Annotated in this window: 70 protein-coding genes and 2 pseudogenes; 39 read left to right on the top strand and 33 right to left on the bottom strand. The window is 68.0% G+C overall.

The features are described from left to right. Positions 1-134: 134 nt before the first annotated feature. The 3 genes from HR086_RS01605 to HR086_RS01615 all read right to left on the bottom strand — a co-directional run bounded on the left by HR086_RS01605 (position 135) and on the right by HR086_RS01615 (position 2,357). On the bottom strand, positions 135-917 hold the full coding sequence (locus HR086_RS01605; RefSeq protein WP_174464645.1) for a polymer-forming cytoskeletal protein: 783 nt from the start codon (positions 915-917) through the stop codon (positions 135-137). 77 nt (positions 918-994) lie between these two features. Then, positions 995-1,648 (bottom strand): hemolysin III family protein, encoded by a 654-nt coding sequence (locus HR086_RS01610; RefSeq protein WP_174464686.1) that lies wholly within the window; start codon positions 1,646-1,648, stop codon positions 995-997. Between the two features lie 265 nt (positions 1,649-1,913). Further along, positions 1,914-2,357 (bottom strand): DUF4267 domain-containing protein, encoded by a 444-nt coding sequence (locus HR086_RS01615; RefSeq protein ID WP_174464646.1) that lies wholly within the window; start codon positions 2,355-2,357, stop codon positions 1,914-1,916. Positions 2,358-2,501: 144 nt separating this feature from the next. On the opposite strand from HR086_RS01615, the gene HR086_RS01620 reads away from it, so the two are divergent. After that, entirely contained in the window at positions 2,502-3,464 is a 963-nt protein-coding gene (locus tag HR086_RS01620) for an AraC family transcriptional regulator (RefSeq protein WP_174464647.1), read from the top strand. 86 nt (positions 3,465-3,550) lie between these two features. Beyond that, complete coding sequence (locus tag HR086_RS01625) at positions 3,551-3,976, top strand: PaaI family thioesterase (protein WP_141647832.1); 426 nt, start codon at positions 3,551-3,553, stop codon at positions 3,974-3,976. Positions 3,977-4,067: 91 nt separating this feature from the next. Here the strand turns inward: HR086_RS01625 and HR086_RS01630 are convergent, their stop codons facing one another. Continuing rightward, entirely contained in the window at positions 4,068-5,024 is a 957-nt protein-coding gene (locus tag HR086_RS01630) for a GlxA family transcriptional regulator (protein ID WP_174464648.1), read from the bottom strand. Positions 5,025-5,116: 92 nt separating this feature from the next. Here HR086_RS01630 and HR086_RS01635 point away from each other — a divergent pair, with 92 nt between their 5' ends. After that, a complete protein-coding gene (locus HR086_RS01635) occupies positions 5,117-5,959 on the top strand; it encodes a dienelactone hydrolase family protein (protein WP_174464649.1) in 843 nt (280 codons plus the stop codon). 233 nt (positions 5,960-6,192) lie between these two features. Here HR086_RS01635 and HR086_RS01640 read toward each other — a convergent pair whose 3' ends face one another. Beyond that, positions 6,193-7,428 (bottom strand): hypothetical protein, encoded by a 1,236-nt coding sequence (locus tag HR086_RS01640; RefSeq protein ID WP_174464650.1) that lies wholly within the window; start codon positions 7,426-7,428, stop codon positions 6,193-6,195. A gap of 187 nt (positions 7,429-7,615) precedes the next feature. Between HR086_RS01640 and HR086_RS01645 the strand changes: the two genes are divergently transcribed. Continuing rightward, entirely contained in the window at positions 7,616-8,368 is a 753-nt protein-coding gene (locus HR086_RS01645) for a hypothetical protein (protein ID WP_174464651.1), read from the top strand. A gap of 12 nt (positions 8,369-8,380) precedes the next feature. Here the strand turns inward: HR086_RS01645 and HR086_RS01650 are convergent, their stop codons facing one another. Next, a complete protein-coding gene (locus HR086_RS01650; RefSeq protein WP_174464652.1) occupies positions 8,381-9,244 on the bottom strand; it encodes a helix-turn-helix domain-containing protein in 864 nt (287 codons plus the stop codon). Between the two features lie 178 nt (positions 9,245-9,422). Here HR086_RS01650 and HR086_RS01655 point away from each other — a divergent pair, with 178 nt between their 5' ends. The 9 genes from HR086_RS01655 to HR086_RS01695 all read left to right on the top strand — a co-directional run bounded on the left by HR086_RS01655 (position 9,423) and on the right by HR086_RS01695 (position 18,853). Beyond that, positions 9,423-10,433: a zinc-dependent alcohol dehydrogenase family protein gene (locus HR086_RS01655; RefSeq protein ID WP_174464653.1), complete on the top strand. Its 1,011-nt coding sequence runs from the start codon at positions 9,423-9,425 to the stop codon at positions 10,431-10,433. Positions 10,434-10,864: 431 nt separating this feature from the next. Further along, complete coding sequence (locus tag HR086_RS01660; protein WP_217440866.1) at positions 10,865-11,956, top strand: acyl-CoA desaturase; 1,092 nt, start codon at positions 10,865-10,867, stop codon at positions 11,954-11,956. Then, positions 11,953-12,324 carry a hypothetical protein gene (locus HR086_RS01665; protein WP_141647839.1) on the top strand — a complete coding sequence of 124 codons (372 nt, stop codon included), beginning with the start codon at positions 11,953-11,955 and terminating at the stop codon, positions 12,322-12,324. The genes HR086_RS01660 and HR086_RS01665 overlap by 4 nt, the downstream gene beginning before the upstream one ends. A gap of 150 nt (positions 12,325-12,474) precedes the next feature. Beyond that, positions 12,475-13,065: a DKNYY domain-containing protein gene (locus HR086_RS01670; protein WP_174464654.1), complete on the top strand. Its 591-nt coding sequence runs from the start codon at positions 12,475-12,477 to the stop codon at positions 13,063-13,065. Between the two features lie 22 nt (positions 13,066-13,087). Beyond that, positions 13,088-13,468, top strand: coding sequence for a GFA family protein (locus HR086_RS01675; RefSeq protein WP_174464655.1), 381 nt, complete (start codon positions 13,088-13,090; stop codon positions 13,466-13,468). An 8-nt stretch (positions 13,469-13,476) separates the two neighbouring features. Beyond that, positions 13,477-15,618 carry a M28 family peptidase gene (locus HR086_RS01680; protein ID WP_174464656.1) on the top strand — a complete coding sequence of 714 codons (2,142 nt, stop codon included), beginning with the start codon at positions 13,477-13,479 and terminating at the stop codon, positions 15,616-15,618. Between the two features lie 248 nt (positions 15,619-15,866). Continuing rightward, a complete protein-coding gene (locus HR086_RS01685) occupies positions 15,867-17,762 on the top strand; it encodes a bifunctional UDP-sugar hydrolase/5'-nucleotidase (RefSeq protein ID WP_174464657.1) in 1,896 nt (631 codons plus the stop codon). 237 nt (positions 17,763-17,999) lie between these two features. Continuing rightward, positions 18,000-18,203, top strand: coding sequence for a cold-shock protein (locus HR086_RS01690; protein ID WP_141640366.1), 204 nt, complete (start codon positions 18,000-18,002; stop codon positions 18,201-18,203). Between the two features lie 218 nt (positions 18,204-18,421). Then, entirely contained in the window at positions 18,422-18,853 is a 432-nt protein-coding gene (locus HR086_RS01695; RefSeq protein WP_174464658.1) for a DoxX family protein, read from the top strand. 62 nt (positions 18,854-18,915) lie between these two features. Here the strand turns inward: HR086_RS01695 and HR086_RS01700 are convergent, their stop codons facing one another. Together HR086_RS01700 and HR086_RS01705 are read right to left on the bottom strand one after the other, a co-directional pair. Continuing rightward, positions 18,916-20,112 carry an SGNH/GDSL hydrolase family protein gene (locus tag HR086_RS01700; protein WP_254626135.1) on the bottom strand — a complete coding sequence of 399 codons (1,197 nt, stop codon included), beginning with the start codon at positions 20,110-20,112 and terminating at the stop codon, positions 18,916-18,918. 109 nt (positions 20,113-20,221) lie between these two features. Continuing rightward, the gene (locus tag HR086_RS01705; protein WP_217441645.1) at positions 20,222-20,482 is read right to left on the bottom strand and encodes a hypothetical protein; all 261 of its coding nucleotides are present in this window, start codon (positions 20,480-20,482) and stop codon (positions 20,222-20,224) included. 186 nt (positions 20,483-20,668) lie between these two features. On the opposite strand from HR086_RS01705, the gene HR086_RS01710 reads away from it, so the two are divergent. Beyond that, positions 20,669-22,996, top strand: a complete 2,328-nt coding sequence (locus tag HR086_RS01710; protein WP_174464659.1) for an arylsulfatase — start codon at positions 20,669-20,671, stop codon at positions 22,994-22,996. Positions 22,997-23,027: 31 nt separating this feature from the next. On the opposite strand, the pseudogene HR086_RS01715 reads toward HR086_RS01710, so the two are convergent. Both HR086_RS01715 and HR086_RS01720 read right to left on the bottom strand, forming a co-directional pair. After that, a pseudogene (locus tag HR086_RS01715) lies at positions 23,028-23,195 on the bottom strand (deaminase); the annotation flags it as partial. A gap of 130 nt (positions 23,196-23,325) precedes the next feature. Then, a complete protein-coding gene (locus HR086_RS01720) occupies positions 23,326-24,315 on the bottom strand; it encodes an aldo/keto reductase (RefSeq protein WP_174464660.1) in 990 nt (329 codons plus the stop codon). A gap of 489 nt (positions 24,316-24,804) precedes the next feature. Here HR086_RS01720 and HR086_RS01725 point away from each other — a divergent pair, with 489 nt between their 5' ends. Continuing rightward, a complete protein-coding gene (locus HR086_RS01725) occupies positions 24,805-25,281 on the top strand; it encodes a DUF2147 domain-containing protein (RefSeq protein WP_141640361.1) in 477 nt (158 codons plus the stop codon). Positions 25,282-25,359: 78 nt separating this feature from the next. On the opposite strand, the gene HR086_RS01730 is transcribed toward HR086_RS01725, so the two are convergent. Both HR086_RS01730 and HR086_RS01735 read right to left on the bottom strand, forming a co-directional pair. Next, on the bottom strand, positions 25,360-25,845 hold the full coding sequence (locus HR086_RS01730; protein WP_141640360.1) for a (2Fe-2S)-binding protein: 486 nt from the start codon (positions 25,843-25,845) through the stop codon (positions 25,360-25,362). Between the two features lie 2 nt (positions 25,846-25,847). After that, a complete protein-coding gene (locus HR086_RS01735; protein ID WP_174464661.1) occupies positions 25,848-27,998 on the bottom strand; it encodes a molybdopterin cofactor-binding domain-containing protein in 2,151 nt (716 codons plus the stop codon). Positions 27,999-28,371: 373 nt separating this feature from the next. Here HR086_RS01735 and HR086_RS01740 point away from each other — a divergent pair, with 373 nt between their 5' ends. Continuing rightward, complete coding sequence (locus HR086_RS01740) at positions 28,372-28,665, top strand: hypothetical protein (RefSeq protein ID WP_246136911.1); 294 nt, start codon at positions 28,372-28,374, stop codon at positions 28,663-28,665. Between the two features lie 107 nt (positions 28,666-28,772). Here the strand turns inward: HR086_RS01740 and HR086_RS01745 are convergent, their stop codons facing one another. Then, entirely contained in the window at positions 28,773-30,047 is a 1,275-nt protein-coding gene (locus HR086_RS01745) for a hypothetical protein (RefSeq protein ID WP_174464662.1), read from the bottom strand. Positions 30,048-30,605: 558 nt separating this feature from the next. Next, the gene (locus HR086_RS01750) at positions 30,606-31,322 is read right to left on the bottom strand and encodes an SDR family oxidoreductase (protein ID WP_174464663.1); all 717 of its coding nucleotides are present in this window, start codon (positions 31,320-31,322) and stop codon (positions 30,606-30,608) included. A 61-nt stretch (positions 31,323-31,383) separates the two neighbouring features. Between HR086_RS01750 and HR086_RS01755 the strand changes: the two genes are divergently transcribed. Both HR086_RS01755 and HR086_RS01760 read left to right on the top strand, forming a co-directional pair. After that, positions 31,384-32,319 carry a LysR family transcriptional regulator gene (locus HR086_RS01755; protein WP_141640356.1) on the top strand — a complete coding sequence of 312 codons (936 nt, stop codon included), beginning with the start codon at positions 31,384-31,386 and terminating at the stop codon, positions 32,317-32,319. A 246-nt stretch (positions 32,320-32,565) separates the two neighbouring features. Beyond that, positions 32,566-33,393 (top strand): hypothetical protein, encoded by an 828-nt coding sequence (locus HR086_RS01760; protein ID WP_174464664.1) that lies wholly within the window; start codon positions 32,566-32,568, stop codon positions 33,391-33,393. A gap of 32 nt (positions 33,394-33,425) precedes the next feature. Here the strand turns inward: HR086_RS01760 and HR086_RS01765 are convergent, their stop codons facing one another. Both HR086_RS01765 and HR086_RS01770 read right to left on the bottom strand, forming a co-directional pair. Continuing rightward, a complete protein-coding gene (locus HR086_RS01765) occupies positions 33,426-34,259 on the bottom strand; it encodes an NAD(P)H-dependent oxidoreductase (RefSeq protein WP_141640354.1) in 834 nt (277 codons plus the stop codon). Further along, the gene (locus HR086_RS01770; protein ID WP_141640353.1) at positions 34,256-35,281 is read right to left on the bottom strand and encodes an NAD(P)-dependent alcohol dehydrogenase; all 1,026 of its coding nucleotides are present in this window, start codon (positions 35,279-35,281) and stop codon (positions 34,256-34,258) included. The genes HR086_RS01765 and HR086_RS01770 overlap by 4 nt, the downstream gene beginning before the upstream one ends. 74 nt (positions 35,282-35,355) lie before the next feature. Here HR086_RS01770 and HR086_RS01775 point away from each other — a divergent pair, with 74 nt between their 5' ends. Further along, positions 35,356-35,700 carry a helix-turn-helix domain-containing protein gene (locus HR086_RS01775; protein ID WP_141640352.1) on the top strand — a complete coding sequence of 115 codons (345 nt, stop codon included), beginning with the start codon at positions 35,356-35,358 and terminating at the stop codon, positions 35,698-35,700. Between the two features lie 48 nt (positions 35,701-35,748). Here the strand turns inward: HR086_RS01775 and HR086_RS01780 are convergent, their stop codons facing one another. The 4 genes from HR086_RS01780 to HR086_RS01795 form a co-directional block, all read right to left on the bottom strand. After that, positions 35,749-36,096 carry a hypothetical protein gene (locus tag HR086_RS01780; RefSeq protein WP_174464665.1) on the bottom strand — a complete coding sequence of 116 codons (348 nt, stop codon included), beginning with the start codon at positions 36,094-36,096 and terminating at the stop codon, positions 35,749-35,751. Between the two features lie 8 nt (positions 36,097-36,104). Continuing rightward, complete coding sequence (locus HR086_RS01785; protein ID WP_174464666.1) at positions 36,105-38,924, bottom strand: DUF4157 domain-containing protein; 2,820 nt, start codon at positions 38,922-38,924, stop codon at positions 36,105-36,107. Between the two features lie 33 nt (positions 38,925-38,957). After that, a complete protein-coding gene (locus HR086_RS01790; RefSeq protein WP_174456317.1) occupies positions 38,958-40,394 on the bottom strand; it encodes a S28 family serine protease in 1,437 nt (478 codons plus the stop codon). Between the two features lie 152 nt (positions 40,395-40,546). Further along, complete coding sequence (locus tag HR086_RS01795; RefSeq protein WP_306663192.1) at positions 40,547-41,977, bottom strand: NAD(P)/FAD-dependent oxidoreductase; 1,431 nt, start codon at positions 41,975-41,977, stop codon at positions 40,547-40,549. A gap of 218 nt (positions 41,978-42,195) precedes the next feature. Between HR086_RS01795 and HR086_RS01800 the strand changes: the two genes are divergently transcribed. Beyond that, positions 42,196-43,620: a M1 family aminopeptidase gene (locus HR086_RS01800; protein WP_174464668.1), complete on the top strand. Its 1,425-nt coding sequence runs from the start codon at positions 42,196-42,198 to the stop codon at positions 43,618-43,620. A gap of 11 nt (positions 43,621-43,631) precedes the next feature. On the opposite strand, the gene HR086_RS01805 is transcribed toward HR086_RS01800, so the two are convergent. Then, positions 43,632-44,486 carry a nucleotidyltransferase domain-containing protein gene (locus HR086_RS01805; protein ID WP_174464669.1) on the bottom strand — a complete coding sequence of 285 codons (855 nt, stop codon included), beginning with the start codon at positions 44,484-44,486 and terminating at the stop codon, positions 43,632-43,634. Positions 44,487-44,530: 44 nt separating this feature from the next. Then, positions 44,531-45,289 (bottom strand): 2OG-Fe(II) oxygenase, encoded by a 759-nt coding sequence (locus tag HR086_RS01810; RefSeq protein WP_141640345.1) that lies wholly within the window; start codon positions 45,287-45,289, stop codon positions 44,531-44,533. A gap of 170 nt (positions 45,290-45,459) precedes the next feature. Here HR086_RS01810 and HR086_RS49670 point away from each other — a divergent pair, with 170 nt between their 5' ends. The 7 genes from HR086_RS49670 (at position 45,460) to HR086_RS01845 (ending at position 54,819) form a co-directional block, all read left to right on the top strand. After that, a complete protein-coding gene (locus HR086_RS49670; RefSeq protein WP_174464670.1) occupies positions 45,460-46,650 on the top strand; it encodes a histidine kinase in 1,191 nt (396 codons plus the stop codon). Next, positions 46,647-47,453: a LytTR family DNA-binding domain-containing protein gene (locus HR086_RS01820; protein WP_174456312.1), complete on the top strand. Its 807-nt coding sequence runs from the start codon at positions 46,647-46,649 to the stop codon at positions 47,451-47,453. Before HR086_RS49670 ends, HR086_RS01820 begins: the two co-directional genes overlap by 4 nt. Before the next feature lie 369 nt (positions 47,454-47,822). After that, on the top strand, positions 47,823-48,575 hold the full coding sequence (locus HR086_RS01825) for a hypothetical protein (protein WP_174463922.1): 753 nt from the start codon (positions 47,823-47,825) through the stop codon (positions 48,573-48,575). A gap of 92 nt (positions 48,576-48,667) precedes the next feature. Continuing rightward, entirely contained in the window at positions 48,668-50,035 is a 1,368-nt protein-coding gene (locus tag HR086_RS01830; protein ID WP_174464671.1) for a TolC family protein, read from the top strand. Next, positions 50,032-51,180, top strand: a complete 1,149-nt coding sequence (locus tag HR086_RS01835) for an efflux RND transporter periplasmic adaptor subunit (RefSeq protein ID WP_174463962.1) — start codon at positions 50,032-50,034, stop codon at positions 51,178-51,180. Before HR086_RS01830 ends, HR086_RS01835 begins: the two co-directional genes overlap by 4 nt. Positions 51,181-51,202: 22 nt before the next feature. Then, a complete protein-coding gene (locus HR086_RS01840) occupies positions 51,203-54,364 on the top strand; it encodes an efflux RND transporter permease subunit (RefSeq protein ID WP_174464672.1) in 3,162 nt (1,053 codons plus the stop codon). An 80-nt stretch (positions 54,365-54,444) separates the two neighbouring features. Beyond that, a complete protein-coding gene (locus tag HR086_RS01845; protein ID WP_246136909.1) occupies positions 54,445-54,819 on the top strand; it encodes a hypothetical protein in 375 nt (124 codons plus the stop codon). An 18-nt stretch (positions 54,820-54,837) separates the two neighbouring features. On the opposite strand, the gene HR086_RS01850 is transcribed toward HR086_RS01845, so the two are convergent. Both HR086_RS01850 and HR086_RS01855 read right to left on the bottom strand, forming a co-directional pair. After that, positions 54,838-55,866: a peptidylprolyl isomerase gene (locus HR086_RS01850; protein WP_174464673.1), complete on the bottom strand. Its 1,029-nt coding sequence runs from the start codon at positions 55,864-55,866 to the stop codon at positions 54,838-54,840. 181 nt (positions 55,867-56,047) lie between these two features. Further along, a complete protein-coding gene (locus tag HR086_RS01855; protein ID WP_174456309.1) occupies positions 56,048-57,094 on the bottom strand; it encodes a hypothetical protein in 1,047 nt (348 codons plus the stop codon). 229 nt (positions 57,095-57,323) lie between these two features. Between HR086_RS01855 and HR086_RS01860 the strand changes: the two genes are divergently transcribed. The 6 genes from HR086_RS01860 to HR086_RS01885 all read left to right on the top strand — a co-directional run bounded on the left by HR086_RS01860 (position 57,324) and on the right by HR086_RS01885 (position 62,997). Beyond that, the gene (locus HR086_RS01860; RefSeq protein ID WP_174464674.1) at positions 57,324-57,935 is read left to right on the top strand and encodes a TetR/AcrR family transcriptional regulator; all 612 of its coding nucleotides are present in this window, start codon (positions 57,324-57,326) and stop codon (positions 57,933-57,935) included. Beyond that, positions 57,932-59,065 (top strand): FAD-dependent monooxygenase, encoded by a 1,134-nt coding sequence (locus HR086_RS01865; RefSeq protein ID WP_174463918.1) that lies wholly within the window; start codon positions 57,932-57,934, stop codon positions 59,063-59,065. Before HR086_RS01860 ends, HR086_RS01865 begins: the two co-directional genes overlap by 4 nt. A 131-nt stretch (positions 59,066-59,196) precedes the next feature. Next, positions 59,197-59,415 (top strand): helix-turn-helix domain-containing protein, encoded by a 219-nt coding sequence (locus HR086_RS01870; protein ID WP_217440864.1) that lies wholly within the window; start codon positions 59,197-59,199, stop codon positions 59,413-59,415. Between the two features lie 104 nt (positions 59,416-59,519). After that, positions 59,520-59,915 (top strand): hypothetical protein, encoded by a 396-nt coding sequence (locus HR086_RS01875; protein WP_141640335.1) that lies wholly within the window; start codon positions 59,520-59,522, stop codon positions 59,913-59,915. Further along, entirely contained in the window at positions 59,912-61,381 is a 1,470-nt protein-coding gene (locus HR086_RS01880; RefSeq protein ID WP_141640334.1) for an ATPase domain-containing protein, read from the top strand. Before HR086_RS01875 ends, HR086_RS01880 begins: the two co-directional genes overlap by 4 nt. Continuing rightward, entirely contained in the window at positions 61,378-62,997 is a 1,620-nt protein-coding gene (locus HR086_RS01885) for an ATP-binding protein (RefSeq protein ID WP_174464675.1), read from the top strand. The genes HR086_RS01880 and HR086_RS01885 overlap by 4 nt, the downstream gene beginning before the upstream one ends. Before the next feature lie 67 nt (positions 62,998-63,064). Here HR086_RS01885 and HR086_RS01890 read toward each other — a convergent pair whose 3' ends face one another. After that, complete coding sequence (locus HR086_RS01890; protein WP_141640332.1) at positions 63,065-63,475, bottom strand: VOC family protein; 411 nt, start codon at positions 63,473-63,475, stop codon at positions 63,065-63,067. A 243-nt stretch (positions 63,476-63,718) separates the two neighbouring features. On the opposite strand from HR086_RS01890, the gene HR086_RS01895 reads away from it, so the two are divergent. Continuing rightward, the gene (locus HR086_RS01895) at positions 63,719-64,612 is read left to right on the top strand and encodes an SGNH/GDSL hydrolase family protein (protein WP_174464676.1); all 894 of its coding nucleotides are present in this window, start codon (positions 63,719-63,721) and stop codon (positions 64,610-64,612) included. Positions 64,613-64,709: 97 nt separating this feature from the next. Here the strand turns inward: HR086_RS01895 and HR086_RS01900 are convergent, their stop codons facing one another. The 3 genes from HR086_RS01900 to HR086_RS01910 form a co-directional block, all read right to left on the bottom strand. Then, positions 64,710-66,290 (bottom strand): putative metal-binding motif-containing protein, encoded by a 1,581-nt coding sequence (locus tag HR086_RS01900; protein ID WP_174464677.1) that lies wholly within the window; start codon positions 66,288-66,290, stop codon positions 64,710-64,712. Between the two features lie 313 nt (positions 66,291-66,603). Beyond that, positions 66,604-67,896, bottom strand: a complete 1,293-nt coding sequence (locus HR086_RS01905) for a hypothetical protein (protein ID WP_174463914.1) — start codon at positions 67,894-67,896, stop codon at positions 66,604-66,606. Position 67,897: 1 nt separating this feature from the next. Further along, positions 67,898-70,300, bottom strand: a complete 2,403-nt coding sequence (locus HR086_RS01910) for a TonB-dependent receptor (protein ID WP_254626138.1) — start codon at positions 70,298-70,300, stop codon at positions 67,898-67,900. Between the two features lie 145 nt (positions 70,301-70,445). On the opposite strand from HR086_RS01910, the gene HR086_RS01915 reads away from it, so the two are divergent. Genes HR086_RS01915 through HR086_RS01925 form a run of 3 tightly spaced genes read left to right on the top strand, consistent with a single transcriptional unit; the run spans position 70,446 to position 73,176 of the window. After that, entirely contained in the window at positions 70,446-70,925 is a 480-nt protein-coding gene (locus tag HR086_RS01915; RefSeq protein WP_174463912.1) for an RNA polymerase sigma factor, read from the top strand. Beyond that, positions 70,922-71,587, top strand: coding sequence for a hypothetical protein (locus HR086_RS01920; RefSeq protein ID WP_174464679.1), 666 nt, complete (start codon positions 70,922-70,924; stop codon positions 71,585-71,587). Before HR086_RS01915 ends, HR086_RS01920 begins: the two co-directional genes overlap by 4 nt. Next, positions 71,584-73,176, top strand: a complete 1,593-nt coding sequence (locus HR086_RS01925; RefSeq protein ID WP_174464680.1) for a caspase family protein — start codon at positions 71,584-71,586, stop codon at positions 73,174-73,176. The genes HR086_RS01920 and HR086_RS01925 overlap by 4 nt, the downstream gene beginning before the upstream one ends. 30 nt (positions 73,177-73,206) lie before the next feature. Here the strand turns inward: HR086_RS01925 and HR086_RS01930 are convergent, their stop codons facing one another. From HR086_RS01930 to HR086_RS01940, 3 genes are all read right to left on the bottom strand, one after another. Then, a complete protein-coding gene (locus HR086_RS01930) occupies positions 73,207-75,501 on the bottom strand; it encodes a hypothetical protein (protein ID WP_174464681.1) in 2,295 nt (764 codons plus the stop codon). Further along, a complete protein-coding gene (locus HR086_RS01935; protein WP_174464682.1) occupies positions 75,492-75,956 on the bottom strand; it encodes a GNAT family N-acetyltransferase in 465 nt (154 codons plus the stop codon). The genes HR086_RS01930 and HR086_RS01935 overlap by 10 nt, the downstream gene beginning before the upstream one ends. 254 nt (positions 75,957-76,210) lie before the next feature. Further along, positions 76,211-76,702, bottom strand: a complete 492-nt coding sequence (locus HR086_RS01940; RefSeq protein WP_174464683.1) for a DUF1772 domain-containing protein — start codon at positions 76,700-76,702, stop codon at positions 76,211-76,213. Positions 76,703-76,779: 77 nt separating this feature from the next. Here HR086_RS01940 and HR086_RS01945 point away from each other — a divergent pair, with 77 nt between their 5' ends. Further along, a complete protein-coding gene (locus tag HR086_RS01945; RefSeq protein ID WP_174463906.1) occupies positions 76,780-77,568 on the top strand; it encodes an AraC family transcriptional regulator in 789 nt (262 codons plus the stop codon). 42 nt (positions 77,569-77,610) lie between these two features. Beyond that, positions 77,611-78,339, top strand: a complete 729-nt coding sequence (locus HR086_RS01950; RefSeq protein ID WP_174464684.1) for a glutathione S-transferase family protein — start codon at positions 77,611-77,613, stop codon at positions 78,337-78,339. A 247-nt stretch (positions 78,340-78,586) separates the two neighbouring features. Here HR086_RS01950 and cml read toward each other — a convergent pair whose 3' ends face one another. Together cml and HR086_RS01960 are read right to left on the bottom strand one after the other, a co-directional pair. After that, entirely contained in the window at positions 78,587-79,804 is a 1,218-nt protein-coding gene (gene cml, locus HR086_RS01955; RefSeq protein ID WP_256433594.1) for a CmlA/FloR family chloramphenicol efflux MFS transporter, read from the bottom strand. A 1,392-nt stretch (positions 79,805-81,196) separates the two neighbouring features. Next, positions 81,197-81,413 (bottom strand): annotated as a pseudogene (locus HR086_RS01960) (hypothetical protein); the annotation flags it as partial.

The following is an 81,413-nucleotide window of genomic DNA, read 5'->3' on the forward strand; positions in this document are numbered from 1 at the left end:
GGGGGGCATGGATCCGAGGGGGTAACACGTCCGCGAGCCACCGTCGCGCCTGGGGTGACGGTCCTACCGGGCGCTGGCGTCCTGCTCGGAGGCCTTACCCCTCACGTCCCCGTGGAGGGCCCGGCGGCCCACCGTCACTTCTTCCGACGTCTGGGCGCCGCGGGCTGAGCCAGCGCGGGCTGCCCCCGGCGGATGAACGCCGCGAGCTTCTCCGCGTCGATGGCGTCGATCCACGGCGCCTCGGGGTCGGCCTCCTCGCCTTCTTCGTCCTCGAACACCTCGTCGGCGAAGACCTTCAGCAGCTTCGGTGAGAGGACTTCGCGGACGCGCGGGTCGGTCTCCTCGATGAACGCGTGCTTCTGTGCGCTGCGGATGTGCTTCGCGTCCCCGGTGACGAGCCGGGCCTTCACGCCGCCGTGCACCTTCACCGCGTGGTAGTTCGTGTAGACGAAGGGCGCGCTGACGTCGCCGAACACCTCGCAGCAGGCGTCATTGTCGAGGAACAGGATGGACTGGCTGGCGACGAGGTCCCCGTGTACCTCCAGGAACCCCGTGGTGATGACATCCCGGGCCCGCAGCGAGCCGGTGACGATGACGACCGACTCCGGGTCGAGCGAGTCCTCGTAACGCCCCTTCACGGTGAGGTCGCCTTCGACGATGAGGAGGCCGATTCGCGGCCGGCGCCCGGTGACGAGCTCCTCCAGGGTGAGGTTCCCCACGTGGTGGAGGATGTCGCTGTCGGCGCGGTCGCCCCCGGCGCGCTGCTCGATGAAGCGCTTGGCGGAGCGGAGGGTGCTCGACTTCGCGAACTTCCCACGGGCGTGCTTCTTCAGCAGCGCCAGCGCCGACTCCTCCGTGAGGGTCCCCGCGCTGAAGCGCTGTGCCTTCGGGAGCAGATGTTTCTTCGTGCCCATCATGTTCGCCACGATACCGCACGGGGGCCACATCCCGATGTGTTCCCTGTCACGGCGGTTTTGCTTCGACCGCGCGGGGGCTATGCGCCCGCGGCGCGCACGAGCCGCAGCACCACCACGAAGTGGAACAGCGCGCCGACGATGGTCAACGCGTGAAACAGCTCGTGATATCCGAAGACGCCGGGACGGAAGTCAGGGCGTTTCAAGGCGTAGGCGATGGCGCCCGAGGTATAGGCGACGCCCCCCAGGAGGATGAGCGTCAGCTCGACGCCGCCGAGCGCGGCGCGCACCTCGTCGAGGTAGGGCACCAGCGTCCAGCCGACCGCGAGGGCGAGGGCGGCGGTGAGCACCTTGGGAGCATGGGCCCAGAACAGCGACTTCACCACGCCAACGAGGGCGCCGCACCAGATGGCGAGCAGCAGGCTGTCACCCGCGGCTCCGGAGAGTCCAATCAATGCGATGGGCGTGTACGTGCCGGCGATGAGGATGAAGATGGAGGCGTGGTCCATCTTCCGCATCCAGGCCCGGCCGCGCACGGACCAGTCCACCCGGTGGTAGGTTGCGCTGACCGAGAACAGCACGACGAGGCTGATGGCATACAGCGCGGCGGCGGTGGCGGTCCGGAGCGTGGGCGCCATGGAGACCAGCACGCTGCCGGCGCCGAACGCGCCCACGGCGGCGAACTGGTGCAGCACTCCGCGCAGCTTCGGCTTCTCGACAGCCTGGGCGGTCAGGACAGGCCCCCGGCACCCACCAGGATGCGGGCGCCGGAAACGGGTGCGCGCAGGCCTGGCTTCTCTCGCAGCGCGAGGGCACCGCTTCCGTGGCGGGAGGAAGACGCTGCGAAGCCCTTGGCGCGGTGCGTGACGAACATGGGTACATCAGAAGCACAGGTGCCGTGTCAGAAGCGAGTGGCGCACCTCCCCGCACACCTCTGTGAGTCGAATCCGCGTGGGGGAAGGTGAGCCTTCGGACCTGGCCTGGCTCGGGCAGACCCGTTCATCGAACTCCGTTCTCCGGCAGCACGGCTTGCGACGGGTGACGGGGACGCAGCAGCGCGGTGGCCAGGACGACGCCGTAGACCGCGGCGCTTCCATGCACCATGAGTGCGTAGGCGAGTGAGGCCCCGTTCTGCATCACGGTCAGCGCATCCACCGTGGGCATCACGATGGTGGCGAGGACGAAGACGCCCGCGGCCTGCCGTTGCCGGGTCGCCACCAGGGCGAAGATCGCAAGCCCCAGGCCGAGGTCTCGCCCCGCCTTGACGTGCATCCAGGGAATGGCTTCGGAGCCGGTGAGCGGGAGGCCGAAGCCCGTCGCCGCCCCGACGGGGTCCAACACTCCCCCGACGCTGAGGTACAGCATGAAGGCCCCCAGCAGCAGCGTGAACAGCGCGGTGGGAGAGGTGAGCTTCCAGGACAAGTTCGAGGGGTTCGGATTCATGGGGCCTCCAGGGGAGTTCGGTGTCGCTTGTGAAGGGGAATGTGCCGTTCAGGCCCCGGAAGCGCCATTCGCCGATGACTCAGTCTTTTGTCTGAAACGCTCAGTGCGCGAGCGCCATGGACAGTCCGCTGTTAGCCTGGAGGCATGGACCTGACGCATCCTTCCGACCTGCTCGGGCAGATTCTCGAGCGCACCCATCTTCGTGGGCGGATCTACTGCCGCACCGTGGCGCGGGCCCCGTGGGGGCTGCGTTTCGCACCGACGGCCACGGCGGCCCTGCACCTGGTCATCGCGGGCACCTGCCAGTTGACGCAGGGCGGAGAGGTCATCGCGCTCGGGCCCGGTGACGTCGTGCTGCTGCCTCGTGGGGATGGACATGCCGTGGCGGATTCGCCGCGCAGCCCCAAGCTTCGGCTGGAGGACTGGCTGGCGACGCGAGGGGAAGGGGAGTCGTCCTACGTGCTGGGCGGGTCTGGCGTGGAGTCGCGCCTGCTCTGTGGCTGCTTCGCGTTCGACGAGCCCGGAGCCCATCCCGTGCTTCGACTGCTTCCCGAGCGGGTCCATCTGCGTGGAGCGTCCGAGGAAGCACGTGCCTTGTTGCCCACGGTGGCCTTGCTCGAACGGGAATATGAGCGGGGGGAGCGGGGCGCGTCGGTGATTGTCTCGCGACTGCTCGACATCCTCCTGGTGCAGGTGCTTCGGGCCTGGGCCGATGCGCAGACCTCGGGAGGAGCCGGCTGGTTGGGCGCGCTCGGAGACCGGACGCTCGCGAGTGTCCTGGGTTGGATGCACGCCGAGCCAGGGAGGGACTGGACGGTGAGCGAGCTTGCGCGGCGTTCGGGCACCTCGAGAGCGACACTCGCGCGGCGCTTCGCGAGCGAGGTGGGCGTGGCGCCTCACGAGTACCTCACCCGGCTGCGGATGCAGGAGGCCGCGCAAGCACTGCGCGAGGGCCAGGACGGGCTCGCGGCCATCGCGGGACGTGTGGGCTATGAGTCCGAGTTCGCCTTCAATCGGGCCTTTCGCCGGGTCATGGGCCTGCCTCCCGGCGAGTACCGACGCAGGGCGCGTGGGGAACTCTCACCGTCGCAAGGGCACCCGCAGTGAGAATGAGGTGGACACTCCGGGCGCGTCGACGCGGGTGAGCGCGACTTCGTCACGCTTCGTCGAGGCATTTCCTGCAGACTCGAAGGATGGCAAGTCAGCAAGAAATCGCGGCCTTCATCGCCGCGGAGTTCCCGCAGACGCGGGTGCGGATTCTGGAGGTCGGGGACAAGTCCGCCACCGTGGCGCATGAAATCGGGCGCGCGGAGCTGCGGCCCGGAGGCACGGTGTCCGGCCCGGTGCTGATGGCCACCGCGGACGTGGCGCTCTATGTCGCGATTCTGGGCGAGCTTGGCATCGTCCCGCTCACCGTGACGACGAGCCTGAGCTTCAATTTCATGCGAAAGCCGTCGGCGGACCGCCGCATCCTTGGGGTGTGCAAGCTGCTGAAGCTGGGCCGGACGCTGGCGGTGGGCGAGGTGTCCCTCTACTCGGAAGGCCTGCCGGAGCCCGTGGCCCATGCGGTGGGGACCTATGCGATTCCGCCCGTGGACCGGAGCGGCGCGGGTTCCTGAGCCCGAAGGTCGAGGAGGCCTCCCGCGTGGCTGAGCCCTCGATGGCGTCGAAGCGTTTCGCGGCCCGTGCGCGCGTTGATGGGTTCCTGCTCTACCGCGCCGGGCGAAGCGCACGCGGTGACCCGCCTCCGAGCTTCTTCATCAACCGGCGAAGCGTGCTCGCGTCCTGGTAGCCGACCTCGGCGGCGACGTCGTCGATGCTCAGGTGCGTCGATTGGAGCAGTGCCTGGGCGCGCCGCACCTTGACGCTGTGGACGAGCGCGAGAGGGCTTCGGCCCGTCGCACGCTGGACGTGGCGCGACAGGGTCCGCTCCGTCATGCCGAGGCGCGCGGCGAGTTCGGCGACTCCCGGGGGATTCGGGAAGCCCGCCTCGAGCGCCGCGGTGATGCGCGCAATCAACGCATCTCCGTTCGCGAGCAGCTCCGGTGCGATGAACTTCGCCTGCGCCTGCCTGCCGTCGAGCAGCATGGTTCGAGCGAGGAGGTCGACCAGTCGCGCGCCGCAGCGCTCTCGAAGCAGGTGCAACATGAGGTCTGTCTGCGCGAAGGCGGCGCCGGCGGTGATGATGGGGCCATCCGCGCAGACCATCGCGTTCGAATCAACCCGGCACTGCCGCTCCAACTCGGAGAGCAGTCCCGCGAGCCACCAGGTGGTGGTGACTCTTCGGCCGGTCAGGACTCCCGCTTGTCGCAGCAGGAAGACGGCGGTGCACGAGGCTGCGACGCGCCCTCCGCGCGAGACATGACGGGCGATGGCCTTCGAGAGCTTCGTGGCGTCCGGCCTCGCGAGCCGTGCGTGCACGGCGGCGGCGTGGGTCATGCCGAGTCCCGGGATGACCCAGGTCGACGTGTCACCGCGGGCCATCGCACGCAGGCGCGACGTGTCGATGCTCACGCGCTCCGTGAGTGGGACCTGTCCGCCGTCGACCGAGCACACCTCGAAGCGCAGCGACTCCGCCCCCAGGGCGCGCGCGGCCCGGAGCATGTCGAGTGTCGCAGCGACGCTCGTCGCGAAGGCGCCCTCCATGACGATGATGGTGAAGGACATGGTGTCTGAATCTGCCCGAAAATCGTCTTTTCGGACACTGGCGGTGTCGAGCGGGCCGGTGGTCTTCTGCGGGCGAAAGGAGTTGAACGCACATGACGACCCAGGCCGCGCCTGCCGTGCGCAATCTCGAAGAGGACGATTCCCTGGAGGACTTTCAGCGCCGCGACGTCACCCTGTTGGGAGAGACGCGGAAGGTCTACACGGCGGGAGAGGGGCCCGCGGTCATCGTGATGGCGGAGATGCCGGGCATCAGCCCCCGCGTCGCGCGCTTCGCTCGCTGGGTGCGGGACGCCGGCTTCACCGTGTGGATGCCGAGCCTCTTCGGTCGTGATGGCGCGGTGCCCACCGCGAAGGAGGGCAAGGCCATCTTCGAGCGCGCGTGCATCAGCAAGGAGTTCAGGGCGCTCGGCGCGAATGCCTCCAGTCCCATCGCGGCGTGGCTGAGGGCGCTTGCCGCGCAGGCGCACGAGGAATGTGGCGGCCCGGGAGTGGGCGCGGTGGGCATGTGCTTCACGGGCAACTTCGCGCTGTCGATGATGCTGGAGAAGGCGGTGCTGGCGCCGGTGCTGTCCCAGCCGTCGCTGCCGCTCGACGAACCTGGGGGCGTCAACATCGCTCCCGAGGAACTGGAGCGTGTGAGGCAGCGACTGGTGGATGAAGACCTGACCGTCCTCGCCTATCGGTTCCAGGGCGATTCCTTCTGTCGTGCGGAGCGCTTCGCCGCCTACCAGCAGGCACTTGGGGAGCGGTTCCTCGGGCGCGTGTTGCCCGACAGCGCGGCGGGCCCGAAGTCCGAGCGCCCTGATGACTTCTTCAAGTTCATCCCCACGCCCCACAGCGTCCTGACCGTCCACTTCGTCGACGAGGAGCACGCACCCACCACCGCCGCGCGAGACGAAATCCTGGCGTTCCTCCGCCGGAGACTCCTGGCGTAGCGGGAGTGCATCGGGCCCATGCCGTCGGGGCAGGGCGTGCTGACCCAACGGGGGCAGCCGCGCCGAACTGGAGCGGAGCCGCCTGCCCACGAACTGGCGGGACGTGCTGACCCACTGAGGGCTGCCACGACGGACTGGAACGGAGCCGCCTGCCCGCGAATTGGCGGGAGGCGGTCTCCGCTGGCGCTACTCATTGCCTCCGCCCGGAAGCCTTCGGGCGGCTCGCGCTCACTTCATTTCGCCGCGGCGGGCGGTGGTGGTTTCGCGGGGACGACCGAGACCTCGCCCTTCTCCTGCTGGACGGTGTGCGTGCTGCCGATGGCGAAGCGCTGGAACTCTTCCAGGGTCTCCGGCGAGTACGTGACGGGAGGGTGTCCTTCGCCCTGGAAGACGACGGTGTAGCTCGCGCTGCGCGAGTTTCGCTCCTGCGTGCCCTTGGGCAGTGCCTTGGGCGGGCGCAGCTCGGCATCAGCGGGCCAGCGGGTCTCCAGTGTCTTCCCGCTCGCCTTCACGTCCCGCTCATGGCTCCAGGTCCACTCCTTCCAGGAGAACCACGGTGCGTTACGGGGCACGCTCCGATAGCGCGGCTCCTTGCGCGAGCGCCGCTCGTCGACATAGCGCGGCTCCTTCCGCGTCTTGGTCACCGAGCAATAGCGGGTGGTGCAACGCTTCTCCCCACCGGTGCATGTGGTCTTGCACGTGGCGAAGCCGTTCTTGTTGCTCGTGCAGTCTTCCTTGCACTTCTTCGGCGTGGTGGAGCAGTCCTCGCCGCAGGCCTCTTTGTCGCGGTAGGTCTCGGTGGTGTAACCGGACTGCTTCCGCTCCGTGAAGTAGACGGTCTCGTAGCCATTGAGGACCTGGTCGTCATGGTGGTGATGCTGTCCCTGCGCCTTCACCTGGAGGGCGTCCGACGGCCTGTCTTCGGCGAAGCCCTCGCGCTCGACCTGATGGCGACGCTCGACAGACACCGTGTGCTCCCAGGCGAGCTCCTTGACCTGGAGGTTCCTCGTCCACTCGGGGCCTGTCTGGACCTGCTCGGGTGGTGGCTGCACGGACGCCGAGCCCGACTTCCCCGAGTTCATCCACATGGGGCAGCAGCAGCCGAAGAACGCCACGATGAGGACGATGGAGATGCACCCGCGCCGGGACTTCTTCTTCTCGGGAGGCGCCGGGGCCTTGTCGGGCGTGCCAGGGCTGACCGGTGGCGAGGCGCCGCAGTTCTTGCAGCCGCCGTCCAGGGCTCGCTGATCGCTGTCGCAGTAGGCGCAACGCCAGTGGGGGCCGGCGGTGGCCATTCGCAGGAGCGCCGCGTCGGTCACCGTCACCGCGGAGGCCGTGTCCTCTGGCATCTCGTACTGCTCACTGCCGTCCTTGGCGTTCTTGCAGCCCTGACACACCATGTGACGACCGAGGTTGCGGTGCTGACAGCTGGAGCACCGCCAGAACATCTCAATATGCCGCTCCGACATCCGTGATTTCACCTCTGTGGCTCATCCTGCGGGGCGGCCCCTATACCATGGGGACTCGTGGGTCGCGGGGCGCGCCGGCTTGACTTCGCGGAGGTGCTGCGTTCGGTTCCCCGCCATGGACTCCACACCCCCAACGTCTGACTGGCCCACGTGGGCGAAGGCCTTCCCACCTCAGGAAGGTGAGCACGTGCTGGCGACCGGGGGCCCGTGGTTCATGGCGTATTTCCTCGCGTTCATGGTGTCCCTGACGCTGCTGCCGACCGTGGTGTTTCCCCTGCTGGGCATCTGGTTCTTCTGGGGTCGGTCCGGGAAGTTCCTGCTCACCAGCCACCGCCTCATCTGGAAGCCGAACCTGGGCAAGGCGGTCATCGTTCCCCGCGACGCGCTTCGGAGCCTGGACGTCGATGTCGGGCCTCGCTTGAGGAGCGTGCAACTGCGTGGTGAGCGGAAGGTCTCGATGCCGCTGCTGTGGAAGTACAAGCAGTTGTGGGGTGGACTGGCGCTGCTCCAGCAGTGGAAGCCGCCTGCGCCGACGTCCTCGACCCCGGCCCTGAAGGTGGCCTCCGCGTGGCTCGTGTCTGGAATGGAGCTGCAGCCCGGCGCGGTGGTGATGGAGTCGAACGGCGTGCGGTTCTTCCCGGCGGAGCCCCGCGCGAACGTCGCGTCGGAGGCGGGCGCCGCGCTGGTGGGACTGGCCCTGGGCGTCACGCGCCGGACCCACCGGGCCCAGGTTCCCGTGGAGGCCGCGCTGTCGCTCGTCGCCAGGGCGGAAGCCGTCGAGCCCGAACTCGACGCTTTGGGCCGCATCTTGCGGAGCGAGCTCTGGCAGGGGCCTCCCGTCGCACAGGGGAACGCTGGCGCGGGACGCACGCGGATGACCTATCAGCAGGGAAAGCGGAAGCTGACGTTCGTGGTGCCGACGGCGCTGCTGCCCGGCTGAGCGACAGTGTGGCTACCGTTCGCCGCGTGCGAGGGCCTTGGGCGTCACTCCCAGGACGCGTCGCATGCAGCGCGCCAGGTGGCTCTGATGGGAGAAGCCCGCTTCGAGCGCCACCTGGCTGATGGGCAGCGTCCCCTCCTGGAGGAGCGCCCTGGCCCGCTCCACCCGGCGCAGGATGACGTACTGGTGCACGGGCATTCCGAGTGAGCGCTTGAACAGCGTCCTGAAGTGGGACGTGCTCACCTCGGCGAGACGGGCGAGTCGCGCCAGGGAGAGGTTCTTGTCCAGGTGGCTCTCGATGTAGTCCGTCACCTGCCGTGACTGCCGTGCGGACAGCTGGCCGCGGACCTCCCGGGGCGCGGGGTAGTGGTTCAGGAGATGGACCGCGAGGGCCAGTCCCAGGCCCTCCGTGTAGAGCCTGCCGTTGGGGCGTGCGGCGGTGCGGTCCGCTTCGAGCGCGTGGACGATGTGCTCGATGCGGGCGTCGCGGAATCGGTGCTGGGGCGTCAGGCCCGCGCGCTCGGGCGGCAGTCCCAGGTCTTCCGCCGCGAGGCGCAGCAGCGCGGGTGCCAGCCGCACGGTGAGGGAGCGCCTGGGCTCCTCCTCGACCCAGCTTCCAGAGAAGCCCGCGGGCAGGAGCGTGGCATCTCCCGAGGAATAGCGCTGTCGGACATGGCAGGTCATCCGGGCGGAAGGTCCCACGTGGACGGACAGCAGGTGCTCGGTCAGTGGCGCCAGCTCCACCCGGCCTCGCGGCTCCGTGCGCGGCTCGACGCGCAGTCCCACCCGGCCTGGGACGCCCGAGTGTCGCGCCGTGCCCAGGTCTCCGACTTCACTTGCTGCTCGTGGGGCGCTCGCCCCGTCCCGCAGGTCCATCTCGCGCTCCGGTCCGGAAGCGACAGATGTAGTGGGGTGTCCGCGCCCACGCCCGGCTTTCCGTGGGTGCGCGCGAGCAGCCGATTGTGCTCCGCGCGAAGCGGAGCGTGCGCGATGCGAGCACCGTGTCGGAGAGATGGTGCGCCCACTCGGCACGTCCGCCGAGCTGGAGGTGCGAATGAAAGCGATTGTGTTCGACCAGATGGGCCCGCCGCTGGAGGTGCTTCAGCTTCGAGAGGTCCCCGTGCCGGAGCCCCGCGAGGGCGAGGTGCGGCTCAAGCTGCTCTCGGCGTCCATCAACCCGGGAGACTTCCTCTTCATCCAGGGCCTGTATCCGGAGCCGAAGAAGCCCGCGTTGCCGGGACAGGTCGCGGGCAACCACGGCGCCGGCATCATCACCCGCGTGGGAAAGGGCGTCGTCTCGTGGGAGCCGGGGACCCTCGTCGCGTTCAGCCACTTCGACTCCTGGGCCGAGCACGTGGCCCTCCCCGCCGAGCGGCTCATCCGGCTGCCACCGGACTACCCGCTGGAGAAGGCCTCCCAGTTCTTCAACATCATCACCGCTTGGGACCTGCTCGAGCGGGCGAACGTGCGGTCGGGGCAGTGGCTAGCGCTCACCGCGGGCAACTCTACCGTGGCGACGCTGGTGGCGCAGTTCGCCCGGCTTCGCGGTGTGAAGGTCCTCTCCATCGTGCGAGAGCGACAGGCGACGCTGGACCTGGAGTCGCTGGGCATCTCCGCCGTCCTGGCGCTCTCGGAGGGAAGGGTGGACGTCGGCGCGCGCGTACGAGCGCTCACGGGAGGGCAGGGGGTCCACGGCGTCATCGACTGCGTGGGTGGAGCGCTGCTGGAGGCCCTCATCCAGGAGAGCGCTCCGGGCGGACAGGTGATTGTTTATGGAGGCTTCAGTCCGGAGCGCTTCAGCCTCCACAACTTCGACCTCCTGATGAAGGACCTGCACCTGCGGGCCTACGTGTATCGCTACTTCTTCGATGCGCCGAGGCGGGAGGACGAAGCGCTGCTCCAGCACCTCGTGACGCTCTCCGCGCCCGCAAGCTTCCAGGTCCCCGTGGGCCCGTCCCATGCGCTGGAGGACTTCAAGCTCGCGGTGGAGGAGAGCCTCGGGCGCCCCGAGGCCGGCAAGCGCTTCTTCCGGATGCCGAGAGAGTCCACGGTGTCCGGACGCTGACGGAGCCATGCCCTGGCGGAGGAGCTCGAAACACCTCTCTGGGGGCCGACGCCGCGCGCCGCCCCTGGAATGGCGGCGGGCGAAGTCGGCCCCATCGAGGAGCACGCCATGGGTGGGAAATCCAAGCCGCTGCTCAATCCGCATGCATCCGAATCACGCCCCCGTGGAATGTCGACGCGGGGGAAGGCGGCTGCGCACAGAGGCCCACTGTTGGCGCGGTGTTGGATGCAAGGGTTCGACATGGACGCCAGGGGGGCGTTCTGTTTGGCGACGGCCCGGGGAGCTTCGGGGCCCAAGAGGCCGGAACAGTTCGTGGGGTCGATGTGTTACATGGACCTTCGGCACCAGGCAGGCGATGGCCGCGGCGGGGTCCTCCCAGCGCGACTCCAGACTCCACCGATGGTGTCCCTGGGGCGTGAAGGTGGTGGACGTTGTCGCACGCGACGAAGGCGAAGTTTCTCGAGTCAGGGGCCTTTCTCCAGGACCTCCAGGCGCGAGTGGAGCTCTACCTGGGAGCAAGCGGGCGCTCACCCCGCGACCTCCCCTGGATGTACGCGAAGACGGTCATCATCCTGGGCTGGTTCACGGCGTCCTATGCCTGGCTCGTCTTCGGCGCCACGGGCCCCTGGGGCGCGGTCGCCGGGTGCCTGTCGCTGGGGCTGGCCATCGCGGGCGTGGGGTTCAGCGTCCAGCATGACGCCAACCACGGAAGCTACTCCGCGCATCGTGGCATCAACGAGCTGCTGGGCGGCACGCTCGACGCCATCGGCGGCTCGTCCTACGTGTGGAGCTGGAAACACAACATCTTCCATCACAGCCACACGAACGTGGTGGGGCTCGATGAGGACATCGACATCCAGCCGCTGTGTCGGCTCGCACCAGGCCAGCGACTGCTGAAGGCGCATCGCTTCCAGTACGCCTATATCTGGTTGCTCTACGGGCTGTTGACCGTGAAGTGGCACTTCGTCGATGACCTCAAGGATTTGGTCAACGGGCGCGTGGGGCGGCAGAAGATGCCACGCCCGAACAAGCGGAAGCTGGCCGGGGCCGTGGGCGGCAAGCTCCTGTTCTACGGCTGGTCGCTGCTGTTGCCGTGGTATTTCCACCCGCTCTGGCAGGTCCTGTTGTGCCACGCGCTCACCTCGTTCGTGCTCGGGTTGATCCTGGCCACGGTGTTCCAGATGGCGCACTGTGTGGAGGAAGCGGACTTCTCCCTGCCACCCGAGGGTGGCGCCACCTTTCCTCGCGACTGGGCCTCACATCAGGTCGCCTCGACGGTGGACTTCGCGCGGGGCAACCCGTTGGTGAGCTGGTACCTGGGGGGGCTGAACTTCCAGGTGGAACACCACCTCTTCCCCAGGGTGTGTCACCTGCACTACCCGGCGCTGTCTCGTATCGTCGAGGACACCTGTCGGGAGCACGGCATCCGCTATCGGGCGAACGAGAGCGTGGGTGCGGCATTGAAGAGCCACGTGCGGTGGCTCAAGCGGATGGGGCAGCCTGCCATCGAGGTCGCGGTATGAGTGACGAGACAGAGAAGGTGCGGTACGGGCGGGCGCAGAAGTTCCGGCTTTCGCCCAAGGGCACGGAAGCCGTGGCGGCGTATTCCGTGATGATTGAAGCGGCCAAGTCCGGCACGGGTCGTGCCCAGTTCGATGCGGCGCGCGCCACCTGGGGTGCGTCGCTCGGGCTCGCCGCGGAGGATGGGCTCTACCTGGTGGAGTTCGAGGCAGGAGGGCGGACCGTCTCGGAGGCGACGCAGAGCCTCGAGGGCTGCGACATCTCCGCGAAGTCGGTCAAGGAAGCCGTCGACCGGCTGTTGAAGTGCGGCATGCTGGAGCCGCTGCCGGCGCCTCCGCCGCGCGTGGCGCCTCCCCGTCGCTACTGGTAGGTGGGGCGGTGGAGTGGCTCGCCGCTCCACCCCGCGCCCTGACGGGACGCGACTCCGTGGACGCGGTGGGTGACACCGCCGTCCAGCGCGGCTGACGGAGTCGTGGGTTTTGCTGCGAGGTGAAAACGCCCCACGCTAGGCTCGGCGGCCATGAGCCCCACCCGAATCATCGTGCTCGCAGTCGGCGTCCTCGTCCTCGTGGGGGTCGTGCTGTTCTTCTCCGGCGGCTTTCTCTTTTTCGCCTTCCGGAACAGCTACGAAATCAAGGGCGGGAAGGTCTTCTACCACGCGGCCGGAATCGGCTTGTCCGAGGTGCTGGGCGCCGACGCCGAAACCTTCCGGGAGCTGAGGAGGGGCGCTCGCGGGTACGCTGAAGACAAGTACAGCATCTACTTCCATGAGCAGCGGCTCCCGGGCGCTGACCGGGACAGCTTCGAGGTGCTGCGCGAGACTTCGTACTGGTCGAAAGACCAGGACACGGTGTTCTACGGCGCCAGCGCCCTGCCGGGCGTCGACGCCGAGCACTTCCGGCTGCTGAGCGCCTACTACGGGACGGATGGCGTCGCCGTGTATGGCGTGGGGCGGCGCATGGAAGGTGTCGATGTCGCGACCTTCGAGCTGGTCGGCCAGGACGGGGCGATGGCGAAGGACAAGAACGCCTCCTACCGGCTGGAGGAGCGCGGCCGGATGGTGAATGGCGAATTCATCAGCGACGCGGAAGCGGCAGAGGACTCCCAGTAGACGACGAAGAGAGGAGCACGCCATGCACAGAGGATCCTGCCTTTGCGGGGCCATCACGTTCGAAGTCACGGGCCCCCTTCCTCCACCCAATGCCTGTCATTGCTCACAGTGTCGCAAGCAATCGGGACACTTCTGGGCCTCCACGGACGTCCCCCGCGCCGCGGTGACCATCCATGGCGCCGACAAGGTCACCTGGTTTCGCTCCTCCGAAAAGGTGCGGCGAGGGTTCTGCTCCACCTGCGGCTCGGTGCTCTTCTGGGAGCCGCTCAACAAGGACGTGGTGGCCATCGCCATGGGCGCCTTCGATTCGCCCACGGACACCCGGCTCGCGAAGCACATCTTCGTGGCCGACAAGGGCGACTACTACGAGTTGGGCGACGGCCTGCCCCAGCACGCACAATAGGACGGCGCATGCACACCCTCCCACGCCCCTTCGCCGCCCTCGTCGTCCTCGCCGCGCTCAGCGCCGCCGCCCAGGCGCCCTCGTCTCCACTGGGGCCCGTGTCGCCCACCACCGGCCTGGTGCTGCGGGACGACGTGGTGCGCGCGCTCATCCAGGAGAGCTCCGGCGACCGCATCCACGATGGGGTGCAGCGGCTGGCGCTGCTCGCCCGGGACAATCAGGGGGGCTACACCGAAGCGGCCGAGTGGACGAAGGCCGCCGCCGAGGCCGCCGGCTTGAAGGACGTGCGCCTGGAGCCGATGAAGGATGCGCCCCAGTGGCGCGCCGCGCGGGGCGAGCTGTGGGTGACGGGCCCCCACCGGTACAGAGTCACTTCCCACGCGGACCTGCCCATGTCGCTGGCGCTGAAGAGCGGCAGCTTCGAGGGCACGGGCCTGGAACTGGTCGATGTGGGCACCGGCGCTCGGGATGAGGAGTACGCGGGCAAGGACCTGAAGGGCAAGGTGGCGCTCACGCGCGGCCATCCCAGTGCCACCCTGCGCACGGCGGTGACGAAGCTCGGCGCGGTGGGCGTCGTCTCTTCCTACTCGACGCCTCCCTGGAACATGCCCCACCGCATGGACGGCGACTTCCCGGACCAGGTGGGCTGGGCCATCGTCCCGCCGGGCCTGGTGCCCCAGGGCGCGCGGAACCCCTTCCTGTTCATGGTCTCCGACCGCCAGGGGCGCGAGCTGCGAGCGCAGATGCGCACGGGCCCGGTGAAGGTGGACGTGAGCGTCGCCACCGAGGAGTACCCGGGGCACTACAGCATCGTCAGTGGCGTCATCCCCGGCACGCGCGCCGGTGAGGAGGTCGTCCTCACCGCGCACCTGGACCACTACAAGCCGGGGGCGGATGACAACGCCTCGGGCTCGGCCACCTTGCTGGAGCTGGTGCGCACGTACACCACGCTCATTCGCCAGGGCGTGCTGCCGCCTCCCGTGCGCACCGTGCGCGTGCTGTGGCTGCCGGAGTTCGAGGGCACCCGCGAGTGGTTCTCCCACCACGGCGCGGACCCCGTGCGGAGGGTGGCCCACTTCAACTTCGACATGCTCGGCGCGAGCCTGTCCCGCGTCCACTCCCGCTTTCTGGTGTCCTATACGCCGGATTGGAATGGCAGCTTCGTGAACGCGGTGTCCGAGTCCACCGTGGCCTTCATGAACCGCTTCAACGGGGTGACGTATCCGCCTCGGAAGGACTTCCGCATCGGCTCGGTCACCGGCTCCCAGGACCCGCTGGATGCCCATATGGACCGCTACAGTCGCGGCTCGGACCACCAGCTCTTCAACGACCACGGCATCCCGGGCGTGGCCTTCTCCACCTGGCCCGACGACGGCTACCACACCAGCGGCGACCGGCCGGAGAACGTGGACCCCACGCAGCTTCACCGCGCCGCCTTCGCGGGCCTGTCCTCCATCACCGTCGCCGCCTGGGCGGAGGGCTCCGGCGCGCTGGACCTGGCGCGACTGGTGGCGGTGCACGGTGTGCGGCGCGTGGCGGAGGACGAGTTCCGGGCCCGTCGCGACCTGGCCTCGGCCCCCGTCGCTCAAGTCGCGGGCACCTCCCGGCTGGCTCGCGCCGTGGTGCGCGCCGGCTACCAGCGCGAGCGCGAGGCCCTGCGCTCCTGCCAGCTCCTGGGTGCGCCAGCGACCGCCGTGCGCGCGCTGACCAGGACGCTGGAGACCTCCGAGGCCCAGGCGTTGGAGCGCGTGGAAGCGGACGTCAAGGCGCGCGGAGGGGCCTCGCGAGAACCCGCGCCCACCGAGGCCGAGCGCCGGGCCCGGGCCTTCGTCCCCCGCCGCGTGAAGGGGCAGGAGCTGGCGGCGTTCGACGAGTTGGTGACCAAGGCCAGCCCCGAGACGAAGCCCCGCGTGGCGGCCGTGCAGGCCGCGCTGAACGACGCGACCACCACCCTGCGAGAGCGCGGAGAAGGCGAGCTGCGCTTCTACCAACTGCCCGACGCCATCGCGAGCTACGCCGACGGCAGGCGCTCCGTGGCGGACATCCGCGACGCGGCCTATGCCGAGTACGGCTACGTCTTCCCCGTGGAGGCGCTGCTGGACCTCTTCGGGCTGCTGGAGCAGGGCGGCATCATGACGAGCGCCCGCTGAGGGCGGGCCTCGCGAGGAGCGGCACTTCCTGGTGAAGGACAGCCCGGGTGTGCCCGGCTCTTCATTCGCGGGGACGCCACGGCCTGTCGCCATGGCGGCGCACCCGGAGCTTCCGCGGGGTGTTGGCCACGGGAGGTTCACGGGTGGGCATCGCGGGGGCTCGAGGGTGGGACGCGTCAGAGGGGAGCGTTAGGGTCCCCTCGCGCTGGGCGGTTCGTCCCGGCATCACTCCTCGTCGAGGTCTTCTGATGCGTTTGCCTGTCCTGATGCGCGAGCTGCGCACCACCTCCGTTTGCCTCGTGGGGGCCTGCTCGCTGCTGACAGCCTGTGAATCCACCGACGTGCCGCCCCGGCCCATTCCTCGGGACACCTCGCCGCGCACGCTGACGCTGCTGCAGACGAGCGACCTGCACACGAACATCTTCCCGTGGGACTACTTCACCGGGAAGCCCGACGCGAAGCGCGGCGTCGCCAAGGTGGCCACGCTCATCAAGCAGGAGCGCGAGAAGAACCCGGACTGCACGCTGCTCGTCGACACCGGTGACACCATCCAGGGCACGCCACTCGGCACCTACTATGCCCTGGTGGACAACGCGCCCCGGCACCCCATGGCCGCCGCGATGAGCGAGCTGGGGTACGTGGCCATGGCCGTGGGCAACCACGAGTTCAACTACGGCCTCGACGTGCTCAACAAGTTCAAGAGCGAGGTCAACTTCCCCCTGCTCGGCGCCAACGTGCGCGACAGCGCGGACGGCTCCGAGGTCTTCACGCCCTACGTGCTCACCAAGGTCTGCGACGTGACGGTCGGCATCCTCGGCCTCGTGACGCCCGGCGTGGCGACGTGGGAGCGCGCGGAGAACATCCCCGGTCTGCGCTTCGATGACCCGCTGGAGACGGCGAAGACCTACGTGCCGAGGATGAAGCAGGCCGGCGCGGACGTGGTGGTGGTGGCCATCCACAGCGGCCCGGACAGGCAGCCCGTCGGCAGCGCGAGCAACCCTGACTCGTGGCTGGCCGACTACACGGATGACTCGAAGTGGGCGGACCGGGGCAACCTCCCCGGTGAGAACGAGGCCGTGCAGATTGCCCAGGGCGTACCCGACGTGGACGTGCTCCTCACCGGCCACACCCACCAGCCCATCCCGAAGATGCTGCTGAAGAACCCGCAAGGCCGCGAGGTCCTCCTCACCCAGCCCAACCGCTGGGGCAGCCACCTGGCGGACGTTCAGCTTCAGGTCACCTGGAACGGGGAGCGGTGGGGCGTGGACGCTCATGACGCCCGGCTTCACGTCGTGGACGACAAGGTCGCCGCGGATGCCGCCGTCACGCAGCTCACCCAGAACTACCACGACACTACCGTTGCTTACGTGAACCAGAAGATTGGCACCACCACCGCCCCGTTCCCCGGAGGCTTCGCGGGACGCTACGTCGACAGCCCCCTGGGGGACCTCATCAACATCGTCCAGGAGGAGGCCGCTCACGAGGCCGGCTTCGACGTGGACCTGTCCCTGGCCGCCCTCTTCACCAACGATGGGGCGCTGCCGGCCGGCGACGTCACCCTGCGCGACGCCTACAGCATCTACATCTACGACAACACGCTGTACGTGATGGAGATCAACGGCTCCATCCTCCGGCGCGCGCTGGAGATGAACACCCTCTATTTCGGCACGCTCGACGCGAGCAACCTGCCCGCGAGGCCCGAGGGCGCCAAGGCCACCTCGCCCGTGGTCGCCGACTACAACTGGGACCTCTACTCGCGCATCGACTACGGCTACGACCTGACGAAGCCCGCCGGCTCCCGGCTCACGCACCTGCGCTTCCAGGGCGCGGACGTCACCGACGACCAGGTCTTCATCGTCGCCATCAACAACTACCGCGCGGGCGGAGGAGGCGGGTACGCCATGTTCAAGGAGGGCCGCGTGCTCTGGACCTCCGCTGACGGCGTTCGCGACTACGTCGCCCGCTACATGCAGTCGCACCAGGGCCTGTCCCCGGAGGCGGTGAACACCTGCAACTTCTCCCTCGTGCCCGACCTCTACACCCCGTACTTCGCCTCCACGCTCGGCCCCGCGAAGTGCGGTCCCTCCGTTGGCCGCCAAGGGGGCGACCTCCGAGGCCCCGGACGGCTCCCCGGGCACCAGTAATCCCGGGCTGGCGGAGCTGGCAGACCGTCAGCAGGGGAAAACTTGGAACACAGCGGACGTTGGCTCGCTGCGTTGCCCCGTCCAGAAGTGAAAGAAGGGGCAGAAGCGTCATGGGTGACGTGCGTGGGGGTGGACATCTTCCAAGGCAGATGCTTAGGCTGCACCGTCTTGTAGGGTTGATACTCTGTGGGGCCGGACGGCGACTCTCCCTGTCCGCGATGAAAGAAGAACAAGGCAATGGCAACCGGTACCGTGAAGTGGTTCAACGATGCGAAGGGCTTCGGCTTCATCACCCAGGACGGCGGGGGCGAGGACCTGTTCTGCCACCACACGTCGATCCAGGCGGACGGCTTCCGCTCGCTGGCCGAAGGCCAGAAGGTGGAGTTCGATGTCGCCCGGGGCCCCAAGGGCCTGCAGGCTCAGAACGTTCGCCCGATCTAAGCCCATCGTCATCCTGACGACTTCGTGATTCACCCAGAGGGTCCGATCCATTCGTGGGTCGGGCCTTCTGTATTTTCCGGGCCCCGCGGTGTCCGCCCCGCGTGAGGGCCGCCGGCTTCGGCAAGATTCCAATCCATTGGCAGCGAGAGCGCGTGCGCGGACCCGCCGGTTTATGTCCCCGCTCCGGCCCAGGTGCCGCGCTCCTCGAAGGGACTGCCATGAAGCTCGCCTCGCTGTTTCCTCCACCCCCGTCGACGCTGGCCAGCACGGGGCTCCTGCTGCTCCGGGTCGTCGCCGGGGCCGCGTTCATGTTCCACGGCTGGTCGAAGATTCAGGACCCGTTCCACTGGATGGGGGCCGAGGCCTCCACGCCGGGCGTGCTCCAGGCGCTGGCGGCGCTCTCCGAGTTCGGCGGCGGGCTCGCGTGGATTCTGGGCGCGCTGGTGCCCCTGGCCTCCTTGGGAATCTTCTTCACGATGGCGGTCGCGGTGCACTTCCACGCGGTGATTCGGGGAGACCCCTTCGTCGGCCACACGGGCAGCTACGAGATAGCGCTCCTGTACCTCATCATCGCGGTGGTGCTGCTGACCGTGGGGCCTGGACGATTCTCTGTGGACGCCTGGCTGCGGAAGAGACTCGCCGGCGCTTGAGCCGCGGCCGCTCAGGTCGGTGAGCGCGAAGGTGGGGGACTCACCGGTGTTCCAGGTCCAAGTCACGGAGACGTGCGACAGGGGCACACGACTGTCTCGATGAACTGGCTCAGCGCCGCCGCCATCTTCCGGTGCGTGGCGGCGGACGGGTGCCAATCCTCGCCGACACCGTCGAGTTCGGGGACCTGCTCTGCCATCTCGTGGCGGTAGACCCGGGCATCCCCCTGTTGGTGACGTTCCGCCACGAGGTCGGAAATCCATTGGCCGACATGCACCGACGGCGGCCCGCCAGCCCCTTCGGCGTCCTTGTGGCCGTCCGTCATGCTGCCCAGCGTGCAGACGATGTGCGCCCGTGGGTGCAGCGTCCGCAGTCGCTCGAGGAAGGACCGGTAGGCGGACTTGAAGGTCGCTTCATCTGGAAGGTACGCGTCGGTGCCACTGCCGGCGAAGGTGTCGTTGGTGCCGGCGTTGACGACAATCACGTCGGGCGACTCGTGCGAGAAGTCCCACGGGACGGCCTGGTCCGGGACGGCGAACTCGTAGATGGCGGGCAGCAGTCCCAACGTCGACGCGTCCAGGTTGCGATACACCCCCCGGCCGGAATAGCAGAGGAGGACGGGCTCCGCGCCCAGCGCCAGCGCCGTGAGCCAGGCGTAGCTCCGCTGGGGATTCTGGTGCTTCGAGGTGAAGGTCGGCGCGCTCCAGGGCGGTGGCTGGGGGATGACGGTGACGTCGTTGCCGTAGCCACAGGTGATGGAGTCCCCGATGAACTCCATCCGGAGCCCCTCGCGTGCGGGAGGCTCATGAAGCTCGCCATGGACCTCCAGTGCCACCAGCTCGCTTGCGCCCACCGAGGACTCGGTGCGCTTGACGAGCTCCACCGTGTGCCGTCCCTCGTCCAGGCCGGTGGCGAGCTCATAGGTGAGCTGGCCGCGATGCACCGCGAGCTGCTGGGGCGGTGCTCCGTCAATCACGACATCGAAGAAGTTGGTCCCCGCATCGCCGCCCAGCCCCATGTCGTTGAGCTGCATCCGCACGGCGTCTCCCCAGAAGCTCGCGCGAATCGTGACTCCGGGGTGGGAGAAGACGACGCCGGTGGGGGCGCGGTACGACCGCCCGGTGTAGCGCAGCCGAGGGTCCGTGGCGGGAATGGTCACCCACGTCAGGGATTTGGAGGGAGGCGCTGGTGGTCTGCACGCGGCCAGCGTCAAGCCGAGGCCGAGGATGACTGCGATACCGCGCGGCGTATGCGGACTCATCCTCATGCCCTCGATGCGTACCACGGCGCGGGTGCAGGTGCCCTGCGGCCGCGCCGCGAGGCTCGACCCGCGCGACACGCGGGCCGAGGTTTCCTTGGGGCGACGCCGCTCAACAGTTCTCGGGGAGATACACGGCGAAGTCCGTCTTCTGTCCGACGACGCGCAGCGTATGGCCACAGCTGCAGTCCCCATGGCCGACCTGCACGCTGTAGGTCGCGTCGCTGTAGTACGTGACGAAGGAGAACCCTTCACAGAAGGGGAGCTCGTCCTCGCGCGTGCCCAACTGGGAGTCCTCACCCACGTTGTCGACACCGCCGCAGCCCGCCAGCATTCCGACCGCCAACAACCCACCCATGATGCTCTTGCGCATGATGAGACCCTCGGAGAGAGAAATTCTGGAATTTGAAGCCTTCCCAGGATAGCGAGCTTCCGCCTGGAGGGCACGTGTGAGGAGCATCGACTGCTGTGTCTTCCGCTCGGGTCAGGCGGGGCGCGGTCATTGCCTGCGCACCCTCCACTCCCCAGTCTCTTTTCTCCATGCAGCGGGGGGCCTCGCATGACTTCCAGGAAACACAATCACTCCACGCCGGACCGCACCGTCCTGCCGCCCGAGCCGTCTGCCTTCGGTGGGACGATTGGCGAGACCTACCAGGACTCCGTGCCCGACTGGACACCCGCACTCCCCCTGGTCGCGCCGGAGGGTGCGCCGAACGTGCTCATCATCCTCCTGGACGATGTCGGCTTCGGGCAGTTGGGGTGTTACGGCGGCCCCATCGAGACGCCGAACCTCGACACGCTCGCGAGCACGGGGCTGCGGTACAACAACTTCCATACGACGGCGCTCTGCTCACCCTCGCGTGCGGCGTTGCTCACCGGTCGCAACCATCACTCCGTGGGGCTCGCCGCCATCACCGAGGCGGCCACGGGTTTTCCTGGCAGCTACGGGTCGATTCCGAAGAGCGCCGCCACGGTGGCTGAAGTACTGAAGCAGAATGGTTACAACACCATGGCCCTCGGGAAGTGGCATCTCACCCCGTATACCGCCTACACCGCCGCGGGGCCGTTCGACCGCTGGCCGGTCGCCGTGGGCTTCGAGAAGTTCTACGGGTTCCTCGGAGGAGAGACCGACCAGTGGGCGCCGTTGCTGGTCCAGGACAATCAGTTCATCGAGACGCCCACGCGTCCGGGATATCACCTGACCGAAGACCTGGTGGACCGGACCATCACCTACATCCGGGACCAGCAACAGGCGAACACCGGGCGACCCTTCTTCACGTATCTCGCGCTCGGGGCATGCCACTCACCGCTCCATGCGCCCCGGGAGTTCGTCGACAAGTACCGGGGTCGGTTCGCGCAGGGCTGGGACAAGGTCCGCGAGGAGGTGCTCGCGCGGCAGAAGGTGCTGGGCCTCCTTCCCGAAAGCGCGCGACTGACTCCGCGAGACCCCGCGGTCTCCGCCTGGAGCGACTTGAGCGAGGCGCAGAAGGCGGTGTACTGCCGGCTCCAGGAGGCCTTCGCCGGGATGCTCGACCATGCCGACCACCACATCGGTCGCCTGCTCGCCGCGCTCGACGAACTGGGGCTCCGTGACAACACGCTCATCCTGGTCGCCTCCGACAACGGGGCGTCTCAAGAAGGGTTGGAGCACGGCGTCACGAATACGGACCGGTATCGGAATTTCAACCCGGAGACCGTGGAGGAGATGACCCTGCTCCTGGACCAGGTGGGCGGTCCCGAGACGGACCCGCTGTATCCGATGGGCTGGTCCCTCGCGGGGAACGCGCCCTTCAAGAAGTGGAAGCAGGACACGCATATGGGTGGCAACACCGATGCGCTCATCATCTCCTGGCCCGCGAGGATTCGAGCGCGGGGAGCGATTCGCAATCAGTACCACCACATCATCGATATCGTTCCGACCCTGCTCGAAGTGGGTGGGCTTCCCGAGCCCACGTCAGTCAACGGCGTCAAGCAGATGCCCGTTCAGGGGGTGAGCCTCGCCTATACGTTCGACGATGCGACGGCGAAGACGCGCAAGAAGGTGCAGTACTACGAGATGCTCGGCAGCAGGGCCCTGTGGTCGGACGGCTGGACGGCCGTGGCGTGGCACAAGAAGGGCACGTCCTGGGACGAGGACCGCTGGGAACTCTACAACACCGACGTCGACACGACGGAGTTCGACGATGTCGCCGCGAAGCACCCCGAGAAGCTCCAGCAACTGATTGCGCTGTGGGAGGTCGAGGCCAGGAAGTACCAGGTCCGGCCGCTCGACGACCGGCGCTATGAGCGTGCCGCGGACCCAGGGCGCCCCGTCGCCGCACTGCCCAGGGAGCGCTATACGTTCTACACGGGCACGTCGAACCTGCACCCGCTGGCGGGGCCTGCGCTGCTGGGCAAGCCGCACACCGTCACCGCGTTTGTCTCCCTCCCTGACGCTGGCGCGGAGGGGGTGCTGGCTTGTTTTGGCGGGGCGTTCGGTGGATGGACCCTGTTCGTCCAGGAGGGCCGGCTGCACTACGTCCACAACTACCTCAAGATCGAGGAGTACGCCGTGTCCTCGACCCGGGTGGTCCCAGCCGGGCAGCACAGGTTGGGGGTGCGCTTCACGCCGACGGGAAAACATCTCAAGCCGGACTTCTCCACGGGCGATGTGGTCCTGTTGATGGACGACGAGCAGGTCGGAGCGCTCAAGGGCATCAAGATGGGGGCGATGTACAGCGCCATGACGGGGTATGGCCTGCTCGTGGGGCGGAACACGGGCACGGCCGTCAGCTCTCGCTACCAGGTGCCGTTCGTCTTCACGGGGACGCTGGAGAAGCTCGTGGTGGACGTGAAGGGCGAGCGTGACGCGGAAGGAGAGCTGCGGCTCGCCTTCTCCCAGGAGTGAGGAGGAGGACCCTCCCCATGGCGAAGTCGGTTCAGCGTTTGGGCTTGTAGCGCAGCCAGAGCAGGTCGCCGGTGCGCTTCTCGAAGGAGACCCGCTTGAGATGGCGAGTGGGTCCCTTCCCCTTGCGTGCATCGAAGAGCGACGGGGTGCCGATGGAACCATCGGCGATGGGCGCCACCAGTACGCTCAGCTCGTCGATTGAAATCCGGCCAGTCATCCACGCATGGGCGCTTCACTTCACGCATCCGCGGTGTCCTCGCGAAAAGGCCGGGGTCGCTGCTCCCCGGAGTATTGCTGAGCGCCTGTGCTGGCGCGTGGGACGCGGTGATTCAGCGGCCTGTCGTCTTCTCCAGCGCCTCCGGGTAGCGCGCACCCTGCACGGTGATTTTCGAGGCCGCGTCCCGGAGCTCGTGAAGGTCCTGCGCCGTCAGCTCGATGCGGGCCGCGCCGAGGTTCTCCTCGAGGCGGTGCAACTTCGTGGTGCCTGGGATGGGGACGATCCACGGCTTCTGGGCGAGCAGCCACGCGAGCGCAATCTGCGCCGGTGTCGCCTGCTTCCTGGCGGCGACCTGGGTCAGCAGGTCGACCAGGGCCTGGTTCGCCTTCCGGGCCTCGGTGGTGAAGCGCGGGACGATGTTGCGGAAGTCGTCCTTGGCGAAGGAGGTCGTCTCGTCGATCTTCCCCGTCAGGAAGCCCTTACCGAGCGGACTGAAGGCGACGAGGCCGATGCCCAGCTCCTCGAGGGTCGGCAGCACGTCCTCCTCCGGCCGTCTCCACCAGAGTGAGTACTCGTTCTGCAGCGCCGTGACGGGCTGGACCGCGTGCGCCCGACGGACAGTCTGCGCACCGGCTTCGGAGAGCCCGAAGTGCCTCACCTTGCCTTCACGAATCAGGTCCTTCACCGCGCCCGCGACGTCCTCGATGGGCACGTTCGGGTCCACACGGTGCTGGTAGAAGAGGTCGATGACCTCGACCTTGAGCCGCTTGAGCGAGGCTTCGGCGACCTGCTTGATGTGCTCGGGCCGGCTGTCCATGCCGGCCTGCTTCCCGTTCTCATCGAGCCTGAACCCGAACTTGGTGGCGATGGCCACCTGCTTGCGGAAGGGCGCGAGCGCCTCGCCCACGAGCTCCTCGTTCGTGTAGGGACCATAGACTTCGGCGGTGTCGAAGAACGTGACGCCCTTCTCGACGGCCGCCCGGATGAGCGCAATCGCTTGCTGCCGGTCCATCGCAGGGCCGAAGCCGAAGCTCATGCCCATGCAGCCAAGTCCAATGGCCGAGACTTCCAGGTCGCTCTTCCCAAGTCCGCGCTTCTTCATGGCGCTACCTCCCGTGGGTCTTTCGGAGCCCCTGCCTGGCCGCCCGCTCGCGCGATGCCCGCGACGACGGCCTCGAGCCGGTCTGTCCGACGCGCGCCGGGGGTCAGTTCGGGTCTGCCGCACCCTGTTCACGAAGAAAGGTAGGCCCCGGGTCCTGAGTGGACCAGGCGCGCCGAAGCCCATGGGCTTGTAAGGCCTGATTGATAATGCGGCGGGGCTGCCTCGCGGGCACCGGGCGTCCGATGACGGCAGCATAGGGGGCTCGCCGTCTCCTCGTCAGCATGGGGGCGCGCCTCCCGGGGTGACAACTCCACCATGCAGGGGAGGCACCACGGGCCGTGCATGCCGCGAAGCGGCACGTTTGAGCGCTGCACAGAACGCGAGGAAGGGCTGCCGGTCCGCACAGCGGTGGAGTACAAACGACGTGATGGGACGCTTGAGCGCAAGCCCCCTCCGTTGTGAGCCCCCCGCGCAGAAGGACCTCAAGACATGAATGCAACCCGGTGGTTCGGACTCGCTTCCCTGACCCTGATGCTTGCCTCGAGTGCCCTGGCCGAGGACAAGGCCCCCGCTCCCGCCGCGACGAATGGCGCCGTCGGCAAGTGGACGACCATCGATGACGAGACCAAGAAGCCCAAGTCGGTCATCGTCATCTCCGAGGAGGACGGCAAGCTCGTCGGCAAGATTGAAAAGCTCTTCCGCGACCCCAAGGAAGAGCAGAACCCGGTCTGTGACAAGTGCCAGGGCTCGCTCAAGGACCAGCCCATCATCGGGATGACCATCCTGCGCGACCTGAAGAAGGACGACGACGAGTGGACCGGTGGCACCATCCTCGACCCGGCGAACGGCAAGACCTACAAGTGCAAGATTGCCCTCGAGGACGGCGGCAAGAAACTGAAGGTCCGTGGCTACATCGGCATGTCGCTGCTGGGCCGCACCCAGCACTGGGTCCGCGCCGAGGAGTAGCGCGTCGCCGCGTGAGCCCGGGTGGACTCCCTGTTCGAGGGGAGTCCACGCCAGCACGGGATGCAGCGGCTCACGGCATCACCCGCCGTTGACGCCCGCTCCACTTCGCAGCAACAACGCCGCGCGTTTGATGGCGGCCCGGATGCGGACATATGTGCCGCATCGACAGACGTTCTCGCTCATGGCCGCGTCGATGTCCGCGTCGGATGGGTGGGAGTTCTTCCTTAGCAGCGCGACGGCGGCCATGATCTGCCCCGGCTGACAGAAGCCACACTGGGCCACATCCTCGGTCACCCACGCCTGCTGCACGGGATGCAGCCCCTGGGCGCCCAGTCCCTCGATGGTCATTACCTCGCGGCCCGCCGTGCTTCCCACGGGGTGGATGCAGGGACGGAAGGCTTCTCCATCCAGGTGGCTGGTGCAGGCGCCGCACACGCCCACCCCGCAGCCATACTTGGGGCCGGTGACACCCAGCACATCGCGGAGCACCCATAGCAGGGGCAGGTCCGCGGGCGTCTCCACCGTCACCGACTGACCATTGAGGATGAATTGATGGGCCACCATGGTCAGACTCCCTCGTCGAGGATGGGGAAGCGGGTGGGCATCGTGCCGGTCGCCCGGGCAATCGCGTTGGCCAGGGCCGCCGCGGCGCTGGGATAACCCAGCTCTCCCACGCCGCCCACGCGGTCATCCGACCGGACCAGGTGCACCTGGATGTCGGACGGGACGTGCTTCATCCGCAGCCACCGGTAGTCCGCGAAGCTGCCCTCGCGCACCGCTCCCGCGTCGATGTGGAGTCCCGCGCTCAGCGTGGTGGACATCGCGTCCACCGCCGCGCCCTGGAGCTGCGCCTCGATGCCCTTTGGGTTGATGGGCAGGCCGACATCCGCGGCGATGACCACGCGCAGCACCCGAGGCGTGCCTCCCGTGACGTCCACTTCGATGAGGTGCGCGATGGCGCTCTCCCACTCCTCGAGGACGGCGACGCCCTGGGCCACTCCGGGCGGCAGCGCGCGGCCCCACTGGCCCTCGGACACGACCTTCTCCAGGACCGCCTTGAGCCGGCTGGACGTGAGCCGCGAGCGCCTCAGGGCCACGGGGTCGACCTGGAGCTCGCGGGCCAACTGGTCGACGAAGACCTCGTTGGCGACTCCCACCTGACTGGTGAACACCGAGCGGAAGGAGGCGGTGGGAATCGGAATCGCGACCTCGCGCAGCTCGTGGCCCACCAGTCCGAACCGGTAGTGGAGGCGCTGGGAGAGGGCGAAGAACACCGCGCTCGTCACGTTGGGGAGGACTTCGCCCGCGAGCGCCGTGAGCACATCTCCAAAGCCGTGGGGGAGCTCCACGGTGGGAATGGCGGCGCGGTGGTTCCAGCCGAGGAGGCTTCCTCCCAGCCCCAGGTGGGCGAGGATGCGGTGGTGGCTGGCGGGCCGGAAGTGTCCGTGGCGCATGTCGTCGTTGCGGCTCCACATCAACTTCACCGGCCGGCCAACGGCGCGCGAGACGAGCGCGGCTTCCACCGCGACCTGATTGAAGAACCTGCGACCGAAGCCGCCACCGGCCCGGACGACGTGCACGGTGACTCGCTGGTCCCAGCCGAGCGCCCTGGCGACCTCGCGCTGCGCGTACTTGGGGTCCTGCGCTCCGAGCCAGATCTCCGCTTGAGTCCCCTGCACCCGGGCCACGCAGCTCTGGGTCTCCATCGTCGCATGCGCGAGGTAGGGGAAGTCGAAGCGTCCTTCCACGGTCCGGGTCGTCAGCAGCGGGGGCAGGGGCCTGGGACCTATCGCGTCGCGCAGCCGGGCCCGGATGTCGACGTCGGACAGCGTGCTGGCCGGGCCCGCTGCCCAGGAGACCTGCAGGGCGTCGCGCGCCGCGAACGCCTGCGCGAAGGTCTGGGCCACCACCGCCACACCCGAGGCCAGGGGCACCACGCCGACCACGCCTGGCATCGCTCGGGCCACGGCATCGTTGAAGGATTGGACGGTGCCTCGCAGCGTCGGAGGCCGAGCCACCACCGCGGGCAGTGCCCCGGGGACGTCGAGGTCCAGCGCATAGCGCGCCGCACCGGTGACGATGTCCAGCGCGTCGATGCGTCCCGTGGGTCGACCGACCACGGTGTACTCGCTCGGAGGCTTGGGCTGGGAGGAGACCGCGGGCAGCAGCACGTGCGCGGCGTCCTCCGCCAGTTCGCCATAGCCGACACGGCGGCCGTCGGGTGCGTGCACCTCACCGTTGGCGGTGGTGAGGGTGAAGGCGAGGGCCCGAAGGCGGAGCGCGGCGGCGGTGACGATCCGTGCCCGGGCCTCCGCCGCGGCGGAGCGAAGCGGCCCCGCCAGGTAGCGCATCGTCGAGGACAGCCCGGTGAGCTGGATGAGCCAGCGAGGGTCCGCGTCGGCGCTGCGCACGTCGACCGAGTCGAGCGCCACGTCGAGCTCTTCGGCGACCAGCATGGCCACGGCCGTGGTGATGCCCTGGCCCATCTCGGTACGCGGCAGCGTGGTGACGACACGCCCGTCCAACTGGATGGCGATGTAGAGGCTGAGCGGCGTCTGCGCCTCCGTCACGGGCGCTTCGGCTGCCGCCGCCTCGGGCACGTCCAGCCCCAGCCGGGCTGCAATCATCAACGTGGGAGAAGCCACCACCCACGTCAGGAACCGGCGGCGGTCCATCCCTCCTGGAGCCGCCGCGTCTGATTCGAGCGCATCCGCCATGGGCAAAGCATCGCACACGGCCACGGTGTGCCCAAGACGACGTGGCCGCCTGGTTCATCGGGCTGACAGGCCCTCCGTCCAGGCGAGGACATCCGTCCCGGTTTGTGTCGAAGGAGCCGCACGCCTGGGCGAACATTCGAGTCGCGCGGTACGTCCGCTCCGGAGTTGAGCGCCACATGTGAGGGATTGTGGAGTGTCAGTCTCGCGCACGGGTATCACGCGCACGACGTTCTTGTTCCCCGTCGACAGCAGGACCTCTTCGCGGCTGGCCACGAGCCACCCTCCGCGGCGCGAGGCTGGCGCTGGATGGACGCCCGATGATGGACCTTGCTAGGGTTACAATTGAAACATCGATCCTTGTCACAAGGAGTTCATGATGACGCTGTCCCGTTGGGTCGTTGGGATGTCCGCGCTGCTGGTCAGCGCTTGCGGTGGACCGCCCCCGGAGCAGTCCGAGGAGGCAACCCCCGCGGCCGAGGTGAGCACGGTGGAGCAGCACTCAGAGCCGCCGGGCGGAGAAGTGCGGTACGGCGAGCACCGGACCTATTACACCAGCGCGACCAAGACGACCTGGGCCGGGGCCTGGCACTACGACTGTGAGGGGTACATCACGGTGTCGGGCCAGGTGACGCCCTACTATACGGACATCCGTTTCATCTGCCCGTAGCCGTCCTGTTGAAGCTCGGAGTCGGCGGATGCGCGGTCGCCTCCGAGCAGGGACGAGGCGTTCCAGGGAGAGGCGCGAAGCCGGACACGCCCCTCCCCGGGCGCTGCTCACTCCTCTGGTTCGGGAGTGGTTCGCGGGCAGCTCGGTGACCCGGGGAACGGCGACCAGCCCCGTCCACAGGCCGTGGCGCTGAGCCTGGCGAGCCGAGACAGCACTTCAGGCGTTTGCATCGCGGGCAGGAGCTGCCCGTTGATCAACGCCGCCTTGAAGGCGGGCTCCGTCGCGGCGGGGATGAGCACCCCCCTCAGTCGAGCGAAGACCACCAGTTCGTCATAGACAGCGGAGAGCGTGGCGGCCGTGGTGCGGTCCTGCGGGCTGAGCTTGGAGAAGTCGACGCCAATCTCATACAGGTGCCGGAGGGAATGGAGCCCCTGGCCACATTCGTGACCCGTGAAGTCCTGGCGGAAGCCACCGTCGACGCCAAGGGGGCCGACGAACTCCGCGCGGTCCGTGCAGACGTGGTGGGAGATGCGGTCCGCCAGCGCGTGCAGGTGGATGCCGAGCCGCGCATCCGCCACATGAGACGCGCTGCCACCCACCCAGGTGTCGAATTGATTGGAGAGCACGGGAGGCGTGCCGCTGTCAGAAGACACGGAGATGACCTGCTCCCCCGTGGAGAGGGTGAAGGGAATCGCCAGGTCGTCGTACAGGCCGATGAGCCCCTTCACCTCCACCGACTCGCCGCCATTGTCGGTGTAGCAGGCCGAGCCGGTCGCGAGGTCTCCCCTGGGGCTCGCCACCGTCAGGCCCGCGGTGCACAACGGCGCGGCGGCGCCCGCGCCCTCCATCGCCCATGCACGCGTGTGGGCGAGCATTACCTCGGTGTCCGCGTCATCGACCTCGGGCGCGAGCCCATTCACCCCCGTGGGCGGCGCCGCCAGCACGCCGTTGTAGGGCGCCAGGTAGTGGTAGAGCACGCCTCCCGTGCTGAGGTTGGTGCGCACCAGTCCACTGACGTCGACCGTGGTCAGGTCCGCCGCACCCGGCACGGGCTGCCCGTGGATGTCTCGCGGGATGAATTGACCGAGGTCGGTCGCCTCGTCGTAGGCCGCAATCCAATAGGCATCGGAGAAGGAGAAGCCCACAGCCCGCGCCATGAGGTAGGTGGCGTCGGAATGGACGACGCTCCGCCCTCCGTCGAACTTGTTCGGGGCCGAGAGGAGCACCTCCAGCGCCTCGGCGCGGCACCGGGGGCTCGTCGGCTCCTTGAGTGAGCAGCTCTTGGGCAACGTCGTGCAGTTCGCCACCGTCCCCGAGCCCTTCGGGTAGCACACGTCCTCGGCGAAGGCCCGCGCCGCTGCCGGCACCAGGACCGTCATCATCACCGCGGCCCCACACCACCATGATTGTCGATTCCGCATTGGCTGACCCCCACGAAAGGTGAACTGAGACACCGAGGCTCGACGGGACGGGTCGCTCAACGTCCTCGTGGCGCGTCGGCGTCGGGATGTCGAACTGCTGGAAGCGTGTCAGGCCGCTCCGGCGGGGAGCCTGGCGTGCGAGGACTCGATGGGGCGCCCCTGTCCGCGGTCCCCGTCGAAGGGCTGCCTGCCATCCTTCGTGGAAATCGCGCCCATGCGAAGAGTCCTTGAAAGAGGTGAAGGGGACACCGGAATTGAAGCTCCGGCTCGCGAAGTCCTGAGGCAATCCTCCTGAAAGGCTTGCGGATAGCCGAGAGCGAACACTGGGTCCTGGAGCCCACTCCCCGCGAACCACTCCTTCCAGAGCGGGTGGGCCAGGAGGCTCTCCTCCTCGAGCCCCACCGCGTTCAACGGCTGCTCACACGCTGCTGGGAGCTCCTTCTCGGACGGTGCCGATGGAGGGACCTCGAACTGACGTCTGAGCGGGGGAGGAAGGTCCACTGGCCTGGCGGGCCGTGGTCAGACGAGGGGATGTCCACCATCCACGTGCAGCACCTCGCCCGTGGTGAACCCATTGTTCATCAGGAACACCGCGGCATGGCCCGTGTCGGTGGTGGTGCCGATGCGTCCCACAGGAAGCCGGCGCGCGTGTTGTTCGAGGAGCGGGCCCTTGGCGTCCCCCGCGACCGCGTCCCAGACGGGGGTGTCAATCCAGCCGGGCGACAGGACGTTCACTCGCACCGGCGCGAGCTCCAAGGCCCAGGCTCGCACGGCGGACTCGATGGCGCCGTTCACCGCCGCGATGACAGAGCCGTTCTTCATGGGGCGCACCGAGGCGATTCCCGTGGTGAAGACGAGCGAGCCGCCGGGCTGGAGCCGCGCATGCTTTGCGACATGGAACGCGGCCATGAGCTTGGAGTCGATGATGCGGCGCGCGGCGGCGAAATCCATCTCCTTGATGGGAAGGTAGCGAGCCTCCACCGCCGTGACGACCACGTGGTTCACTGGGGGGAGCACTTCGAAGAGCCGGCGCACCGCGTCCTCCTCGGTTGCATCGGCTGAGACGGTTCGCACGCGCTCCGGGCTCCCGAGCTGCTCGGTGGCTTGGGCCAGCTTTTCAGGGGAACGGCTCACGAGCGTCACACGCGCGCCTTGCTCCAGCGCCGCCTGGGCCACTCCGAGCCCGATGCCCGAGGAGCCTCCCACCACCACGACATGTTGTTGTTCGAGGGTCATGACGCATGACTAGCGCTCGAAGACGATTGCAACCACGGGATGAAATGAAAGACTCCATCCCATGGATGGGATGATGATGAGCGAGAACCTGCGACTCTTCGTGGCCGTGGCACGGCAGCTGAGCTTCGTGGAGGCCGCGAGGCGCCTGGGCATTCCCACCAGCACGGTGAGCCGCCGGGTGGCGCTCCTGGAGGAATCGCTTGGGACTCGGCTCCTCCAGCGCACCTCGCGGAGGGTCGGGTTGACGCTGGAGGGGGCTCGACTGCTGGAGCGCGCGGGGCCGCTCCTGGACCAGCTGGGCGAAGTGCTCGACCAGACCATGGACCGGGAGGAGGAGCCCGCGGGCAGGTTGCGGATGACAGCGCCCGTGACGTCCGGAGCCCAGCGGATCGCCCCCTTGTTGTTCTCCTTCATGGCCCGGCATCCCCGCGTGGACGTGGAGCTGCTGCTCACCAATTCGAAGGTGGACCTGGTGGAAGAGGGTTTCGACATCGCCTTCCGGGTCGGCCCCATCCTCGACGCCGAGCTGGTGGCCCGACGGTTGTGGAGCATCGAGTCGGTGTTCGTGGCCTCCCCACGCTTCGTGCAAGACGTCTTGAAGGGGCGAACCCTGCTGACCCGGGAGGAACTCCAGGACGTGCCAGCGGTGCTCTCGCAGCCTCAAGGGGTCTGGCGTCTGCGCCGCCGCGACGGCCGAGTCGAAGAAGTCCGACCCAGGGATGTTCGCGTCACGGTGAATGACCCCCGGGTGGCCCTGGCCGCTGCCCAGGAGGGGCTGGGCGTGGTCAGCGGAATCAGGGAGATGGTCGAGCAGCAAGGCACCGCGCTCGTGTCGCTCACCGTGAAGGGGCATACCCTGGAGCCGCGAGACGTCTTCGCGGTGTATCCCTCACGCCGGCAGCTCTCCACGCGGGCGCGCCGGGTGCTGGACTGGGTGATGAAGCACGGCTCGACGGCCCCGTCGGCGAAGCAGCGGGCAACCCGCGCTCACGAGTAGCTGATGACACGGGACATCAGGGGGATGAATGCCGTCATCGGGCTCCTCGGTGTCGAGCGGGCTGCGCTGTCGCGTGCGTCCGCCCCAAGTGCTTGATCTCCCACGAGGAGGAGCGCCACGGCCCTGGTGGGTGATGGGACCGGAGGGGTGGCATGCGTCCTGCTCTATGCCCCCGCGTGCCTCGCCATGGCGGCCTGGGTGTCCTCCCTGGGCTTGCCCCCACTCTTCGGCTTCCCCGGGTCTGAAATGTCCATCTCGGTCCTCAATCGCTCCTGCTTCTCCCTTCCCCACGCGGGCACTTCCACCAGCCAGCCCGTCTCGGCTCCGGTCCAGGGAGTGGAGAGCACTGCCGCGCGCCAGCCGCGCAACGACGTGTGGCAGAAGCTCATGACGGACTCCTTCGAGCCGGCCCCGACCCGGCCAGGAAGCTCTCGCGCGGCGGGCGTGCCCTCGGGGGCTTCATCAACCAGTGACGCGGGGCCCGGCTTCGGCGCGCCCTCCGCTGGGTCCACGCAGCAGGCGAACCCGAGTGAGCCGTGGTTGAGCCGCAACAACGTCGGCTCACCCTACAACAGCAACATGCTGCTCATCGACCCGGGCCAGAAGAGCCAGTACACGTACACGAACACGTTCACCAACAACACGGGCCAGCCGCAGACCGTCACCCTCTGGAACAAGACGGGCGAGAACGGTGGCCCGAATGATGGGCAGAACTTCGACAAGAGCACGCCGAAGACCTTCACCCTGCAGCCCGGCCAGTCGCAGGTCGTGGCGTTCGACACCAACAGCAGCGTGGCGTGGTGCGTGTCCAGGGATGGTACGGCGAATCCCGGCGCGAACTCAGGTCAGACCTGGGGAGAGGCGACGTTCGCGAACGCGGGCACGGGCTGGAGCGGCTACGACACCAGTCAAATCAGCCCCGCGGGCCACAATGGAAACATGTCCATCAAGAACGACGCCGGGGGCGCGACCGTGACGCAGGCCAACGCCTGGCAGACGCCCTCGGATGACCCCGCGGGCCGCGATGTGGGCGTCCCCGCGGGTCCGTTGAACCTGACCACGACCTTCAGCTGACCTGGACGTCGTCGCTCGCTCCGGGCGAGTGCTCAGCGCGTTCCCGTCGCGCGCGGGCTCACCTCGACTGGCAGTTGCTCCGGCTCGCCCGGTTTGACCAGGTGGATGCTGGTGCCGGAGGCCGCGTGCCCGAGGCCGGGCTTGAGCACCTGCTGGGTGTCGTAGTGGCCACCGTTCTGCCTCCGGAACGGGATGACGTCATCGGTGAACAAGCCGTCCAGCCGCGCCTTGAACGCCGCCGCGATGGACGGCCACTGCTCTTCTGTCAGCCGGTCCACGTGATACGCCGTGAATGGCGGCAGGACCTCCATGCCGGGATAGAAGAGGACCCCGTGCTGGATGGGGAAGAGGAGGTCATCCAGGGCGCCGTTGACGCCTCGCTCGGTGTAGTGCGGCGCGCGCCCACCAATCGTGACGGACAGCATGGCGCGGCGGCCCACCAGCGTGCCTTCGCCATAGCGGTCGCCCCAGCGCTCGCCACCGTGTTCGCCTACGCCGTAGGCGAAACCGTAGGCGAAGACCCGGTCAATCCAACCCTTCAGGATGGCCGGCATCGAGAACCACCACATCGGGAACTGGAAGAGCACGGCATCGGCCCAGAGCAGCTTCTCCTGCTCGGCCTCGATGTCCGGGCTCTGAGAGCCGTTGGCGAAGGCGTGCTTCGACGCCCCCACATAGGACAGTCGCTCCCTGGCATCATGGTTCAGGAAATCAGCGCCATCGGCGACCGCCTTCCACCCCATGGCGTAGAGGTCGGAGACGCGGACCTCGTGACCCAGCGCGGTCAGGTGGTTCACGGCGAGGTCCTTCAGCGCCCCGTTGAGTGAACGCGGTTCGGGGTGGGCATAGACCAGCAGGACGTTCATGACGTCCTCCCGGCGCGGCTCACGACGACCTTGCCCAGGTGCTGGCCGCTCGCGAGGTGCTCCCAGGCGGCGCGCGCATCGTCGAAGCCGAACACGCGGTCGATGACGGGCCTGATGCGGGTGTGCTCGAGCGCCGCGACGAAGCGTTCGAACATCGAGACCGAGCCGACGTACACGCCGTGCACGGTCTGCCGCCGGTAGAAGACCGAGTGCAGGTTCACCTCGCCCCGTCCGCCGGTGAGTACGCCGAGCATGCTCATCGTGCCGCCGTAGCGCAGCGCCGCGGAGGACTGGTCGAAGGTGGCCTGGCCACCGACGTCGACCACGAGGTCCACGCCGCGCCCGCCGGTGAGCGCCTTCGCCCGCTCGCCCCACTTCGCCTCGGCCCGGTAGTCGATGACCTCCTCGGCGCCGAGCTCGCGCAGCCTCGCCGCCTTGTCCGCGCTGCTCGACGTCATCAGCACGCGCGCGCCAGCGGCCTTCGCGAGCTGCAGCGCGAACACCGAGACGCCACCGGAGCCCTGGAGCAGCACCGTCTCACCCGGCCGGAGCGACGTGACTTCGAACAGAGCCTGCCACGCGGTGAGCCCGGCGCAGGGGAGCGTCGAGGCCTCCTCGAACGAGTACCCCGCTGGGATGCGCACCCAGCTGTGCTCTGGCAGCACCACCTCTTCGCGAAGCATGCCGTCCACCCCGCTACCGCCGAGCGCGCTGGCGTGGTGCGCGTCGCTCAGCTCGCCGTCGACCCAGTGAGGGAAGAAGTTGGCCATCACCCGGTCGCCTGCCTTCCAGCGCGTGACACCAGGACCCACCTCGATGACCTCGCCGGCGCCATCGGAGGTGGGCACGCGCGGTGACTTGAGGTTCTTCTCGGCGCCCTTCGCGATGAGCACGTCGCGGTAGTTGAGCGACACCGCCTCCACGCGCACCTTCACCTCACCCGCGCCCACGCTGGGCGAGGGACGCTCGGCCCGCGTGAGTGCATCGAACCCCGGCTTCGGCTGCAGCTCCCATGTCTTCATGGTGAAGACGTACGATTCAGGTTATTTCTTCGCAAGTACGCACAAGTTTGGTGAGTACGCACAAAAAGGGAACCATGGCCCGGAAACGCGACGACGATTCGAAGACCAACTGCGCGGTGGAGGCGTCCCTGGGCGTCATCGGCGGGCGCTGGAAGGGCGTGGTGCTGTACTGGTTGTTGAAGGGCACGCACCGCTTCGGCGAGCTGCGCAAGCGGTTGCCGAACTGCAGCCAGCGGATGCTCACCTTGCAGTTGCGCGAACTCGAGGAAGACGGACTGGTGAAGCGCACCGTCTACGCGGAGGTGCCGCCGCGCGTGGAGTACGAACTCACCGCCTTCGGTCGTTCCCTGGAGCCGGTGCTGATGGGGTTGCGGGAGTGGGGTGAGAAGTACAAGCGCCGGTTGCAGCGCGCGGCCTGAGCGCACCGGGCCTGCCCACCCGACCGCATCATTGGGTCCAGCCCGCCGCTACAGCGTCACCCGGTGCTCGGCGTCCGGTCTCCGGATGATGAGCTCCGAGAGCTCCACCAGCCGAGGCTCCGGCCCCGCGAGGAACCGGCCGCGCACGACGGCGGGGTCGTTGTAGTACCAGGGCCCCCCCACGTAGGCGGACACCACCTGGAAGCAGCGGTCCTCGATGTTCGGGTACTCCAGCTGGATTCGGGGCCGCTCGGGCGTCAGCTCCAGCGACTCTCGCGGCGCGCTGATGAACGCCTTGGAGAACATCGCGATGAACTGTCCTTCCACGGCGACGGGCTGGCCGTCGTACCGCTGGGCTTGTGCGAGGAGCGCCTCGACCGAGATGGGAGTTTCCATGGGGTTTGTCAGTACCAGTGGAGCACCTTGACGGCCTGACCGGTGAAGATTTGCGAGAACTCCGCTTCCGACTGGAAGTACTGGATGCCCCAGGGGTTTCGCACCGCCACCACCTTGACCCCGCTTCTGACGGTGACGCCGTCGATGACCACCGCATGCAGCGGATGGGTGGGATTGTTGGTCTTGATGACGGCGATGGCTGGGTTGCCGCCCTGTGTCGCCGACGCGAGGTCCGCCACCTTCCAGCCTGTCTTGGCTTCAGCGGCGACCCTGTTCCACTTCAGCATCTCCACCATCTTCTCGATGGTGGTGCCCGAGGGGCCCGCCCCCTTGAGCATGTCCTTGAGGAGGGTCGGACTGACGGGCCCGCCCATGCTGGCAATCATCTCGCAGGAGACCGGGCCGCAGGTCGGCGCCGGCCCCTGGAAGGAGAGGGGCCTGCCGGGCGAAGCGGCCCTCGGCGTGACGCCCTGGATGCCCTGGTCGGGGAGCTGGGCCAGCTTCGTGGGCTTGGAGCCCAAGAGCGCGGCGTCCGTGAGGACTCCCTCCGCGAGCAGCTCGCCATCCTTCCCGAGCACGACGACCCGGGGGCTGCCTCCCACGAGCTCGGAGATCTTGACCGTGCCGCCGTTCTGCAGCTGGGCCTCGATGGCCACCGCCGCGCCCACGGTCTTCTCTCCGGTGCGCGCGCCACGGATGATGGTGACCGCCCGGATGCCCGTCGTCCCCAGTGACAGGGCCGACAAGCCCACCGACACCAGGCCCATGGCCATCATCGTGTCGGCCGCCTTCTGCTGCGCCGGGTCGACGACGTTGTTCGCGCCCTGGGTCAGAGAGAGCATCGAGCCCTCCTGATACATCTTGAGGCCGCTGACGGCGCCATACGTCGCGAGCGACGTCTCCAGCGCGATGACTCCGGCGACACCCACCGGCGAGGTGGGCGGGAAGATGGTGAGCACCAGCAGGCCAACCGTCGCCGCGCCCATGACGATGGCCTGGGCGATTTCCCACCGCTGCGCGGAGGCAATCTCGTCGAGGACCTGCTGCTGGACCTCCGGCGTCGCCAGCAGCATCAGGTCCTGGACGATGGGACGCAGGAGCAGGTAGTCGAAGTCCGCCGAGTCGATCTTCGTCTTGAAGAGGTCGTAGTCGGCCTGACGCTTGTCGATGCTGGAGATGATTCTCGCCAGCAACGCCGCGGGTGACCGGTTCGTCGAGAAGATGTCGAGCGGCAGGATGTCGTACCGGGCCGGGCCCAGCTCATCCAGATAGGGCCTGAGAGTCTTGACGGCCTGCATCGCCTGCTGGGCGGATTCGTAGCCCGTGAACTTGTTCGGGTCGGCGACCGTGCTCTCCGCGTCGGGCCCCTCGTGGAGCCGGGGGGCGGGGTTCGCGGACTCCGCCTGGGCGTGTTCCTGGAGCGATGAGACAGGGCTGCGCGCCGGCGCGACGAACGCGGGGCGGTTGCGCCACCGGTCCTCTGCCTGCACCAGGGCGTGGCACCCGGTGCAGGCGCGGTAGCGGCCTTCAATCTGCTGCTCGTAGACCCACCCGAGCAGCGGGTTGTCCGTCCTGGCCCACTTGTCGAAGGTGAGCATGGTCATGCCCCCCTCGCTGGCCGCCAGCATCCCCAGCTCGTTGGCCCGGCTGGCCATCACCTGGCCCTGGACCTGATTGGCGCTGAGCTTCTCGGTGAAGAACTTCTTCCATTCCTCCAGGCGGGCCTTGTTGCTGTCCATCCGCAGCTTGCCCGCCTCCTTCACGCGCTGCTTGAACTCCGCCAGCGACGTCGCCGCGGTCAGCGTCGTCATGCCGCTCTTCGCGGAGAGCTTGACCGTCGTCTGGCCGCGAAAGAGGGTGACGGGGTTCAGCTGGCCGGGGGCGATGGAGAAGCCGAACTGGAAGGCCTCGGCGGCGACCTCGTTCGACTGGATGTCGAAGCGGACGCTGTTGCTCGCCGCGTCGATGACGACGTTGGCATCGAACTCGCCGTCGACGATGTCGCACTGGGTGAGCTGGTAGGAGACCGGCCCCGTGCTGGCGTGGAACGTAATCGTGTTGTCCGCGCAGGCGATCTCCACGAGCGACACGCCGGACGCGGGCGCGCCCCCCTTCCTCCGCAGCGTGTGCCCCGCACCGCCCTGTTGCGCGACATGCGCCAATTCGTGCGCGAGCAGATGCCGGCCCGCGCGCGTGCCCGGGTTGTACTCGCCTTGATTGAAGTAGATGTGGGTTCCGTGGGTGAAGGCGCGCGCTCCCAGGGAGCTGTTCATCCGGGCCGCGTGGTCATCCGTGTGGATGCGGACCCGGTCGAACGGGGTGCCCATCGACGCGCCCAGCTGTCCTCCGAGGGCCGTCGGGAGCTGCTGCCCTCCCGACGACCCGCTCAGCTGGCTCTGCAAGTCGGGGGCGGGCGCGGTGGCCCCGGAGTCGGCTTTGCGCTGGAGGGTTCCTTCCGGCTCCTCTTCCGCGCACTTGCCGCACTTGCGCTGGATGAGAGGCGAGGGGCCTTCCTCGTCCTCGCACGTCGAGCACTTGCGCTGGATGCGGTCTCGCATCGTGGACTGGGAGGCTTGTGCGTCGCCTCCCCCCACCACGCGGTCCGCCACGGCGTCGGCCTCGCGCTCCAGGGCATCATCGGGGGCGCCGATGCGAAGCTTGGGGTGGATTCTCGGCGTCGGGGGCATGACGCTGATGCGGGCGAAGTCGAACCGGGGCCCCGGGTCTGTCGGCTCCGCCTGTCGTGCCTGGGAGGAGCGCCGCGGCTCGGTCTTCGCGGCGGGAGCCCGAGCCGCGGACGGCTGGGGCTTACGGTCGAACGCGAACATGAGGCCCTCCAGGAAGGCTCATGCCAATTCTACTCACTCTCCGAGTGAATTCATACGGAGCCTGTCTGGGACCTCACCCTGGAGGTGAGATGGGGAGGGCGCGCTCATTCCCATCCAGGTGAAGAGGCGCTCCAGCGCGAGCGTCCGCTCCGGCTCGGCGAGGCGGCTGATGCTGGAGCCGTGGTTGCCTTGCGGGGCGAAGTAGCGGAACGAGTCGTTCCTCGCGCGCACGGAGAAGGCCGCGGCGGAGTAGGGGTCATTCTCCCCGTAGATGAAGAGCATCCGCTCGCCGTGATTGCGGACCCAGTGCTCCACTCGGAGCATGGCGCCCCAATCGAACGGCTCCGTCACGGGGAAGCTCAAGTACAGGTCCGGCGTGTTCTCCCCGGGATAGCGCAACAGCCCGCGCAGGTGTCGGGTGGGGAAGCGTGACCAGCCAATCTGCGTCGCGGCCTGGTAGTAGGCGTACTCGAGTGGCGCGATGAAGCGGTCCGAGTAGGTGTAGGCCACGCCGACGACGGCGTTCAGGAAGGCGAAGGTCTGCGCCGCCGGCGCGCCGGGCGCGGGGATGCGCGGGCACGCGGTGGACGCCGTGCCGTATTGCCAGAAGTAGAAGGACGTCTCGACGGCGGAGAACTCCAGCGCGCGGTCCGCGCCGCCGACCACCGTGAAGGTGGTGTTGAACTGCGTGGCCAGCGCCTCCACGAAGGGGAGCAGCTCCTCGCGGCGTCGCAGCACATCCACCTGGAAGGCCTCCAACTTCGCGCGGCAGTCTTCATCCCCCACCTGTGCGAGGAAGTGGACATAGCGACCGTCGCGCAGCCCGTGGCTGCTGGGCGCGACGTACGGCACGGTGGCGTCCACGTCATCCGGGTAGAGGTAGCGGTGATACACGGCCGCGACGCCGCCCTTGCTTCCACCCGTGGAGAGCCAGCGCGCGGGGTACAGGGGCTTGAAGGCCTGGACGGCGCGGTGACTGTCGCTCGCGGCCTGGGAGAGGGTGAGCATCCGCAAGTCCCGGGACTCGGGTAGCGAGACACCCATGAAGCGGTGCTCCACGGAGAGCTGGTTGGCGCCGAGCAGCGCGGTGGGCTCCGCCTGCGAGGGTGTGCTTGCGACGATGTAGCCCTCGGTGGAGAGCACCATGGGCGCGTCCACCGAGCGGTGCAGGAGCGTCATCCGGAGCTGGAAGCGCTCCCCGAGCGGGCGCTCGTGGTCCAGGGGCTGCTCGAAGCTCAGCACGAAGAAACGTGTGCCCGGGAAGGGAGAGGGCTGCTCGAGGACGACGGTGAGCCCGGGGATGGACTGGAGCTGGGTGAGGATGTCCTCGGGCTGTGCCGTAGTCTCCTGAGTGGCCGACGCCTGCTCCGCTGGCTCCGGGGCGTCAGGCTCCGCGAGAGATGAATCACCACACGCGTGCAGCAACACGCTCATGGCCAGCAGCCATGGCGTCCTATGAATCTTCATCATGCGATGCACCTGGGGGTCGAGGTGCCGTTCAAATGCCTCGCGGATGTCCCCATATCGGACCCGCTGGATATCGCGTCCGGCGAAGGCGGTGCTGGCTCAGGAGAGGGAGCAGCGTCGTGCCGCTTTCCGAGGGCGCCAGCTTGCACACCGCGTCACTCATCGCGCGGCGAGGTGCTCAGGCTCATGGGCTCCGGAGGTGGCGGTCGTGTCTCGGTATTCGCCAGTCGCTGGAGCGGCACGACGAGTGACCGGGCCCCATGGGTCAGCACGGGCAGGGCCACGAAGGGGTGGAGGACCGCTCCCAATCCGGTCTGGAGATGGAGCACCCGGTTGAACCGGCGATGGACGCCCGCGTCGGTCGATGAGCGCTCCATCAACTGACGGATGTACCAATGCAGCGCGCCCAGGCCTGGGGCCCGTTCGCCCGTGGCCTGTGGATACTGGAGGTCCATGCTCGTGCTCATGAACCAGGGCAGCCGGATGACTTCGGGAAGTCGCCGCCGGAAGTGCTGGGCGAGGCCGGTGAGGTCACCACGGTGGGCCTGCTCGCGCAGGCAGGTGTCCAGCAGCTCCGCGCCCAGTCCCGCCACGGACATGCCCTGGCCGAAGAGTGGATTGAAGGCACAGGCGGCGTCTCCCAGGACCACCAGTCCCTCGGGAAACCGGGCCAGCCGCTCGTAGTGCCGCCAGCGGGTGTCCTTCACCTTGTGCGTGGTGAGGGGCCCCAGGGGCCTGGCGTCGCGCAGGTAGTCGTACAGGTCCGGACGGCTCAACGAGCGGGCGAACTCGAGGAAGCCCTCGGGCTCGGTGGGCGCGTGGTCTCCGAAGTAGCCATTGAGGGTGACCAGCCACCTGCCACCCTCCACGCTGGAGATGAAGCCCGCGCGCCAGGTCGAGGGAGGGCGGGGGTACTGCATGAGCGCCTTCCATTCGCGGTGGAAGCGGGGAGGGGGCGCATAGAGACCCGAGGTATAGGCGAGGTCCACCTGGACCTGCTCCTCCTCCGGACGCGCATGGCCGAGTGCCTCCAGCCAATGAGGCATGCGCGAGCCCCGACCGCTCGCATCCACGACGAGGTCCGCCTCCCAGGACTCATCGCCCTGGGCTGTCTTCACGCGGAGGCCCGTGACGCGACCGCCGCGCTCGTCGGCGAGCAGGCCCTCGACGGAGCACCCCTCGCGGAACTCCACGTTGGGCCGCTCCTTCACCCGGCGCAGCACGTTCCACTCGAGGAGGGTTCGCGTGCAGAGCAACAGGGGGATGCCGCTGGTGTAGCGCTTCTTCCAGACGCCGAAGTGGTGCCAGGCGACGTCGCGGCTCGAATCGATGAGCTCGGCTCCCTGTTCCTGGAGCTGCTCGAAGAGGCCTGGAAAGGACTGGTCGAGGATGCGACGGCCCGTATCCAGCAGTACGTGGAGGTGCACCCCCTGCGGGAGGCCCTTCCGGGGGACAGGCCCCTCCGCTCGGAGGTCCCGCTCCACGAGGATGACCTTCTCGAAGTGGTCCGCGAGCACCCGTGCGGCGAGCAGTCCCGCCATGCTGCCGCCGATGACCACGGCACCGCCCAATCCGCGCCCCGCCATGTTCATGCTCCTGTTGTGAGAGGATATCTCTCCGGTCCAAGTCCTGGCCCGAGGCATTCCACGTCGGTGGTCTGACATCCGGGCAGTGGGTGGAGGTGCTACCGGAGGATGTCTGCTTCGAGGAGCCGCGTGCGCGGTTTCGCCGCGATGCGTGTCATGTCCAGCAGGGTGTTGGTGAGCTGACGGAGGGCGCTCTCCGTCTCCAGGGGGTTCACATCATGAAGCGTGTCATTCCGAGTACCGCCATCCTCCTGCTGCTCATGGGTGGCATGGGCGCGTGCAAGTGCGGGGAGCCTTCGGACCTGTCCAGGGCCGGGCTCCGGGAAGCCCAGGTCTGTTCCACGCCTGGGGAGGGCGGGGCCCTCTCCGCGTGTCCCCGGCTCTGCGACGCCGTGGGACAGCTGCCCGCGCCTCCACCTCGGGAGGGGCTGACGCGCGACCTCATCGCGACGGCGCTGGACGTGAAGCTGGGCGCGATGCGCGGCACGGCCACGCTCCAGGTGGGTGAGTCGAAGGAGCCGGGGCTGTCGTTGATGGTGGGCACGCTGAACATCACCGGTGTGCGGGGGCGCTGCGGCGACCTGAAGTACACCGTGAAGGACGGGCGGCTCGACATCGGTGTGCAGGAGTGGGCGACCACCGTGGTCGTCGACTACACGTTCTCCTCGACGGAGAAGACCGACGGGTACCGGCGCACGGGGACCACGTACACGTGGCCGGCCTTCTGCGGGAACCTGTTTCCCTGCCATCCCTCACCCGACGACGGGGTGAAGTTCTCGCTGCGGCTCGGAGACCTGCCGGAGGGGCAGGTGGCGGTGTATCCGAAGCAGGTCGCGGGCGATGTCCCGGCGTACATGCTGGGATGGGCCGTGGGGGCCTATACGGAGCGACCGCTGGGCGCCACGCGCGCGGGGACGCAGGTGTCCGTCTGGTATCTGCCGGGCGAGGAAGAGGCCGCACTGGCGGGCACGCGCCACCTGCGGGACGCGATGGACTTCTTCGAGACGCGGTATGGGCCGTATACCTTTGGCGACAAGGTCGGCTCGGTGTCGGCGAACTGGGGGCCCAATGCCAAGGGGGGCATGGAGCACCATCCGTTCTGGCATCTGGCTTCGGAGTCGATGGGGGACAGTCTGGTGCATCACCATGAGGCGGCGCATGGCTGGTATGGGAATGGGGTGCGCATCCAGTGCTGGGAGGACTTCGTGCTCTCGGAGGGGACGACGGACTACCTCACGGCCCGCGCGGTGCGCGCCACCGAGGGCGAGGAGGCGGAGGCGAAGCTTTGGGAGTCGAGGCGCAAGACGCTCGAGGCGCTGGTGGTCCGGCGCGACACGGTGGTCCTGCCGGACGCCACGTGCAATGCGATTGACATGAGCACGCACCCGCTCGCCTCTGGGCTGCCCTATCTGAAAGGAAGCCTCTTCTTCCATGAGCTGGAGAAGCAGGTGGGCACCGCCGCGCTGGACAGCGTGCTGGCGCGCTTCTACCAGCTCCACGTGGGCAAGGCCGCGCGCATGCAGCAACTGCTCGACTTCGTGAAGTCAGAGACCGGCCATGACCCCGGGCCGCTCGCGCAGGGCTGGCTGCGAGGGCTGGGCGTCCCCGCCACGTCGCCCATCACGTCGGGGCCCAAGCCGTGACGCGAGCCTCGCTACAGCTCCGGGAACTTCGCCTGGCACAGGGCCTTTGTCTCCGCGACCAGTTTCTCCAGGGCGTGAAGGCGAGGCCGCAAATGACTGGCGTCCGCCCCAAGGGATGCGAGGACTTCGGTGACGATGGCTGAGAAGCGAGCGGGAGCGACGGGGAAGTCAGCGACGAGGGGGACCGAGCGCTTCTCGTTGATGCAGTAGCGGGCGTTGAGGGCAAACAACGCCTGGACCATCATGGCGACGGAGCGAAAGAAGCATCCAGAGACGTAGAACACGTCTCCGCGCCCGATGGCCTTGTGGCTCGTCTCCAGCGCGAAGCCGGCTTCCCAGACAGCGCGCTGGAGGATGGATTTCATCAGCGCCTCGGGATACGGCGTCGTCAGCGCTTGGAGTCTGGCGAAGGCTCCGTGAGGGTCGACAAGGGGCCGCGCGAGGTGCGCTTCTCCCATGTAGATGTGGCTGTGGAAGGCATGGGGATGGCCCGGCTGATAGTGCGAGGTCCAGATGCCTTGCCGGCAGTCCGCGATGACCTGTTCCACCTTCGACACATCCCGGTAGAGCCAGTCCACGCGAACGCCTCGGATGTCGAGCCAGGCGCCCCCATTGATCCACGGGCCCCAGCCACCCAGGTCGGTGACGGCATCAGCACGGTGGTGGTCGTCCACTTCCAGGGCGAGCGCGCGCAGCTCGAGCAGGGAGGGAGGACGCTCCGGGTGGTAGTAGATGCCCAGGTCGATGTCGGACGTCGCGTCCGCGTCTCCCCGTGCCTGGGAGCCTCCGAGCACAACGGCGAGGACGCCGTTGATTCGCCCAAGACGCTCCGCGACTTCACGTGCGAGTTCTTGCGGGTCCTGCATGAGGCCTACTCTCCTTCCGTGCATGCGGACGATGTCTTGGCGAGCTAGGGACGAGGCGGTGCCCAGATGGCGCTGTGGGCCTCTGGTGCGTCGGGGGATTCCTGCGCGGTGTAGAAGTAGGCGGCGACCGCGGCGCGCCCCCGGCCCTCGGGACACTCCAGTGGGGCGGGGTGGCCATGCCAGTGCGTGTCGCCATGGGCCATCACGACCAGGCGGTCCAGGAGCGGCGCGATGCGCGTCTCGCATCGGGAGAGGTCGGCACTCCACAACTCGAGGTCGCCGCCCCACGCGGACTCCCAGCCGGGGTTCAAGTAGTAGAGGACGGTGAGTCGCCGTGAGAGCGCGCGGAAGCGGTCGCGGTTGAAGTCGGCATGCAGCGCGAGGTGGCCCCCGCGCAACGTCAGGTGCAGCCCGGCGCCCCGGAAGTGTGGGTCCGCGATGAGCCCCTGCACGCCGGTGAGGGTCTCCAGGAAGTCGATGAACGACATGCTGGAGAACTCCGAGAGCAGGTGCCGGAGCGCTCCGGGCACGTCCTCGAACGCCTTGCGCTGAAGCTGTCCCAGGCGAGCCGCCTGTTCCGGGTGGTCCCGACGCTTCCATGTGGCCTCGGTCGCTCCCGGGAAGACGTCGGCCAGTCCGGTCGCCAGCGGCTCTCCGAGGAAGCCATCGATGACGACGTGGGGATGGGGCCGAGCACCGCCGTAGCGGTCACGATGGGCCAGCGCGAGCGCTCGGAGGGCTGTCCGGCTGAGAAAGAAGCTGGGCCCCCGCAGGGGGCCTTCATCGAGGGTCGCGACGCTCACGGATGCTCCTCCACTACCACAGGCCTCGAGCGCCGACGCGCCACCTGCCAGCCGACCAGGATTCCCGCTCTCCAGGCAAGGATGCGAGCGCGCCCGTTCGCTGCACGCCGGAGCCCGTTGGCTGCTCCCGCTCGGACGTGGTCCCGGTTCGAGCGTAGAATCCACTGGCCGTGGAATCCACCTCTCCCGTCGCGAGTCCCGTCCTGTTGTCCTCCGCCGCGACACGCCGGCCGGCACCCTCCGCGTCCGCGCTGCCCGCGCTGCGCGAGTTGGTTCGCAGCCTGCCGTGGTTGATGCTCATCTTCGCCGTGCCGGGCATCATCACCGCCAGCCACACGTGGTTCTACGCTCAGGCCAAGGACCCCACGTACCCCTTTACCCGGGCGCTGGTGATGCAGGTGCCGCCCTGGCAGTACTGGGCGTTCGTCACTCCGCTCATCCTCGCGCTCGGACGACGGTTTCGCCTGGAGCGCGGCGTCTGGCACCGGAGTCTCGCGGTCCATCTGACTTCCCTCGCCGCGGTCATGGTTCCCTACGCGACGCTCATCTACTTCCTCTCCCGGGCCGTGGGAGAGAGGTTGATCAGCGACGGCACACTGGGCCAGCTGCTGCCACTGCTGATGGCCAAGTACGTCGTCACGAGCCTGCTCATTTATGGAGGCATCGTCGCCATCGGCTCCGCCGTCGAGTACCACCGCCGCTACCGCGAGGGCGAACTGGCCCAGTCCCAGCTCGAGACGCGACTGGTCCATGCGCAGCTCGACGCGCTGCGCGCCCAGCTCCATCCGCACTTTCTCTTCAACACGCTCAACGCCATCTCCGTCCTCGTTCGCAAGCAGGACACCACGGGCTCCATCCGCATGCTCACCGGTGTCAGCGAGCTGCTGCGCATGGCGCTCAACAGCACGGGCCGCCAGCTCGTTCCCTTCCACGAGGACGTCGACTTCCTGGAGCGTTATCTCGACATCGAGCAGACGCGCTTCCAGGACCGGCTCCAGGTGGTGCGCGCCATCGACCCCGCCACGCTCAGTGCGCTCGTGCCCAGCCTCATCCTCCAACCACTGGTGGAGAACGCCATCAAGCATGGACTCGCCACCCGCTCCAGCGCGGGACGCGTGGAGCTGCGTGCCTCGCGCGAGGGTTCGCGGCTGGTGCTGGAGGTGCTTGATGACGGCCCCGGGCTGGCTCCTGGCTGGGACCAGCATGACGGATGCATCGGGGTCGCCAATGTGCGCGCCCGCCTGCATCAGCTCTACGGCGAAGGTCATGTCTTCACGCTGGAGAACCGCTCCGGAGGCGGCGTGCGCGCCCGTCTGGAGCTGCCCTTCCAGGCCGCTTCGTCAGAGGCGCTCGCGTCATGAACGCGGCCGCCGCCATTCGCACGCTCGTCGTGGATGACGAGCCCCTGGCTCGCGAGGGCCTGCGCCTGTTGCTGGCAACGGACCCCGAAGTCAGCGTGGTGGGCGAGGCCGGTAACGGCCCGGAGGCCGTGCGTCTCATCCGCGAGCAGCGGCCAGACCTGGTCTTGCTCGATGTGCAGATGCCCGAGCTCAACGGCTTCGAGGTGCTCTCCCATCTGGGGCCTGGCGAGGTGCCCGCGGTCATCTTCGTCACCGCGTATGACCGTTATGCCCTGCGCGCGTTCGACATCCACGCGCTCGACTACCTCCTCAAGCCCTTCCGAGACGACCGCTTCCACGACGCCATTGGCCGCGCCAAGGCCCAGATTCGCCTGACGCGGATGTCCGACCTCAGTCAGCGGCTGATTTCCGTGCTCTCCACCTACGGCGAGCGTGAGGGCACTCCCGTCCCGGCGCCCACGCCCGCACCCCCCGAGCGGTGGGTGCGCCGACTCGCCATCCGCGACTCGGGACGCGTGGTGTTCCTCGACGTGGACGAAATCGAATACATCGAGGCCGCCGACTACTACGTGCAGATTCACGCGGGCGGGAAGGCCTACCTCCATCGCGAGACGATGCAGGGCCTGGAGGCTCGCCTGGACCCGGAGCGCTTCATGCGCATCCACCGCTCGGCCATCGTCAACTCGAGTCGCATCCGTGAGCTGCGCAGCGAGGGCCGCAGGGACTTGGTTGTCGTGCTCACCGGCGGCACGGAGTTGCGCGTCGCTCGCAGTCACCGCGAGAAGTTCCAACACCTGCGCTGAGCCGCGCTGCTCGCGGCACGGCCCCCTCGACCTTCACGAGAGCCGCATGGCTCGTTCGCCGCCCGCCGTCATGTGCCGCGACTCGTCGATGCGTCGTCGCCCTGCGCGAGAGCCGCGTTGCCCGTTCGCCGCCTGCCCTCATGTGCCGCGACTCGTCGGTGCGTAGTCGCCCGACACGTGGCCCGTTCACCGCAGCTCCATCAAGTGTCGTGACTCGCCGGTGCGTCGTCGCGCCCCGCACGTGGCCCGTTCGCCGCACGGTGGTGCCGGTTCGCCGCATGCCCGTCCCCACCGGCTGAACACTCCGGCCGAGCGGCGCTCGCGCGGGCACTCTGCCTTCCGTCACCCAGTCACCCACGGAGGCACCCCATGCCGCGCAGGTCCTTTGTTTCCTCGTTGCTCGCCCTTGGTCTGACGTTCGCTCCTGCCCTCGCAAGCGCTGGCGAAGGTGCCGAATGCGCCCAGGGCAAGCTGTCGCTCCAGTCCGTCGTCGACAAGCACCTCCAGGCCATGGGCGGCAAGGCGCGCCTCAAGGCCGCGAAGACCTACCAGTTCACCGTCGTCGCCACGGAGGGCAGCACCGTCACGACCACGAACGTGCGGCGTGCCCGCCCCAACCTCATGCGCCACGACACGGACAAGAACGGCACATCCTTCACCAAGATGTTCGACGGCAATCAGGGCTGGACGGTGGAGGGCTCTGCCGCGCCACAGCGGCTGGACAAGGAGAAGAACACGGCGCTGGCCGAGGGCGCGCACTTCGATGACGCGCTGCTGGACCCGAAGGCCCAGGGCGTCTCGCTGGCGATGGACGGCGCGGACGACGTGAACGGCACTCCCACGTTCAAGCTGGTCCTCACCCGTGGCACCACCACCCAGGTTCGCTTCATCGACCAGAAGTCCTTCCTGGAAGTGCGCCGCACCTACGCCGGAATCCATGCGGGCAAGGCGTACAACAAGGCCATCACCTTCTCCGACTTCCGCGGCGTGGACGGCATCATGGTGAGCCACCGCGTGAAGTGGGAGGGCGACGGCCAGCAGGGCGAGAAGGTCATCCAGGGCGCTCGCTATGACGCGCCCATCGAAGCCTCCGTCTTCAAGCTGTCGCCCCCGCGCAGCTAGCTGTTCCCCATGCCCGTGCTCCCGAGGGTGCTCAGCGCACCCTCGGGAGTGCCCGGTCTGGGCACTCCACCTCCCTCATCCATGTCTGGCGTATGGCCACTTCTTCCGTCCTCCTTCTCGCGCTCATCGCCACGTCCGTTCAGTCCGAGCTCCCTCCTGTCGCCGCGCCATCCAGGGTGGAGGACGCGATGCTCGCCCCTGTTCCACCCGCCGCGCAGCAGGTGAAGACCTGGGACGAAGCGCTGGCCCTGGTGCGTGAGCGGTCCACGGACCTGCGCGGCGTGGAGGCAGGGGTGCGGCGTGCGAGTGGCCGGTGGCGCCAGGCGCTGTCGGTGCTGCTGCCCAATGCACGCGTCCAGGCCAGCGTGGCCCTGGACGTGCTCAACCCCGACACTCCCGCGGTGAACCCGGGACAGGGGACGGGGGCTGGCGTGAGCGGGCGCACGCCCACGGTGCCACTGGGGACCGTCTCCGCGACGCTGACGCAGTCGCTGGTGGACCTGAGCGCGTGGCGAGGGCTGTCGTCGGCCCGGGCCTCGGAGGCGGGCGCGGTGGCGAGCCTCCAGGACGTCCGGCGTCGCCTCACGCTGGGCCTGGCCCAGGCGCTGGTGGCCACCGTCGCCGCCGAGCGCGCCGCCGAAATCAACCGAGTGGGCCTGCGGCGGGCCCTGGAGAGCGAGGCCCTCACCCAGCGCATCTTCGAACTGGGCGCGGGCACTCCCTTGGACGTGGTGCGCGTGAGTCAGGACGTGGCGGTGGCGAGGAGCGTGCTCATCGCCGGTGACGAGCAGCTGCGACAGGCTCGCGAGTCGCTGGGGCTCTCACTGGGCTTCGGCCACGCGGTGGGGGTCGACCCGACCTTCAACCTCCAGGGGTTGGTGGAGCAGACACGCCAGGACTGCGCGCCGCTGGAGCGCCTGGACGCGCGCGCGGATGTGTTGGCGGCGCGGGCACAGGTGGAGTCCGCGCGCGACAGCCGGCGTCAGGCCTCCGCGGGCTACCTGCCCACGCTGGGCGTCTCCAGCACCCTCTTCGGTCTCACCACGGACCCGGGCTTCGGTCGGTTCGCTACCTGGAATGTCGCCGCCGTGCTGTCGGTGCCCCTCTGGGAGGGAGGCGGACGCGAGGGCCTGGTGCGTGAGCGCACGGGCATGGAGGAGCAGTCCGCCGCGGCGCTGGAGGGCGCGCACCGCGACGTGGCCCTGGAAGTGGCCCAGGCACGGCGCGGTGTGGAGGTCGCCGAGGCGCTGGTGAAGACGGCTGTCGAGTCGAGAGCGCTCGCGGAGCGGACCGACACGCTCACCCGCCGTTCTTTTGAAGTGGGCCGTGGCAGCAGCCTCGAGCTGGTGCAGAGCGGAGCGGCCCTCCGCCAGGCGGAGCTGAACCTGGTGCTGCGTGAATTCGAGCGAGTCCAGGCACGCCTGGCCGCATTCCTGACGGAGGCCCGGTGCGACTGGTGAAGTGGGTGCGTCCCCTCAAGGCGCTGAAGAAGTCGGTGTGGCGTGTGGTGGTGCTGTCGGCGGTGGCGGGCTGCTCGGGTCAGAAGGCGGCTCCGGCGGCGCCTCCGCCTCGCGAGGTGGCGGTGGTGGTGCTGGCGCCCCAGGAGGTGCGGGACACCAGCGAGTACCTGGGCTCACTGCTGTCGCGGCGAAGCGTGACGGTGCTGCCGCAGGTGGCGGGCTCTGTGCGCCGCATCCCCGTGCGCCCCGGACAGCAGGTCGCGGAAGGCGCGCCACTGGTGGAGGTGGACGCGAGAGAGGAGTCGGCGGCGCTCGACAGCGCCCAGGCCCAGCTCAGCGCGTCACAGGTGAACCTGGAGCTGTCGCGCCGCACGCTGGCCCGTACGGAGGCGCTCCATGGGGAGGGCCTCGCGAGTGTGCAGGAGCTGGAGGGCGCCCGGGCCCAGGTGCAGGCCGCCGAGGCCGCCGCGCGCTCCTCCGTCGCGCAGGTGACGCAGCGTCAGGTGCAGCTCCAGCTCAACGTGGTGCGTGCCCCCTTCGCCGGCACCGTGGGTGACGTGCTGGTGCGCGTGGGAGACTTCGTCAGCGCCTCCACGGAGTTGACCAGCGTGGCGCAGGCGGACGTCCTCGAAGTGAGCGTCTCCGTGCCGTCATCCCGCGCGCGCTCGATGAAGCTGGACACGGTGCTGGAGGTCCTCGACGCCCAGGGCAGGGTGGTGCTCACCAGCTCCGTCTTCTTCATCGCGCCCCAGGCCGACCCGCGCACCCAACTGGTGGAGGTGAAGGCCGCCTTCCGCAACACCGTCGGCCTGCGCCCCAGCGAGTTGGTGCGCACGCGCATCGTCTACTCCCACCGTGACGCCCTGCAGATTCCGGCGCTCGCGGTGGTGCGCCAGAGCGGCCAGCCCTTCGCGCTGGTGGTTCAGGAGCAGGAGGGCCGGACGGTGGTGGCGCGCCGGCCCATCACCCTCGGTGCGCTGGGGGACAGGACCTACGTCGTGGAAGGAGGCCTCAAGGCGGGAGACCTCGTGGCCGTCTCGGCCATCCAGGCCCTGCGCGACGGCATGCCCGTGACGGTGAAGGCCACCGCATCCGCACCGCGCGCGGAGGCCGTGAAGAACGACCTTCGCGAGAGCCGTCGCTGAACCCAGGGGACTCAAGCGCACCATGTTCATCGACTTCTTCATCCGCAGGCCCGTCTTCGCCATCGTCTGCTCCATCCTGCTGACGCTGGTGGGGGCCATCGCCATCCCGACGCTGCCCATTGCTCAATACCCGGACCTGGCACCCCCGCAGGTGACGGTGACGGCCAACTATGTCGGCGCCAGCGCCGAGGTCGTGGAGAGCGCCGTCACCATCCCGCTGGAGCAGGAACTCAACGGCGTGGAGGGCATGCGCTACATCACCTCCACCAGCAGCAACGACGGCTCAAGCCAGATCGTCATCACCTTCGAGTCCACACGCGACATCGAGGTGGCCGCCGTCGACGTGCAGAACCGGGTCAGCCGCGCGGCCTCGCGCCTGCCCTCGCAGGTGAACCAGACGGGCATCGTCGTCAACAAGGCCTCCAGCCAGATTCTGCTGTCCGTGGCGCTCTTCAGCCCGGACGACCGCTACGACGTGAAGTTCCTCAGCAACTACGCCGACGTGAATCTCAAGGACGCCATCAAGCGCGTGCGAGGCGTCGGTGAAGTCCGCATCTTCGGCGAGCGCAAGTTCTCCATGCGCCTGTGGTTGGACCCCACGGAGCTGGCGCGGCGCAAGCTCACCCCGCAGGACGTGACGCGTGCGTTGCAGGAGCAGAACCTCCAGGTGGCCGCGGGCCAGGTGGGCCAGCCTCCGTCCGCGGCGGACCAGCCCTACCAACTCTCTGTGCGGGCCCGAGGGCGACTGGTGGAGCCGGAGGAGTTTGGTGACATCGTCCTGCTGCGCCAGCATGACGGCAAGAGCGTCCGGGTGAAGGACGTGGGCCGCGTGGAGATGGGCGCGGAGAACTACAGCACGCTCTTGCGCTTCGACGGGAAGCAGGCGGTGGGAATCGTCACCTTCCAGTTGCCCACCGCCAATGCCCTGGACGTGCGTGACGCCGTCTTCAAGGAACTGGAGCGGTTGTCCACGCAGTTCCCTCCGGGCATGACGTACCGGACGGGCACGGACACCACGCTCGCGGTGCGCGCCACCGTCCATGAGGTGCTCCGAACCTTGGTGGAGGCGGTTGTCCTCGTCATCCTCGTCATCTTCCTGTTCCTGCATGGCTGGCGCAGCGTGCTCATCACCGCCCTCACGCTTCCCGTCTCGCTGGTGGGCACCTTCGCCTTCGTGCGGTTGATGGACTTCTCCATCAACACCCTCACCTTGTTCGGCCTCACCCTGGCCACGGGCCTCGTCGTCGATGACGCCATCGTGGTCATCGAGAACATCGAGCGGCTCATGGTGGAGCGGAAGCTGTCGGCCGCGGAGGCCGCTCGCGAGGGCATGAAGGAGGTGGCGGGCGCGGTCATCGCCATCTCCATCGTGCTGGTGGCGGTGTTCGTCCCGGTGGCGCTCTTTCCTGGCACCACGGGCGCCATCTACCGCCAGTTCGCGCTGACCATCGCCGCCTCGGTGGCGCTCTCCACCTTCTGCGCCTGCACGCTCACTCCCGCCTTGAGCGCGCGGATGCTCGTGCACCACACAGGGGAGAAGTGGTGGCTCTTCCGGCAGGTGGACACGGTGCTCGACGGGATTCGAGTCGCCTATGGCCGGAACCTGCGAAGGCTGCTGAAGCGCCCGGTCATCATCCTGGTGGCGTTCTTCCTGTGCCTCGGCGCCACGTTGGCGCTCGTGCGAGCCACGCCCAAGGGCTTCATTCCCGACGAGGACCAGGGCTACCTCCTGGTCTCCGTGCAGGGGCCGGAGGGGACGTCGCTGGCCGAGACGGAGAAGGTGATGGAGCAGGTGGAGGCGGTGCTGAAGGCGCAGCCCGAGGTGCGCGCCATCTTCGCCAACGGTGGTTTCTCCTCTCAGGGCACGGGCCCCAACATGGCCAGCATCTTCGTCCCGCTGAAGCCGTGGGACGAGCGGCCGGGGAAGGACCAGTCCGTGGCCGCGCTGGTGGAGCGGCTGCGCGGGCCGTTCGGGCGCATCGACGGCGCGCGGGTGATGCCCTTCCAGCCTCCGGCCATCCGGGGCGTGGGCAGCGTCGGCGGCTTCCAGTTCATGGTCGAGGACGTCGCCGGCACCTCCTCGCTGGACCAGCTCGCCGCCACGGTCCAGGAGTTGATGGCGAAGGGCAACGAGGAGGGCCGGTTGCGCGGCGTCTTCACGGGCTTCAACGCGGACACACCGCTGCTGGACGTGGAGGTGGACCGGCAGATGGCCAAGGCGCTGGGGGTCCCCATCGAGCAGATTTTCAGCACGATGCAGGTCTACATGGGCAGCCAGTACGTCAACGACTTCAACTACGCGAACCGCTCGTACCGCGTCTATGTCCAGGCCGAGCAACAGTTCCGCGACAGCCCGAATGACATTGGCGCCTTCTACGTGCGCAGCGACAGCGGAGAGATGATTCCGCTGGAGTCACTGGTGAAGGTGGCGCCCACGGTCTCCGCGCAGGGCATCCGCCACTACAACCTCTTCCGCGCGGTGGAGCTGAGCGGTCAGGCCGCGCCGGGGGTGTCCTCCGGTCAGGCCATGGATGCGATGGAGTCACTGGCCGCGCAGGTCCTTCCGCAGGGGATGAGCGCGGAGTGGACGGGCATCAGCCTGGAGCAGCGGCAGAGCGGTGGGGAGACGCTGGTCATGTTCGGACTGGGGCTGCTGTTCGTGTTCCTCGTGCTCGCGGCGCAGTACGAGAGCTTCACCCTTCCGCTGGTCATCATCCTCTCCGTGCCATTGGCCATCCTGGGGGCGCTGGGGTTGCAGTGGATGCGAGGGTTCGCCAACGACGTGTTCTGTCAGTTGGGGCTCGTCATGCTGGTGGGCCTGGCAAGCAAGAACGCCATCCTCATCGTGGAGTTCGCGGAGCAACTGCGCGAGAGCGGCAAGAGCGCCGTCGACGCGGTGGTGGAGGCCGCGGAGGTCCGCCTGCGCCCCATCCTGATGACGTCGTTGGCCTTCCTGCTGGGCGTGGTGCCGCTGATGACCGCGGAGGGCGCGGGCGCCGCCTCGCGCAACTCGCTGGGGACGGCCGTGTTCGGCGGCATGCTCGTGTCCACGGTGGTGAACTTCGCCTTCATCCCCGGCCTCTATGTGCTGATGCAGAAGCTGCGCGGCGAAGCGCGGCGTCCCGTCGGGGCTCCCGGTGACGGGGCTCGGCGGGAGACGAGGTTGGCCGAGGGCCAGGGCTGACCGTTCACGCATCGCCCGCGCCTTCTTCAAATCAGCGTCGCGCTGCACTAGAACGTCACGACTCCCAGGAGTCCCCACGCGTGCAGCCCACTGCCCCCCGACGTCGAGAGCCGCTGGAGCCGCACCGCTCATGGTGGTCGCGGTTCCTGGACTTCATGGAGCTGGACTCGCCCGAGGGGCGGTGGGGACTGGGGCTCGTGGTCGGCCTGCTCATCATCGGCTTCTGGCCGCTGCTGCTGCTGGCGGTCCTCGACGTGAGCGGCACACCCCGCAAGGTGCTGGTGGCCCTGGGGCCCGCATCCATCTGCCTGGGCCTGGCCCTCCTCATCCTGGTGTGCGGCCACCGGTATGGCGAGTCGCTCCGGTGGTCGCGCGGCCAGACGTGGGGGCTCGCGGCGCTGTTCCTGGGACTGGGCCTGCTCGGCGGCGTGGGCCTCTGGTTCAGCGAGAGCTGAGGACGCGCGAAAGACGCCTCAGCCCTGCTCCGCGCCCTCGAAGGTGAGCTTCGCCTTGTTCATCACGTGCTCCACGGCGAGCAGGTACCAGGCCAGCTCGGTCAGTCGCTTCGTCGTCTCCGGCGACTCGCGCAGGGCGGCGTGGGTGTCCTCCGCGGTGAGCCCGAAGGGCGCCGTGTGGTCGCGGATCAACTGCTCCAGCTTCTCCGGCGTGAGCTGAAGCTTCTCCGCCTCGGTGACGGCCTTCAGCACGATGCCAATGTGCAGCCGGCGCTCGGCGTCCGCGCGCGTGGTGGCGTCCGTCAGCCAGCCCTGGAGCGCCTCCCGCTGCTCGTCGACGTCGAACTGGTGCTCGACCAGGGACTGTCCCTCGGCCTGGACCCAGCGGCGGCGCAGCTCCTCGTCCACCAGCGCGCGGGGCAGCTCCACCGGTGCACGCCGGGCCACCTCGTCCAGCACCATGTCCCGGGCTCGCACCCAGAGTTCCGCCGCGCCCTCGTCCTCCAGCTTGTCACGGAGGTGGAGCAGCACCTCTTCCAGGGTGCCGCCCATCCCGAGCTGCTCGAGGAACTCCGGGCTGCTCTCCGGCAGCATCGTCACCTGATGCGCGCCGACGACGTCCACGAGGAAGCGCGCGGGCTTGCCGCGCAGGGCCTCCACTGGATAGGTGTCCGACAGCTCCAGGGCGATCTGCATGGACTCGCCCACCTTCCCGCCCTCCTCCACGGCCTCGCAGAACCCGGGCAGCGCCTCGATGGGCGCCAGCTCCGTCTTCATGCCGAAGCGCGCGGAGAAGGGGATGAGGTGCCCATCGCAGTACCCCACGATGTTGAGCTGCACCTCGTCGCCCATCTCCAGCGACTCGCCCGGTTGACGCTCGCGCGTGGTGGCCAGGGCGCGGCGCTTCTCGTGGAAGGCGCGCAGGAGGTCTTCTTGCGTCAGGTCGTCCGGGGTGGGGACGAGCACCGAGATTCCTTCCAGGGAGGGGGCCGCCACGCTGGGAAGCGTGAGGGCCTCCTCGGAGACGGTGCTCACCACCGGGCTCATCTTGAGAAGCCGCTCGACTCCCCGACCAGGTCCTTGAGTCCGTTGCTTGCTGCTCACGAATGCTCCCGGGAGATAGGCGTGCCAGCGTCCGCGCCAATGGGGGGAAAAGCGACGGCTCGGCATGGACCAGGGCATAGTCCAGCCGAGCCGCTCTGACAAACCCCGAAGGGAGGGGCGCTGATTAGAAGAAGGCGCCCACGATGCTGGACACCGTGGAGACCGCGGCGCCGACCTGGCTGACAATCGGGATGTTGGTGGCCGCGGCGATGGAGCCCACGGCGGTGATGACAGACGTCACCTTCTTGCCCGTGCTCGCGTTCTTGTCCATCAGCGTCGCGCCCGCGTTGGCCACGTCGACCGCCGCGATGGCCACGTTGACGCCCGGAGCGAACCGGCCCAGCGCCTTGGCGGCGGTGGTGCCAGCGGCCTTCGCGCCCTGCTTGAGGGCGGCCTCACCGACCTCCGTGCCAACCTCCTTCAGCGCGGCCTTGGCGGCCTGGCGCGTGCCGCTGCCCAGGATGCCCTCGGCCAGCGTGCCGCCCGTCTTCGCCACGTCCGCGGCGACGTTCTTGGCGGCCTTGGTGATGCCGCTCGCCGTGGCGCCCTCGAAGACGCCCTTGGTGGCGACGTTCTTGACGGCCTTGAGCACGTCGTCGCTGGCGTTGGGGAGCTTGCTCTTGAAGGCGTCGACGGCCTTCTTGCCGGCCTCCAGCTTGTCCTTGAAGACGGTGCCGCCGAGCACGCCGCCCATCACCTTGCCGCCGACGATGCCGCCCGTCGCGGCGGTGAGGCCGGCCTTGGTCGCGTCCAGCGTCGAGCGCGTGGCGCTGATGATGTCGTCCTTGCTACCGGTGCGGATGGCCTGGCGGATGTCCTTGACGGCCGTGGCGCCCGACAAGAGCGCGCCGGGGATGCCCGCGTGGCGCGCGAAGGCCTTCATGTTCGCGCCCAGCTTGGTCAGGCCCTTGAACTCGCCCTTGGCGTAGGTGGGGTTGCTGACGAAGTCGAGGTTCTTGCCCGTCAGCAGGCCCTCGGCGCCCTTCTTGATGTTCTTGATCTGCTGGAAGGCGTCCTTGCCGAAGCCGAAGGCCTTCGCGCTCTGGGTCGCGACCGCGGTCCCGCCCTTGATGAGCTCCTTGTTCTCCTGGACGGTCTTCTGCACGTCCTGGACGGTCTTCTGGACGTTGGTGCGGACGGTGTTGAGCGTCTTGCGGATGTCGAAACCCATGGGGGGCCTCACGATAAATTGGATGGAACCTGCAGGGATTATCGGGATCACCGGGCAAGAGTTGCGTCGGTCGGGCCTTCATCGCGAACCCCGCGAACACGGCAGGCCCGAGTCCGCAGGCCCTTGGAATCATTGGGCTCTTGAGCAAGCCGCGGGGGGTGGACATCACCCCATTGACGAGAAAAGACCCGGCGAATATTGAACGCGTTCAAATTTGAACGGGTTCAATATGTCCCTGCGTGAGCGAGCCAAGAGCGACAAGTGGGAGCGGATCCGCGCCGCTGCGAAGCGGCTGTTCGTGGAACGCGGGTACGCGGGCACGACGGTGCGAGCCATCGCCGAGGAGGCGGGCGTCGCGACGGGCACGGTGCTGGTGTACGGCGAGACGAAGGACGCGCTCCTGCACGAGCTGTGGCGCGCGGAGGCGATGCCGCTGGTCGAGCAGGCCGTGTCGTCCCTGCCGGACGGCGCCTTCGTGGACCGGTGCATGCACCTGTTCACACCGCTCCTGGCGCACTACGCCTCGCAGCCCGAGCTGGCCCGCGCCGTGGTGAAGGAGCTGCCGTGGCTCACGGGCGCCGCCGAGTCGCTGCACCGGCCCGCGCTGGCGAGGTTGGTCGGCGCGCTGGCGCGAATCGTGGACGAAGCGAAGGCGAGCGGAGAGCTGCGCGCGGACGTGGAACTCCAACTGGCGGCGGAGCTTGTCTTCTCCGTGTACCACGCGGCGGTGCTGCGCATGCTCTCGCCGCTGACGAACTCGACGGGGGCCGAAGCGAGGGACGTCCTGCGCCGCACCCTGGCCACGCTGCTCGTCGGACTGGGTTCCAGGAGGTCGTCGTGAAGGTGCTGATTGTCGGCGGTGGAATCGGTGGGCTCGCGCTGGGCGCGGCCCTGGCGCGTCGTGACGTGGAGGCCGACCTCATCGAGCGGCGGCCCTCCTACGAGGACGAGGGCGCGGGCATCGTGCTCGGCCCCAATGTGATGTCGGTGATGAAGGGGCTTGCGTTGCACGAGGCCGTCGTCGCCGCCGGGCATCCGGTGGGCCTGGCCCGAATCACGGACGCCTCTGGCCGCGTGCTCCAGCAGACGGCGTACGCGATGCCGGACATGCCGCTCCCGGCCACGGCCATCCACCGCAACGAGCTGCTTCGGGTCCTGCGTGCCGCGTCCCCCGCGCCGCGACACGGCGTGACGGTCGCGAGCCTGGAGCGCGGCGCGGACGGCGTGGACGTGGTGTTCTCCGACGGCACGGCGGGTCGCTATGACGTCGTGGTCGGCGCGGACGGCATCCGCTCCACCGTGCGGGCCCATGTCCCCGGCGCCGACGTGCCCTCGCGCTACTCCGGCTACACGTGCTGGCGCCTCGTGGTCGACGGGCACTTCGGGGACGGCGTGGTCGAGATGTGGGGCCGGGGAAAGCGCGCGGGCGTGGTGCCGCTGGGAGCAGGGAAGTCGTACGTGTTCCTCACGCTCAATGCTCCGCGTCGCGCGCCTCCGCCGTGGAAGGACCTCGCCGGCTTCCGGGCCCTGTATGCCGAGTTCGCGGACCCGGCCCGCTCCGCGCTGGCGGCGTTCGAGCGGCTGGAGGGGCTGCGGCACAACGACATCGAGGATTGCTCCGCGCCGCGCTGGTGGAGTCCCGGCGTCGTGCTGCTCGGCGATGCCGCCCACGCCGTGACGCCCAACCTGGGGCAGGGTGCGGGGCTCGCCATCGAGGACGCCGCCGCGCTCGCGCACCTCCTCGTGACGCAGGGCCCCACGGACGCGGCGCTGGCCCGCTACGAGAGCTTCCGTCGCCCGCGCGCGGAGCGGATCCGCGACCGCTCGTGGATGCTCGGGAAGGTCGCCCAGTGGGAGAGCGGCCTCGCGCGAAGCCTGCGCGACGTGGCGATGGCGTGGACGCCGGAGTCGGTGGCCCGCGCGGAGCTCGAGAAGGTCGTCCGCGACATGCCTGGCGTGCCCGTCGGCTGAGTCGTGGCGTGGCGTGGGCCCTTCCGCGGCCGTGGTGTTTCACGCCCACCCTTGCAGGACCGCAGTTCAATGCCTAACTCCCTCCGGCGATCCAGGAACCTGGATCTTCGTACCGTGAGCGGGAGGCATTTTTGTCGAATCGCGACCCCGAAGAGCTTCTGACGCCGAGCGAAGCCGGGCATGTCCTGGGCCTTTCGCCCGACACGGTGCGTGTGCTCTGCGACAAGGGCCGCCTGCCGGCGCTGCGCACCATGAGCGGGCGACGGCTCGTGCGCCGAGGCGACGTCGAGCGTCTGGCGGAAGAGCGTCAGCGCAATGCGCGGCCCAAGGCTCGGGGCCGCGAAGTGTGACGCCCTGCTTCTCGTCACCTCATGGGATGGCGGGACGAGGACGCCGAAGCGAGTGACAGCGGATTGGCTTGGGGCTGCTCGCATGCGCCCGGACTGGATGGCCCGTGACCGAGAAGCGTGAGCAGCCTCAGAGAACCGAGACCGTCCATCCGCCCGACTGTGAGGCGGCGGTGCTCTTCGAGGTCCTCTGGTCGGCGTTGGCCGACCTGCTGGGAACGCCGGCCACGGCGACCCTCATCCGTCGCAGCTTGAAGCACGCCGCGAGAACCGTGCCCGAACTCCAAGGCATCTCCGTCAGCCGGGAGCGCTTCGAGTACCACCTGTTCCTTCCCCCCGAATGGAAGGCCGGCACCGCCGGAACGCTGGACGGCCTGCGCGAAGTCGCACGCGAGCTGCAGCCGCTCCTGCGGGAGCTCACGGGCCCCGTGGTCCTTCGCAGGCTCCGCGGGATTCCCGAAATCGAGCGCTGTCGTCTGTTTCCTCCAGAGGATGAGTCATGATCGCCAAGAAGACCTCTCTCGAGTCCGAGACCACGGGTGACGTGGCGCTGGACCGGATTCTCGGAGGCGGGATTCCCGCCCGCTCCATGGTGGTCATCGCCGGCGAGCCGGGGTCCGGAAAGACGGTCCTGACGCTCCAGATGCTCTTCCATGCGGCGCGTCAGGGAAAGAAGTGCCTCTACTTCACCACGCTCTCCGAGCCGGCCCTCAAGGTCATCCGCTACATGCAGTTGTTCGACTTCTTCGATGTCGAGCTGCTCGACAAGCAGGTCATCTTCGTCGACCTCGGTGCGTGCGTGCGCCAGGGCGCGGAGCGGACGCTCGCGGAGATAGAGGCGCGCGTCGAGAAGCATGAGCCGGACTTCGTGGCCATCGACAGCTTTCGCGCCATCGGCGAGCTCCTCCAGAACCAGGGTGGGGGGGCGCGTCCGTTCATCTATGACCTCGCGGTCCAGACGGCGAGCTGGGGCGCGACGACGCTGCTCGTCGGCGAATACACGCGGGAGGAGTTCCCCGTCTTCGCCGAGTTCGCGGTGGCCGATGGCATCATCCGTCTGGGCAGCGAGCGGCAGGAACTCACCTCGGTGCGCGAGCTGGAGGTGCTCAAGCTGCGGGGCGCGGGCTACACGTCGGGCCGGCACTTCTTCGACATCAGCAAGGCGGGCGTCTCGTTCTACCCTCGCGTGAGCACTCCTTCGGACACCCAGGTCCAGCCCAGCGCGGACCCGGGGGCGCGCGCCACCATGGGCGTCGAGGGCCTGGATGACCTGCTGGGTGGCGGACTCCCGAGCGGGAGCGCGACGGTGATTCAGGGCGGAACGGGCAGCGGAAAGACGCTGCTCAGTCTCCAGTTCCTCATCGAGGGGGCTCAGCGGGGTGAGAAAGGCGTCCTCTTCACGCTCGAGGAGACTCCCGACCAGCTTCGCTCGATTGCGCGCAGCGTGGGTTGGGATCTGGCCGCGCTCGAGGAGCAGGGGAAGCTGGTCATCAAGTACACGTCACCCGTGGAGCTGTCGACGGACCGCTTCCTCTATGAGGCTCGCAAGGAGGTGAGCGCGCTGGGGGCCACCCGAGCGGTGTTCGACAGCCTGACCACCATGTCCCTGGGGGTGCCCTCGGACCGTCGCTACAAGGAGATGGTCTACGCCATCGCGAAACACATGCGCGGCGCGGGCGTCACGCTCCTGATGACGGTCGAATCCGAGCAGCTATTGGGCACCGCGGTCATCTCGGGGCACGGGGTCTCCTTCATCGCCGACAACCTCATCCAGCTGCGCTACGTGGAGATAGGCAACAAGCTGGAGCGGGCCATCTCGGTGCTCAAGGCGCGCGGCATCAAGCACAACTCCGAGCTTCGGTCTATGACCGTGGGCTCGGACGGCTTGAAGGTGACCTCGGGGCGCTTCAAGGACCTGCGCGGTGTTCTCACCGGCCTTCCCACCCGGGAGCCGAGGGAGAGCCCATGAGCGCGGAGTACGACGCCGAGCTTGGTCGCATCGCGCGGACCCTCTCCGAGATTGCGCGCACGCTCGAATCGGCCGACAGGGCGGATGAGCGGGTCCAGCGCACGCTGGAGCTGACGCGGGTGCTCATTCCCTACCGGCGATGCGCGCTCCTGAAGGCGTTCTCAGGCACTTCGTACACGCTGGTCGTGGTGCCGGAGCCGCCCGCCTCGGAGCGGGGGGCGCTGCTGTCGACCCTCACCCGGCTCTTCCGCCTCATCGCGCACGCCGACGAGATTGGCCGCTCGTCCGATGCGCATCCGCATCTGACTTTGCCCTTGATGGGATTGGACGAGGTCATCGGCCTGGTTCGCATGGAGCCCTCCGAGGACATCTCCTACGACGTGCAGCATCTCCGGTTGCTCTCGGTCATCACGGCGCAGCTCGGCGCCTACCTGACCATGATCAAGCTTCGCGACGAGGACGCGCAGCGGACACGGGAGCTCGCCGCGGCCCATGACTTCCAACAGATCCTCGTGGGGGTCGTCAGCCACGACCTACGCAATCCGCTCTCGGTCATCACCACCGTTGCCTCCCACCTCCTGCGCAAGACGGAAGACCCCCAGCGGGCGAAGGCCATCGAGCGAGCACTGCGGAGCGCGGAGAGAGCCAACCTCATCATCAACGACCTCCTGGACGTCACCCATGCGCGAGTGACCAGTCACCTGCCCGTGTCCCGGCAGCGCATCGACCTCCTGGCGCTCCTCAGGGAGGCCCTCGACGACCTGGGCCTGTCCCATCCCGGGCGGGAGATTCAGTTGGTGGCGACGGAGGTGGTCGTCCTCGGCGACTGGGACCCTGGCCGCCTCACGCAGGTGGCCACCAACCTCATCACCAACGCCCTGCAGTACGGAGCGGAGCGAGCGCCCGTCCGCGTCACACTCCGGGCGGAGGCTGACGAGGTCGTCTTCGCGGTGCACAACCGGGGACCCGTGATTCCGGATGACCTGGTGCCGGTGCTGTTCAATCCCTTCCGACAGGGCCAGCACGCGCAACGGCGCGTGGCGGGCGGAGGGTTGGGCCTCGGGCTCTACATCGTCGAGCAAATCGTTCGAAGCCACGGAGGAACGGTCTCCGTGCGTTCTTCTGAAGCAGAGGGGACGACCTTCACGGTGGTGCTCCCCCGGTCGATGACGGGTCAGCGTGCGAGTGAGGATGCTCCCGCGCGGAGCGCGAGTCATGGGCAGGAGCTTGCGTCCATGGAGCGTGGGAACGCCGGTTCAACCACGGTGATGGTCGTCGAGGACGAGGACGAGGTCCGGCTCGGTATCTCGGAGATTCTGGAGGGCAGGGACTACAAGGTGGTTCCCGCGTCGAACGGCCAGGTGGCGCTCGAGCTGCTCCGACAGGGCCTGCGCCCAGGTCTCATCCTCCTGGACATCCGGATGCCCGTCATGGATGGCGAGACGTTCTACAACGCCTGTCGTGCAGACCCCGCGCTCTCCTCGATTCCGCTGTTGATTCTCTCCGCGGATGCCGCCACCGCCGTGAAGCTGACTCGAGGTGGGGCCTCGGGCTTTCTGGCCAAGCCCGTCCAGCCGGAAACCCTGCTCCGCGCCATCGAGACCTTCTCTCAATAGCTGTCGCGAGGAGGGGGCGTGCGCCCTTCGAGGCTCTCTCGAAGGGCGGCACGCTCCTCCCAGGTGCCTACTGCTGCGGCGCGACGGCGGAGGGGTCCATCCAGAAGCTCTCCCACTGGTGCCCGTCCAGGTCCTCGAAGCTGCGCTGGTACATGAAGCCCTGGTCCATCTTCTCCTTGGACTCCTTGGCGCCCGCCGCGAGCGCCTTCTCCAGCAGCGAGTCGACGGCGGCCCGGCTGTCCACGGTCAGGGCGATGATGACCTGGGTCGTCTTCGTGGCATCCGCGACCTCCTTCTTGATGAAGCCCTTGAAGTAGGGCTTCACCAGCAGCATCGCGTAGATGTCCTCGCTGATGACCATGCACGTCGCGTTGGCGTCGGTGAACTGGGGGTTGAACGTGTAGCCCAGCTTCGTGAAGAAACCGACGGCGCGGTCCAGCGACTCGACGGGGAGGTTGACGAAGATCTTGGTGCCCATGGTGCGTCTCCTTCAGAGGGGTGGATGAGGTGAGCGTCGCCTTCATCCTCACGACGAACGTATTTTGGGGAGATCGACACGGGATTTATTTTTGCCCGAGGGCGGCGGCGAGGAGGCGCCAGGTCGGACCGTCCGTCCGCGCGCGCCCTCCCCGCGAGTGCAGGCTCGAAAACTAGCAAATATTGATAAACGGAGAATCCAGGGATAGGTTCGCTTGGGTACCCCTCGACTCGGAGTCTCTGGATGAAGAAGTCATTTTTGACAGGGTGGATGACCCTGGCCGTGCTCGCGCCCCTGCATGCCAGCGCGCAGAGTGCCATCGTCGCGTTCGGCGACAGCCTGAGCGACAACGGAAACAACGGAGTCTCCACCAGCGGTCCGAACACTCAACCGGCCAGTCAGATTTACGGGGTGTGGGTCAAACAGCTCGCCACCGCGCTCGGGTTGCCGCTCACGGCCTCCGACGACGGCGGGACGAACTACGCACGAGGAGGGGCGCTCACGAGCGGAATGACGACCCAGGTGAACTCCTACCTGAACAAGGCTCCTCAAATCACCTCCACGACGCTGTTTACGTTGTGGGGCGGCGCCAACGACATCAGCCGGAAGGTGGAGGAGAACCCGCTGAACTCGACGGCCATCAAGGCCGCGGCGGCCCAGGCGGCTTCGAACGTCGAGGCGCAGATTCGTAAGTTGGTCGCCGCGGGCGCCAAGAAGATTGTCTGGGTGAACCTTCCCCCCTTGGAGAAGACGCCGAAGGCGCGAATCATTCCGGGCGGCTTGGGGACGTACGTGTTCGCGCCTCCCGTGACACATTTCAACAGCCTGTGGGCTCAGGCGCTGAAGCGGCTGCGCACCGACCACCCGACCGTGACCTTCTATGGCGTGGATGCTCACAAGCACCTCAATCTCATCATCGCGTCGCCCTCGACGTATGGGCTGACGAATGTGAAGGACTCGTGCGAAGGCAAGTCAGTCAACCCGGACAAGTACCTGTTCTGGGACCTCGCACACCCGACCAGCTACGGGCACAGCATCTTCGCGGACCTCGTCTATGACCTGGTCTCCGACATCCCCGGCTTCGGTGCGCCATTCCCGGTGGACCCGTCCGTGATGGCACCCGAGAGCACCTTGTAGACCTCGTGTTCGCTGCTCGTGCCATTCCGCGGAGCTGCGCGGCGGAATGGCACGGGCTGTCGTGACCCGTCGGCTCGAAGACACCGCGAACCGGAGGCTACGGCTCCGGGTAGTGGAGCACGCGACCGTCTCCGACAATCCAGAAGTTCGCCGCCGTCTCCATCGCGAGGTCGTGCAAGGGCTTGTCCGTCAGGTGCGCGGGAAGGCTTGGCCCCTTGGCCCAGCCCTTCCCGGTCAGCCGATGCAGCCTGCCATTGTTGCTCTTGTCCACGATGTAGCAGTCGCCGTTCGACAACATCACCACACTGCTGAAGTCGACCGCCCCCCTAGGGGGAACCGATTGCTGTGTCCATTGGGCCACTCCACTCTTCCGCCAGACGCCTCCCTGGTCACCGACCGCGCATGCCGTGGTGGAGGACCTTGCCCACACCGCATTCATGGCTCCGCTGATGTCGCCAGGATTGTCCAGAGACTGCACATTCAAGCTGTCGTCCCCCGTGAAATAGGTCAAGACCGCTTGCTTGCCTCCGGTGACCGCCGACACCCACAGTTTTTCATTATCGTCTTGAGTGAGGTTCTCGGAGAAGCCGTGCAGCCCTGTGTAGCGGTGACCCTCCCGAGAGCTGTTGGGGGTTGATTGGGGAGGCCTCCCGAGGTTCCATTCAAAGGTCCTCCAGTAGAAGAGCTGGCCCGCGTCGGTGGCCATGTACACGATGGTGTCGAAGCCATTCTCGAAGCCCACCATTCCCACCACCGTGTCATTGACGGGAAGTTGCGACGCGAAGGCGCACGTCTCCCCGTCATGGATCGCCACCCGGCCGGACGCTCCGCCCAGGTAGACAGCCCCCTCGGAATCAACCCACGAGGCATACCAACCGTAGTTGCCGCAATGGTTCGGACTGGCCGGCGGACTCCCATCTGGAGGCGGCGTCGTCGTCGAAGCTCCAAAGCTGAAGCTCTCGAACCGCTCGTTCGCCGCCTTGCGCACGACCAGTTGTCCCCCGAGGCCGGCGATCCACACGGGATACCCGCCATTCGCTGGGGACATCGCCACCGTCCTCCAGGGGGCGTCGCCACCCGGACCTCGCAGATGAAAGTCGGCGACTTCTCGCAGCGTGCCCCCGCAGTCCCCCACCTCGTCCACCCCTCCCTTGCAGTTGTTGTCGATGGCGTCGCACACCTCCGCCGCCGTCGTCTTCACTCCAGGGTCCGAGTCATCGCAGTCCCGGCCGTTCGCCACGAACTCCGGGGGCGGTAAGGCGCCTTCGCAGGACGGCTGGGACGAATCACCCTCTCCATCACCATCTCCGTCGGGATAGAGGACGGTGAATCCCTCGTTGAGTACCTGGTCGCAGTCATTGTCCACGGCGTCACACACTTCGGTGTGGCCAGGAAAGGCACTCGCGCCCGTTTCGATGCTGTCGTCGCAGTCCGTGCCGCCGTTCGCGAGGGGGACGTAGCCATCCGCGTCCATGTCCGGCGTCTCCAGCATCACTGACTGCTCGTCCTCGACTCCCGCCGCGAAGACGACCACCTGACGGTCCACCTCCGGCCCATTACAGGTCTGCTCGTGCGCGGTGACGGTAAGACTTACGTCCCCGCCCCAATGGGGCTTGCGCAGAAGCACCCACTTCAATGGGGGGGAAATGGAGGCCAGGTTCGAGGCTGTCTCCTCCATCCTTGTCGTGGCGTCCTGTGCCCCCTGCGCCACCACACGGATACAGCCCGTCCTGAAGCTCGCCGTGTAATGGATGGAAACAGGGAGGGCGCGCCCTCGTTTGAGTTCCTCCAGTCCTGGCACGCTGCAGCCCGCGAGGACAGACAGCCACACTCCGAGCCACGGGGCCAGATACCTCATCGTCCCTCCCTCGACCCGTCCTGCTCCCAGTTGGAAATTGGCATGGGCTTGGGCAGGGCACGAGCTTATCGATTTCCCTCCACCCACCAAGTCCGGCCGCCCATCTGGCAAGGAGTTTGGGAGCCGGGTTGTCTCACTCGAAGAGGGACAGCTCCGCGATGGAGGTCACCTCTATCTCCTGGGGCGAGGGCCACATGGACAGCAGGCGGACATACCGGACCGGGGGGCCTCCGGGCAGGGAGATGTCGAGGAAGGCGTACTCGTACCCTGGGATCGGTGGGTCCCATGGACTGTCCGCGTCGCTCACGTTGCGAAAAAGCCGGCTGTTCCCTGTCGTGGGTGATTCGGCGAGCGGTCGCCTGGCGAGCTCGGACCACTGCACTCCGTCCTCGCTGCCTTCGATGACCACCTCCTGTCCATACGTCCTCAGTCCGCGGATGACCACGCGCGAGAGCTGGGCTGGCGTCTCCAGTTGCACGCCCACGCGCCGTGGGCTGGAAGAGGGCTCCCCCCTCGGCCACAGCTCGGAGATGCGCTGTTCGGCGAGCAGCCCATCCGTGAACGGGCAGGGCACGTCAGTCACCGGATGGCACCGGGCCCCCCGGCTGAGTGGGCGCAACGCACCCGCCGGCAATGGCAGTCGCTCGCTGCGCCATTCGAGTCGGAAGTGGAGCCAGGCCTCGTCGCTGGTGAGGGCATCGCGGCGCCAGGCGCCCGCGCTCACCACTCGCACCTGGGCCTCCAGTGTGGCGAAGTCCTCGAGCAGCCAGGGCGGCAGGAGCCTGGGCGAGGTGACGGCCTCTTCGTTCCAGACGAGGCCCTCCTTCGTGTGGAGCTGGAACACGGGCCGCGGAATCGAGGGGTCCTCCAGGTCACCCTCCGGGCTTCCGGGTTGCGGTGTGGTGTCGTCGATATCGACCACCACGCCTCGGGGCGCCTCGGGCGCGGACGGTGGCGGTGCGAAGGTCAGCCACCTTCCGGTCGGGGCATCGCTCCAGGCGAGGTCCGCATCCCAGACACGCAGCACCGGCAGCTCGGAGTCTCCTCCTCCGTTGACCTGGGTGAACGAGACGAACGCCGCGGGGCCGTCCTCCAGGGGCGTCGCCACCCGGAAGCGGGCGCGGGCGTTCGGTCTTGGCGAGGAGCCTCCTCCCGTCACGAAGGGCCCGATGTCCCCCGAGAGGATTTCCAGCACGAAGGCGCCATTGTCGCGCGTGGTGGTCATGCCATACGGCGAGAAGTCGAGCGGGTCGCGGTAGATCTTGCTGTGTCGTCCCCCGTCCAGTGGCAGCGCTGTCGAGTGGAAAGGGGAGCCGTCAGCCCTCAGGGCCATGCCGTAGAAGAAGATGGGGGAGTCGGGAAAGGGCTCGCAGCCCGCGCTACCCAGGCTCACCAAGAGGACGCCCGCGAGAAGGGTGAGGCGCATGTCAGTACGTTCCTTTCAGCCCCAGCATGGGGAGGACGATGGGGAAGCCCCGTGCCTTGCGCACGAGGGAGGTCTTGTCCGTGCCCGCTGGCTCCGCGGTGTATTCGTAGAAGAGGACCTCCGTCTGGAAGGAGGCGTTCAGCAGGTCGAGGGAGGCCTCGAGCACGAGGTCATCCAGGGCCCACGCCTTGGCGGCGCGCAGGTCCACGCGCCAGAAGGAGGGCAGGCGCCCCGCCTGGCTCCGCTCCTGCCGCACCCACCGGGGATTGCCCTCGCTATCCTCGGAGGCGCGCATGGGCTGCGGCGTGAGCTCCCCTGTTTCAGGGCGGCCCGTGTTGAAGTGGACGACGGCCCCCACGGTGTATCCATTGCCGAGCTTGCGGCTGAGGGCCGCGTTGAAGACGTGCTCCTGCTCGAAGGCGAAGGGCACGGTGGCCAGGTCGGTGCCCAGCAACTGGTTCTGGTCATCGTAGCGCTCGATGCGCACCCGGCGCCGGCTCTGGAGGAAGCTGTAGGACGCCCATCCGAACCAGTCTCCGCCGAGCGCGTGGCGGGCCATCAGCTCGAGGCCATACGCGTGGCCGCTGCCGGCCGGGTCCGACGCCGCGATGCCACCCCGCCGCCGCAGGTCGAGGAGCTGCTGGAGGCTGAACTCCACCGTGCGACGCAAGGGATTGTAGAAGGCGTCGGCGCTCAGCTCCCATGCGGGATGGGGCCTCCACTCGGCGCCCAGGTCGAACTGCAGGCCTTCCTGCAGCCCGTAGCGCAGGCCGGACGCCTCCATCACCGGGAGCTGGAGCATCACGGTGGGGGGCTGGTGGAACAGGCCCGCGCCCCCCTTGAGGACGACGGCCTCCGTGAGGGCGTGGCGCACCGTCAGCCGGGGTTCGAGCGCCGTGCGAGTGATTTCCCCGAGCAGTTGATAGACGTCCGCGCGCACGCCAGGGACGACCCTCCAGCGCGGTGAGGGGCTCCACTGCAGCTCGGCGTAGGCGCCGCTCGTGCGGGCGTCCGACGTGGGGCGGGTGAGCGGATCGTCCTCGGAGAAGTACTGGGAGCCGGCGGGGGCCTCGCTCCCGGTGGCGACGACCGTTCCCTGGCGCTGCTCCACGTCCGCGCCCACGGTGAGCTGCATCGTCGACCCCAGCTCCCGCTTCCAGCGCAGGCGCCCCGCGAGGCTCTTCTGCCGCAGGGCGAACTCACCGATTCGGACGCGGGGAGGGCCTCGCTCGGAGAAGATGCCCACCGTGTCGGCTCCCGCCGTGAGGCCCACCTCCAGCTCCCCGTCGGCGAGAGGGTGGAGGCCGCGGAGGTCCACCCGGTGAAAGCGCGTGATTCCGCCGCCGCCATTCGTGGGGTCCTTGGGCATGCCAGGCATGCCAGGTATCTGCCCTTCCTCCTCGGGAGCGTAGGACGCCAGGACATCGGAGCTCCCGAGGGCCAGGAGGCGCAGCCGCCCTTGCCCCACCTTCTGGTCGACGCGGGCCTGGTAGTCCCAGAACTCGGCGCCGACGGCGTTCGAGCCTGGCTTGGAGAGACTGTTGACCAGGAGCGAGCTCAGCAGGCCCGTGTAGCTCATCCGGCCGCCCACGCTGATGCTGGTGCCGGTGGACGCGAACGGCACCTCCAGGAAGGCGGCGCTGTTGATGAGGTCCAGGGTGGCCGAGGCGTGGACCCGGTCCTCGCGCGGGCGGGAGACGCGGCCCTCGACGATGCCGCCGAGCAGTCGCCCGTATTGGACGGGCGGTGTCCCGGGGAAGAAGTCGATGGCGTCGATGAACTCGGGCTGCACCACGGCCGGCCCGAGCATCAGGTGGTAGAGCATGGGGAGGCGGACCCCATCGACGAAGAAGCCCGTGGAGGCCGGCTGACTGCCTCGCACCACGGGATAGCCGAGGCCGGAGGCGAGGCTCGCCACGCCCGGCATCACCATGATGACGCGGAAGGGGTCTCCCTGCGTCCCGGGCACCTCGCGAACCTCCTGCGCGTGCAGTCGGATGCGAGTCACCTCGGTGCGCGGTCGGTCCTCCCTCACCACCGTCTCGTAGGGGCTCACCTTCAAGGGGTCGAGCCGGTAGATGACCTCGACCTGCTGGCCCCGGCTGACAGTCTCCAGGAAGGTGGTGGGCTTGTGGCCGGGGGCACGCACCTCGATGGAGTGGGTGCCGGCTGGGAGTTGGAGCATGAAGCGGCCTTCCGCGTCGGGCCGCACCACGTCCGACACTCCCGACACCTGGAGGGCGGCATCGGCCAGGGGGCGGCGCGTGCCCCGGGCGCGCACCGTGCCCCGCACCTGTCCCTCTCGCGGCGCCTCGGGAGGCTCCTGCGCCAGCGGGGCGTGGGGCGCGAGCAGGAGCCCCAGGGTGAAGGCCCACCTGGTCAGGTACAACGGCAGTCGAGACATGAATCCCTCCGGTCCGCCAGAACAACGGGGCGGGGGCCCGGAACCGGCCAGCCCTTCGTCCGGAGATTCGCCGCGAGATTTCCTGTCCGCTTTTCTGGCCCCTGTTCGTTTCCCTCGGAGAATCCCTCCGGAGCCTCCCAGAGCCTTGGACACCGACATCCAGAGCGCCTACCTGCGCTACTTCCCGCTCATCCGGGAGAAGTGCCGCCGGATGCTGGGGGACTCCGACGAGGCGCAGGACGTCGCGCAGGAGACCTTCATCCGGCTGTGGCGGACGGGGCTCCCCAAGGACGCCCGCCATGCGACCGCGTGGATCTACCGGACCAGCACGAACCTGGCCGTGGACCGGCTCCGCCAGCGCCCGAGCAGCGCATCCGCCCATCGTTCGGAGGAGCTGTCGGATGAACGCTCCGCCGAGGCGACTTTGTGGCGGCGTCAGGAGTTGGAAGCCTATGCGCGGCACCTGCCCGCGGATGCGCTGGAGGCCGCCTTGCTGAGCCGGCTGGATGGATTGACGCAGCAGGAGATCGCCGAGGTGCTCCAGGTGTCGGAGCGCACCGTGCGGCGACTCCTCCAGCGGCTCGATGAGCAGGTGGAGCACCTGAGGAGGACGCTCGGACCATGACGACGACCCCACGGCACCCTTCCTTCCTCGAACTGGACCGCGTGGCGCTGGGCCTCCCGGGCCCGTCGCTCGCGCGGCACCTGGAGACCTGCGCCGAATGTGGTGCCTACCTCCAGCGCGTGAAGCAGCCCGAGTCCGTGCCCGCGTGGGCGCGGTCGCTTGGGACAGCGCCGCCCCGTGGGACGTGGCGTCTGGAGTGGAGGCGATGGGGTTTGCCCCTCGTCGCCACCGCCGCGCTGGCCTGTCTGGTGTTCGTGGTCGTCCCGGGGACGCCGTACGTGGCCCCCAAGGGCGCGCCCGCTGTCGCGGTCCATCTCAAGCGTGGCGAGCAGGTCTTCCTCTGGGATGGGCAGACGCCGCTCGTGCCCGAGGACCGCATCCGGTTGCAGGTGTCCTCGGAGTCGTACCGGTACGTCGCCGTGGCCGCGCGCGCGCCGTCGGGGTGGGCGGTGCTCTTCGCGGGGCCGCTCTCCGAAGGGCCAGACATGGCGCTGCCCGCGAGCTGGCGGGTGGATGAGGCGGGGGGCGAAGAGGTCCTGCGCGTCCTCTTCAGCCGCGAGCCGCTGCCCACGTCCCAGACCGAGGCGCTCTTCTCCGACGCGCCCAGGACTGAGAAGCTGTGGACCACCGAGCTGCGTCTGCCCAAGGGTCCTCCGCCATGAATGGATTCACCCGCGCGTGCCTCGTCGTCCTGCTCTCGTGGCTGATGGCCGCCACGGCCCGGGCCGAGGAGGCGCGCGCCACGCCCCCTGCGTCGAGGCGGATGGCCGTCATCGTGGGCTCCAACGCGGCGGTGCCCGGCCGGGCCGCCCTGCGCTATGCGCACGATGATGCGAGGCGGGTGGCGGACGTCCTCGTGCAGGTGGGAGAGGTCCGCGCGGAGGATGTCGCGCTGCTCCTGGACCCCACCCCCGCGGCGGTGCTCGCGGCGCTCGACGGGCAGCTTGCGCGCCTGCGCTCGACGCCCGGGGACACGATGTTGCTGTTCTACTACTCGGGGCATGCGGACCAGCAGGCCCTGTATCCCCAGGGCGCACCGCTCCAACTCGCCGCGCTGAAGCAGCGCATCGAGAGCTCGGATGCCACGGTGCGGGTGGGCATCATCGACGCGTGCCGGGGCGGAGGGTGGACGCAGGCCAAGGGGCTTCACGCGGAGGCGCCGTTCGCGCTGGAGGTGCCCCTCCATGTGCAGAGCACGGGCTCGGTGCTCATCGCCTCCAGCTCCGGCCTGGAGAACGCGCACGAGACGCAGGCCCTGGAGGGCTCGTTCTTCACCCATCATCTGGTGGCGGGGCTGCGCGGCGCCGCCGACATCGCCGGAGATGGCGAGGTGTCGCTCGTCGAGGCCTTCACCTATGCGAAGCAGCTCACCATCCGCGACACGTCGGTGTTCGTGGAGCGCCTGCAGCACCCCAGCTTCGACATGAACCTCCGGGGGCGCGATGACCTGGCCCTCACCCGCGTGGACTCAGGGGACAGTGTCGTCGTGCTCGTCCAGCGCCGGGGACCGCTGGAGGTGGTGCTCACGTCGACGGGGCAAAGCGTCATCGAGACCCCCGCTGGCGAGCGGCAGATGAAGGTGGCACTTCGCCCGGGGCGCTACCTGCTGGTGCGCAAGGGCCCGGACCGCCCGGCCGTGCGCGAGTTCAGCATCCAGGCGGCGCAGTCGCTCCAACTCGACGAGGAGGACATGGTGCCGGCGAGCTTCGCCCCCATCGTGACCAAGGGAGCCGAGGACCCGGCCACGACCTGGGCCCAGGTCACGCCGCACCGGATGGTGTTGCTCCACCCCTTGTCACTCGCGTTCGCGGTGACGTTCCGGATGGAGTACGCCCACGCCCTCACCCCGTACTGGGCGTTCACGCTCGAGCCCTCGTACTGGCAGGAGACCAGCGTCACGAGCTACACGATGGGCGGGTTCGACGCGGGCGCCCGCTACCATCTCTTCGGCAATGCCCCAGAGGGGCTCTTCGTCGGAGGGAAGCTGGGCATCAGCATCCTGGGGGTCAAGGATGATGGGGCCAACAGGACCATCTTCACGCTGCACCAGGCGCTCGAGGTGGGCTACTCGCTCTTCCTCTGGAACCGGCTCGTGCTGTCCCTGGGCGTGGGCGTGGGCAACGCCTTCTCGACGGCGCGGGACGTCAATGAAGACGGAATGTGGCACCCCATCGTCATCGACATGGGCCCGCGCAGGCCTCAACTGGGGCTCTCCGCGGACTATCGGGTCGCTGTCGGCGTCGCGTTCTGACGCCGCTGCTCCCCGAGCCTGGGACACGCCTCACTGGAAGGAGAACTTCGAGCGCAGCTCCGGAGGCGCGAGCAGGTTGCTGTGTCCCGTGTTTGCGATTTCCGCCATGGTCTGCAACATCCGATGAATCACCCCGCACAGGGTGTCGCAATTCATGATGAAGGTCTGCTTCTTGGTCTTCTTGACCTTCTTCTTGCTGTCCAGCTTGTCCAGCTTCCCCTTGTAGGGTTTGAAGTAGTCCTGCACGTCGCGCAATGGGACGTTCTCGCCTTTCGCCGCCCTCGCGCAGAGCTCCTCCAATAGGTTGAACTTGGGCTGGACATGCTTCGCGAAGTCGAAGCCCGCGTCCTCGAGGTTGATCTGCGAGATTCGCAGGATGCAGAAGGTGAGGCGTTCGACTGACATCACGGGGCCGTAATCCACGTACGGGAGCGCCCTGGCTTTCGCCCATTTGCTTTGCGCGATTCGCTCTTGGGAGTTCGTATCGACCGTCTGGTCGAAGATCGTCACGATCGTCGGCTCCTCGAGGCTGAGGATGCACGGCACCCGGATTTCGGTGCGGAAGAACGTCTTGAGGGTCTTGTGGAGGAGGGTGAGCACGGAGGCATCCTCCGGACTCTCGAGCGTGGCGGAAGCGACTGACAGGTCCTTGATGAGCATCCCGAGCAGGTCGACCTTGCCTTGATAGCGGCGCAGCTCGCGAATGAGGGAGAGCGCGAGCGCCGCCCGGCAGCCCCAGTTCCCGTAGAACACCTCGAAGAGGAAGCAGTTGTAGTGTTTGGTCTTGCCGTAGACCTGGGTCCACTCGCTGCAGTGCTTCTCCTTGAAGTCGATCACCCTGACCAGTTCATCGTACAGGACGCTCTTGTGGGTGTTCTCGTTGTCGAAGGGGATGCCCTGGTCATGAAGGGAGATGCACAGCTCCGGCCCGATTTCATCGAAGTTCATGCACAGGACGATGTCGCCGTAGCGAGAGCCGCCCGTCATGGCGTTGTACGTGAACTCCAGTCGGCCGAACACGTAGTCGATGTGGCCGAACTTGGCGTCCATCGTCTTGCTGGTGTACTTCGCGCTCTGGTTGCCGACCGTCGGTGACATCAACGAGTGACTGCTCTTGATGGCCTCGGTCTCGGTGCCGTGCTTGAAGTACATCGGCAGCTTGATGAAGTGCTCGTAGAGCATCCACTCCGCGCACGTCAGGACGATTTCCCGTGTGTCCTCCTCCTCGGACAGGCGGGTATAGGTCTTCTTGACCTCGATGGGGTCGATCTTCCAGGCCGAGTACCCTGACTCCGCGTAGATCTCCCCGCTGTACAGCAATTGATAGAACTTCTCCTTGGTGACGCAGGCCCCCTCCTTGGGCGGGAGCTTCGTATTCAACTCTTGAATGACGAAGCAGAGGTTGCACTCGCTCAGCTCGATGAGGGTCGCCGGAAGCGAACCGCACGACACCGCCAGCACGTGCTGCTGCTTCAGTCTCTCCATGGCGAGCGTGTATGCTTTTCCGTGCTTGTGGATGTACTCCTGGTAGATTTTCTCCTGGATTGTATTCGTCCACACCTTGCGCTGCTCGACGCGCCACTTGCCCATCAGGCTGATGGATTGAGTCGTCGAGGACGACGAGGGGGACTCCCCTCGTTCGTGGAGGTGGAGCAGGTACTTCAGCGTGTGCAGGCGGTCCAGGAAGATTCGCCGGAACAGCAGGTCGAAGTCATTCGGGTTGACGCTCAAGAGCCCCTGCGTCTGCGCGAGGAGGGTGACCTTGCGAAGCGCCTGATGGAATATATCCAGCTCGCCCTGCTTGTTGCTGAAGGGGATGGGACGCGCGAGCGTTTTCAACAGACAGTCGACCACCACGACGAGGTCGCAGGAGTTCGACTCGAGGTATTTCTTCGTCAACTCGAATGACTGGAGCTCGTAACCCTTCCAGAAGTCATAGGTGTTGATCCATCGGTCAATCAGCGAGAGGACGAGCTCCAGCGAGAGCGTGCCGGGGCCTTGCCTGGTGTTCTTGGGTTTGGGCTGATGCAGCTTGAATCCGCAATCAGGACACCAGCCGTCATCGAACGAAACGGGCCCCTTGCAGTTGGAACAGCGCGACGGCGCCTGACCGAAGATCAGCAGGTTCGACTGCGGGCCCCCCTGGCTCAACTCGACACGAGAGCTGTTCGACTTCTTCCCACAACCCATGCAGAGCCCGTCCTCGGATTCTCGACGGAACGAGTGGCACGAGATGCAGAGGTTTCGCTTGCAGGGCTCGCATGGGTCGCCCCGGAAGTCGACGACGTTGCGCTTGCAGAGCACGCAGTAATGCGTCAGGTCCATGGGCTCCTCCTGAAGGGGAGAGGGTAGGGAGACGGCCTGTGCTTCTTCATCAGGAGCGCGGGAACCCGGACCTCGCCGAACTCGAAGTCCCAGGGGCCCTGTTCGACATATCCCGCGGCTCGGTAGAAGGGGACGGCGCACAGGGACGCGGTGACGTCCAGGGCCTCCATGCCCAGATTCCAGGCGGTGCGTTCCAGGCATCGCAAGAGGCTTTGCCCCAGGCCTCGCCGCATGTGTCCAGGCGCGGCATACAGGGCCTCGATACGGGCCCTGCGGGGATGGAGCTGGCCAAAGGCAACCACCCGGCCCTCCTGCTCCGCGACAAGCAACTCGCGGACGGACTGCGCGTCGCGGCGGTATGTCGGATGGAGCGCCTGGCACCAGGCCTGTATCTGGGTGCCGTCGTAATACTCACGCCAGGCGGAGTGGATGGAGGCCAGCTCCAACCGGTACATCGCGTCTCCATCCCTGGGTTCCGCCCGGCGGATGTGCGGTTTGATGACCCGGGGTAGGGAAGGAGTATCAGGGAACGATGCGGGGCGCGGCACCATGCCGTATGCCTATTGCAAGGCAGGCGCCGGGCCGGCGGGCCTCTCGCTTGGGTTGTGTGGAGTGCCAGTGCGCGGCGGCTCCCGCGTGCCAGCGGAACGCGGCTGCGTCCTGGAGGAACGAGTCCCCCATGGGTTCGTTGCCCGCACGTTGATGGCTGTCACCTCCCTCCTTGCAGCCTGAGCCATGACAGGGCCTGGAGCGAGGCGAACCAGGCGCCCGCGACCAGGAGGTGGCGCAGGTGGTTCAACCGGGCCCAGAGCATCGCGCTCTCCACGGACGCCGGCGTGTCTGACGCCTGCATCAGCCGCATCATCGTGGGGATGAAGTAAGAGAAGGTGAGGAGCCTGTCCACGAGCGCCACCACGGCGGCCGCGAGCCACCAGGTGCGCAGCGGCCCCGTGGCGCGCGTGGCGAAGAAGAAGCTCGCCAGGGTGAGCAGCGTCAGCGGTCCCGTGCTGACGAAGGCCCAGAAGCGCAGCCCCACGTTGTCCTGGCGCGCCGCCTCCGCGAACCAGTGCGCGCCCGTGGTGTCGAGCCATCTGGGAAGCACGATGCGGTGCTCATAGAGCCCCGCGCCGAGGGAGACGCCCAGGTTGAGCACGAAGAGCCACAGGAAGATTTCCGCCGCCGAAGGCTTCAGGTTCATCATGCGGGCAGGATGCGTCCGGGGCCCGCGAGCGTCTTTCGTGCCCTTGTGCTGTTTTTCTGATTCCTGCGGTGTTCCTCATGGGTCCCCGACACTCCCTCCTCGAGCAGATTGGCGCCGACATCGTCCGCTTCCAGGAGGCCACCGCGGAGTTTGACGCGGCCGTCGGGGAAGTGCTCGCGCTCGGCCGCGCGGAGCTGGTGTGTCTGGCGCAATTGCACTTCGGCGGGCCCACGCCCTTGAGCGCCGTCGCCCGGGGAACAGACGTGGCGCGGCTGGAACTCGCGGGCTATGTGCGACGGGAGTCGGCGGGAAGTGGCACGCGGCTGGTGCTCACGGGACACGCGCGCGAATGGATTGAGACCCTCTGGGGACCCTTTCGCACGGAGGGGTTCCAGCTGATGTCGTCCCTTCCGGATGCGGACCTGAAGGTCATCGCGGGCTTCCTGACCTCGGCACGGGCGGTCCAGGACCGCCATGCGTCCCGTGTGGCGAAGCTGCTCCAGGCCCCCGGAGGCTCCAGGGCGGCGCGGCGGCGTGGAGGCCTCTCCGCCGCCGCGCTCCATCGCGTGCAGCTGTTCATCGAGGCGCACCTCGCGCGGACGATTCGCGTGGAGGAGCTGGCCCAGCGCTCGGGGTTGAGCGTCTTCTACTTCACCCGCGCCTTCCGGCAGTCTACGGGGATGACGCCGCACGCCTTCGTGCAGCAGCGGCGGGTGGAGCGGGCCCGCGAGTTGTTGATTCGCACCTCCCGCTCCCTCGGGGACATCGCGCTGGAGGTGGGCTTCAGCTCGCAGAGCCACTTCACCACCGTCTTCCGCCGACTCACGGGGCTGACTCCCGCTGTCATCCGGCGCGGAGGCGGGTGAGACTCTCCGGCGCTGGAGTGCCTGCGTTGACGGAGCCCTGCCATGTCGCAATCGACCATCCTGTTCGGCGAAGCGTTCTCGCCCTGGACCCAGAAGGCGCGCTGGGCCCTGGAGCATTGCGGCGTTGCGTTCGTGTATCGGGAGTACACGCCGACGCTGAGCGAGCCGGCGCTGCGTTGGCGCATGCGGCAATGGTCGGGCAAGGTGTCGGTGCCGGTGCTGCTGGCTGGTGCGCAGGTCGTGCGCGGCTCCTGGGACATCGCCCGTTATGCGGCGCAATGGGCCGGTGACGGGCGGCTGGGTGACTTCGAGGTGATTGCCCCCTGGAATGAATTGAGTGAAGCGGCGCTCGCGGAGGCGCGGACGCGCGTGGTGCGCTCCGTGTTGGCCGACCCGGAGGCGCTCGACGAAGCCGCCGCCTCGGTGCTGCCCCGGCCGCTGCGCCGTCCCCTGCGTTTTGTCGCACGCGATGCCGCGCGTCGACTCGACCGCAAGTATCGGCATCTGGTGGTCCCGGGCTCGCTGCGACAGGCGCTGGAGCGAACCCGCGCCGGATTGCGCGCGTCGGGCGGTGAGTACCTGCTCGGGCGCTTCAGCTATGCGGATGTCACCATGGCCGTGGTGCTGGAGGGCATTGCCCCGGCCGCGCGGATAGAGCCGCCCTTGGGCCCCGCGACACGTCGCTGCTGGAGTGACGAGGCCCTGGCGGGAGAGTTCGACGACTTGCTGAAGTGGCGCGCACGTCTGGTGGCGACACACGCGGCTCGGTAGGCGCAAGGTCGCTCGCTGCTGCCGCGGCGGCTCGGCGCTCAGTCTCCGCGCCGACTGACAGAACCACTCTGCCCATGGCCGCTCTCCGCGCGGCTTCCGTCCCGCGCGGGCAGGACGGAAGCCAGCCGCGCCGGAAGGGGAGTGCCTTCGCGGCGCGGCCAGCCCGGGTCAGAGGTTCATGAACGAATCAGGGACTCGCCTGACAGAGGTGGCCCCTGAGTTTGTTGGGGAACCCTGGGCTCCCTGCTCAGGGCGTGTCGAGCCTCGTCGCAGGCACCTGCTCCTCCTGGGTGTGCTGCCGCTGTCGGAGGTTCCGCAGGGCGGTCAACGTCACCACGGACATGACCGAGGCGTACCCCACCAGTGGCCACGCGGTGTCGCCGTCGAGCAGGACAACCATCAGCGTTCCGAGGACGCCGACGATGAGGCTCTGGATGCAGAAGTAGAGCGCGACCGCTGTTCCCGCCATGGCGCCAAAGGCCTGGAGTGCGCCATTGGCGGTGACGGACGCGGCGAACACGATACCGGCCGCGATGACCCACATCGGCACGACGAACGTCCAGAAGGACGGGGCCGCGAGCAACTGCCCGGCTGTCAGCAACGCCGCGCCGAGCAACAACAGGAGCATGCCGCGGGTGAGGCTTCCTTCGAGCCCCCAGGTCGCCACGAAGCGCTTCGCGAAGCGTGTCGTGAGAATCATCGCGAGCGCGGCGGTGGCGAAGGCCAGGCTGAACCCGAGCTCCGAGAAGCCTGCCTGTCCGATGAGGACCCGAGGCGCCGTGGAGAAGAACACGAAGAAGGCGCCCATGGCCGCGCTGAAGCCCAGCGTGTACGTCCAGAACGCGGCGCTGCGCAGGATGGGCCGGAACGCCACGCGGTGGTGTGTCCCTCCGGAGGGGCTCGTCTCGTGCCATCTCGGAAAGGCGTTCAGCAAGGCCGCCGCCGCCAGGATGCCGAGCGTGATGAAGATGGCTCGCCATCCCAGTTGTCTGGCGAGCAAGGCCCCGGCGATGGGACCGAGCGCGGGCACGAAGGCCAGCATGGCGCTGAACAGGCTGTAGATGACCGCGCTCTCGGGCCGGTCCGCATAGACATCACGGACCGTCGCGAACGTGGCGACGAGGGCCGCCGACGCCCCCACGGCTTGCAGGAGTCGGAGACCGACGAACATCGCGGCATCGGACGTGCCCGCGAGCAGGAACGAGGCGGTCGCGAACAACAGCGCGCCTCCCAGCAGGACTGGACGCCGGCCGATGCGGTCCGAGACCGGGCCGAACACCACCTGCCCGAGCCCGAGCACGGCCATGTAGAGGCTCAGCGTGAGCTGGATGACGGCGGGGGAGGTGTTGAGGATTCCGGTCATCGCCGGAACCACGGGGAGGTAGATGTCCATGGCCAGTGAGGCCAGGAGGTCGAACGGGGCCATCAGCCACAGCGCTGCTGGCACCGAGTGCTTCCACGACAGGGTTTTAGGGTCAGGCACGATTGCATCCGCACAAATGAGGAACATCTGGCGACGCTCTGCCTCTCCACGGGTACCGGGATGAGCTGGGACAGAGGGCCGCGGCAACGGTTGACGTGTCGCCGCGGCTCACTCATCTGCGGATTTGGTGGTGCTCATCCGGCCGGCTCCTGCGGGCGTCGTGTCTGCGCACGAAGGCCACGGGTGGGTATAGCAACCGCGCCGGTGTCGCTCAATCCTCCGGCAGTGGTCGGACGGTTGCTTCCAGGGGCTCAGCCACACCACAGGGGCGCGCAACGACCGCTCCGGCAGAATCTGGTCGGACCACATTCCCTGCTCTCCCCACAAATATCGCCTGCCGGAGCAGGGGGCAGACACACGATGGACGCGCCGCTGTTTCCGCAGCGAGACTCCAGACAGGAGACGAACTCCCCGCTCAAGCCACCGAGCCAGCCACAAGGGGCGCTACTGCCCGGCGCCGGGCGACAGCTCCGAGACCCCACGTCGCAATAGGAGAGCGGCGCACAATCCAGGGCGCCCGGCTCACACGCCTCTCCCAGTGCCTTCACGGGGCGGCACTCCTTGGGCGAGTCGTTGCCCAGGGGGGGCTGCGTCCTGGCGCATCGATATCGGAGCGAGCACTGCTCGTCTCCCACACAAGGGCCCTCCGTCCTGCGCGCGATGCACCGACCATTTTCGCAGTGCGTATCCGAGCCCGACGAACACTTCACTCCCAAGATGCAGCGTCCGTCCGACTCCACGTCGAGGAGACAGCGTCCCCCCGAGCAGGATGAGCCCTTCTCACACCGGTCCTGGCTGGTACACGTCGCGCTGACGGGGATGTACGCACGGCACATGCCGGAACACCCTTCCGTAATATCGCACCACCCGCCCTGGCAGTCGGCGGTGTTGGCACACGTGCCTCCCGTGGCCACCTGGGGCTCGAAGGCCGGGCAATCCTTCAAGAGTGTTCCCTGTGCGAACGCATCGAGGCGCCGCTCTCCCTCGCGGTTCGTCTCATCGAGGCTCAGCTCCCCACAGGGCTTACTCCGGAGTTTACGCAAGCAGGCGCCAAACTCCTCCGGCCGGAACACCTGTCGCCCCGACGCCACGCTCGACTCGACCGACGTGCAAACGTCATTCGGGCCCAGCAGCCGCCCGAAGCCTTCCACGGACCCGCCGAGGCACTCGCTCGCATGGGCCGCGACGCTCCATATCGCCGCGCGGCAGGACTCCCCCACCATCTGTGCTGTTCGCACCCCCTCCACGCACACTGCTTCTGTCCCGCAGTGCTGCGATTCGAGGCAGTGGAGGTCGTCCTGACAGGGCACCGGCGTGAGCGTCACGGAGCAGCCCAGCCACAGCACACCCAGCAGCATCCAGGTCGCGCGCATGTCAGAAGCTCCCTTCGATGAAGAAGAGGGTGACGCTCGTGGCCGCGGCCACGCCCGCCACGCCATAGAGGATGTTCGCCGCGCGGGACTTGCCTTGCGCTGAGTCTCGCAGCCGCCGGACGTCGGCCCCGTCGTGCGGACGGGTGGTCAGCTCCCGGGCATCGGCGCGCGCGATGCTCCCGAGCAGCACCGCCCCCACCGTCGCGGCCCCCGTGGCC

The sequence above is a fragment of the Myxococcus sp. CA039A genome (genome assembly GCF_013336645.1).
GTDB lineage: Bacteria > Myxococcota > Myxococcia > Myxococcales > Myxococcaceae > Myxococcus > Myxococcus llanfairpwllgwyngyllgogerychwyrndrobwllllantysiliogogogochensis.

Excerpts from the sequence above, each read along its gene's own strand:
- HR086_RS01605 (WP_174464645.1), bottom strand. The coding sequence starts at position 917 with ATGATGGGCACGAAGAAACATCTGCTCCCGAAGGCACAGCGCTTCAGC.
- HR086_RS01615 (WP_174464646.1), bottom strand. The coding sequence starts at position 2,357 with ATGAATCCGAACCCCTCGAACTTGTCCTGGAAGCTCACCTCTCCCACC.
- HR086_RS01620 (WP_174464647.1), top strand. The coding sequence starts at position 2,502 with ATGGACCTGACGCATCCTTCCGACCTGCTCGGGCAGATTCTCGAGCGC.
- HR086_RS01625 (WP_141647832.1), top strand. The coding sequence starts at position 3,551 with ATGGCAAGTCAGCAAGAAATCGCGGCCTTCATCGCCGCGGAGTTCCCG.
- HR086_RS01630 (WP_174464648.1), bottom strand. The coding sequence starts at position 5,024 with ATGTCCTTCACCATCATCGTCATGGAGGGCGCCTTCGCGACGAGCGTC.
- HR086_RS01635 (WP_174464649.1), top strand. The coding sequence starts at position 5,117 with ATGACGACCCAGGCCGCGCCTGCCGTGCGCAATCTCGAAGAGGACGAT.
- HR086_RS01640 (WP_174464650.1), bottom strand. The coding sequence starts at position 7,428 with ATGTCGGAGCGGCATATTGAGATGTTCTGGCGGTGCTCCAGCTGTCAG.
- HR086_RS01650 (WP_174464652.1), bottom strand. The coding sequence starts at position 9,244 with ATGGACCTGCGGGACGGGGCGAGCGCCCCACGAGCAGCAAGTGAAGTC.
- HR086_RS01655 (WP_174464653.1), top strand. The coding sequence starts at position 9,423 with ATGAAAGCGATTGTGTTCGACCAGATGGGCCCGCCGCTGGAGGTGCTT.
- HR086_RS01665 (WP_141647839.1), top strand. The coding sequence starts at position 11,953 with ATGAGTGACGAGACAGAGAAGGTGCGGTACGGGCGGGCGCAGAAGTTC.
- HR086_RS01670 (WP_174464654.1), top strand. The coding sequence starts at position 12,475 with ATGAGCCCCACCCGAATCATCGTGCTCGCAGTCGGCGTCCTCGTCCTC.
- HR086_RS01675 (WP_174464655.1), top strand. The coding sequence starts at position 13,088 with ATGCACAGAGGATCCTGCCTTTGCGGGGCCATCACGTTCGAAGTCACG.
- HR086_RS01680 (WP_174464656.1), top strand. The coding sequence starts at position 13,477 with ATGCACACCCTCCCACGCCCCTTCGCCGCCCTCGTCGTCCTCGCCGCG.
- HR086_RS01685 (WP_174464657.1), top strand. The coding sequence starts at position 15,867 with ATGCGTTTGCCTGTCCTGATGCGCGAGCTGCGCACCACCTCCGTTTGC.
- HR086_RS01690 (WP_141640366.1), top strand. The coding sequence starts at position 18,000 with ATGGCAACCGGTACCGTGAAGTGGTTCAACGATGCGAAGGGCTTCGGC.
- HR086_RS01695 (WP_174464658.1), top strand. The coding sequence starts at position 18,422 with ATGAAGCTCGCCTCGCTGTTTCCTCCACCCCCGTCGACGCTGGCCAGC.
- HR086_RS01700 (WP_254626135.1), bottom strand. The coding sequence starts at position 20,112 with ATGAGTCCGCATACGCCGCGCGGTATCGCAGTCATCCTCGGCCTCGGC.
- HR086_RS01705 (WP_217441645.1), bottom strand. The coding sequence starts at position 20,482 with ATGCGCAAGAGCATCATGGGTGGGTTGTTGGCGGTCGGAATGCTGGCG.
- HR086_RS01710 (WP_174464659.1), top strand. The coding sequence starts at position 20,669 with ATGACTTCCAGGAAACACAATCACTCCACGCCGGACCGCACCGTCCTG.
- HR086_RS01720 (WP_174464660.1), bottom strand. The coding sequence starts at position 24,315 with ATGAAGAAGCGCGGACTTGGGAAGAGCGACCTGGAAGTCTCGGCCATT.
- HR086_RS01725 (WP_141640361.1), top strand. The coding sequence starts at position 24,805 with ATGAATGCAACCCGGTGGTTCGGACTCGCTTCCCTGACCCTGATGCTT.
- HR086_RS01730 (WP_141640360.1), bottom strand. The coding sequence starts at position 25,845 with ATGGTGGCCCATCAATTCATCCTCAATGGTCAGTCGGTGACGGTGGAG.
- HR086_RS01735 (WP_174464661.1), bottom strand. The coding sequence starts at position 27,998 with ATGGCGGATGCGCTCGAATCAGACGCGGCGGCTCCAGGAGGGATGGAC.
- HR086_RS01740 (WP_246136911.1), top strand. The coding sequence starts at position 28,372 with ATGATGACGCTGTCCCGTTGGGTCGTTGGGATGTCCGCGCTGCTGGTC.
- HR086_RS01745 (WP_174464662.1), bottom strand. The coding sequence starts at position 30,047 with ATGATGACGGTCCTGGTGCCGGCAGCGGCGCGGGCCTTCGCCGAGGAC.
- HR086_RS01750 (WP_174464663.1), bottom strand. The coding sequence starts at position 31,322 with ATGACCCTCGAACAACAACATGTCGTGGTGGTGGGAGGCTCCTCGGGC.
- HR086_RS01755 (WP_141640356.1), top strand. The coding sequence starts at position 31,384 with ATGGATGGGATGATGATGAGCGAGAACCTGCGACTCTTCGTGGCCGTG.
- HR086_RS01760 (WP_174464664.1), top strand. The coding sequence starts at position 32,566 with ATGTCCATCTCGGTCCTCAATCGCTCCTGCTTCTCCCTTCCCCACGCG.
- HR086_RS01765 (WP_141640354.1), bottom strand. The coding sequence starts at position 34,259 with ATGAACGTCCTGCTGGTCTATGCCCACCCCGAACCGCGTTCACTCAAC.
- HR086_RS01770 (WP_141640353.1), bottom strand. The coding sequence starts at position 35,281 with ATGAAGACATGGGAGCTGCAGCCGAAGCCGGGGTTCGATGCACTCACG.
- HR086_RS01775 (WP_141640352.1), top strand. The coding sequence starts at position 35,356 with ATGGCCCGGAAACGCGACGACGATTCGAAGACCAACTGCGCGGTGGAG.
- HR086_RS01780 (WP_174464665.1), bottom strand. The coding sequence starts at position 36,096 with ATGGAAACTCCCATCTCGGTCGAGGCGCTCCTCGCACAAGCCCAGCGG.
- HR086_RS01785 (WP_174464666.1), bottom strand. The coding sequence starts at position 38,924 with ATGTTCGCGTTCGACCGTAAGCCCCAGCCGTCCGCGGCTCGGGCTCCC.
- HR086_RS01790 (WP_174456317.1), bottom strand. The coding sequence starts at position 40,394 with ATGATGAAGATTCATAGGACGCCATGGCTGCTGGCCATGAGCGTGTTG.
- HR086_RS01795 (WP_306663192.1), bottom strand. The coding sequence starts at position 41,977 with ATGGCGGGGCGCGGATTGGGCGGTGCCGTGGTCATCGGCGGCAGCATG.
- HR086_RS01800 (WP_174464668.1), top strand. The coding sequence starts at position 42,196 with ATGAAGCGTGTCATTCCGAGTACCGCCATCCTCCTGCTGCTCATGGGT.
- HR086_RS01805 (WP_174464669.1), bottom strand. The coding sequence starts at position 44,486 with ATGCAGGACCCGCAAGAACTCGCACGTGAAGTCGCGGAGCGTCTTGGG.
- HR086_RS01820 (WP_174456312.1), top strand. The coding sequence starts at position 46,647 with ATGAACGCGGCCGCCGCCATTCGCACGCTCGTCGTGGATGACGAGCCC.
- HR086_RS01825 (WP_174463922.1), top strand. The coding sequence starts at position 47,823 with ATGCCGCGCAGGTCCTTTGTTTCCTCGTTGCTCGCCCTTGGTCTGACG.
- HR086_RS01830 (WP_174464671.1), top strand. The coding sequence starts at position 48,668 with ATGGCCACTTCTTCCGTCCTCCTTCTCGCGCTCATCGCCACGTCCGTT.
- HR086_RS01840 (WP_174464672.1), top strand. The coding sequence starts at position 51,203 with ATGTTCATCGACTTCTTCATCCGCAGGCCCGTCTTCGCCATCGTCTGC.
- HR086_RS01850 (WP_174464673.1), bottom strand. The coding sequence starts at position 55,866 with ATGAGCCCGGTGGTGAGCACCGTCTCCGAGGAGGCCCTCACGCTTCCC.
- HR086_RS01855 (WP_174456309.1), bottom strand. The coding sequence starts at position 57,094 with ATGGGTTTCGACATCCGCAAGACGCTCAACACCGTCCGCACCAACGTC.
- HR086_RS01860 (WP_174464674.1), top strand. The coding sequence starts at position 57,324 with ATGTCCCTGCGTGAGCGAGCCAAGAGCGACAAGTGGGAGCGGATCCGC.
- HR086_RS01880 (WP_141640334.1), top strand. The coding sequence starts at position 59,912 with ATGATCGCCAAGAAGACCTCTCTCGAGTCCGAGACCACGGGTGACGTG.
- HR086_RS01885 (WP_174464675.1), top strand. The coding sequence starts at position 61,378 with ATGAGCGCGGAGTACGACGCCGAGCTTGGTCGCATCGCGCGGACCCTC.
- HR086_RS01890 (WP_141640332.1), bottom strand. The coding sequence starts at position 63,475 with ATGGGCACCAAGATCTTCGTCAACCTCCCCGTCGAGTCGCTGGACCGC.
- HR086_RS01895 (WP_174464676.1), top strand. The coding sequence starts at position 63,719 with ATGAAGAAGTCATTTTTGACAGGGTGGATGACCCTGGCCGTGCTCGCG.
- HR086_RS01900 (WP_174464677.1), bottom strand. The coding sequence starts at position 66,290 with ATGGAGGAGACAGCCTCGAACCTGGCCTCCATTTCCCCCCCATTGAAG.
- HR086_RS01905 (WP_174463914.1), bottom strand. The coding sequence starts at position 67,896 with ATGCGCCTCACCCTTCTCGCGGGCGTCCTCTTGGTGAGCCTGGGTAGC.
- HR086_RS01910 (WP_254626138.1), bottom strand. The coding sequence starts at position 70,300 with ATGTCTCGACTGCCGTTGTACCTGACCAGGTGGGCCTTCACCCTGGGG.
- HR086_RS01920 (WP_174464679.1), top strand. The coding sequence starts at position 70,922 with ATGACGACGACCCCACGGCACCCTTCCTTCCTCGAACTGGACCGCGTG.
- HR086_RS01925 (WP_174464680.1), top strand. The coding sequence starts at position 71,584 with ATGAATGGATTCACCCGCGCGTGCCTCGTCGTCCTGCTCTCGTGGCTG.
- HR086_RS01930 (WP_174464681.1), bottom strand. The coding sequence starts at position 75,501 with ATGGACCTGACGCATTACTGCGTGCTCTGCAAGCGCAACGTCGTCGAC.
- HR086_RS01935 (WP_174464682.1), bottom strand. The coding sequence starts at position 75,956 with ATGTACCGGTTGGAGCTGGCCTCCATCCACTCCGCCTGGCGTGAGTAT.
- HR086_RS01940 (WP_174464683.1), bottom strand. The coding sequence starts at position 76,702 with ATGATGAACCTGAAGCCTTCGGCGGCGGAAATCTTCCTGTGGCTCTTC.
- HR086_RS01945 (WP_174463906.1), top strand. The coding sequence starts at position 76,780 with ATGGGTCCCCGACACTCCCTCCTCGAGCAGATTGGCGCCGACATCGTC.
- HR086_RS01950 (WP_174464684.1), top strand. The coding sequence starts at position 77,611 with ATGTCGCAATCGACCATCCTGTTCGGCGAAGCGTTCTCGCCCTGGACC.